Below are 108,871 nucleotides of genomic sequence, written 5' to 3' on the forward strand. Positions count from 1 at the left end.
GCGGTGACTCCGAACGCTCCGCTGTAGGCGACCTGGGCCGCCACCGCCAGGCAGCCCACGCCGAGGGCGTTGAGGGTCACCCAGGACAGCGCTCCGAAGCGGCCGTTGAGCAGGTCCAGGCGCAACCCCGCGCCCTGGACCTGGTGCAGGGTTCCGTCGACGCGCCTGATGGCGTCCTGCTCCAGTCCGTGGGCGCGGGTGATCGGGATCAGCGAGGTCATCTCGATCACCCGGGAGGACAGGACCTCGACCTCCTGGCGGAAGAACTCGTTGTGGCTGCGCAGCCGCGACCGCAGCCGCATGACCAGGGTCGCGGCGGCCGGGACGACGATCAGGAAGACGGGCAGGAACACCGGGGTTCGGGCGGCGATGACCGCCAGACCGCCGATCAGGCTGCAGATCGCGGCCAGCCCGCCGTCGGCGGACTGCTGGACCATCTGCTCCACGGTCTCCACGTCGCGGACCACCTTGGTCTGCAGCACCCCGGCGCTGACCCGGGAGTGGTAGCCGATGGACAGTTCCTGCAGCCGGCGGCAGATCGCCGAGCGCAGCCCCGTGCTCATCCGCCGGATGGACCGGCTGTAGCAGCGGACGTAGAGCAGGTGGCCCGGGAAGTTGAGCAGCAGCAGGGCGAACAGCAGCCCGCAGTTGAGCCAGAGTCGGGTGAGGGGTCCGTGGCTGACCACGATGTCGATGACGTTGGCGGTGACCACGGGCAGCAGCCAGGTGGGGCTGTGCTTGACGGCGAAGGCGGCGGTGCCGAGGGCGAGGCGGCCCCGGTCCTCGCGGAGCAGGTAGAGCAGGGTGCGCAGCGGGTTCTCGCCGCGGTAGTGGTGGTCGAGCGGACTGGACGACGTCACGAAGGCTCTCCCGGCATGCAGTTCGGGAACTGAGTGATGGGTGCGGAGCGAGGCAGCGAGCAGGCACGACGTTGGGCCGCGGACAGCCTAGAACACCTGGACGACGCGTCGACGGGCGCCGCGGTCCGATCTCGAATCGGTAACGGGTATGGACCAAAAGTACGGTCGTGTTCATGCCGCAGACATTCCGGTCCGCGCGGCCCGTCACCTTGCCGCCGGACATTGGCGTGGCCCCTTGCTGCCCCCGTCCTCCGGAGGTCCCCGTGCCCGCCCTGTCCCGCCGTACCTTCCTCGGCTCAGCCGCTGCGGCCACCGCCGCAGTGGGCGCCAACGTCCTGCCGGCCTCGCTGGTCAAGGCCGCCGCGGCCCCGGCCGCCGCGGGCTCCATCAGCGACATCGCCCACGTGGTGATCTTCATGCAGGAGAACCGCTCCTTCGACCACTACTACGGCAGGCTCTCCGGCGTCCGGGGCTTCGGCGACACCTCGCTGCTGCGCTTCCCGAGCGGCTCCGACGTGTTCCACCAGACCACCAGCGGACCCAGCGGCGGCAGCGTGCTGCTGCCCTGGCACCTGGACACCAGCACCACCAACGCCCAGCGCATCGTGGACCTGGACCACTCCTGGTCCGGCACCCACTCGGCCTGGAACAGCGGCCTGTACAACAACTGGATCCCCGCCAAGACCAAGACCACCATGGGCTACTACAGCCGCAACGACATCCCCTGGCAGTACGCCCTGGCGGACGCGTTCACCGTCTGCGACAGCTACTTCTGCTCCGTGCAGGGGCCGACCAACCCCAACCGGCTGTACCAGTGGACCGGTTGGATCGACCCCAACGGCACCGCCGGCGGACCGGTGACCGACAACAGCGAGAAGGGCTACACCTGGACCACCTATCCGGAGCGGCTCCAGGCCGCCGGACTGACCTGGAAGGTCTACCAGGAGGCCGACAACTACGACGACAACCCGCTGGCCTGGTTCACCCAGTTCAAGACCGCCTCGCCGAGCTCCGCCCTCTACACCCGCGGCATGGCCCGATCCGCCGACTCCGTCGCCGACTTCGCCGCGGACGTCGCCAACGGCCGCCTGCCGCAGGTCTCCTGGGTGGTCGCCCCGGCCGCCAAGTCCGAGCACCCGGCCAACCCGCCGGCCTACGGCGCCAACTACGTCAACGGCATCCTGGACGCCCTCGCCTCCGACCCGGCCACCTGGGCCAAGACCGTGGTCTTCCTGAACTTCGACGAGAACGACGGCTTCTTCGACCACGTCGCCCCGCCGGTGCCGCCGACCGGCACCGCCGACGAGTTCATCAGCGGCAACCCGATCGGGCTGGGCCCGCGCGTGCCGATGACCGTCATCTCGCCCTGGAGCAGCGGCGGCAGGGTCTGCTCGCAGACCTTCGACCACACCTCGGTGCTGCAGTTCGTGGAACGCTGGAGCGGGGTCACCGAGCCCAACATCTCCGCCTGGCGCCGCCAGGTCTGCGGCGACCTCACCGCGGCCTTCAGCTTCTCCACCGCCGGCACCGCCTTCCCCACCACGCTGCCGGACACCGCCGCACTGGTCGCCGCCTGCGACGCGGAGAAGTCCCTGCCGGCCGCCACCGCACCGTCCAGCTCCACCCTGCCGGCCCAGGAGAGCGGCGACCGTCCGGCGCTGCCGATCGGCTACCGCTTCGACACCACCTCGTGGACCGACACCTCCACCAACCGGATCTGGTTCAAGACCGTCGCCAACGGCAGCCTGGGCGGCGGCTTCACGGCCTACGCCGTCAACCACCGCACCTACGCGGCCTGGCGCTACACCTGCGCGGCGGGCGGCAGCATCTCCGACTACTTCAGCGCCCTGACCTACGGCGGCGGCCCCTACGACTTCGACGTGCACGGCCCGGACGGCTACCTGCGCGGCTTCCAGGGCGACGTCCGCACCTGGACCAGCACCACCAAGGCCCACCCGGAGGCCTATGTCGTCGACAACGCCGACGGCGCCACGCAGACCCTGCACCTCACCAACGCGGGGACGGTCGCGGCGGTCTTCACCGTCGGCGTGAACGTCGCCCAGGGCGCCTCCGGCGGGTCCGTCCGGAGCGTCACCGTCGCCGCCGGCGGCAGCTGGACCGGCACCCTGGCCAGCACGGCCGGTCGCTACGACTACACGGTCACCGCCAACGTCGGCGACGGCTTCGCCCGCCGCTTCGCCGGCCGCCAGTACCTGGGCAGCTGACGCAGGGTCCGTTCCACCGCAGGTCCGTTCCACCGCAGCGCCGTTCCACGGCCGGGCCCGGGGTTGCTCCCCGGGCCCGGCACGCCACTCAGCCGAGACCGAGCACCGTGGCGACCTGGTCCGCCATCTTGGACTCGCCCAGCGCGTTCGGGTGGACCGGCACGTAGTTGGTCCCGAACAGCAGCGGCTCGATCCAGCGGGTGCCGGCCGGCCGGCAGGCGTCGTGCCCGTTGGAGACGGCCGACATGTCGACGTAGGTGGCGCCGGTGGCCTGCGCCGCACGCTGCACGGCGGCGTTGAGGTGGCCCTCCAGCTCCCGCAGGTAGGGGATGTCACCGGAGGCGATCGGCAGCTTGGCGAAGCAGCCCGGGACGGCCGTGGCCGGCACGATCCAGGGGTAGCCGACGATGGCGACGCGGGCGTTGGGTGCCTTGGCCCGCACCGCGGTGAGCGCGGCGACCAGCGCCGGATAGGTGCTGGAGTCGATCGAGTCGTCGAAGCTGGAGCCGTAGAGGGACTGGCACGGGTGGCCGATGCCGAGGGTCAGCACACCCGCCGAGCCGCAGGCGAGGATGGCGTCGATGAAGGTGTTGTTGTCGTTGCCGCCGATGGTCATGGTGACCAGGTCGGTGCTGCTGCTCAGCGCGTCGAGCTGCGGGGCGACCCCGGGGTACTGCGAGCCGGCGTAGTCCTTGGTCTCCGCACCGCCGCAGGTCACGTCGGTGAGCTGGGCCCCGATCCGGGCGGCGAGGTCGTGCGGGTAGTTCGCCGTGGATCTGGCGCACTCCAGCGCGGCGCCAGGGTCCAGTGGGAGCACGCCCGAGCCGGCGCTGTAGCTGTCGCCCATGGCGACGTAGTCGACGGGGGTGGCCGTCGCCGCCCGGGCGGGCGCGGCCAGGGCGAGGCCGCCGGTCATCGCGGCCGCGACGGCGAGGACGGCGAGGCGCCAGGGGCGGGAGTGGGTACGGATCGACATGCTGGTCTCCTTGAGTGCGGGGGTGGGTCCGTACAGGAGGTGCGGGTGCGACCGGCGCGGGGCATGGGGATGCCCGGTATCCGGGGTGTCCGGCTGATGACATGGGCGTTTCGGCTAAGTTACCGATGGGGAAGTTACCGACCGGTCAGAACGTTGGCAAGGGTTCTGACATGACCGGTGCGCGGGCGCGGCGCAGCCCGCTCCGCCCGACATGTGAGGGACGGCCGGCCGTCCTACCGTAGAGAGATGCGCCCCGTCCCAGGGTGGACCCTGATCACTGCGGGAACGGCGCCGATCCTGCTGGTCGGCGGCTGGACGGTCGCGGCGCTGCTGCTCGGATCGGGCTATGACCCGGCCACGGACACCATCAGCGTGCTGGCCTCGGTGGGGGAGCCCTACCGGTGGCTGATGACCGCGGCGATCGCGGGTCTCGGGGTGTGCCATGTCGCCACGGCGGTGGGGCTGCGCGCCGCCCCGTTGGTGGGGCGCATCGCCCTGGCGGGCGCCGGCGCGTCGGCGATCGTGCTGGCGCTGACCCCCGAACCGCACGACGGGGCCTCCTTCCAGCACGGCACGGTCGTCGCGGTGGGCTTCTCGCTGATGGCCCTGTGGCCGGCGCTGGCCGCACGGCGCGGCCCGGCGGCGCCCTGGGTGCTCCGACCGCGGACGGTGCTGCTGGTGACGCTGCTGGTGCTGGCGGGCGCGGCGTGGTTCCTGGTGGAACTGCGTGATCACGGCCTGGTCGGGGTCGCCGAGCGGGCCCTGTGCGCGATCCAGTCGCTGTGGCCGCTGGTGGTCGTGGCCTCGTGCAGACGCCGACTCGCCGCCGGGTTAGGTGAATGGCGCGGTGTGCTTGGTGAGAGGGTGGGCCACGCAAGTGCACCCCCAGACGAAGGCAGGATCCGGACATGACCGCCGTACACGGCAGCACTGTCGACATCCCGACCCAGGACGGCACGGCGGACGCGTACTTCGTCCACCCCGAGGGCGAGGGGCGCCACCCTGCCGTGCTGCTCTACCAGGACGCGTTCGGGCCGCGCCCGGCGCTCAACGCGATGGCCGACCGGCTGGCCGCCGAGGGCTACGCGGTCCTGGTGCCCAACGTCTTCTACCGCCAGGGCCGTGCCCCGGTGGTGCAGCTTCCGGCGCACATCGACCACGACAACCGGGGCGAGCTGTTCGCCCGACTGATGCCGCTGATGCAGGACCTGACGCCGGACCTGGTGGTCGCCGACGCGCACGCCTACCTCGGCTGGCTGGCCGACTGCCCGCAGGCCGCCGAGGGGCCGGTCGGCATCACCGGCTACTGCATGGGCGCCAGGCTCGCCCTGCACACCGCCGGCGCCTACCCGGACCGGGTGGCCGCGGTCGGCGGCTTCCACGGCGGCCGGCTCGCCACCGACCAGCCCGACAGCCCGCACCTGGCGGCCGCCACGATGACCGCGGAGGCGTACTTCGGCCACGCCGACCAGGACCAGTCGCTGCCGCCGGAGCAGCAGGAGCGCTTGGAGAAGGCACTCACCGAGGCCGGCGTCACCCATCGCTGCGAGGTGTACCAGGGCGCGGGCCACGGCTACACCCAGTCCGACACCTCGGACTTCAACGCCGAGGCCACGGAGCGCCACTGGGTCGCCCTGCTGGAGCTGTTCGGGCGCACGCTGCGCGGCTGACGGTCCGGAGCCGTCAGTCGAGGTGGAAGACCTCCTCGGCGGGGGACCACCATTCGCCCGGCGACGCTGTGTCGAGAGGCTGCTGACAGGGGTCGGTGAGCGCCCACCACTGTCGGGTCGCCGGGTCCTCGCCGATCGCCGCGGTGTCGCCGGGGTAGTCGTCGCCGGTGTACTCGAGGTAGCTGAACAGCAGGCCGTCGCGCAGGAAGATGGAGTAGTTGCCGATGTGCGCGCGCTTCAGCGCGGCCAGCACCTGCGGCCACACCTCGGCGTGCAGGGCCCGGTACTCGGCTTCCTTCTCCGGGCGCAACCGGATCACGGTGGCGAATCGCTGCATCGTCGGACTGTGCCTTCCCTCGGAGTCCCCGCTGCCGGGGTTGTCGCAGCGGCGGGCCGGTCTGCGGGGCGAACCGGTCCGCCCCGCAGCGAGGAAGCGTACCGGTCCGGCCCGCGCGGCCCGGCCTCGGGCGTCAGCGGCCCCGGGTCGGGCCCGACCGGGTGAGGCGGTAGCTGCCGCCGCGCTCGGTGCGGACGGTGATCACGCCGTCGTCGGTACTCGTCCGCACGGCCCGACCGCGGTGGTCGGTGACCGTGACGGAGCGGCCGGGCCAGGGGTTCCTGATCCGCAGCGTGTTGCCGGCGTCGCTGGTGACGTCCGCGTACCCGACGGTGCCGTTCCGCAGTTCGCTGGAGACGACGAACGCGCCCTGCTGCCGCAGCTGGTGGAAGCTCGCGTCCTGGTCGGAGGGCCAGACCGGGAAGAGGACGATCACGCCCCGGTCGCTCTGGACCAGCATGTCGTTGATCGCCTCCACCGCGCCGGACTTCTCGATGCCGTGGTAGGGGTCTGCGATGCGCAGGTTGGCGACGGTGTTCTGGGTGATGGTCCGGGTGAACCGGTCGATCAGCTGCTGGGCGGGGTAGCCGACCCTGGCCGCCTGGGTGAAGACCTTGGGGAAGCTGTTCACCTGGTCCCAGGAGTCCATCACGTCCAGCGTGTCCCTGGCGGTGCTGAGTTGGGCCGGGTCGGAGTCGATGCCCAGGACGCCGGCCGGGTGGATGAACTCCAGGTTCACCGTGTTGTCGCCCGGGTGGATGTCCCTGGTGTCGGAGCCCTGCATGGTCCCGGCCTTGACCAGCGAGAACACCGTGGTGCCCTGGTAGACCGCGGTCGGCTGCGGGGGGAGGTGGTCCAGCAGGTGCTGCCAACCGCTGCGCCGGCCCGCGTCGATGCCGAGGTCCCTGCTGCCGCCGATCAGGGTGGTCAGCACCTGCTTGAGCAGGCCCAGGTCCGAGGAGGAGTCCTGGCCCCAGGCGTTCTCCTGCGGCCCGCTCCACAGCACGTACTGCCCGGTGCCCTGGTCCCACTCCAGGTAGTACTGGAAGAACGTGGCCACCAGCGCCAGGAACGGGTACGCCTTGTCCCGCAGGAACGCGCGGTCCTGGGTGTACTCGTAGTACGCGGCGAACTGGGAGGCGGCGAACAACGAGTTCGCGACCTGCTGGAGGTACTCGTCGTCGGTGGTCGACCCGAAGGGGCCGATGCCGACCGGGAACAGCACCCCGTCCGGGACGCCGCCGGCGGGGAAGCGGGTGCCGACGTAGTCCGGCTTGACCCGGGTCAGGTCCTGCTTGGCCCGCCGCCGCGCCTCGGGCACGTAGTCCAGGATCACCTCGTAGAAGGGCAGCGCGAGTTCGGGCCGGTTGCTGGAGTAGACGCCGTAGAACGGCCCCATCGCGTTGTAGTTCATGTGGTAGTCGCCGCTGAACTGCGGCGAGTCCGTGGTGACCCAGATCCCGTAGAGCGCGGGGGCGACCTTGCCGGGGCGGCTGGCCGAGCCGATGAAGTACTGGGCGGCGTAGTAGTACCGCTCCAGCACCGTGTTGCCGATGTCGATGCTGGACTGCGTCCAGTACGCCTTCCACCACTGGACGTGCGCGGCCTCCATGCGCGCGAGCGACCGCGCGTCCTGCGCGGACACCAGGGCGGCCGCTGCCTGCTGCGGGTCGGCCGGGTTCTGCCCGCCGCCGGCCACGGCGGTCACGATCAGAGCCGTCCGGCCCGGCTTGAGGGTGAACACGGTCCGTGCCGTGGCTCCGGACACGGTGGGGGACTGGACCGAGTCCGCTCCCAGCACGCGGGTGGCAAGTGCCGCCGTCGAGACCCAGTTGCTGCCGGGTGCGGTGGAGCGCTGCGCCCAGGCGACGCCGCCGCTGCTGCCGGCGGAGTTGCTGTAGGCGGAGTTGGCGATGACGGCGCCGGCCCAGGTGGAGGCCTCCAGCTCCACGGGTGCGGAGCCGTGCGATGTCACCGAGGTCACCAGCACGTTGTCCTGCGCGGACAGCCAGGTGTCCAGGGACAGGGCGGTGCCGTCCATGACGACGGAGGTGGTGATCCGTGCGTCGAGGATCCGCTGCACCTCGTGGAAGGGGTCCGTGGACGGGGCGTCGGGGTCCTGCTGACTCTTCGTCAGCGGGAACAGCTGGATCTGCCCGATTCGGGCGCGCGGGTTGGCGATGGAGTCGTCGGTGTCGGCCTGGGTCGGTTCGGTGATGTAGAAGCGGAGGTGACGGGTGGTCACCGGGCCGGGGGAGAGGTCCCGGTCGATGACGGCTGCGGTGTTGCCGCTGACGGTGTCGATGTCCGTCCAGGTGCTGCCGTCCGGGCTGGACTGGAGGGTGTAGCTCTTGGTGGTGTGGTCGTCGTTGCCGGGGCGGGCCGCGTCGTCGCTGCGCAGCACATAGCGGGCGACGGTCTGTGCGGATCCCAGGTCCAGGGCTATCCACTGCGGCTTGCCCAGGTCGGAGACCCAGCCCTCGTAGCCGGAGGTCCACTGGCCGTTGACGGCGCGGTCGGGGGTCAGTGCCTGGTCGACGCTGCTGGCCGTGGCGGTCGCGCCCAGCGCCAGGTCGGGGTCGCTCTGCGGACCGAACAGTTCGATCTGCCCGATCCGGGCGCGGGGGTTGGCGATGGAGTCGTCGGTGTCGGCCTGCGTCGGTTCGGTGATGTAGAAGCGGAGGTGACGGGTGGTCACCGGGGCGAAGCTGCGGTTGAGGGTCGCCGCGGTGTTGCCGGTGACGGTGTCGACGTCGGTCCAGCTGGTGCCGTCGGTGCTGGTCTGGAGGGTGAGGTCCTTGGTGGTGTGGTCGTCGTTGCCGGGGCGGGCGGCGTCGTCGTTGCGCAGGATGTAGCGGGCGACGGTCTGTGCGGTGCCGAGGTCCAGGGCGATCCACTGGGGTTTGCCGAGGTCGGAGACCCAGCCCTCGTAGCCGGAGGTCCACTGGCCGTTGACGGCGCGGTCGGGGGTCAGCGAGCCGTTGACGCTGCTGGCCGTGGCGGTCGCGCCCAGCGCCAGATTGGAGCCCGGGGGCCTGGCGGTGGCCCGCAGGGTCACCCCTCCGATCGGCGCCGGGACCGGGCTGGGGTTGGCGTTCCAGAAGTCGCCCTTGGAGATGGTGAAGGTCTTGACGCCGGTGCTGCCGCCCGAGGTCACCCCCACGTCCCCGTTCCCCAGCAGGGCCGTGTCGGGCATGGTGTTGGAGACGGCGCCGGTGTAGTTCTGGTCGGTCCACTGACCGGTGATGCCGGCCAGCTTGGTCCGCAGCGAGGCCCACTGCTCGGCCTCGCCGAGCGGCTGCGGTGCCGATGACGTGGCCGACAGGGCCAGGGCCCGGGCCGGCGACACCAGCGTCGTACCCGCGACCGCCACGGCGGTCGCGAGCAGGGAACGCCTGGTCATCCGCATGTGGTCGCGACTTTCCTGCCCCATCTGTGCTCTCCTTCGAGTGTCGGGGGTCGTGCTCTTCGGTCGGGCGACGCGTGGGTCGGGCCAGGGTGGGTCAGGCCACGCGTCGGTCGTCGATCGCGTCCCGGTCCCAGGCGATGCCCAGGCCGGGGCGGTCCGGTGCCACGGCGTGGCCGTCGGTGATCTCCAACTGGCCGTCGGTGATCGCGCGCAGCTGCGGAATGTGCTCCACGCAGCGGCCGTTGGGGACCGCCGCGGCCAGGCTGACGTGCAGTTCCATCAGGAAGTGCGGGCACACCTGGACGTTGAAGGCCTCGGCGAGGTGGGCCACCTTCAGCCAGGGCGTGATCCCGCCGACCCGCGCCGCGTCCACCTGGACGATCGAGGCCGCTCCCTGGGCCAGGTACTCGCGGAACTGGGCGACGGAGTACAGGGATTCGCCGACCGCCACCGGGATGGAGGTCGAGCGGGCCAGCAGCACGTGTCCGGCCACGTCGTCGGCCGGCAGCGGTTCCTCGAACCAGGCCAGGTCCAGGGGTTCGAAGGCGGCGGCCCGGCGGCGGGCCTCGGCGTGGGTCATCGACTGGTTGGCGTCGACCATGATGTCCAGCCCGGGGCCGACGGCGTCCCGCACCGCCCGCAGCCGGGCCAGGTCCTGGCCCGCGCTGGGCTTGCCGACCTTCAGCTTGACGCCGTGCCAGCCCGCGGCCTGCGAGGCCAGCGCGCCGGAGACCAGCTCCTCGGTCGACAGGTGCAGCCAGCCGCCCTCGGTGTCGTAGAGCGGGACCTCGCGGCGGAATCCGCCCGCGACCTTCCACAGCGGCTCGTCCGCTCGCAGGCAGCGCAGGTCCCACAGGGCGGTGTCCACCGCGGCCAGGGCCAGCGAGGTGATCGCACCGACGGTGGTGGCCCGGGTGGAGGCGAACAGGTCGAACCAGACCCGCTCCACGGCGGCTGCGTCCTGGCCGGGAAGGCGCGGCAGCAGGTGCTCGCGCAGCATCGCCAGGACCGAACGCCCGCCGGTGCCGATCGTATAGGAGTAGCCGACGCCGGTACGGCCGTCGTCGGTGCGGATCTCTACGAAGACGGTCTCCTGTTTCAAGAACGCCTGCACAGCGTCGGTGCGCTCCTTCTCCACCTCCACATCGACCAGGTAGGCGTGCGCGCTGACGATTGCTGCCATGTCTGCCCTCTTCGGCTTCCAGCACGGATAATATAGTTTCCATGAGGTTAAGCCCGTTCGAAGCCCTGTCAAGGCCTGCTTCCTGATCGAGATGCGATCCGATCGTGTATGATCTCGGGCAGTAGCAGCGAAAAACGACGACGAGGAGACGGGCGGACGATGGCGCCGACGCCGCGACGGCAGGTTCTGGCGGACACCGTCCACGACACGATCCGGCGGCGGCTGCTGGAGCACGCCATCGAGCCCGGGGCGAAGCTCAACATCAACGCCCTGGCCCTGGAGCTGGACGTCTCGCCGACCCCGGTGCGTGAGGCGCTGGCCCGGCTGGAGGCCGAGGGGCTGGCGCTGAAGCGGACACTGGCCGGCTACACGGCGGCCCCGCTGCTCAGCGTCCAGGAGTTCGACGAACTCTTCGAGCTGCGGATGCTGGTGGAACCGGCGGCAGCGGCCCGCGCGGCCGAACGCGCCGACGCGGCGGACCTGCGCTCACTGGCCGAACACCTGGCGCAGATGCGCGCAGCGCGGAGCACGGACGCGCACGAGGCACTGCAGCCGTTCGTCCAGCACGACGCGCTCTTCCACGACCTGATCGCCGCCATCGGGGGAAGCGCCCTGATGCGCGCCACGCTGGAGCGGCTGCACGCGCACACCCACCTCTACCGGCTCTACTTCCGCGAGGGCATCGCCGAGGACACCTGCCGCGAACACGAGCGGATCCTGGACACCCTGCGCGAACACGACGCCGACGCCGCGGCCGCCACCATGCGCACCCATCTGCGGCGCGCACGAGAACGCCTCCTCAGCTCCCTGTCCCCCTCGGCATCCGACCACCTGTGAGCGGGGCACCTGTGGCCTCAACAGGCGCTCCAGGACACTAGGATGACGGGCGATCACCTTCAAGATCCTCTTTCGCGGTCCCGTGGAGCCCGGCATGCCGGCTTCGCGGGATGTCCGCGACTGCGCCCAAGGGGGGCACCATGACCACCGTTCAACCGCTGCTGCGCTTACCCCGATCCCGACCCCGCTCGCTGCGCCTGCGGCGGCTGTCCCGCAGCACGGCGCTGTTCGCGCTCGTGGGTGGCTGCGCCCTGCTGGCCGGCGTCCCGGCCTCGGCGTCCGGGACCGGGTCGCTGACCCCGTACCTCGACTGCGTCACCACCAACCCGCAGACCGGTGACATCACCGCGTACTACGGCTACCACAACACCACCGGCTCGGCGTTGGTCGTCAGCGTCGGTGACAACAACCAGCTCTATCCCGCGGACGCGTTCCAGGGGCAGCCGACCTACTTCAACCAGGGCACCTTCGCGCAGGTCTTCCCGGTCACCTTCGACCCGACGGTGTTCCCTGCCCTCGCGTGGATCCTGGACGGGCAGGAGGCTGACGCCTCCGCCACGTCGCCGGCCTGCACCGGCGGGGTCACCACCCCGGCCACCACCATCGGCCTGACCGGGGCCACCCTGACCGGCGTGGTCGTGCCGACCGGCACCGCCACCGGCTACTCCTTCTCCTACGGCACCACCCCGACCCTGGGGACCACCACCGCGGTCCAGGACTTCGGCACCGGCACCCAGCCGCGCCTGGTCCAGCAGAAACTGACCGGGCTGTTCCCCGGCACCACCTACTACGCCCGCCTCGACACCACCAGCGACGCCGTCACCACCCACGGCCAGGTCCTCAGCTTCACCACCCCGGCGACCGCACCGCTGCTCATCACCACGGCGGCGACGCTGGCCGCCGGCACCGTCCACGCCGGCTACGCCCACTCGCTGGCGGGCAGCGGCGGCCTGAAGCCGTACACCTGGACCGTCACCGCGGGCCGGCTTCCCGCCGGACTCAGCCTGAACCGGACGACCGGCGCGATCACCGGAACCCCGACGGTCAAGGGCACCAGCACCTTCACCGTCAAGCTGTCCTCGGCCAGCGCCCCGCGCGCGGTGCCGGTCAGCAGGCAGTTCCACCTCACCATCGCCGCAGCCAAGGCGAAGTAGCTGCCCCGACTTCCCCGACTGGCCCGACTGGCCCGACTGGCCCCGCCGGAACTCCCGGCGGGGCCAGCGGGGTTGGGAATTGGCTGGAGCGCCGGCCCTGTCGTCCGTAGCCTCGTCGGTATGCCCGCAGTCCCGGAACGAAGCATCCCCGAATGGTCCATGCCGCCGCCGATGGTCGGCGGTCATGTAACCGGTCCGGTGGTCGTCGCGCGTTCGGAGCGCGCGATCCTGATCGTCCGTCAGGTACTCGCCTACAGCAACGGCCTGGGCATCGAGGTCGAGGCGTACGGCAGGGGCACCTACCGGCAGGAACAGGGGCGGGGCCCGGATCTCGACCACGGGCTGCGCTTCTCGCTGCTGATCGCTGACGGCCGAGTCGCCCGTATGGACGACGAGTCGGGACTGCGTGACGGCCGTGGGCCGATGATGACCAACGCCGGCGGGCAGAGCGGCGGCGGGTACGACGGCAGCGAGGACGTCCGGCTGTCCCTGTGGGTGTGGCCGCTGCCCCCGCCCGGACCCGTGGTGCTGACCTGCTCCTGGGAGCGCGCCGGTCTCGCCGAGGCGAAGCTCACGCTCGACCCGGACGCGATCCGCACGGCTGCCGCAGCGTCCGAACCGTACTGGCGCACGGACCGACCCGACGAGTCCCTGTAGGCGGGGCCCTGTGACCCGTGGTGGCCCTGTTCATCTGCGTGAAGTAACGCCGGCGGGTCGTGGAGCCAAGGAAGGAGTGTGAACACTCCGTCAGCTCCGATCAGTCCAGGGGATGCATGTGCCTTCGGATCCGTGCCAGGAATCAGCTGCAGTGACAGCGTCGTCGCGGCGGACGGCAGCAGTGGTGGGCCACTTCGTCACCCGCGTCGGTGGCCTGGTCCTGGCCCTGCCGCTGGTCGTCCGCGAGATCGGGCGCGGTGCCCGGACGCTGCTGCTCGCCCGGGCCGCCGGACGGCACAAGGGGCGGTGACGTCGGATCGGTCCATTGCGCCGGTCCCCCGGGGTATCGGCCGGAGGAGGACCGTCCGCACGCCGCGGCCGGTTCACAGCTGGTGGTGCACCCACACCCCCGGCTCGACGTAGACCGCGCAGTCGTGCTCGACGCTGCAGTGCACCGGCACAAGCGCGCCCGGCACCACGACCGGGCCGGACTGGTCGAACGGCAGGCCGGTCCAGGAGCGCCACTCCGCCAGCGTGCCCGGGATCGTCATCGCACGTGCGCAGGTGCCGACGATCCGGCCGCCGGCTCGGACGTGCGTGCGCAGCCACGGGTCCTGAGGCAGGCCGTCCTCGCGGACGAGCGCCGCGTACTCGACCATCGACATGTCGGGGACCAGGTGCTTGTGGTTCGGCCGCACCGGGGCGACCAGATGCTCGTAGCCCAGTCGGGCCGCGTTCTCCCGCATGGCAGTCAGCATCTTCGCCGACAGGCCGGTGCCCTGCAGATCCGTCGGAACGGTGATCTCCAGCGCCGAGACGATGTTCGGTTTCACTCCGATCTGGCGGTCGCGCGCCGAGCGCCAGATGACGCCGTCCCAACCGTCGACCGGCAGTTCACCGACCGCCGGGTCGCCGTCCCAGGCGAAGGGCACGCAGAACGCGCGCGCGACCGCCTGGTCCGGGGCGGAGGCGTCGAAGGCGATCAGCCCGTACTCCGGGTGAGCGGTCCGGACGTCGCTGTAGTAGAGGTTGCCGATGGAGTCGTGGTTCATGAACTCGGGCCACGGCTCGGTCTCCTCGTTGGCGAACGAGGACTTCAGAGTCAGCCGCTCGGCGAGCGTGACGATGCGGAGATCCATGCTCGGACTGTAGGGAGGTTCGGGTCTTCGGGCATCCGGATTTTCACGCAACGGCGCCGTCGATGGTGGCGGTGAAGGCGAGGACGGCCTTCGCCAGTCGGTCGGGGGCTTCCATCGCGGCGTAGTGGCCGACTCCGTCGAGATCTGCCGAGCTGACCTCGGTCGCCGGTGCCGCCTGCGTCATGGTGGTGGCGGTGAAGGAGCGTCCGCCGGCGCCGACCGCGAGCACGGGCGCGGTCAGGCCCGGCGCTTCGGCGAGGGCCCGGATCTCGGGGCCCTCACGCAGCATCGACCGGTAGAGGCCGATCGCGCCGCGCCAGCCGTCGGGCCGCGCGTAGCTGCGGACGAACTCGTCGACGTCGGCGTCGGTGCTCACGTCCGGGGTCGCGCTCGGGGCCGCGAAGGCGAACTGCTCCAGGAACCGGCGCTCGCGGCCGGTCAGCAGCAGTTCGGGAATGCCGGGTGCGGTGAGGACGCCGATGTACCAGGCGCCGCCGCGGGTGATGTCGGCCAGTGCCTCCACACCGAACCCGGGCAGTCCCGTCTCGATGGCGATGAGACTGAGCACGTCCTGCGGGTGGGTGGTCGCGAGCCGGAACACGGTGGCCCCGCTGATGTCCTGTCCGGTGACGTGGACCGGGCCGACGTCGAGGTGCCGGATCAGTTGGTGCAGGTCCTCGGCCGAGGCGGCGCTGTCGTAGTCGCCCGGTCCGTTGTCGGAGTCGCCGAAGCCGCGCAGGTCGACGGCGAAGACGCGGTGGTGTTCGGCGAGCAGCGGGATGAGCCCGCGGAAGGCCCACCAGGTCTCGGGGAATCCGTGCACCAGCAGGATCGGGGTCCCGCCGGTCCCGGCCGCGACGTAGTGCAGCGTGGTTGCGTTGACCTCGACGCGGTGGTGCGTGATCCCCGGGAGTGTGGCGCCGGCGGGTGTGGCGTTCATGGGATCCCCTTGTTTCGACAACCTAGTTGTCCATCACATTAGACAACAAGGTTGTCGTTGTCCAGGGGTCGTATTCTTCTTCCATGCCACGATCCGGCGCTGACCTCGCACTGCTCCTGCTCGCAGGCTTCCGCTCGCTGGCGGACGCCGCGACCGAGGAGCTGGCCCGCCGCGGCTACGAGGACATGCGTCCCGCCCACGACTTCGCCATGCGGGCCATCATCGCCGGCGCTGACAACGCCTCAGAGCTGGGCCGGCGCCTGTCGGTCTCCAAGCAGGCGGCGGCGAAGACCATCGCGGTGCTCCAGGAGCGCGGATACGTGGGACGCGACACGGATCCGCAGGACGCGCGCCGCAAGCGACTTGAGGTCACACCGCTCGGTTTCGAGGTGCTGCGGCAGGGCGAGGCGGTCTTCGACGAGTTGCGCGAGCAGTGGCAGCGGCAGATCGGCTCCGCCGAACTCGCGAGCCTCGAAGCGCAGCTGACCGCCCTGGTCGGCGCCCGCCCGGTACGCCTGGACGCGCCGGGATGGACCGCGCACGACCTCGGCGGGCCGGCCTAGCCCAGGCTTCCCGCTGGTTGGGGTGAACGGCAATTCGAAGGTCTGCGATATCCCTGGGCTGCAATCTTGGGGAGATCTTAGGATTTCGCCCTGCGAATTCCGGCCTCAGTGGTATTGACCACCGTTCGCTGCATCTGCTTTGCTTCTGCGCGGCGCCTCATACGCCATATGGGACGGTGGTTCGGGGGAAAGCCCCAGGGCTGCCTGACCTCTGACTCCACGACGGCTCCGCTGCTCCTGCCTCAGTCCTTTGTTGACGAAGTTTCTGCGGTCGACACCCCTCGACCGCACAGGGGGAACTCCGTCCGCCCGGGGCCGAAGCATGACGCCGCGGAGCTGTCGTGGGCGAAGGCTCCCAAGGTCCGTATGGACGCGGCTGCCGGCAACGCGGACGCGAAGGCCCGCGCGGTGATCGCGACGTCATTCGCGTGCCTGGATGCGGCATCGATGACCTGGGTCGCCGACGACGGCAAGGGCGAGATCATGGATCTGTACGACGAGTGCCTGGCTGCGGTGCGCGGCTGACCTGCGCGACGCGTCGTGGCGGTGCGGGTAGTTCCAGGGTCACGGTCAGGCCGCCGCCGGGGGTTTCCTGGAGTCGGGCCGTTCCGCCGTTGGCGGTGACCAGGCGGTGCACGATGGCCAGGCCCAGGCCGGATCCCTTGGCGTGCGGGTTGCCGAACCGGCGGAACGCGGCGGCCCGGGCGTCCGGACTCATCCCCGGACCGTCGTCGGTCACCACCAACTGCACCGTGGCGCCCGCGGGCCGGGCCCGGACGCGCACCCGGCCGCCCTCGCGGGCCGCGTCCACGGCGTTGGCGATCAGGTTGTCCAGAACCTGCTCCAGGTCGCCGGGACCCAGGAAGGCCAGCAGGTCAGCGGGGCCGTCAGGGCCGTCGGGGCTGTCGGCGGTCAGGGTCACCCGGCGCTCGGACGCCACCGGCTCCCATGCGTCCACCCGTTCGGCGACGAGGTCCGCGACCCGTACCGGGGTCGGCCGGGGGACCGCGCTCTCGGCCCTGGCGACCGCCAGCAGTCCGTCCACCAGCCGGGACAGACGGGCTATCTCCTCCTGTGCGCCGGCCAGTTCCTGGGCCGTCCCGGCGTCGGCCTCGCCGCCCAACAGGTCCAGCCGGAGGCGCAACGCGGCCAGCGGGGTGCGCAGTTGGTGCGACACGTCGGCGATCACGGTGCGGTGGCCGTGGACCAGGGCCTCGGTCCGCGCCGCCATGGTGTTGAACGTCGCGGCCAGTCGGCGCACCTCGGGCGGCCCGGCCCGCACCGGGGCCCGTACCTCCAGGTGCCCGTCGCCCAGGCGCTGTGCCGCGCGGTCGACTTCGTGCAGCGGACGGCCGACCCAGCGCGCCAGCGCGACCGACAGCAGTGCCCCGGCCAGCAGCCCGCCGACCGCGATCGCCGCGAGCCAGCCCTGCACCGCCGCGATCCGGTCGTGCAGCGGGTCCAGCGACCGGGTGAGCACCGCGGCCCCCACCGGTTCGTCGGCGTCGCCGATAGGGGTGGCCACCGTCATCAGCCCGTCGCCCTGGTGCGTGTGCGCCTGCGCATCGGCCACGGCGGCCCGCACCAGGTCCTGTGCGGTGGCGCCCTGTGCGCTGTCGCAGGAGGTGCGGAACAGCACCCGCCCGGTGCCGTCGTAGACCGTCGCGCAGTCCCCGTCGGACTGGGTCGCGGCAAGCAGGCGCAGCGTGGGGGCCGCCGACTTGTGGTCGGACAGGTTCTCCTCGGCCGAGGAGGCCAGGGTGCGCCCGGTGGCCTCGGCCGAGTCCCGGAAGGACGTCTGCTCGCGTTGGTCGAGCAGCCGGCCCAGCGGGAGCACGGCCAGTGCCAGCAGTACCGTGACCAGGGCGAGCACGCTGAGCGCGATGCGACGGTTCACCGCCGGCTCAGCTCGGTCCGGTGAGGCGGAAGCCGCGGCCGTAGACGGTCTCCACCAGCCCCGGGCGGCCCAACTTGCGGCGCAGCGCGGCCATGTGGACGTCCAGCACCTTGCCGGGCCCGTACCAGTGCGCGTCCCAGGCCCGCTCCAGGATCTCCTGACGGGTCACCACCCGCCCGGGGTCGACGGCCAGGCACTCCAGGATGTCGAACTCCTTGGCGGTCAGCGCGATCTCGGCGCCGGCCACGGAGACCCTACGGGTGCGCGGGTCGACCACGAGGTCCCCGTACCGGAACGGTTCGGGAACCGTCGGGCGGGTCCGGCGCAGCACCGCCCGGATCCGGGCCAGCAGTTCGGCCAGTCCGAACGGCTTGACCAGGTAGTCGTCCGCGCCCTGGTCCAGCGCGGTCACCCGGTCGCCCTCCTCGCCGCGGGCGGTGACCACGATCAGCGCCAGGTCGGAGCGCCGACGCAGCAGCCGGCAGACCTCGACCCCGTCGATGTCCGGCAGCCCCAGGTCCAGCAGCACCACGTCCGGCACCGGTTCGGCCAGCAGTGCGGCCCGGCCGGTCTCGACGCACCGCGCCGCGTATCCGGCCCGCTCCAGGCCGCGCACCAGTGACCGGGCGATGCCCTGGTCGTCCTCCACCACCAGTACCCGTACCGCACTGGTGTCCGGGCTCAGCTCCTGCATCCCGCCAGAGTAGGTCATGTGCCGGCTGTGGATATTCTTTGCGATTCGCAGGGCGGAAATCTGCGGTTCCTGGGGTCGATGCTGGGGGTCCGAGCTGGAATCTTAGTCAGTTCTTAGGGTTTGACCTGCCATTACATGGTTGTACCGGGTGTTGACCTGTGTCCATCAAGTCTGCTTTGCTTCTGCGCGTCAGCCCCGTACACCACTTGACGTGGTGTCACTTCGGCACTTCCCCGTACATGCACCTGATCCCGTGACGCCCACCGGCGCTCACGCCATCGGCATGAGAGGAAACCCCCAACCATGGGTTCGTCCCAGGCACCTCGTCGCAGACTACGCGCCGCCCTGACCGGGATCGCGTCGCTCTCCCTCCTCACCGGCGCGCTCGTCGCCGCCGCCGCACCCCGGGCGGTGGCCTCCACGCCGGCACCGACGGCTCAGCAGGCCCAGCCGGCACCGCAGTCGCAGAACCACTCGGTCACCGACCCGTACAGCCCGGCCTACCAGCACCCCTACCGGCACGGTGTGGTGCCGACGGTCGCCCAGAACGCCAAGATGAAGAGCTGGGCCGCCTCGCAGGCCTCGCCGAACGTCGCGACCGGCCCGGAGACGCTGTCCTACGGCGGCGGCATCGACGGCATCGGGGTCCAGAGCGGCCACTCCAAGGTCTACCTGGTGTTCTACGGCTCCCAGTGGGGCACCCAGTCCACCAACAGCAGCGGGGACGCCACCTTCTCCGGGGACCCGGACGGCGGCGCGCCGGTGGCCCAGGAGATGTTCAAGGGCATCGGCACCGGCAACGAACTGTGGTCCGCCGACCTGACCCAGTGGTGCGACGGCCCCAACGTGTCGGCCGGCGCCACCAGTTGCCCCTCCAACGCCAACTTCGTCCCGTACCAGAGCGGCGGGGTGCTGGCCGGCGTCTGGTACGACAGCGCCGGCGCGTCGCCCAGCGCGGCCAGCGGCCACCAGCTGGGTGTGGAGGCCGTCAACGCGGCCGCGCACTTCGGCAACACCACGGCCGCGGCCAACCGGGACGCCTACTACGTGATCCTCTCGCCGCACGGCACCAACCCGGACAGCTACCAGGGCCAGTACTGCGCCTGGCACGACTACAACGGCGACTCCACCCTCACCGGCGGGGCGGTCTCCTCCGGCTACGGCGACATCGCCTTCAGCAACCAGCCCTACAACATGGACTCCGGATCCGGCTGCGGCGTGGGCTTCGTGACCTCGCCGGGCACCCTGGACGGCTGGACCATGACGCTGGGTCATGAGTGGCACGAGATGATGTCGGACCAGAACCCGGCCGGCGGCTGGACCAACAACACCGGCAGCTCCTACAACGGCCAGGAGAACTCCGACGAGTGCGCCTGGATCAACCCGGGCACCACCGGCGGCGCAGCCAGGGTCACCATGGGCACCGGCACCTTCTCCGAGCAGGCCAGCTGGTCCAACGACACCAACGCCTGCGCCATCTCGCACCCGATCGTCGGCGGCGGCTCGACCGGCAACACGGTCAGCGTGACCAACCCCGGCAGCCAGAGCAGCACCGTCGGCACCGCGGTCTCGCTGCAGATCAGTGCGAGCGACTCGGCCTCCGGCCAGACCCTGACCTACAGCGCCACCGGCCTCCCGGCGGGCCTGTCGATCTCCTCCACCGGCCTGATCTCCGGCACCCCGACCGCCGCGGGCACCTCCTCGGTGACCGTCACGGCCAAGGACGGCACCAACGCCAGCGGCAGCACCAGCTTCAGCTGGACCGTCGCCGGCAGCGGCGGTGGCGGCTGCACCGCGGCCCAACTGCTGGGCAACCCCGGCTTCGAGACCGGCACCGCCGCCCCGTGGACCGCCTCCTCCGGGGTCGTCGACAACTCCAGCGGCGAGGCCGCGCACTCCGGCAGCTGGAAGGCCTGGCTGGACGGCTACGGCAGCACCCACACCGACACGCTGTCGCAGACGGTCACCGTGCCGGCCGGCTGCAGCACCGCGACGCTCAGCTTCTACCTGCACATCGACACCGCCGAGACGTCGACCAGCACCGCCTACGACACGCTGAAGGTGCAGATCGGCAGCACCACCCTGGCCACCTACTCCAACCTCAACAAGAACACCGGCTACAGCCTGAAGTCCCTCAACCTGTCCGGCTACGCCGGGCAGAGCGTGACGCTCAAGTTCACCGGGACCGAGGACTCCTCGCTGCAGACCAGCTTCGTGATCGACGACACCGCGATCAACGTCTCCTGACGCCCGATCGGATCCGAGCGCTCCGCCCCGGGAGGAACCCCTCCCGGGGCGGAGCCGTCCCAGGAGCACAGCCGACGGAAGGCGACGCCCATGCGCCTGCGCACATCTGCCGCGATCCACGCGGCCACCGCCCTGCTGTGTCTGGCCGCCGGATGCGACTCCGCAGCCGTCGGCGCACACCCCGGCCCGACCGCCGCTGCCACGGTCACGCTGGACGACCGGTCGCCGGCCCGCACCGTCACGGTCACGGTCGGCAGCACCGTGGACCTGGTGCTGCACAGCACCTACTGGTCGGCGCTCCGCAGCTCCGCACCGCACACGCTCCAGCCGATCGGGGCCGCGGTCACCTCGGCCGCCCCGGGCTGCGTCCCGGGCCAGGGCTGCGGCACCGTGACCGCCCGTTTCCTGGCGGCGGCGGCCGGGCGCGTCGTGCTCAGCGCGACCCGGACCGTCTGCGGGGAGGCCCTGCCCTGTGCACCCGGGCAGCGGAGCTTCGCCGTGACCGTGCTGATTACTGGCTAGACGGTGGCGGTCCGGCCTGCAGCCGTAGCCCGGTGAGGGTCAGTTCCAGTGCGGAGCGGAACTGGTCGACGTCGTCGTGGCCGTCGAACTCGTCGACGATCTCGTGCACGAAGGGGAAGTCCTCGGGGTCGAGCTCCCGCCAGGCCCGGGCGTAGCGGCCGAGGAACTCGTCGCGGTCCACCGCGCCGTCCAGGACCTCCTGGGGCGGCTCCTGGCCCAGGTCGATGGCGGAGCCGACGACGACGCCCACGATGGCGGACACGGCGTGGAACCGCTGGCGTGCGTCCAGGTCGAGGCGGAGGGTCTGCTCGCCGAGCCTCTCGTACAGGCGCAGGGAGTTGCTCTGGGCGGTGGTGTTGCGCATGAAGTAGGCGGCCAGCCACGGCCGGGCCACGATCGCGTCGAACAGCGTCACGGCCATCTCGCGCAGGTCGTCGATGGGGTCGTCGGTGCGCGCCAGTCCTTCGACGTCGGCCAGTACGGCGCCCATCACATGGTCGGTGGCCTGGTCGAGCAGTTCGTCCTTGCTGGCGACGTACCAGTAGATGCTGGCGACACCGCCGCCCAGGCGCTGGGCCAGCGCCCGGAACGTGAGCGCCGGGGCTCCGGCCTCGTCGAGCAGGGCCACCGCCTCGGAGAGTACGGACTCCATCGAGTGCGAGGCCCGGCGGCGTCCCTGGCTCGAACGGTCCTGCAGGCGTGCCATGGCTCACTTCCCGTCGCATGTTGCGCTGTATCGAACGTTGTTCTATCGTAGCGTATCGTACGCCGTTCGATAGTCGAACCGCGTTCGATCGGAGGACCGTCATGGCTACCAGCACGCTTCAGACCCCCGCCCGCGGCTACCCGTCGCTGCGCGCGGCGTGGATCCCCCTGGCCGCCCTCTGCCTGGCGTTCTTCGTCGAGATGGTGGACAACACCCTGCTGTCGATCGCGCTGCCCACCATCGGCCGCAACCTGGGCAGCGGCACCACCGCACTGCAGTGGGTCACCGGGGCGTACTCGCTGACCTTCGGCGGCCTGCTGCTGACCGCCGGGTCGATGGCCGACCGGCTCGGCCGCCGCCGGGTGCTCCTGGTCGGACTGGCCGTCTTCGGCGCGCTGAGCCTGTGCGTCGTCCTGGTCACCACGGCAGGCGAACTCATCGCCCTGCGGGCCGCACTGGGCATAGCCGCGGCGGCGATGGCCCCGATCACGAACTCGCTGGTCTTCCGCCTGTTCGACGACAAGGCCCTGCAGATGCGCGCCATGACGGTGATGATCATCGTCGGCATGTCCGGGTTCGTCCTGGGCCCGCTGCTCGGCGGCACCGCGCTGGCCCATGTGCGCTGGCAGTGGCTGCTGCTGGTCAACGCCCCGATCGCGGTGATCGCCTGCATCGGCGTGCGGCTGGGCGTGCCGGCCGACCGGCCGGAGGACCTGACCCGCGACGCGCTCGACCTGCCCGGAGCCGCCCTGAGCATCAGCACCATCGGGCTCGCCTGCTACTCGCTGACCAGCGGCGTCCAGCACGGCTGGCTGTCCGCGGCCACCCTCGCGTCGATCGCCGGCGCCGTCGTGGCCGGGACCGCCTTCGTGCTCCACGAGCGCCGCAGTGCGGCACCCATGCTGGACCTGCGGCTGTTCGCCAACGGCACCGTCCGCGGCGCCGCCATCGCCCAGATCGGCACCTCCATCGCCATGGCCAGTGTGATGTTCGGGCTGATCCTGCACTTCCAGTACGCCTACGGCTGGAGCCCGGTGCGCGCCGGCCTGGCCAACCTGCCGATCATCGTCACCATGCTCGGGGCGACCCCGGTGTCCGAATGGCTCGCCCGCCGCTTCGGCCACCGCATCGCCTGCCTGGTCGGCGCGGCCTGCCTGGCCGGCTCGCTGGCAGGCCTGTCCTGGGCCGTCGGCCACGGGTACGCCGCCATCGCCGTCTGCATGGTGCTGATGACGGTGGGACTGCGCACCGTGATGACGATCTGCGCGGTCGCCCTGGTCGGCGCGATGCCCGCCAACCGCACCTCCATCGGCGCGGCCCTCAACGACACCGCCCAGGAAGTCGGTTCCAGCATCGGCACCGCCGTGGTCGGCACCCTGATCGCCGCCCTGGTCACCACCCAGCTCCCGGCCGGCACCTGGAGCAGCGAACTCGTCGCCTCGTTCTTCCACGGCGAACGGATCACCTACGCCCTGCTCGCCGTCGTGGTCGGAGTGATCGCCGCGGGCGGCGCGCTGAGCCTCACCAACTCCCGCACCACCGAGGAGGCCCCCGTCGAGGAACCCGCACTGGAGGAACCCGTGGTCGAGGAACCCGCTCTCAAGGGCTCCGCAGTCAAGGAAACCGCCTGAGCACCGGGTTCCACGGACGCGCGCCGGGGTCTGCGGGGGGACTGGTGAGGGGTGGCATGGGCTTCGGGGAGGCGTTCACACCATGGGTTCCACCATCGGTCATACCGGGGTACGGTGGATGGTATGGCCACCTCTGAGAAAGTCACCGTGTCCTTGCCGCCCGATGTCCTGGCCGCAGCCCGTGCGGCGTCCGAGGGCAACCTGTCCGCCTACACCGCCAAGGCACTGAAGAACCAGGCGGTCCGCGACGCCGCGGCCGCACTCGACGCCTGGCGGGCCGAGACCGGCGACCCGCTGGACGACGTCTACGGCATGGCCGAGGAGGACGAGCGTTGAGCGTCCCCGCCACCGTGCCCCTGAGGCGCGGTCAGATCTGGGAGGTCGCCTCCCCGTCCGGCCGTCCCCGCTGTCTTCTGGTGGTCGAGGCCGACGGCGCACTCCAGCTCTACCAGCACGGCGCGGTGTGCGTCCTGGTGGACACCAGCGGCACCGCGCCGGACACCCTGCTCAGCACCCCGATCACCCACCCCGTGGAGGGCGTGGCCATCGCCGTGGACGTGCTCAGCTACCGGCGCGAACGGATCACCGGGGGAAAGTACCTCGGCATCGTGACCCCCGAGGAGATGACCCGGGTCAGCCAGGCGCTGCGGCTCGCCCTGGATCTCACCGACTGAGCGTCCGCCGGTCGGGGAGGGCAGCTGCGTGGCGCAGCCGGGCGAACTCTGCGGCGAGGGCCGCGGGCGGGTAGTGGGCGTTGCGACCGCTGGGGTTGGGGAGCACCCAGACGCGGGTCGTGCCGATCATGGTGGTCTGCGGGCCGACACCGGCGTGCGGGGCCCCGAAGGCGGGACGGTAGCCGCTCACGCCCAGGAACGCGGCCCAGCGCGGCCGGATCGCCAGTAGTCGCTTCGTCAGGTCCTGTCCGCCGGAGCGCAGTTCGAGCGTGCTGAGCTCATCGGCCCGGCGGGTGGCGCGGCGCACGATGCTGGTGATGCCCAGTCCGAGCCGCAGCAGGTCGCGCTCCTGCTGCGGACGCAGAACCGTCGGCGTGAATCCGGCGGCGTGCAGTGCGGGCCAGAACCTGTTCCCCGGGGTGACGAAGCTGTGCCCGGCGTTCACGGACACCGGTGGCGGGTTGATGCCGATGAAGACGATGTCCAGCCCTTCGGCGAGCACATCGTCGAGGCCTTCGGTACTCATGGCTGCGGGGTGTGGCTGTCCGTCGCGGCTCAGGCCAGTTCCTTGACCAGCAGTTCGAACGCCAGGTCGTCGCGTTGCGGCAGGCCGACGCGCTCGTCGCCGTAGGGGAAGGGGGTCAGCTCGCCGGTGCGGCGGTAGCCGCGCCGCTCGTAGAAGGCGATCAGCTCCTCGCGCACCGAGATCACGGTCATGTGCATCTCGCGCACGCCCCACCCGGTCCGGGCGAGCTGCTCGGCCTCGGCGATGATCTGCTTGCCCAGGCCCGCGCCCTGGAGTGCGGGGGAGACGGCGAACATCCCGAAGTAGGCCGCTTCACCGCGGTGTTCGAGCTGGCAGCAGGCGACCAGGTCGCCGTCGCGCTCGACGGTGACCAGTCTGCTGCCCGGCGTGGTGATGACCGCGCGCACGCCGTCGTGGTCGGTGCGCGAGCCGTGCAGGATGTCGGCCTCGGTGGTCCAGCCGGCGCGGCTGGAGTCCCCGCGGTAGGCCGACTCGATCAGAGCCACCAGCGGCCCGATGTCGTCCTCGGTGGCGTCCCGGTAGCTGAGCTCTCCGGTGCCGGCGGTGCGGTCGGCGGTGTCCATGCGGTCGTTCTCCCTGCTCGTCCTCGACTGCGCTGCGGTGGCCTGTCGCGCCTGTCGCGCCTGTCGCTCCTGCCACGGCCGGCGCGGCGGCTAGGGTTCCTTGCCATGGTGCACGTGCTGAGCAGCCGGATCCTCCTGCGTCCCACCGACCCCGAGCGTTCGCGGACATTCTACGGTCAGCGGTTGGGGCTGGAGGTCTACCGCGAGTTCGGCACCGGGCCCGAGCGCGGCACGGTGTACTTCCTGGGCGGCGGCTTCCTGGAGGTCTCCGGCCGCGCCGAGCAGCCGCCGGGGCCGGGCCTGCAGCTGTGGCTCCAGGTCGCGGACGTGGCCCGGGCACACCGGGAGCTCCTGGGGCACGGGGTGCCGATCGTCCGCCCTCCGGTGCGCGAGCCCTGGGGGCTCCTGGAGATGTGGATCGAGGACCCGGACGGTGTGCGCATCGTCGTGGTCGAGGTCCCCGCGGACCACCCGCTGCGCTCGCGGCCCTGACGTCCCCGGATCGACCGGCGGATGCTCGTCCGGGTCGGCCGCCCAGAGGTCGCTCAGACGTGCGCGAGGGCGGTGTGCAGCCTGGCCAGCATCAGCCGGGCCGCCGGTGAGCGTTGGTCCGGTCGGATCGCCAGGCCGAGGCAGGCGTGCGTCGCGGCATCGGTGACGGGTACGGTGCGAAGGCCCTCGGCGGCCCCCGAGGAGGGGCTGAGGACGGCGACTCCGGCGCCCCGGCGGGCGAGTCCCAGCAGTGTCTGCGGTGAACTGGCGTCGATGTCCACCCGCGGTTCGACGCCGGCCCGGTGGCAGGAGCGCTCGTAGGCCTCCCGGATTCCGGTGCCCTGCGACAGGCAGAGGACCGTCTCCGCCTGCACGTCGGCCAACCGCACCGAGGCGCGGTCCAGCCGGTGGCCCACGGGTACGGCCAGGGCGATCGGTTCGTCGACGACCACGCTGACGTCCAGCCCGGCGGCCGCCTGCCCGGCGAACGCGATCAGGGCCAGATCGAGCGAGCGGGCGAGCACCTGGGCCTGCAGGGCCTGCGAGTCGTCCTCGTGCAGACTCAGGACGATGCCGGGGTTGGTGCTGCCCATTCCTGCCACGGCGTCCAGGAAGCCGGGGATCGAACAGCCTCTGATCATGCCCAGGCGGACCCGCCCCCGGGCGGCCTGGGCGAACTCGGCCGCCGTGTGCTCGATGCCGTCGAGCGTCTCCAGGGCCTCCCGGGCCAGCGGCAGCACCGCCTCGCCCGCGGCGGTCAGCCGGACCCGGCGCCCCGAACGCTCCAGCAGCTGCTGTCCCAGCTCCCGTTCGAGCTTGCCCACCTGCGTACTGATGCCCGACTGGCTGACGTGCAGGCGCGCCGCCGCGGCCGTGAAGGTGCCCTCGTCCACGACCGCCGCGAGGTAGCGCAGCTGATGCATCTCCATAAGCAGAGATGATACTCAGTATCTGATCCATCTGTTGGACGGATGGCCGGAGCTCGGGGACCCTGGACCTATGACGACTCCGGAACAGATCTCCGAGCAGTACTTCACCGCCTGGCAGAAGGGCGACTTCGACACCCTGCGCGGCCTGCTGGCCGACGACGTCGACTTCGTCGGCGCGCTCGGCCGCGCGTCCGGGGTGGAGGAGTGCCTGGCCGGCCTGCGCGGTCTGGGCCAACTCCTGGAACGGATCGAGGTGCACGCCCGGGTGGCGAACGACACCGATGTGATCACCTGGTTCGACCTGCACACCGCCGGTGCACCGCCCACCCCCACGGCGAACTGGAGCCATGTGGAGGACGGGAGGATCACCAGGATCCGGGTCACCTTCGATCCGCGGGAGATCCTCGCGACACTCGGCAGATGAACAGCAGCAGCTGACGGAAAACCAGGTGGCGCCGGGGCGCCCGGTGGGTAGGGTTGCGCGCGTGCCCGAGCTGCAGCAGTTGGATGCCGGCCATGCCCCCGCGGTCCTGGCCTTCGAGCTGGCGAACCGCGCCTACTTCACCGCCTCGATCTCCGACCGGGGCGACGCGTACTTCGAGCAGTTCGCCGACCGCTACCGCGCCCTGCTGGCCGAGCAGGAGGCCGGCCTCTGCGCCTTCTACGTGCTGGTCGCCGAGGACGGCTCGGTCCTGGGCCGGTTCAACCTGTACGACCTCAAGGACGGCAGCGCCGACCTCGGCTACCGGGTCGCACAGCAGGTCGCCGGCCGGGGCGTGGCGACCGCGACCGTCCGGGAGCTGTGCGGGCTGGCGGCGGCGCGGCACGGGCTGCGCACGCTGCGGGCAGCCACCGCCCACACCAATGCCGCGTCCCAGCGGGTGCTGGCCAAGGCCGGCTTCGTCCCGGTCGGACCCGCCGACCCGGCCGAGCTCGGCGGCAAGCCGGGCACCTGGCATCAGCGCGACCTGGGTCGCCGGCCGTAGGAAGCCCGCAGCCGGAGCGCGGAGTTGAAGCCCCGTCAGGTGCAGGCGTCCTGGCGGGGCCTCCGTCATCCGCGATCCACCGGACGGGGATCAGTGCCCGGCGATCATCTTGACGGCGCTGACAGCGGCGGCGGCGAGTGCCAGCAGGATTCCGGCCAGCAGAGCCGGGAAGGAGGTTCGGTCGGTTCGGAGGCGTTCCACCATCAGGGGAATCAGGGCGATGCGGACCAACAGGTAGATCTCGGAGGCCAGGGCCATGGCTCCGCCGGAGAACCAGCCCGCCCAGGCCAGCGCCAGCAGCAGCGCAGGCAGAACCGCCGAGGTGGCGATCGGCGCCGCGTCGCGCAGTTCCCGGCCGAGCTCGGCCTTGGCCTCGGGGGTGTTGTCGCGGGTGCTGTGGCCCACCACCTCGGCGAAGGCGTGCGCGAGGAAGGTCGTCAACGCCGCGCCGACCACGACGGCGAAGGCGTCGCCGTTCTCGACGTCGTGCGTGGGCAGCCCGAGGATCGCGGCGAAGATGATGATGTTGCCGTAGACGTACGCCGAGATCCGGGCCCCGGCCCGTTCAGCCGTCAGATCGGGTTTGGCGTGGTACCGGACGAGGCGCTCCCGCATGCCCGAGGCAGGCGGGACCTCCGAGGCAGGCGGGACCTCCGAGGCAGGCGGGGTGTTCATCGCGCCGCCCCCTGCCCCGGTCGGCATCCAGTTGCGGACCGCACCGTGACCCGTCGGAACATCCAGCAGCCGTCCGTTCCCGTAGTGCTCCGCTGTTGAGTACACGCGGTAGGCGGGGGAGAGTTGAGTCCGAGATCGCTCGATCGCAAGCGACCCTATCCGTACGGGTTCACCTGATCGCGCAGGCACAACGACAGGCCGCGAATCGTGGGTCGCTCGATCTAGTCCTGCGACCGGTCGACGGAAGGCAGGGCAGTGACGGGGTTGTGGCCCGCAGCGACCAGCCGCATGACGAACCCCGCCACGTCTTCGAGCTGCCGAGCGTGCTCCAGTCCGCCGATCACGGCGGGCACGCCGCCGAGGTCGCGGACCAGCTCCGCGGCGATGGCGAGCGCCGCCTCGTCGTCGCCGCACATCGCCACGGTCCGCTTCGGCTGTCCCGGCGGCGTCGGCACCAACCAGCTCGCCCCCGCGAAGAGGTGCAGCGCCTTGACCACCTTGCTGCCCACGGCCCGCTCGGCGATGTGCTCCACCGCCGACCCGCTGGGCAGTTTGAGCAGGCCGTCGGCGTAGTCCACGGCATTGGTGCAGTCGATCACGGCCAGGCCGGCCAGCGACCCCTGGCCGGCTCCGGCGAGGTCGAGCACCTGGTCGATCCCCTCCCACGCCACGGCGATGACCACGACATCGCTCTGCTTGCCCACCTGCGCGGGGTCGACCGCCTCGACCGCGTCGCCGAGCCGCGCGGCGATCGCCCGGGCCCTTTCCTGCGAACGGCCGCCGACGAGGACGTGATGTCCACTTCGCGTCCACCCCTCCGCCAGTGCCGAGGCCATGACGCCGGTGCCGAGAATTCCGATGCGCATGCTGCTCTCCATTCCTCGAAGGCCTGATACCTCGTTACGGTAGGGACCTTTGGCCTACCGATCGGTAGGCCCGAATCCGGTAGAAGGAGAGGCATGAACGACGACCACTGCGAGCCCTTCGCCGCCGACTGCGCGGTGCGCCTGGCTGCCGAGCTGATAGCCCACACCTGGGACCCGGTGGTGCTGATGGCGCTACGGGCCGGCAGGCGCCGGCGGATCGACCTTCTGGGTGCCGTCGCGGGGGTCAGCGACAAGGTCCTCACCCAGACGCTGCGCCGCCTGCACACCAACGGCCTGATCGAACGGATCACCCAGCCCGGTGACCGCTCGGTGGCGTACGAGCTCTCCGAGTTGGGCGCCACCCTCGCCGACGGCCCGCTCGCCGCCCTCGGCCAGTGGGCGATCGACCACGCCGAACAGATCCTCGCCGCCCAGGACCACCACAGCATCGCTGCAGGCAACCCAGCAGCAGTCGGCTAGGAGCGGGGCGCGTAGGCGCGGACCATGAGGGTGCCGACGTGGTCGGGGTCGGGTGCGGGGAGGATGCCGGCGAAGCCGTACTGTTCGAGGGTTTGTGACACGCGGGGCATGCGGTCCTCCGAGGGACGCAGAGGCAGGGTGTTCGACACCGCAGCCGTGCGCCCGCGCCCGGGCCGGAGATTGAGGGGAGTTCACCCGCATGAGTTGCCGCTGGACCCGAGCGCTGGGCTGCTATTGCCTCCCTACCGGTCGTGTCGTTGGCAGGGGCGCCTGCAGGAGTTGGCCGTGCGGATATGCCAGCGCCGCTTCGGGCAGCGACTCCACCCGCCCGCTGCGCAATACGGTGAGACAGCCTGTCGGAGGAGCATCGAGCCGGGGCTGCAATCCAAGGCGTGTCAGGGCTTGGACGGCCAGGGTCTCGGCGGAACCGTAGAGGGTGGGAGCAGTCCGGCTTCCCCGTTGCAGCGCTGTCTGGATCTGAGGGGTGACAAGCTCGTAGTGGGTGCAGGCAAGCACGACCGACCGCACGTCGCCCGGGGTGCGGTCGGCAGCCGCGGCGATAGCGTTCGTCACCGCCTCGGGGTCCGCACGTTCGATGGCATCTGACAGCCCATGGCAGGCGACCCTTGCCACCGGCACGTCAGGGGCGGAACGCCGGAGCAGCTCGTCCAGTTGCGGACTGCGGACACCGGTCGGCGTGCCCCACACCGCGAAAGCGCCGCCTGCCGCCGCCGCGGCCTGGACTGATGGAAGCGTACCGAGTACCGGCATCTCGGGCCCCAAGGACTCCTGTATCGCCGGCAGGGCATGAAGAGTGGCCGCGTTGCAGGCGACGATCAGCAGATCGGGCTGCTCGGCCGCGGCTGAACTCGCCACCAGAAGCGCACGCGCCGTCAGGTCCTCGGGAGTGCGTACTCCCCAGGGCATCCCATCCGGATCGGTGGCGAGTACAAGGTCCGCGTCAGGACGAAGACGTCGAAGCTCGGACGCCGTGGCCAGCATCCCCATCCCCACATCCATGACGGCGATTCGCGGCGGCCGGACCCCGGTCCCCGGCCTCAGCGCCTGCGATCCCTGCGCAGGCAGTGCAGTGCTTCCATCCAGGTTCTTCAGCACGGACTCTCCCCTTCCGACATCACGCCCAGAGTCTGGCGGCGAGAGCGGGGGAGAAGACAGATCCAATCGACCTGAAGTGGCCCGCACAACCGGCCGGGGGACGCAACGGACCCCCGCTGCGAAGGGCACCAGGTGGGTCGGGAACGGGTTGTGTGGGGCGGGCGTCCAAGCGGCATGGTGGCGTTCCGTGTGTTGTTCTTCTGTCTGGGGGTCGTTCTCCTCGTGGGTGCGGCGGTGGTCGCGCTGGTTCATGTGGCTGAGCCGGTGCCCGGCATGCACTGCCTGGCGATGCGCCCCACCGGGCTGGGCGTGCCCGATCGGCCCTGTCCGGATGTGAGGTACGTCCGCCATACCGGGATCGCCGTCGGCATGGCCGTGGTCGCCGTCGTGCTGATCGTGGGCAGCCTGTTCGAGCGGCGCCGCCGTTCCTGATGTCGGCGGGCGCCGATCAGGTTCGGTCGTGGACGTAGACGGCGTCGCCGTAGGAGCCTTCCGGCTTCCCGGCCAGCAGCGGGAGCAGACGCTGTGTCACGGCTGCGACGGCGCCGGAACGGGTGGTCGCGTCGTGTGCTGCCCGGTCGGTCCACAGCTGCGTCATCCAGATGGTGTCCGGGTCCTCGGGCGCCGTGTTGATGCTGTAGGTCAGCAGGCCGCTGTCGTCGCCGCCGGCCCTGAACCCCTCGTGGAGCAGGGCGATCAGCTCGTCGCGCCGTCCGGGCAGTGCGGTCATCCGTCCGTAGACGCTGAACATGTGCGCATCCGACATGCGTTCACCCCTCCCGCTGGAGCCGTCCGCGCCCAGCCTACGCGCCGGGCCGGGTCGACGTGTTGATGTACTGGTCGGCCCAGGCGCTGATGATGTGGGCGGCGCGCTGAGCCTGTCCGCGCGCGGTCAGGAGGTGGTCGGCGCCTTCGAGCGAGACGAAGCTGCGCGGGTGGCGGGCCTCGCGGAAGATCTCCCCGGCGTTGGCGATGTCGACGGTGTCGTCGGTCGGCGAGTGCAGCACGATCAGCGGCAGGTCCAGCTCGCGGATCCGGTCGCGGAGGTGGGCCTGGCGGACGTCGTCGACGAAGGCGCGCTTGAGGACCAGGGTCCTGCCGCCGACGAACCACTCGTGCGACCCCTCGCTGAGCACCCGGTCCACCACCGCGTCGTACTGTCGCTCGACGTGGCTGGGGTCGGCGGGCGCCCCGATGGTGGCGACCGCGCGAACGCCGGGCGCCTCGGCGGCCGCGGCGATGGCGGCTGCGCCGCCCCAGGAGTGCCCCACCAGCAGCTCCGCCGGCGTGCCCCGCTCCGCCATCAGGGCGGCCGCGCGGACGGTGTCCTGGACCTTGACGGTGAAGGACCCGTCGCCCCAGTCGCCGGCGGAGTCGCCGATCCCGAGGTTGTCGTAGCGCAGCATGCCGATCCCCTCGCGGGCCAGCTGCTTGCTGACCCGCGAGGCGGCCGGGGAGTTCCGGCCGAGGGTGAATCCGTGCACGAAGAGGCCCCAGCCCCGGACCTCGCCCTCGGGAAGGTCGATCGAACCGGCCAGTTCGGGTCCGACGACGCTCTTGAATCTCACTTCTTCGGGCACGTTGTGATCACTCCGGCAGAACGGTGTCGGTGGGCTGGGGGCGGACGGGCCGAGGGCGGGTCACCGGCTCGGCTCGGCGGCGGCGAGCAGCGCGGTGAGCTCGTCGGCCAGCTGCGGGCCGAGCTCGCCCCAGCCGTCCTTGTAACCGTAGACGCCGGCCAGGGTGCGGGCCTCGTAGTCGCCGTTGAGGATCTCGATGTCGTCGGCGGTGATGAAGCCGGGGTGGGCGACGCCGACCGCGCCGGAGACCTTCAGCAGCTCCTTGCGCAGGGTGCGCAGGTAGGCAGCGGTCCGGGTGGACTTCGAGGCCGGGTCCAGGCCGCGGGTCAGCCACGGGTTCTGGGTGGCGATGCCGGTGGGGCACTTGTCGGTGTGGCACTTCTGCGACTGGATGCAGCCGATCGACAGCATCGCCTCGCGGGCCACGTTGATCATGTCGGCGCCCAGGGCGAAGGCGACCGCGGCGTTCTCGGGCAGGCCGAGTTTGCCGGAGCCGATGAAGGTCAGCTGGTCGGTCAGCCCAAGCTCGGCGAAGGTGCCGTAGACCCGGGAGAAGCCCATCCGGAACGGCAGTGACACCGAGTCGGCGAAGATCCGCGGCGCGGCCCCGGTGCCGCCCTCGCTGCCGTCGACGGTGACGAAGTCGACGCCGCGGTCGCCGCGCTCCATCAGGGTGGCCAGCTCCTGCCAGAAGCCCATCTCCCCGACCGCGCTCTTGACCCCGACCGGCAGACCGGTCTCGGCGGCGAGCAGTTCGACGAAGTCGAGCATCGAGTCGACGTCGCCGAAGGCGCTGTGCCGCGAGGGGGAGGCGCAGTCCTTGCCGGCCGGGATGCCGCGGATCGCCGCGATCTCCGAGGTCACCTTGGCGCCCGGGAGCATCCCGCCCAGCCCCGGCTTGGCGCCCTGGGAGAGCTTGATCTCGATCGCCCTGACCGGGGCGCTCGCCACCACGTCCTTGAGCCTGTCCAGGTTGAAGCTGCCGTCCTCGTTGCGGCAGCCGAAGTAGCCGGTGCCGATCTGCAGGACGATGTCGCCGCCGTTGCGGTGGTACGGCGACAGGCCACCCTCGCCGGTGTTGTGCATGGTGCCCGCCAGCGCCGCCCCCTTGTTCAGGGCGGTGATGGCGGCGCCGGACAGCGATCCGAAGCTCATCGCCGATATGTTCACCGCGCTGGCCGGCCGGAACGCCTTGGCGCGCCCGCGCGGACCGCCCAGCACCTTGGCCGACGGCAGCGGCGCCTGCGGGTCGTGCGCGTCCGGCAGGGCGCCGGCGGCGAAGGTGCGCTGCTTGATGTAAGCGTGACCCTGCACGTGCTCGACGTCGACCTCGGTGCCGAAGCCGAAGTAGTTGTTCTCCTCCTTCGCCGACGCGTAGATCCAGCTGCGCTGGTCACGGCTGAAGGGGCGCTCCTCCTCGTTGGAGGTCACGATGTACTGCCGCAGTTCAGGGCCGATGGTCTCCAGCGCGTACCGGGCGTGCCCGATCACCGGGAAGTTCCGGAGCAGCGCGTGCCGCTTCTGAACGAGGTCGCGGGCTGCCACCACTGCCACTGCTGCCGCGGCGACCGCGCCGATCCTCCGGACGTGCATGAACGTTCCTCCTTGGGGCACGGCTGCGTCGCCATGGTGCGAGAGGAATCGTAGGAGGTCACGTGGACGGTCCCGCGCTCAGGGTGCTGTCCGCCGTTTTGCGGCGGCGGCCGCTACCGGGGGGCTTCGGGGAGCTCGGCGAGCCGCTTCAGATTCAGCAGCTGGCGGCGGGCCATGACCAGGTCGCCCAGCGACAGCCCGACCGCCACCAGCGGGTTGACCTGCATGACGACCTTGAGCAGCAGCCGCGTCCGATCCGGCGACTCCGGGACCAGCACGTAGGACAGGTAGCCGCCCATGATCCGTCCCGTCAGCTGCACTCCCTGCTCGACCGCCATGATGCGGCCCCGCTTCCGGCCGGCGGCCGTCGTGAACGCCTCCCCGACCTGCGGCTCCGACAGCTCCACCAGCCTCTGCGGCGACCGCCGGAAGCCGTTGTCGATCCAGTCGTAGGCGTACGGAGCGACTCTGATCTGCATCACCCACGGCCACACCCGCTCAGCCGGCGTCTCGATCGTCACCCCACGCCACGCACGCAGTGCCGGCCGATCCACGAACCGGTCGCAGGGGTACTCCCGCGCGACCTCCTCCTCGCGGACGCCCCAACGGTCACCGATCACCTGGCCATCCTCCCTTCGGCCCAGCCGTACCGACAGACCCCGGCCCCAACCCGCAGGAGGGCATCCGGACTTCGCGCTCAGCCGGGTGCGTCGGGCGAGTCCTGCGCCTGGAGTACCAGGGAACTCCACCGGACCCCGTCCCGGCCGTGGAGATCGGAACGCTCGCTGCTCAGGACCGTCCGCAGGCCGTGTGCTGCACCCAGTTCGACCGTCTCGGCGGCGGACACCTCGAACATGTGGCGACCGTCGGGCACCGGGCCGTGGCGGAGGTTGACGAAGAACCGGCCGCCGGGCACCAGCAAGGCGGCGATCCTGGCCATCGCATCCCCGCGTTCCTCCGCGTCCAGATGCATCCACACCGCAGTGGCGAAGACCGCGTCGAAGCGCCCCGGGCACTGGCGAAGCGTCAGGGCGGGAACAACGTCGTCAACCCACTCGATCGCGGCGCCGGCATGGATGCGCTGTCCGTGCGCCCGCAGCTCCGCCGTCGGTTCGACCGCCACGACGTTGTGGCCCAGGGCCGCCAACGCGGCCGCATCGCGCCCCGTACCCGCGCCGACGTCGAGGATCCGCGCGGGCCCGGTGGGCACCAGGCTCAGCACGTCGTGGTGGACCTCGCCGAAAGTGACCTCCTCGTACTGGACCGCCAGCAGGTCCGCCGCCCGGGCGTACCCGGCGGTTCCCCGGGCCCGGACGATGCCGGCCGCGCCGGCGCTCAATCGATCACTCATGGCCGAAGACTACCGACCTGCGGATTCCTGGTCCCTGATGCACGGTCGGTTGCGCCGTGCGGGTGGCGCTCGGTCGACATGTCGGTTTTGGCTGAGGCGCTGACTCGACGGACTGCTTGTGTTGGGCGATGTCGATGTTCCACCTGCCCGGACGGGCGAGGCTCCGACGCGGGACGCTCGCCGCGGCTGTCGTCACGGCCGCCGCCGCCCTTCTCGCTGCTGCTCCCGTGCCGGACTGCGGTGCTGCCCAAACGGTGTCCGTCACCGCCGATGCGCAGGCGCCCGTCGGCGGGCCCTCGTCGGTGCCCCACCTGCGTCCGGCCGGGAAGCCGTTCCGAGTGGCGGGGCGGGCCCCGGCGCTGCACGACGCGGTGTCCAGCGGAGCGCAGGCGGGGCCCGACCCGAGGATCGGCCTGCTCTACTACAAGGACTCGGACGGCGACGAGTCGATCTGTACCGCGACCACCATGCCCAGCCGCCGTCACAACCTGATCGTCACCGCGGGCCACTGCCTGATGGACCGTGGCTCGTTGCGGTACTTCACCGGCTTCGTGTTCATCCCCGCCTACCGCAAGGGTCAGAAGTTCGCCTACGGCGCCTTCAAGGGCCGCCGGGCCTGGGTCAACCACGGCTGGGGGGAGAGCGGGGACTACCGGGACGACTTCGGGTTCGTGGAGCTGGACCCTGACGCGCACGGACACCAGGTCGGCAACGTGGTGGGGGAGTACGGCATGGAGGCCAACCAGGGTTACCTCAACCCGCGAACCGTGTGGGGCTACGAGGGTCTCAACGGTCCGGACGAGTGCTTCGGCGACACCCGGCTCTTCCTCCCGCCGCCCGACGACCGCATCCGCATGGACTGCCGGGGCTACATCAAGGGGTCCAGCGGCGGCCCGTGGTTCGACGAGTACAGCCGGTCCGTGCCCAAGGGCTGGGTCGACGGAGTGATCAGCACATGGCCCAGCCCGAAGGACCACAACGGCATCCTCTCGCCCTACTTCGGCGACTCGATCGTGACCCTGTACGAGTACGTCGACCAGTGAGGGCGCGCCGTCCGCGGGCTCAGGCCAGGCGGGGGATGCGGAAGGAGTGGGTCAGGTAGGCCATCTCCACCTCTGCGCGGTCGGCGAGGTCGGGGTGGTTCGCCAGCAGGGCGCGGACCTCGGCGAGCAGTGCGGTGCGCTCCGGCTCCGGCAGGACGATCACGTAGCTGCGGGACTCGACCAGTTCGACGACCTGAGCCGGGGTCATGGCGACGGTCCACTCGTGGGTGCGGTGCTCGACCGGTCCGAACAGGTCGGGACGGGCGGCGAAGCCGTCCACGCCGACGCCGGTGGTGGGTACGCCACCGGCCGAGTCCAGCAGCCGACCCAGCTCGGCGACCCAGGGGCGGCGCTCGTCGCGGTCGTTCCACACCAGGCCGACCGTCCCGCCCGGGCGCAGCACCCGGGCGGCCTCGGGGACGGCCCGGTCGGTGTCGACCCAGTGCCACGCCTGGGCCACCAGCAGCGCGTCCGCACTCGCGTCCGGCAGCGGCAGCGACTCCGCCGAGCCGGCCAGCGCGCGGGCCTGGGGCACCGCGTGGACCAACTGCTCACGCATGCCCTCCGAGGGCTCCACCGCGGTGACCTCGAAGCCGCGCCCGACCAGTGCACGGGTGAGCTTGCCGGTGCCCGCGCCCAGGTCGATCACATGCTCGGGCGCGTCGGGCAGCAGCCAGGAAAGGGCCTCCGCCGGATACTCCGGCCGACTCCGTTCGTAGGCGGCGGCTGCGGCACCGAAGGACGCGGCGTGGGCGGTACGGTCGATCAAGGCGGACTCCGTTCACCAAGGGCTCGGAAGGCCAGGCGCTGTCAGGAGCACCAGGCCCAGGCACACCTTACCCATGGCACGGTGGGTCGGGATCCGGGAGCTGTTCGGTGCCCGTCCGCCCTGGCGCGGCTGCTGATGACTGTCGTCCAAGGCCTGGCCGTCCAGGCGGCCGCAGGGGCGTCGCGGGAGCAACTGCGGGGTGTCGCCGACCAGATGATGGTCTGCCTCGCTCTGGGGGAGGACTGACGGTTCGGCCCGGCGCGGTCAGGGCCTGAGGACGATCTTGCCGTGGGTGTGGCGGCGTTCGAGCTCGGTGTACGCCTCGCGGACCTGCGTGAGCGGATAGACGTTGGCGATCGGCACCTCGATCCGGCCGTCGGCGATCAGCGTGGCCAGTTCGGCGAGGATCTGGGCGCCGGGACCTGCTTCTGCTCCTCCGACGGTCTTCACGCCGTGCTTCGCGGCGGCGGCGAAGTCGGCGATGGTGTCGATGCGCTCGGTGGCGACGCCGAGGGTGAGGGCCAGGTCGACGTAGCCGCTGCCGTGGGTGTCGATGAAGGCGTCCACGCCGCCGGGCGTGACCGCCCTGATCCGGTCCTCGACGCCTTCACCGTAGGCGACCGGGATGACGCCGTGGCTGCGGAGCCACGCGTGGTTGCCCTCGCCGGCCAGGCCGATGACGGTGGCTCCGGTGCGGCGTGCGAGCTGGACGGCGAGCGAGCCGACGCCGCCTGCGGCTCCGGAGACGACGACGGTCTCGCCTTCCTTCAGTTGGACCGAATGCACCGCGCCCCAAGCGGTGACGCCGACGACGTACAGGCTGCCGGCCACCTCCCATGGCACCTTCGCCGGCTTGCGGGTGAGGTCACCGGCCTCGACCAGGACCAGCTCGGCCTGGGAGGCGCGCTTGTTGCTGAACCCGATCACTTCGTCGCCGCGTGCGTGTCCCTCGACGCCTGCGCCGACCTCTTCGATGATCCCGGCGAGGTCGCTGCCCTGTCCGGACGGGAAGGTCGACGGGAAGATGTGTACCACCGCACCGGTGCGGATCGCCGCCTCACTGGGATTGATACCGGCCGCCTTCACCCGCACGAGGACCTGCCCGTCGCCGGGTACCGGTCGCTCCACCTCGTCGACCCGAAGAACGTCGATCCCGCCGAACCCGTCGTACCTGACCGCCTTGGGCATGATCCTCACGCCTCTCTTCGGCTGACCTGTTTGTTTCCATGTCAACAACTCTGGCCGTCACGCTGCGCCGCAGAAGAGTTACATGTCAACGAAATGAGAGAGCCGGCGTCAGGGGGACCGGCCTACTCGGCAGTGTTCCCCTCCGAGTCGTGAGCCCCGCTGAGGCGGTGTTGCGCGTGGTAGTGGTCGTCGATGGCCTCGGTGATGCCGATCAGGGCGTCGAGTTGCTCCGGGGACAGCACGTCGGCGAAGCAGTGGCGGATGCCGTCCACCCAGGCGGGCCAGGCGGCGTCGAACGCGGCCTGGCCCGCATCGGTCATCACGACGTCGTAGCCACGGGCGTCGCCCTCGCTCGGCGCACGCGTGACCGTGCCGCGGGTCTCCATCCGGGAGATCTGGCGCGAGAGCCGGCTCCGCTCCCAGTGCACGGCGGCGGCCAGGTCACGGGCGCGCTGCCTGCGCTCCGGGATCCTGGAGAGTCTGAGCAGGACCACGAACTCCGCCTCGGTCAGCCCGAAGTCCCGGGCCAGCCGACGCGCGAGCACCTCGTTGACCTCGATGCGCATGCGTTGGAACCCGATCCAGGCCCGGGTCTCCCGCTCGCTCAGTCGCTCCTGCTCCATGCCGTCGAGCCTATCCAGGTTGTCGGCGCGCAAGGCCGGCGGCTCGGTTCGCTCCCTGGGCGGCCGTCCGCGCCCTGACCGCGGGCCGTCTCGCTACTCCCGCATGGTCACGCCGCCGTCCACGGACAGGATCTGGCCGGTGATCCATTCGGCTTCTGCGGACAGCAGGAAGACGATCATGTTCGCGATGTCCTCGGGCTCGCCGAGCCGGGGGAGCGCGGTCTTCTCCAGCAGGGCCTGGCGGATCTCGGGAGGTGTTCCGGTGCGGACGTTCTCGGTGAGGACGACCCCGGGGGCGACGGCGTTGACCCGGATGTTCTTCTTGCCCCAGGTGTGCGCGGTGTGGCGGGTGAGCGCGTGCAGGGCGATCTTGGACGAGGCGTAGGCGGTCAGCCACTCCTCGCGCTGCCACGCGGCCAGTGAGGACACGTTGACGATCGAGCCGCCGCCCGCGGAGACCAGCGCGGGCAGGCTCTCGCGGATCACCAGACCGGTGCCGATGACGTTGATCTTCATCATTTCGGCCCACACCTCGGGGTCCATGGTGTCGACGCCCTGGTCGCGCGCGGACAGGTCCGCGCTGACGGCGGCGGCCACGTTGGCGACGCCGTCGAGCCGGCCGAAGTGGTCGGTGGCCCGGGCGATCAGGGAGATGACGGAGTCCGCGTCCCTGAGGTCGAACCGGACCGTGAGCAGCCGGTCGGCCGCGTCCCCGGCCTGCTCGCGGGTACGCGCGAGCTTGTCCGGGCTGCTGCCTGCGGCGACCACCCGGGCGCCCTCGGCCAGCAGTCGCTGCACGGTGACCGCGCCTATGCCTGATCCGCCGCCGGTGACGATGAAGACCTTGTCCTTGAGCCCTTCCATGACCGGGCACATCCTTTCGGCTCGTGAGGGTGCTGCGCCGGTTCGGCGGGCGGGAACCGTGCCGGGGCGGTGGGACGGGAATACGCCTGGGATGCCCGGTGGTTGCCGACCTGTGCGCGGAGCGCAGCCGCTTCGACCAGGGCGTTGGCGCCTGGTGCGCAAGCCCACTGTGCACGAGTGCGAAAAGGGTTACAAAAGGTACTTTTATGTTCCTGGGGGGCCAGTGAAAGGGCGTCATCCGTGAGTTCCCATGAGGGCCGGCCGGCCCCCGCGGCCGAGGCGCGGGTGAACGTACTGCCACTCTCGGGCCCGTGCGCACGCTGGGACGAGCGGGAGGTGGACTTCATCCGCGAGACCCTCGACCTGGTGGGCGACAAGTGGAGCATGCTGGTCATCGGCGCCCTGGCGGTCGGCGACGCCCGTTATTCGGATCTCGACACCATGATCCCCGCCATCTCCCGGCGCATGCTCACCCTCACCCTCAAGCGCCTCCAGCGCAGCGGACTGGTCGACCGCACCTCCCACCCGGAGGTGCCGCCCCGCGTCGAGTACTCCCTCACCGGCCTCGGTGCCTCGCTGCTCTCCGCCATCCAGCACCTGGCCGCCTGGTCCGCCGAACAGCGCGCCGAGATCCGACGCCACCAGGACGCGTACGACAGGAGCGCCACCCGCACCGCGTGACGTGCCGTGCGGTGCGAGTGGCGCTGGCCGGTCTCAGCGGAAGGCGGCGATGTTGCGGGCGGCCCAGGCGGCGAACGGGTGCGGGGCGCGGCCGAGGATCCGTTGGACGTCCGGGCTGATGCGCAGCTCGGCGGGGTTCGGGGAGCCGAGGATGGTCAAGGTGTCCTCGGCGAGTTCGGCCGGCATGCTGCGGGCCATGGCGGCCTTGGCTTCGTCGCGGGTGAGCTCGTGGAACCGCACCGGCGTGCCCAGTGCGGCGCTGATGGCCTCTGCCTGCTGGCGCGGTGTGATCACCTGAGGGCCGGTCAGCTCGTATATGCCGCCCGCGTGCCGGTCCTCCAGCAGGCACGCCGCTGCGGCCTCGGCGATGTCCACCGGGTCGATGATCGGCACCCCGACATCGCCGAAGGGCGCGGCGACGAGACGCTGGGTGCGGACGGACTCGGCCCACCACAGTGCGTTGGAGGCGAAGCCGCCGGGCCGCAGGATGGCCCATTCCAGGCTGGATTCCCGCAGCGCGTCCTCCACGGCGCGCACCGCGATCCGGGTTGCGCCGAACGGCCTGGTTGCCACGCCTTGCGTGGAGAGCAGGACGACCCGGCGGACCCCGGCGGCCTCGGCCTGGCCGATGATGTCGGCCGGGCGGGCCGTAGCGGCGTGCAGGTCGCCGGACAGCAGCAGGAACAGCGCCTTCGCTCCGGCCAACGCGGGCTCCAGGCCGGTCGGCGCGGTCAGGTCGGCCGCCATGTGCCGGACTCCGTCCGGCAGTTGGGCCGCATGGCGTGACACCGCCGTCACCTGCTGACCCGCCTCGGCCAGCGCCAGCGTCAACGGCCGGCCGACATTCCCGGTAGCCCCGGTCACCACGATCATGAGCAGCTCCTTGTCTCAGGTCCTCTGTGGTCCTCACGCTAGGAGCCGGGCTTACTTCCAGTAAGGACATACCCGGAGGTAAGCTCCTCACATGTCGGGAGGCGTGCAGCCCACACGGGCCGAGGTGGACAAGCGGTATGACGTGTTTCACACCGACTGCCCAGCCCGCGATGTGGTCGACCATGTCACCAGCAGATGGGGCGTCTGGGTGTTGATCTCCTTGCGGAGCAACAGTCTTCGGTTCTACGAGCTGCGCGAGAGCATCCAGGGGATCAGCGAGAAGATGCTCGCCCAGACCCTGCGCGCGCTGGTCCAGGACGGCCTGGTCTGGCGCCAGGTCGAACCGACGACCCCGCCCCAGGTCACCTACGGGCTGACCGAGTTCGGTGGGGACGTGGGCGAGCCGCTGTCGGAGCTGTTCGACCGCATCACGCGACGCCTGTCGCCGAGCGATACGGGGTGACGGCGGCCGTGGGCATCGCCGGCGCGGTGGGGAACCTCCCCGCAGGGCGCCGAACTGCCCACGAGGAAACCGTCATCGGCTTAGGCGAAAACCTGCCTTGCCCCGGCGCCGGCGCGAGCACAACCTGGGCCCATGGGGGACACCAGTGAGGCACCCTGGGACGCCCGACCCTGCGAGCGGACCTGCCAGGGCTGCCGTGCCACCGGACCGGACGTCCGACGACCCCGCTTCCCGGACGCTCCGATGCGCCTGTCGCTGGTGTCAGCTGACCGCCTCGGCGGCGTCCACGATGAGGCCGGCGACGGCCTTGGGGTGGCTGAGCATCGCGACGTGGGACGAGTGCGGTACCTCGACGACCTTGCGCGCGTTGGCGCGGGCGTACATCCAGCGTTCGCAGGCCGGCGGGATGGCCTTGTCGCGGCCGGCGACCAGCCCCCACACCGGGATGGTCTTCCAGGCTGCGGCGGTGGTGGGGTAGGTGAAGGAGGCGGCGTCGAAGGGGCGCTGGGTGGCCTGGAGGACCTGGAAGGCGGTGGTGGAGATGTCGGCGGCGAAGGCCGCCTGGCCGTCCTTGCTGAGGTACAGGTCGGTGCCGGTGGTGCCGTCGGCCTTGGTGTAGGGGACCGGGACGCTCACCGGCAGGACCTCGCTGCCGGGGAACTTGTTGATGAGGTCCCCTTGGGTCTCGCCGACGTCGGGCACGAACGCCGAGATGTAGACCAGTGCTTTGACGTTGGCCTTGCCGGCGGCGGCGTTGGTGATGACCGTGCCGCCCATGGAGTGGGCGACCAGCACGACCGGTCCGCTGATGGAGTCCAGCAGGCTGGCGATGTACGGGGCGTCGGTCGGAATGCCGCGCAGCGGGTTGGCTCCGCAGATCGTGGTGTAGCCCTTGCACTGCAGTTCCGCGATGGTGGCGTTCCAGCAGGACGAGTCGGCGTAGCCGCCGTGCACCAACACGATCGTGGGCTTCACCTTGGACTCTCCCTTGCCGCTACCGGTCGGGGCCGCCGCGGCGGCCGTTCCCTCGGAGCCGGCCACCAGTGCCGCCGACCCGGCCAGCGCCGCTCCGGCGGCCAGTACCTGACGACGGGAAACTTCTGTACTCATGGGGCTCCTCGCGCATGGTGGGTAAGAGAGGGCCGGACGGAGAGTGCGCCGATCGTGAACGGCCCGGCTCGATCCGTCTGGCGTGCCACCGATAGTAGGAGCAGCGCTTTTGCAGCGGCTTCAGTAATTTGACCTAGACTCCGCGGCCCGCGGTGGGGATCCTTGACGGGCCGTCAAGCTGCCGCGGCGCCCCGTACACCGGGCGTGCTGGGGGCGCTGACCGCCGGGGGGACGGGATCGGTCGGGAAGCGTGCGGCGACCCGGGTGGCGGTGGCGGTGGCGCGGCGGGTGGTGATCGCCAGGCCCGTCGCTGCGATCAGCAGTCCGCTGGCGGCCAGGATCCACCAGCCCGGGTGGCTGGCGGCGGCGAGCCCCGCGTGGCCCGCACTCGCGGTGCGGGCGGCGACGATCGAGCCCAGGACGGCCACGCCGAGGTTGTTGCCGACCTGGCGGCCGGTGGTGCTGATCGCGGCGGACACCCCGGCCTGGGCGCGGGGCATGCCGGCCACGGCGGAGCTGGTGATCGGGGCGTTGACCAGGCCGAAGCCGATGCCCAGCAGGACGTAGGCGGTGAGCAGGACCGCCCACGGCGTGGTCGCGGTGAGCCCGGTCAGCGTGAGCGCGGCGGCGGTGATCAGCAGGCCTGCGGCCACCAGCGGCAGCCGTGGCCCGCGGGTGGCGGTCAGGCGCCCGGACAGCGGGGAGGCGATCGCGATGCCGGCCGCCATGGGGACGGTCAGCAGGCCCGCGTGCAGGGCGCTGCAGCCGCGTACCTGCTGCAGGTACAGGGTGTTGAGGAACAGGAAGCCCGACAGCACGACGAATGCGGTGACGGCGACGAGGAAGGAGCCGGTGAACGGGATCGATCGGAAGAACGCCGGGTCGATCAGCGGCTGTTCGCGTCGGCGTTCGTAGCCGGGCAGCACCACGGCGGCGGCTGCGGCCAGGAGGAACAGGCCGATGATGGGGGCGCTGCGGTAGCCCTGACGCGAGCCTTCGATGATCGCGAAGATCAGCGAGCCCAGGACGGTGACGACCAGCAGTTGGCCGACCGGGTCCGGGCGTCGTGGCGCTGCGGCTCGGGATTCGGGGACGAACACGGCGGCGAGTGCCAGGGCGGCCAGGCCGATCGGGATGTTGATCCAGAAGATCGAGCGCCAGCCGGCTGAGGCGACCAGCAGGCCGCCGACCACCGGTCCTGCGGCCAGGGACAGGCCGACGGTGGTGCCCCAGAGTCCGATGGCTCGGGCGCGTTCGCGCGGATCGGGGAAGGCGTGGGTGATGATCGACAGGGCGACGGGGTTGAGCATGCTGGCGCCCAGGCCCTGGACGATGCGGAAGGCGATCAGCCAGCCCAGGGAGGGCGCCAGGGAGCAGGCCAGTGAGCCGGTGGTGAACAGGGCCAGTCCGGTCTGGAAGACCCGGCGTCGTCCGATCCGGTCGGCGGTGGATCCGGCGAGGAGCATGAAGGCGGCTACCGCGAGGGTGTAGCCGTCGACGGTCCACTGCAGCCCGCTGACGGGGGCGTGCAGGTCGCGGCCGACGGCGGGGAGGGCGACGTTGACGGCGGTGGTGTCCAGGGCGGTGATCAGCAGGCTCAGGCAGCACACCGCCAGGACGAACCCTGCGCGCCGACGGTCGCCGTCGGTCGGGCTCGGGTGGGTGGTCATCGGCCGGCGAGGACGGAGGCGTCGGTACCGGCGCTGTCCCGGATCGCGTGGATGACCTGGTCGGGGGTCTCCAGCTGCGGGGAGTGGCCGGTCTTGGGGAGGAGCTGGAAGCGGGCCGTGGGGATCGCGGCGGCGTAGGCGCGTCCGTAGTGGGTGTCGACGATTCCGTCGCTCTCGCCCCACAGCACCAGGGTGGGGATGTCCAGGGATGCGAGGCGCCCGGCGAGGGTGGGGTCGGTCATGGCGGTGCCTGCGTAGGTGGCGATGGCGGCTCGGTTGCCGGCGGCGACGGCCTGCGCGGCGGGGGGCAGGGTGGTGGGGTCGATGCGGAACGGTGCGGGGTTGTGGAAGCTGAGCTGGAAGACCTGGTCCATGGTCAGGGAGAAGAAGTCGGCGACGGGGTGGCCGGGGACCTCGATGCCGACGGCGTCGATCAGGACGATGCCGCTGACCCGCGGCGACTTCAGCAGTGCGATCTCAGCGGTGATCCAGCCGCCGATCGAGTTGCCGACGACGGTGACATCGGCCAGGTCCAGCTGGTCGACCAGCGCGCCGTAGAGTGCGGCCAGGCCGGCGATGGAAGCCAGGGCCTCGGGCCGCTCGGTTCCGCCGAAGCCGGGGTGGGTCGGGACGAGTACGCGCACGCCGTGGGCGGCGGCGAACTTCTCGGCGAAGCCGGTGACCGACTGCGGGCCGGCGCCGCCGTGCAGCAGCAGGAACGGCTGCCCGGAGCCGAAGTCGGCGACGGACACCTCGACCGGGCCGGTGCCGGCGAGCGGGACGGTGTACAGCGTGGTGGTGTTCACGACGTTCTCCTCGGTCATTGCTGCGGGCGGTCTGGAGGTACGTGCTTTCAGGCGAAGTCGGTGGCCGGCTCGGTGGCGTAGCGGCTCATCGCCTCGACAGTCGACTCGGGGGTGAGCGGCCGGCCGCCGGCGATCATGTCGCCCAGGTCCCGGAAGTAGTTGACGTACAGGTCCGGGGTGAAGGTGTTGAGCAGCACCGTGACGCCGTCGGTCGGGTTGGCGAAGGTGTGCGGGGCGCCGGGCGGGATCATGACCAGCGTTCCGGCGGGGGCGTCGTAGTCGGTCTCGCCGACGGTGAACCGGGCCGCGCCGGAGACGACGTAGAAGCCCTCGTCGTGCCGGGCGTGCCGGTGCTGCGGCGGTCCGTCGGTGTGCGGGGCGAGGGTGATCTCGCCGATGCCCAGACGGTGGTTGGTGGTGCTGCCGTCCTCCAGGATCCGCATCACGGTCGGGCCGAGCTGGATCGACTCACCGGCGTCCGGGCCGGTCACGGATACGTCTGTCATGTGAACCTCCAGAAGAGAGAGCCACCGTTGTGAGGGTTGGCTCTCATGAATATAGGCGGCCCGCCACCTTCATGCAAGTCGACTCTCATAACGAGAAGACGTATTCCTTGACTGGCGCTAGGAGCAGACTCAGGCTCTCGTCGGCGGTGGCAACTCGCCGAGCGCGTCCCGGAGTGCCGCTCGCGAACTGATGCCGAGCTTGGGGAACAGGTGGTACAGGTGGGAGCTCACCGTGCGGGGGGAGAGGTACAGCCGTTCGCCGATCTGCTTGTTCGTCAGGCCGGCGGCGGCCAGCGCGGCGATTTCGCGCTCCTGCGGGGTCAGCGGGGCGGCCGGCCCGGAGGCCGGATGGGCGGCGGGTGCCCCGCTCGCGCGGAGCTCGGCGCGCACCCGCGCCGCCCAAGGGGAGGCGCCGAGTCGCTCGAAGGTGTCGAGGGCGATCGTCAGCTGGTGCCGGGCCGCTGAGGCGGACTTGGCCCGGCGAAGTCGTTCGGCGTAGGCAAGTCGGATCCGCGCCTGTGCGAACGGCCAACGGCTCGCTCCCGGGATCGCCAGCGCGGTGTCGAACGCCTCGCGGAACGACGCGGCCGACGCGGTCATCCCGGTCGCACCGGCCGCGATCAGGGCGAGCCGGGGCGAGAGGTCGGCGACTCCTGACCGATGGATGTCGGCGACATGCGCTCGCGCCTCCGCCATCCGCCCGGCTCTGACGGCCGCCTCGACGAGGTCGAGCAGGACCCACAGTGCCGCGGGTTTGTAGCCGGGCACTGTCTCGGGCGAGCAGATCTCGACCGCGTGACGGTAGGCGGTCTCGAACTCCCCGCTGCTCAGCGCGTCGACGGCCTTCGCATGGGCGGCGAGTTGGAGCACGAAGCCGATGCGGTTCGGCGCTCCCCAGGCAACCAGGCCGTCGGCAAGACGACGGACGGTCTCGCGATCACCGCGGGCGGCAGCGACCATTGCCCGGTCGTACTGCAGGAATCCGCCGAGCAGTCGGTAGTCGTGCCGGATCGTGAAGGTGAGCCCCTCGTCGACCAGTTGGAGCACACCGTCCCAGTCGCCGCTGAGTACACCGTCGAACCCCAGGAGCGCGAACGCCTTGATCGCCGACGCGACCGCGCCGCCGCTGCGGCCGTGCTCGATCACCCGCCACAGCGCGCTGCGGCATCCGGCGATCCGGTCCACGTACATCGCCGCGATGCCCAGCCGCACGGCGTGGGCGTGATCGGCCTGCTCGCCGATGCCGGCGATCGCCTCGTCGAGCGGTCGGAGCGAGGGCCCCGCCCGTCGCGCGGGCTCCAGGAACGTGTTGCCGAGCAGGGCCAGGGCCTCCGGGAGCTCGAGATCGAGCCGATCGAGGGCGGCCCAGTAATCGTCCACCAACTCGGTGCGGGACCCGAAGGAGCAGTTCGCCTGCAGGACGTAGACGATCTCGCTGAGCGGTGCGTCCCAAGCCGCGTTCGACCGGCCGACCTTGCGCAGCGCGCCGAGCAGCAGCCGGTGGATGGTGTCGATGTCACCCCCGCTGTTCACCATGTAGGCCGCGGCGGCGACGGCGGTGGCCACCGAAGGGCCCTGCCCGCCGCTTTCGGCGACGAGCGCCCGCGGGTCGGTGAGATCCCCGGTGACATCGGCGCCGAGGTAGGTCGCGAACATGGCGCGGCGGTGATGGTCGTCGGGCCCGGGGCTCAGCTCGGCTGCGCGAAGCAGTAGGCCGATGGCACCGACCGGGTCGCCGCGCCCCTTCGTCCTCAGCGCGGCCTCCTCCAGCAACTGCGCGATCCGCTCGTCCGGCCCAGAGGCAGCCTCCGCGAGATGCCAGGCCCGCCGCTCGGAGCCGTCCGGATGCCGTCCGGCCAGCTGCCGATGGGCCTCGCGCCGTTCCTCCTCGGTCGACAGCTCGACGACCGCGGAACGGGTGAGCGGATGCCGGAACTGGACACCGCGGGTGACCGGATGAATGCGTATCAGCCGGGCACGCTCGGCCGGTTCCAGCTCACCGGCGGAGATCGACGGGAACAGCTCGCCGGTCCCGTCGAGCGCCGCGAGCAGCAGTTGGGCACGCGTCTCGGCCGGCAGCGCGTCGATCCGCCGGGCGAAGGTCAGCTTCAGCCGCCGGCCGACCGGCGTGCGGCCCAGCGGAGGCTCGGCGGCGGGGCCGTCGTGCGCCGGAAGCTCGATCAGCGCCAGCGGGTTGCCCTGGGCCTCGGTGAGCACCTGCCGGGCGGCCCGGGGCGGCAGCTCGGGGAACGCCTCGGTGAGGAGTACCGCTGCGGCGTCGTCGTCCAGCGGTCCGATGGCGATCTCGGCGAGTCCGGCGTCCTCGAACACACTGCCCTCACCGGTGCGCACGACTCCGAGCAGGCCGATGGACGTGCCGCCCAGCCGCCGAGCGAGGATGCCGAACAGGGTGGCGCTCGCCCGGTCGAGCCACTGCAGGTCGTCGACCACCAGCAACAGCGCGGCCCGGTCGGCGGCGGCGGAGAGCAGGGCGAGCAGCGCGTTGGTCAGCGCGAGCCGGTCGGGCGCGGGCCCCTCCGCGAGGCCCACGGCGACGCCGATCGCGCGTCGGGAGTCGGGCGGGAGCACGGCCAGCTCGGCGGCCAGCGGAGCGACCAGCTGGTGGAGCCCCGCGAAGCTCACCTCGGCCTCGAACTCGACGCCGGACGCACGCAGGACCCGTATGCCGAGTTCCGCGGCGTGGGAGGTCGCGGCGTCGAGGAGCGACGTCTTGCCCATGCCCGCCTCGCCGACGACGAGCAGTGAGCCGCCGTCCGCCTCCACGGTGTCGATGAAGCCGTGCAGCACGCCCAGCTCGCGCGCACGCCCCACGAGACCTCTGTTCGACACACTCGACCCCCGACCCGGCACGCTCAGACTCTACTGGGCCCGGCGGCCGTCGAGTCCGGCGCGAAGGACCTGCCGCAGACCAGCGGCCCACCGAGGACAGTCATCTGACGGATTCGCCGCGTCCAGCACGTCCGTAGGTTCGCTCTCGTCCACCAGATCTGGAAGGAGACGCCATGAGCGCAACCATCGTTCTCGTCCACGGCGGTTTTGTCGACGGTGCCGGATGGCGCGGAGTCTACGACGCGCTGACGACCGACGGCTTCGACGTGCGGATCGTGCAGAACCCGACGAAGTCGCTCGCCGACGATGTCGCCGTCACCCGTGACGTGCTCGACGGTGCCACCGGCCCGGTCGTGCTCGTCGGCCACTCGTACGGGGGTGCAGTGATCACCGAGGCCGGCAACCACGACAAGGTCGGGGCGCTCGTCTACGTCACGGCGTTCGCCCCCGACCAGGGCGAGTCGGTCAACACGCTTCTGGGCACGTTCCCGACCGACGGGCCGCAGCCGCCCATCCTGCCGCCGGTCAACGGCTACCTCTTCCTGGACCGCGCCAGGTTCTCCGACTCGTTCGCCGCCGACGTCCCCGCGCAGGAGGCGGCGTTCATGGCCGACTCGCAGGTGCCGTGGGGGTTGGACGCGCTCGGCGGCACGGTGACCAAGGCCGCCTGGCACGCGAAGCCCAGCTGGTACCTGCACGTCACCGACGACCGGATGATCCCGCCCGCCGCGCAGGAGTCGATGGCGCAGCGCATGGGCGCCACCGTCGCCGAGACACCCGGTAGCCATGCGATCTACGTGTCGCAGCCGGGAGTCGTCGCCGACCTGATCAAGAAGGCTGCGGCCACGCTCGCATGACCGCGGGGGCCGCCCGGACACCCCGGGCGGCACTCCGCCGCACGCCGCCACCGTCTGCCGACGGGTGGTTCACAGGTGCTTGGCGAAGAACTCGGTGAGCTTGGCGGCGACCTGGGGGACGTACTCCGGGTTCCAGTACAGGTCGATGTGGGAGGCGCCGTCGAGGACGTGGAGTTCCTTGGGCTCCTTCGCCTTCGCGACCGCGTCCTGGCTGTAGTACAGGGTGTCGGCCTCGGAGCCGGCGATCAGCAGCAGCGGGCGCGGGGAGATCAGCTCGATCCCCTCGAAGGGGAAGAACGCCATCTGCTGGCTGAGGCTGGACAGGGCGAACGTGCCCATGAAGCGGGGGTTCGGGTCGATCTCCGAGTAGTACCTGTAGCCCTCCTGGTACATCATCGGGATCGTCGACAGGTCGTTCATGTCGAACCGGGGGTTGTCGGCGATCAGGGAGAACATCTCGACCTCGCCGCCGGCCGCCTCCCGGGTGCGGGCCGCGCCCGAGCGCTCCAGCAGGCTGGTGCGGTACTCCGCGGTCTGCGCCCCCAGCGGGCCGACGCCGTCACGGCGCGCGGCACCGATGTTGAAGGTGCTCACGCCCGCCACGGCCTTGATCCGCAGCTCGGTCTGCGACACGTTGACCGTGTAGCCGCCGCCCGCGCAGATGCCCAGGGCGCCGATGCGCTCGGGGTCCACGTCCGGGTGGTTGCTCAGGAAGTCCACCGCGCGGCGGATGTCCTCCGTGCGCGCCGAGGGGAACTCGGAGAAGTGCGGCTCGCCGCCGCTCTCACCCTGGTACGAGGCGTCGAACACCAGGGTGACGAAGCCCTGCGCGGACAGCAGCTTCGCGTAGGTGGTGGAGACCTGCTCCTTGACCGCACCGAACGGGTGCGTGATCACGATCGCCGGGTACCGGGTGCCCTGCTCGAAGCCGTCCGGCTGGAACAGGTCGCCGACAACCGTGTTGCCCTTGTTCTGGAAGGTGATGCGTTCCATTGTCTTTCCTTGCCGTGCGGAGTGTGAAGTGCGGTGTCAGGGGCGGATGAGGACCTTGAGGGCCTCGCGGTCGTTCATCAGCCGGTAGCCCTCGGCGGCGTCGTCCAGGGCCACGGTGCGGTCGAAGACCCGGCCGGGGTGGATCTCGCCGTCCAGGATGTGCGGCAGCAGTTCGTCGATGTAGGCGCGGGCGGGCGCTACGCCGCCGGTGAGGGTGATGTTGCGCATGAACTCGGGGAAACCGAACGGCACCTCGGGGTACTGCGGGGCGCCGACCCGGCTGACGGTGCCGCCGTCGCGGACCACGCCGGCCGACTGGACCAGGGCCTCCTTGAGGCCGACGCACTCCAGCACCCGCTCGGTGCCGGTGCCCCCGGTCAGCTCGCGCACGGCGGCGACGCCGTCCTGGCCGCGTGCGGCGACCACGTCGGTGGCGCCGAACTCCCGCCCGAGGTCGGTGCGCTGGGTGTGACGGCCCATCAGGATGATGCGTTCGGCGCCGAGCAGCTTGGCGGCGATGACCGCGGACAGGCCCACCGCACCGTCGCCGATGACGGTGACGCTGTCGCCGGCCGTCACCCCGGCGGTGCGGGCGGCGTGGTAGCCGGTGCACAGCACGTCGGAGAGGGTGAGCAGGTCGGGCAGCAGTTCGGAGTCCTCGCCGACGGGGAGCTTGACCAGGGTGCCGTCCGCCCACGGGATGCGGGCGGCTTCGCCCTGGCCGCCGTCGACCCCGCCGACGCCCCACTGGCCCGCGTGGACGCAGGAGGTGGTCAGGCCGCGGCGGCAGTTCTCGCAGGTGCCGTCCGAGTAGGTGAACGGGACCACGACCAGGTCGCCCGCCTTGACGGTCCGCACCTCGGCGCCGGTGTCCTCGACCACGCCGATGAACTCGTGGCCCATGTGGCGGGGGTTGTCGGTCAGCGGCGCGGACTTGTAGGGCCACAGGTCGCTGCCGCAGACGCAGCCGGCGACGATGCGGATGACCGCGTCGGTGGGCTGCTGGATCTTGGGGTCGGCGACGTCCTCGACGCGGACGTCGCCGGCCTGGTAGAGCAGTGTTGCGCGCATGGTGCCTGTCCTCGGGTGGGTTCTGGGTGGTCGGCGGGTGGGGGCTCGGGGTGCCGGTGGGGCGCGTCGTCGAGGGATCTGCTCGGCGGCGGTGGCCGCCTCACTCCTCGGTGATGGCCTTCAGCTGGGTCATCGCGGACATCGCGTTGGGCCATCCGGCGTAGAAGGCCAGCTGTGTGATCGCGGCCACCAGCTCGTCCTTGCCCAGGCCGTTGGCCAGGGCCAGGCGCAGGTGGGAGTTGAGCTGTTCGGGGCGGTGCAGCGCAGTCAGGGCGGCGACCGTGACCAGGCTGCGGTCCCGCGGCGACAGGCCGGGGTCGGCCCAGACCTGGCCGAAGAGCACCTCGTCGGTCAGCCGCACCAGCTCGGGCGCGGTGTCGCCGAGCAGTTGCTGGGCGCGGGTCGGGCCTTGGTCGCTCATGGGTCGGTGCCTTCGTCTCGGGGTGGTGACCGTCGAAGGGCACGGGCCTTCGCGCGGTGCCGGACGGTGGAGCGGATCGGTGATCTGCTCCTTGTCTAAACCGTGCCCGCCGCGGCGGCCATGCGGCAGGGCGGGCTTTTCCCGGGAGCGCCAAGGGGGGTCTGCTACGGCCCCCCTGGCCTGCGGCGCGGAGCTCGCGCGCGGGCGACACTGGTGCCATGGCACCCGAACGGCAGCAGCACGAGAGCAGCGGCACGGAACTGGGCCGGTTCCTGCGCGCCCGGCGCACCCGGGTCACCCCGGCCGAGGTCGGCTTCACCCCCGGAGCGGGGGTGCGACGCACCCCCGGGCTGCGCCGCGAGGAGGTGGCGGCGCTGGCCGGGGTGAGCATCGACTACTACACCCGGCTGGAACGCGGCCGGGAGACCCGCCCCAGCCTGGCCGTCGTCGAGGCCCTGGGCCGTGCCCTCAAGCTGGACGAGGACGAGCAGAGCCATCTGCGCACCCTGGCGATCCGTGCCGCCCACCACCCGCCGGTGCCCCCGGCCGCCCCCAGCCGCACCGTGAGCCCCAAGGTCAAGCTGCTGCTGGAGAGCCTGCGCCCCAGCCCGGCCTACGTCACCAGTCGCACCCTGGACCTGCTCGCCGCCAACCCGGGCGCGCTCGCGCTGTACACCGGCATCGAGAAGTGGCCGGTACGCCAGCGCAACCTGGCCCGCTACCTGTTCCTGCACCCCCAGGCCCGCGACCTGTACGCCGACTGGTCCACCCAGATCCGCGGCTGCGTCGCGCGGCTCCGGGCGCTGGCCGGCACCGATCCCGACGCCCCCGACCTGGCCGGACTCATCGGCGAACTGCTGCTCAAGAGCCCTGACTTCGCCAAGCTCTGGGACCGCTACGATGTCGCCCGCGCGAGTCACGCACAGAAGCCGAAGACCTTCCACCACCCGCAGGTCGGCGAGATCACCCTCGCCTTCCAGGGCATGCAACTCGAAGGCACACCCGGCCAGCGCCTCGGCGTCTACGTCGCCCAGCCCGGCACCCCCGACCACGACGCCATGATCCTGCTCGACCTGACCGCCCCCCACCCCAGCCCGGACCACACCACCGGCCGGGCCCGCGCCTAGGCCCAGCGCAGGAGCGCTCTCCTCAGTGACCCAGTTCGGTCAGGGCGCGGTCCAGGGTGGCGGTGAAGAAGGTGACGGCGGCCGCGTCGATGCACAGGGGTGGCTTGATCTTGAGGATGTTGAGGTGGTCGCCGGTGGGCTGGACGACGACTCCGAGTTCGAGCATCCGGTCGCACAGTTCGGCCGTCTCCTCGGTGGCCGGTTCCAGCGACTGCCGGTCGCGGACCAGTTCCAGTCCCAGGTAGAGGCCGGACCCGTGGACCGTGCCGACGATCGGGTGCCGTTCGCCGAGGGCCTGCAGGCCGGACTTGAGCAGGGCTCCGCTGCGCAGGGCGTTTCCCTGCAGGTCCTCGTCGCGGAGGATGTCGAGGACGGTGAGGCCGACGGTGCTGGAGACCGGGCTGCCGCCGGTGGAGGAGAAGAAGTAGCCCTGGTCGCGGTAGCGCTCGGCGATCGCCCTGGAGGTGACCACCGCGCCGAGCGGGTGGCCGTTGCCGATGGCCTTGGCCACGCAGACGATGTCGGGCACCACCTGCTGCTGCTCGAACCCCCAGAACCAGTTGCCGAGCCGGCCGTAGCCGACCTGGATCTCGTCCGCGACGGCCAGACCGCCGTGGCGTCGTACCTCGGCGTACACCTCGGCGAGATAGCCGGTGGGCAGCGGGACCCCGCCCGCGTTGCCGTAGTAGGACTCGGCGAGGAAGGCGCCCGGCGGTCGACCGGATGCGGCCAGCTCCGCGATGGCATGCACCGCTTCGGGCGCGTAGCGGGAGGCCTGCGGGCCACGGTGGCGGCCCCGGTAGGAGTTGGGGGAGTCCAGGGTGTGGACCCAGTCAGGTCGGCTGGTGAGCGCGTTGGGGTTGTCCGCGATGGAGGTTGAGACGGCGTCGGAGGCGTAGGTCCAGCCGTGGTAGGCCTCGCGCAGAGCAACCACGTCGTGCTGCCCGGTCGCGCCGATGGCCAGCCGCAGTGCCAGATCGACCGCCTCGGAGCCGGAGTTGACCAGGAACACGGTGTCCAGCGGGTCGGGCAGCAGTCCGGCCAGGCGCTCGGAGAACTCCACCACTGAGGAGTAGTGGAAGCGGGAGTTGGTGTTCAGCCTCCGCAGCTGCCGGGTGACCGCCTCCTCGATGCGGGGGTGGGCGTGGCCGACGGCGGCGACGTTGTTGACGATGTCCAGGTACGACCTGCCCTCGGTGGAGGCCAGGTGGTGGCGCCAGCCCCGTTCGATCCTGGGCGGGGCGGAGTAGTAGTGCCCCTGGACCGTGGCGAACGAGCCTTCCCGTCGTTCCAACAGGCGTTGTTCCGACTGGCGTTGTTCTGACAGTGCTTCCGGTGCGGCCGTGGGCCGGAGTCCGAGCAGGGGAGTGGGGTCCGTGGTGAGCGCCAGCCAGCCGGCCGCGTATTCGGGGCGTACCCGGGCGGGGACGGGCGGTGCGTCGGCCTGGCGGAGCGTCAGGTGGATGCGGGTGCCGGCCGGAAGGGTCATCAGCTCGTCGCCGGCACGCAGCGGCGTTCCGGGGAGCGGGAGTGGGAGCGGGAGTTGGGGTTCGGGCAGGTCGGCGGACCAGGAGAGGTCCAGCAGGTGGGACCGGAAACTGAGGGTGGCCTGGCGCGGGGCCGCGAGCAGCAGGGTTCCGTCGCCGGGGGCGTGCAGGGTGACGGGTGGTCCTGACGGCGCAGTCCTGAGGTCGATGCCGGTGGGGACGGTGACCGGTGAGGTGTCGGCCAGTACGGGTGAGCCGGCCAGCCGGGGCTGGGCGTAGCGGGTGGCGAGGGCCGTGGCGCCTCGGGCGAACAGGGCTGCCGCGAGGCGCTCTTCGGCGTCCGGGGCGAGCCAGGCGCCGCGGTCCATGGCGTCGGCCTCGCAGGAGAGGTCGAGGGGTTCGATGTCGTCCGGGTCCAACTGCGGCACCAGGGGGTGTGCCGGGGTGAAGGTGGGGACCGTTGCCCGGCGGTCCGGGTCCGGGTCCAGGTCCCGGTCCAGGTGTGGGCCCAGTGCGTCGGCGATCAGGCCGGTCATGACGGCCGAAGGAACGCTGGTGGCCTGCTCGAAGATCCTCCACTCGCGGTCGAGCGCGCCCTGGGCATAGGCGTTGTCCCCGTCCACAGCGGCCTGCTGGCGTCCGCTCGCCACCAGGGTGGCGGCGCGGAGTACGACCAGCGGCCACAGCGCCGACACCTCTTCGGGCGTCAGCGGGCGAAGCCGGTGGAAGGCGCGGACGGCGGGCAACAGGTGGTGCGGCTCCATGCCGTCGTGGTGCAACAGCGAGGAGAGACAGATGGCGAGTTCACTGACGGCCCAGCTGTCGGTCAGATCACCGAAGTCGATGACGCCGTCCGGCATGGGGAGGCGGCTGTCCACCGCCTGGACCAGGTTGTCGTCGGTCAGGTCCAGATGCACGGCCTGTCGGGGGAGCCGGTCGGATACCGCGGTGACCTGTGACCAGGCCTCAGCGGTCGCGGCGAGCACTGCGCTGTTGCGAGTCGGCTCAAGGATGTAGGGGCTCAGCAGGGCGACCACGCGGTCGGCGTGGCGCAGGTCCCACTGCAGCACGCGGTCGATGCCCGGGTGCCGGAAGTCGCGCAGTGCGACGCTGACGCTGCCTGCGATCCGGCCCATCGCCGCTACTGCCGGGGGCGAGAGATGGCGGGGGCCGGAGAGGGTTCCGCCGGGCAGGTAGCGGAGCAGTCGGGCGACTGCCTCGCCCTCCTCGGTGGCGACCGTCGCCGTCCGCCGAGCGCCGTCGGGGCCGCGCAGCACGGTGGCTGCCCGCAGCCCCGGGCCGGCTGCCCGGGTGGCGACCCGGTCGGCGGCCTCGTCCTGCGCCTCCGTCTCGGTCCTGCTGAACGCCGGATTTGCGATCTTCAGCACCGCGGCAGGGGTTCCGTCCTCGTGGCGGAGCAGGAAGTTGGCGTCCTGCTGGCTGCCCAGTGACTCGGCGCTGACGGTCAGTCCGAAGGAGGAGGCGGCGATCAGTCGGGCCTGATCCTCGGTCACCCGGGGTACGGGGAGCGCCTGGCGGGTGAAGAAGTCGACGTTGGTGGGGGCGTCGGGGGACATGCCGTGGTCCTTGGTGTGCGTGGGGGAGCGGGGCGGAGGGATCGTGTGCCTGAGGTGGTGCTCAGTTCACCTCCCAGAGGAATCGGTGGGTGTGGATCCCGAAGTACGGGAAGTTCTCCACCGCCGTGACCCCCTCCACGGGCCGGACCACGTCGTTGATGAAGGCCAGCAGTTCCTGCGGCCGTCCGCAGACCACCTCGGTGAACAGGTCGAAGGAGCCGGCGGTCAGTACGGAGTAGACGACTTCCCGGTGCCGCGCCAGCTCGTCCGCCACCGTCCGCGGGTCGCCGTCGACGCGCAGGCCGAGCAGGGCCATCGACTGGCCGCCCATGGCCATCGGGTCGGTGACGCCGATGACCTGGACGGCCTTGGTGTCGATCAGCCGCTGCAGCCGCTGACGTGCGGCCGACGGCGACAGGCCCACCTTGGGTCCGAGCTCCGCGTAGGGGATGCGGCCGTCCGTCTGCAGTTCCCGCAGGATGGCGCGGTCGATGTCGTCCATGGTCATGGCGCTTGCTTCCTCCGATGACGAGAGGAACGACTCTACCGTCGATTATGCGGCAAATCCAGATGCTTGCGCTCGAATCGATTGCCATGACACGTGAAACGATCGTCGGACGACATGGGTCAGCGGAGCAGGGGGAGTTTGCGGACCAGCTTGTCGATCTTGTTCCGGGGGCCGACGAGGCTGATCGCGCAGTAGGTCAGGTCCTCGGTCTTGCTCCCGGCGAGCTGGTCGAGGTACTCGTCGTAGACGCGTGAGGTCTGCGCCAGATCGGGCATGTCGACGATCAGCATCTCGTCCCCCTTGGTCACGGCTTCGGTCCGCAGGGTGCCGAGGGTGTCCGCGTCGGCGGCCAGGATCGAGCAGCCCGCCCAGGGCAGGCCGGGGTGGGGCACGCCGGAGGCGTCGTCGCCGTCGCGCCCGACAAGGTCGGGCAGGGCCTTGCCGACGGCCGCGGCCATGCAGGCGGCGGCATTCACCAGCCGTCCGGCGGCCAGCGACTGGTCGACGACGATGACCCACTTGAGCTTCGCCTTCCGGGTCGACAGGTCGGTGCGGATGTCCTCGCTGGACAACTGCGGAGTGGACATGGAAGGGGCTCCGTTCTTCTGCGCATCCATGACCCGATACGCTAGACAGACATCCGGGATGAATCATCAATCGCCGAACTTCGTGCGGGTGATCGGAGGAATAATGGAACTTGATTCAGTGGACCGCGCCATTCTGCTGGAACTGCAGCACGATGCACGGCAGACCAACCGCGATCTGGCCGCCAAGGCAGGGGTCTCTCCCTCCACCTCGCTGGAGCGGGTCAGGCTGCTGCGCGAGCACGGCATCATCACCGGCTATCACGCGGCCCTGGACCTTGAGGCCGCCGGCCGCCCAGTCCAGGCGCTGATCTCGGTCCGGATCCGGCCGCCGGCCCGTCCGATCATCGAGGGGTTCCGCGAATGGGCGGCCCAACTGCCGGAAACCATCGGCCTGTTCGTCACCTCCGGGGCTCATGACTTCCTGATCCACATCGCCGTCCCGGACGTCAACGGGGTGTACGCCTTCGTCATCGACCGGCTCACCGACCGCCGCGAGGTCGCGGACGTGCAGACCACACTGGCCTTCGAGCACGTCCAGTCCCACCGGATCGAACCCGCCGGCGCTGACCGCCCCCGCCCGCTGCGCAACCCTCGCTGAACCCGGCGGGGCCGGACGGCCACCGCCCTGGATCGGGGCATCCATAACCAACGGTTGTCACAACTGCTCTTGGACAGCCGGGCGGATCCCGCCGAACACTGGCCCCACCGAGGCCGCTGAGCAGGGAACGACGGAAGCAGGGGATCGTGGAACTGGGTGTGTACGGTCTGAGCGCCAAGGCGACGCTGGGGCCCACCGACACGGTCCGGCTGGCGCGCCGGGCAGAGGAGTTGGGCTACCGCTCCTGGTGGGTGGGGGACCATGTGGTGCTGCCCAGCCCGCGGGTGCCCGACTCGCCGATGGCACCCACCGACCCGATCCTCGACCCGCTGGTGCACCTGTCCTACGTCGCGGCGGTGACCGAGCGGATGGAGCTGGGCACCGGGATCCTCATCCTGCCGCAACGCAATCCGGTGGTGCTGGCCAAGCAGGCCGCAACCTTGGACGTGCTGTCCGGGGGCCGGCTGCTCCTCGGCGTCGCGCCCGGCTATCTGGAGCCGGAGATGGCGGCCGTGGGCGTGCGGCTCTCCGAGCGCGGCCGCCGCACCGACGAGTACCTGGACGCGATGCGGCAGCTGTGGAGCGAGCCGGAACCGGCCTTCCACGGACGGCATGTGGACTTCCAGCGGGTGGACGCGCATCCGCGCCCGGTGCAGCCGGGCGGTCCGCGGATCGTCATCGGCGGGCACAGTCCGGCCGCGTACCGGCGGGCCGTCGCCAAGGGGCACGGCTGGATCGGCAACGGCAGCTCCCCGCAGGACCTGGTCGCCCACCTCGACGGGCTGCGCAAGGCCGCGGCGGAGGTGTCCCGGCCGGCGTGGCTGGGTCGGCTGGAGATCAACTTCATGCAGATCAACCCGGTCGAGGTGGATGCGGACAGCGCCCGGCGCTACGCGGAACTCGGCGTGGACCGGCTGCTGGTCTACCCGCTGCCGCTGGAGGACCTGGCCGAGGTCGACACGTTCCTGGAGGGCCACGCCGCTCTGCCGCTCTGACCGGCCCCGGGCCCCTGCCCGGCCCCGCAACCATTGATTGACTGACTGGGTCAGTCTATCATCGGCCCCATGCGCGGACGAGTGCCGATACGGCCGTTGGAGGAGATCGCCGACGCGGCGGTGGGGGTGTTCCTGGAACGGGGTTTCCGCCCAGCGGGCATCTCCGATGTCGCGGCCGCGCTCGGGCTCAGCCACGGCGCGGTCTACACCTATGTGAAGAGCAAGCAGGCCCTGCTGCACCTGGCACTGGTGCGGTCGCTGCGGCCGGATGCGGTGGCCGGGCTGGCGGTGCCGGTGCCGACCCCGACTGCCGAAGAGGTCGTCGCGCTGGTCGAGTCCTGGGCGGGCGAACAGGCCGCGCTGCCGCTGCTGGCCAGGGCTTCGACCGGGCCGCCCGGGCTGTCGACCACGGCGGAACTGGGCGCCGTGGTCGACGAGCTGTACGCCTTCGTCGAGCAGAACCGGACCGCACTGCAACTGGTCGAGGGCTGCGCCGAGCAGCTGCCCGACCTGGCCCAGTGGTACTTCGTGCAGCGCCGGCGCGCCATGGTCGAACAGATCAGCACCTACCTGACTGACCGGATCTCGGCCGGCCTGCTGCGCCCGGTGCCCGATGTGCAGGTCGCCGCCCGGTTCATCGTCGAGACCGTCGCCTGGTTCGCCATGCACCGGCACGGCGACCCCGACTCGCGGATGCTGACCGACGACGACTGCCGCCGAACCGTGCACCACCTGCTGGTCGCCGCCTTCCCCACGCCCACCGAGGAAAGCCATGACAGAGATCGCTGAATCCGCGTTACCCGCGATACCCGCGCCCTCGACACCTGGCCGCGAGCCGACGGCGTGGCGCCCGGTGCTGCTGGTCGCCGCAGCCGTGGCGGCGGTGCACCTGGCGGTCGCCACCCGGTACGGCTGGCACCGCGACGAGTTCTACTACGTGATCAGCGGCCGCCACCTGGCCTGGGGCTACGCCGACCAGCCGCCGCTGACCCCGCTGCTCGCCCGCCTCGCCGCGGCCCTTCCCGGCGGCGTGCTGCCACTGCGGCTGCTGGCGGTGGCCATGCAGGTCGGCTGCGTCCTGCTCGCGCCGATGCTGGCGGCCGAGTTCGGCGGCCGGCGCCGCGCGCAGATCATCGCCGCGGCTGCGATCGGGGCCTGCCCGGTGTTCGTGGCCGCCTCGCTGCTGTTCGGCACGACGGTGGTGGACCAGGTGGCCTGGGTGGCCGTGCTGGTCCTGGTCGCCCGGGCCCTGCGGCTGCGCACCACCTGGTCCTGGCTGGCCGCCGGAGCGGTCGCAGGCGTCGGCCTGGAGAACAAGGACACGCTGGGGGTGCTGCTGCTCGGCATCCTGGTCGGCCTGGCGCTGCTGCGGCGCGAGGCGCTGCGCACTGCGGGGCCGTGGCTCGCAGGGACCCTCGCGGTGGCGCTGGCTGCCCCGAACCTGGTCTGGGACGCCGCGCACGGTTGGCCGAACCTGCGGATGGCCCGGTCGCTCGCCGCCGAACAGGGCGGCCAACTCGGCTCCCTGGCCCAACTGCCGCTGCTGGTCGTGCTGGCCGGCCCGCCCATCGTGATGCTGGCGGTCCTCGGTGTGCGCCGGCTGGCGTCGGCGGCCGGCCGCGAGCACCGCTGGGTGCTGGTGGCCGCGGTGGTCACGGTGGTGGTGTCCACCGCGGGTGGGGGGAAGGTGTACTACCCGGCACCCGCGCTGGCCGCGCTCTTCGCGGCAGGCGCGGTGCGGGTCGAGTCGACGCAGAGGCGGCAGGACCCGGCCCGGGGCTGGGGGAGGGCGGCCAGGCCGCTGGTGGCCTCCGCGGTGATCGCGGTGCTGATCGGGCTGCCGGTCCTGCCCGTGGGCGCGGCCGACGCCATCCGGGCGGTCAACCCGACGGCGCTGGAGACGTACGGCTGGCCCGGCTTCGTCGACCAGGTGCGGCAGGCCGCCGCAGCGCTGCCGCCCGGAACCCCGATCTTCACCGGCAACTACGGCGAGGCGGGCGCACTGACGATCCTCGGCCCGGCGCAGGGCCTGCGCCAGCCGGTCGTCAGCGCACAGAACGGCTACGCACTCTGGGGTCCGCCACCGGGGCGCCCGGACGTCGCACTGTGCGTGGGCGAGTTCACCCCGGACGAGCTGCACCAGGCCTGGGCCGAGGTCACCGAGGTCGCCCCGATCCGGATGAACGGGGTGCACAACCAGGAGGCCACCCACCACGCCGCGATCTACGTCTGCCGGCGGCCGCGCGGCACCTGGGCGCAACTGTGGCCCGACCTCGTCCACTTCGACTGAGGCCGCTGCAGGGGTTGACGCAGCCTCAGGGCGGGCCGAGGCGTCCTCCGACCCGCCCCGCCGGCCTACCGCAGGGAGATGTTGAGCTTCTCGCCGACGGTTCGATAGCCGATCCGGGCATAGATCCGCTCGACGCCCGGCTCACCCGGCTCCAGCCACACCGTTCGGCAGCCGCGCTCCAGGACCGCAGCGGTCAGGTACGCGGAGAGCACCGCGGCGACACCACGCCGCCGGAAACCCGCATCGACCGCCAGGCCGGCCAACTCGCTCAAGCCCTCCAGCGGCGACGAGCAGGCACCCACTCCGACCGCGGTGCCGTCGCCGACGCGGGCCAGGGCGACCACACCGCCGCCCTCCATGGTGTCGCGCAGCCAGGCGGTCTCGCCGGTGCTCGGCTCACCCGGCTGACCGTATCCGGTGTGCTGAACTCTCGCGGCGGCAAGGAGCCCGGCGTCATCGGTCGGTTCGGTGACGGTGACGCCGGATGTCGCTGCGGGAGTGATCAGCGACTCGGCAGAACAGGCCATGATCGCGGCGCGGTTCTCAGCCGTGAACCCTGCCGCGAGCAGGGCCGGCTCGACCAGCGGTGCGCAGGTGGGCAGGTACTCCAGCCGCGGCACCCGATCGAGCGCGCGGAACGTGCCGGCCAGGTCGCCGACCTGGCCGGCGGTCGGTGCGGCCCCGTCGTCCGGGATCGCGTAGTTGGCGAACGGACTGGGCCAGTCCCGGGCGTAGCGGACCAGGAACGGGCCGCTCCGCACATGGCCGTCGGAACGCAGGGCACGCAGGCGCGCATGGTTCTGGACGTCGAAGTCCACAAGAAGATCCCTCTGAAGGCATGGAGAAAATCGGACATACCGCCGATATCACCCGGGCCGACGAAAACGGGGCACTCCGGGTGGTGCGTTCGGTGCATCGGCGGCTCAGGTGGCGAACTCGCCCGCATCCAATTGGCTTCAGCTCCAGCTCTGTCAGTGCCTGCAGTCAGCGGTGATCCTGGCATGCGCGCGGTGCGCCGGACAAGCGGCCGAACCTTCGAGCCTCGGTCACCGGCCCGGTTCCGCGTCCCAGCGGTTCCCGTGTCGCGATCGGGTACACGGTGCCTTGCGCGGGACCGGCGCTAAATTCTTCGGGGTGACGTGTCGATCCCCGGCAGCCCCGTTCGACCTGGGAGTGAGAGGGCCAAGAGGCCACCGCGGTAGCAAGGAGAGCGAAGATGTCGAAGTACATGCTGATCATGCGCGGCACGGACGAGTCCATGGCGAAGATGATGGAGACGCCGTTCGAGCAGATGCTCGAGACGGTGGGCCGCTTCAACGAGGAACTCATCCGCGCGGGCGTGCTCGTCGCCGCCGAGGGGCTGGACGACCCGGGCCAGGGCGTGGTGGTCGACTTCGGCGGTGAGACGCCGGTGGTCACCGACGGTCCGTACGGCGAGACCAAGGAACTGTTCGGCGGCTTCTACCTGATCGACGTCGCCTCCAAGGAGGAGGCGGTCGAGTGGGCCAAGCGGCTGCCCGCGATCGCCGGCTCCAAGTGCGAGGTGCGCCGGGTGCCGGGGATCGACGAGTTCCCGCAGGACAATGAATGGATCGTCAAGGAGCGCGCCTGGCGCGAGCGGACCGGCCAGCTCTGATGCCCTCGGCCACCGACGGCCCGCCCACCTCCGAGGCGGCACGGCGGGCCGTCGAGGCCGTCTGGCGGATCGAGTCCGCGCGCATCGTCGGAGCGTTGGCCCGCTACACCGGGGACTTCGGGCTCGCCGAGGACGTCGCGCAGCAGGCCGTCGCGGAGGCGCTGGTCACCTGGTCGCGCGACGGCGTTCCGGCGAGCCCGGTGGGCTGGCTGCTCGCGACCGCGCGCCGGCGCGCCATCGACACCTTCCGCCGCCGGTCGGCACTGGACGAGCGCTACGCCGTGCTCGCCGGTCCGCTCGCCGAGGGTGAGGCGAGTTCGGGCGCGGCGCTCCCGCCGGACCGGTCGCAGGATCTGCCCTGGGATCCCGACCGGATCGACGACGACGTCCTCGCGCTGATGTTCATCGCCTGCCACCCCGTACTCTCGCCCGAAGCCAGGGTGGCGCTGACCCTGCGCGCCGTCGCCGGTCTGGCCAGTGAGGAGATCGCACGCGCGTTCCTGGTGCCCGTGCCCACGGTGCAGGCGCGGATCACCCGGGCCAAGAGGACGATCGCCGCGGCCCGGGTGCCGTTCGAGCTGCCGCCGTCCGAGCAGCGGCGCGAGCGGCTCGGCGGTGTGCTGAGCGTGCTGTACGTGATCTTCACCGAGGGTTCGACCGCGACCAGCGGCGACCAGCTGCTACGGGTCGACCTCGCCTACGAGGCGATCCGGCTCGCCCGGACGCTGGCCGCGCTGCTGCCCGACGAGCCGGAGGTGCACGGACTGCTCGCCCTGTTCGAGCTCACCGCCGCGCGCTTCCCCGCCCGCACCGGACCCGACGGGGAGGCGGTACTCCTGGAGGACCAGGACCGGCGCCGGTGGGACCGCTCGGCGATCCGCCGCGGACTGGCCGCACTGACCCGGACCTCAGCGCTCGGACGCGGCCTCGGGCCCTACGGGCTGCAGGCCGCGATCGCCGCCTGCCACGCATCGGCCGCCTCGGTGCAGGAGACCGACTGGGAGAGCATCGTGCTGCTGTACGAGGCGCTCGGGCGAGTGGCCCCTTCCCCCGTCGTCGAACTCAACCGGGCCGTCGCCGTCGCCATGGCCCACGGACCCCGGCAGGCGCTGGCCATGGTCGACGAACTGGTCGCTGCCGACCGGCTGCCGGGCTCGCACCTGCTGCCCAGCGTGCGCGGCGAACTGCTCACCCGGCTCGGCCGCACCGCCGAGGCCCGGGCCGAACTGGAACTGGCCGCACGGCTGTGCCGCAACGCCCGCGAGCGCTCGGTGCTGCTGCGCAAGGCGGCTGAACTGGCGTGAGATTGTTCCGGTGCGGCCCTGCCGATGAGTTCACCGCCCTTGGGCGGTCCACCCCACGACTCGACCGTCCGCGACAGGAGCGCCATGTCCACCATCCAGCCCGTGATCCTGACTGCCCACCACGACGTACTGCTCGGCTTCTACACGAAGCTGTTCGGCGCCGAGGAGATCTTCCGGGTGCCGGCGGAGGGCCCGGCCTTCTATCTCGGCCTGCGCATCGGCGACACCGACCTCGGACTGGTGGCCAAGGAGGAGACCCCGGAGGCCGCGGCGGCACCGCGGATCCTGCTCAGCATCGCCGTCGACGACGTCGACGAGACGCTCGGTCGGGTGGAGCCCCTGGGCGGCTCGGTCAGCGGCGGCCCCAACGACATGCCGTGGGGACAGCGCGTCGCCCACATCCTGGACCCGGACGGCAACCCGGTGAACCTCACCCAGGACGTCGCCGGACGAGACCTGTGACAGCTGTCATGGGAAAGGCGTGTGCGCCGGGCACTGGGAGGAGGGGCGGCTGGAGCCTTAGCTTCTTCCCATGACGGATACAGGCAAGGCCGGTCCGCAGAAGACCGATGTCAAGGTGAGTCTGATCGGTGGTCACCGGCTCACGGGCGAGACCCTGCACGAGCGCACGCTGACCGCCTCGCTCATCGGGGGAGCCGATGTCGACCTGACCGACATCGACATCCCCGACGGTGCTGAACTGCGCATCACCAAGCTGAGCCTGATCGGCGGCGTCAGCCTCAAGGTCCGAGCGGACGTGCGGGTGGAGGTGCACGGCATCCGCCTGGGCGGGGTGAAGGACGACGGCCCGAGCCGGCCCGGCGGCCCGACCGTCCGGATCGACGCCTGGGGCCTGCTCGGGGGAGTGAGCGTCACCCGCGACTGAGGCGAGCAGCCGCGGCCGGCCGGCCCTAGCTTGCGGGACTCTGCGGCGGGTCCTCGCCGACGAGTCCGTCGACGGCCTCGCGGAGCAGATCGGCGTGGCCGACGTGCCGGGCGTACTCGTCGTGCAGGTCGACGACCAGGCGTCGCAGGTTGGGTGCGGTGCCGTCGTCGTAGGTCCGGTACTTCGCCGGCTGGTCCAGCCCGCCGTCGGCGAGTGCCTTGGCCATCGCGGACTGCGAGTGCTCGGTGGCGTGGCGCCACAGGCTGTACAGGTACTCGGGGGTGTCGTCGGCCGCGGAGCGCCACACCCAGTCCGGGTCGGTCCTGGCCTCGGGGGCGTCCAGCGGCGGCCCGGGCGCCTCTCCGGTGAAATCGATGGTGAAGAGCTCCTCGACCAGGGCCATGTGCTTGAGCAGGCCGGCGAGGGTCAGCGCGGACGGCGGATGCGGCCGGTGCAGGTCGGCCGCGTCCAGGCCGCCGCACTTCCAGGCGAACTGGGCGCGCGAGCGGTCGAGCGCGAACATCAGCATCTCGGCCTCGCCGGCCGTCGCTGACGGCTCGTGGATGGTGGTGTTCAGGACAGTGGTGTTCCGGACGGTGTCGTCGGTCATGGGCATCACGTTAGGCTCGGTTCCGGACATTCCGCGTCCGGAATCGGCGGGAAGGGGGACGCCCTGTGGAGTCTGACGCCAGCCCCACCGCGCGGGCGCTGATGACGCTCGAGCTCGTCCAGGCCAGCCCGGGCATCACCGCCGACCGGCTCGCCGAGAAGCTGGGTGTCTCGGAGCGGGCCGCCCGGCGGTACGTCGGCATCCTGCGCGAGGCGGGCATACCGATGGAGTCGGTCCGCGGACCGTACGGCGGCTACCGCGTCGGCCGCGGCCTGCGGCTGCCCCCGCTGACGTTCACTGCGACCGAGGCGCTGTGCCTGGTCATGGCCGTCCTCGACGGCCACCACGACGCGAACGACACGACGAGCCCGGTCGGCAGCGCGCTGGGCAAGATCGTGCGGGCGCTGCCGCAGCCGGTCGCCGCCCAGGCGGAGGCCGTCCGCCGGGCCATCGCCCCGGTTCCCGATCGGGGTGCGGCCCGCCCCGACCCGCAGACCACGACCGAGCTGGTGCAGGCCTGTTCGGAGTGCAGACGGGTGCGCCTCGGGTACCGCACCGAGGCCGGGTCGGAGCGGGACTTCGAGGTCGATCCGTGGGCTGTCGTCGTGCGCCACGGCCGGTGGTACCTGCTGTGCTGGTCGCACAGCTCGAACGGCCGCCGGGCCTACCGGATCGACCGGGTGCGCGGCGTCGAGGTGCTGGCCGAGCGGTTCGAGGCGCCCGCCGGGCTCGATCCGGTCGCCGTGCTGGAGGAACATCTCGCCAGCGGCTGGGAGTACTCCGCCGAGGTGGTCATCGAAGCGGCGGCCGATGCGGTGGCGACGTGCGTCCCGCGGACCCTGGGGCGCATCGAGCCGGTGGACGCCGCGACCTGCCGACTGGTAGGGACGACCAGCAACCCCTGGTGGTACGCGGAGCAGCTCACCGCAGTGCCCGTGCCGTTCCGGATCGTCGGCGGTGCCGAACTGCGCCACACCGCAGGCATGCTGGGCCGGCGCCTGCTAGATGCGGCCGAGGCCGAGGCCGAGGACCCGCGCTCCCAGGGCTCCGGAGCCTAGCGCCTCGGAGTCGCGGGCTTCGGAGTCCTGGCCTTCGGAGCCGCAGTGGGGGCGACCGCAGCCGGCTACTCGCCGGTGCTGCCGTCGATGGCCTCGCGGAGCAGATCGGCGTGTCCGTTGTGGCGGGCGTACTCCTCGATCATGTGCAGGTAGACCCAGCGCAGCGTGTACTCCTTGTCGCGGCCGGTGAACGTGTCGTCCAGGGAACGGCCCGCCGCGACGGCGTCGGCCAGCTCGACCTCGCGGCGGTAGGTCGCGAAGTCCGCCTCGGCGTTCTCGGGCACCGCGAGGTCGAAGTCACCGTCCCGGTACTCCTCGGTGCAGTACAGGTCGCCGAGTTCCTTGTCCTGGCCGAAGCAGCGTCGGAACCACCAGCGCTCGACCTCGGCCAGGTGGCGGACCAGACCGAGCAGGGTGAGCTGCGACGTCGGCACCGACTTGACCAGCAGCTGCGCGCCGGTCAGTCCGGCGCACTTGAACAGCAGCGTGTCGCGGTGGAATTGGAGGAATTCCTGCAGCGCCTGGTGTTCTGCGCTGTTGGTGGGACCCTCGTGCCGTTCGATGTCAGGTGCCGTCCATGAAGTCATCGCGCGAGCATGCGGCATGTCCTGACCGGGGGTCAACGGATTTGTCAGGACGCTGGGGCCGGGCGGCCGTGGACGATCAGCCTGTTGCCGCTGCGGAGCTCGCACGCGAATCCGGCCTGGGAGAGCAGTCTGACCAGGGCGAGTGCAACCACCTCCCCGCGCGTCAACGGGGGCGGTTGCACGCGATCGGGTCCGGAGGTCGCTTCGTCCTGCGTGTGCCAGGTGACGACGACGGCGCCGTGTTCGTCGCTCAGCTCCAGCCCTTCGGGTGCCGCCGGTACGGCCGTCCGGAATCCGGCCCGCGAGAGGACCGTGCCGACTTCGTCGACCAACGACGGATGGTCCACTGTGCACCTCTGGGAGTCGTTCGTTGAAATCGCCCCTGGACGACTGTCCAGCGGCGATCGCCAGTACTGTATGTCTACATCAATGTAGACGCCGTACGTCGACGGCCGCCGCTGGGCCCCGGTGCCCGAGGGCTGTCGGTGTCGGGTGTGCCGGCCGAGCCGGTCGTCTGCCAGAGTGGATGCCTGTGACCAGTCTCGATCTCGCTCGCCGTATCCACACCGCCTCCCATCTGACCGGGCAGTTCACGCTCCGGTCCGGGCGCACCGCCACTGAGTACTTCGACAAGTACCGGTTCGAGGGCGATCCCGTGCTGCTGGACGAGATCACCCGGCAGATGGCCCCGCTCGTGCCGTCCGGAACCGAGGTGCTGGCCGGCCTGGAGATGGGTGGCATCCCGGTGGTGACCGCGCTCGGCCGACACACCGGTCTGCCGTGCGCCTTCGTGCGCAAGCTGGCGAAGCCGTACGGCACGTGCCGGCTGGCCGAGGGCGCCGACGTGGCCGGCCGCCGGGTGCTGGTGGTCGAGGACGTGGTGACCAGCGGCGGACAGATCGTGCTGTCGACCGCCGATCTGCGCGGCCTCGGAGCCGTCGTGACCGAGGCCCTGTGCGTGATCGACCGCGAGCAGGGCGGTGCTGATGCTCTCGCGGCGGAGGGCATCGGTCTGCTGTCGCTGCTGACCGCAGCGGACCTGCGAACCGCCGCCGCCGCAGCCGGCTGACCGTCGGCCGCCCGGCAGCGGGTCCACCCCGCTGCCTGACCGGCCGTCAGTCCTGCCCGTCCGAGGTCTGTCAGTAGCTGTCGTAGCTGGGCTCACCGGTCGTCCGGTAGACGCCGCAGACGGTGCCGTTCTTCGTCGCGGAGACGCTGACCGGCTCCAGCGAGGTGGGGATCGTGCCGTCGGCGAACAGGCGCTTGCCGCTGCCGATGATCACCGGGTGGACGGTCAGCCGGTACTCGTCGACGAGTCCGTGATGCATCAGGGTCTGGGCGAGGTCGCCGCTGCCGACGACGTTGATGTCGCCGCCGTCGGACGACTTCAGCCGGCGTACCGCATCGGCGACGTCGCCCTCCAGCAGTGTGGAGTTCTGCCACTCGACCGAGGTCAGGGTCCGGGACGCCACGTACTTGTGCATGCTGTTCATCTTTTCGGTGAACGGGTTGCCGGGATCGGCGGTCGGCCAGTACGACGCGAAGATGTCGTAGGTCTTGCGGCCCAGCAGCATCGCGTCGGAGTGCTCGTACCAGCCGGCGATGACCGCGCCCACCTCGTCGTCGGACACCGGCCGCTGCCAGCCGCCGTGGGTGAAACCGCTCCCGGCGTCCTCGTCCGGACCGCCCGGTGCCTGCATGACGCCATCGAGCGTCAGGAACGTGCAAACGATGATCTTGCGCATGATGCGCTCCCTTCTTCGAGAGATGGACGATCCAACGGCCGGAAACTCATCGGCGGAACTCGCGCGGCGTCCGTCCCGTCGCCATGGTCCCCTTCCTCGAACCAATGGCTCCGGTGGATGGGTCAGGCTTCGGGGATGTCGCGGCCGAAGGTCTCCAGGGTGATGGCCTCGGGTTCGGGGCCGCCGCGTACGCCGGTGTCGAGGTTGTCGAGGGCTTCGAGTTCGGCGGGGGTGAGCTGGAAGTCGAAGACGTCGATGTTCTCGGCGATGCGCTGGGGGCGGACGGACTTGGGGATGGCGTTGCGGCCCTGCTGGAGGTGCCAGCGGAGCATGACCTGGGCGGGGGTCCTGCCGTGGGCGGTGGCGATGGCGGTGATGACGGGGTCCTCGAAGGTACTGGTGCCGGTGCCGCGGTAGCTGGTGATGCCGCCGATGGGGGACCACGCCTGGGTGAGGATGCCGTGGGCGGCGTCGGCGGCCTGGGCGGCGGGCTGGGTGAAGTAGGGGTGGACCTCGATCTGGTTGACGGCCGGGACCACCGAAACCTGCTTGAGCAGGGCGTCGAGGTGGTCGGGCATGAAGTTGCTCACCCCGATGGCGCGCACCTTGCCGTCGGCGAGCAGTTGCTCCAGCGCCCGGTATGCCTCGGTGGTCAGGTCGAAGCGGCTGGGCAGGGCCTGGTGCAGGATGAACAGGTCGATGGTCTCGACGCCGAGCTTTCCGGCGCTCTTGTCGAAGGCGTGCAGGGTCTGGTCGTAGCCGTAGTCGCTGATCCAGACCTTGGTCTCGATGAAGACCTCCTCGCGGGGCAGGCCGGAGTTGCGGATGGCGTTGCCGACTTCGCGTTCGTTGGCGTAGGCGGCCGCGGTGTCGATGAGCCGGTATCCCGTCTCCAGGGCGGAGGTGACGGCCTGTTCGGTGACGTCCGGGGGCGTCTGGAAGACACCGAAGCCCAGGGCGGGCATGGTCACGCCGTTGTTCAGGGTCAGGTGCTGCACGGGGCTCTCCTCAGCGGGGCTGGTCGGTGGTGCCGCTCATCAGCTCAGCGTTCCATCATCTTCATCTGGGCCGGGTTGTGCGTGTCTCCCGCGGCCGGCGGCAGCGCGCTGAGCCGGGCGAGCTGGTCGTCGGTCAGGTGGAGGGTGTCGGCGGCGGTGTTCTCCTCGACGCGCTCGACGCGGCGGGTGCCGGGGATGGGGGCGATGTCCTCGCCCCGGGAGAGCAGCCAGGCGAGGGCGACCTGTCCGGGGGTGGCGTCGATCTCGGCGGCGATGGCGGCGACCTGGTCGGCGAGGTTCAGGTTGTGCTGGAAGTTCTCCTCGGTGAAGCGGGGGTTGTCGGCGCGGAAGTCGGTGGCGTCGAAGTCCTCGCGGGAGCGGATGGCTCCGGTCAGGAAGCCGCGGCCGAGGGGGGAGAACGGGACGAAGCCGATGCCCAGTTCGCGCAGTACGGGCAGGACGCGGGCTTCGGGGTCGCGGGTGAACAGGGAGTACTCGGACTGCACGGCGGTGACCGGATGGACGGCGTGGGCGCGGCGGATGGTGTCGGGTCCGGCCTCGGACAGGCCGATGTGCCGGATCTTGCCCGCGGTCACCAGCTCGGCCAGTGCCCCGACGGTCTCCTCGATCGGGGTGCCGGGGTCCACCCGGTGCTGGTAGTACAGGTCGATGTAGTCGGTGCCCAGGCGCGTGAGTGAGCCCTCGACGGCGGTACGGATGCTGGCCGGGCTGCTGTCGGCGCCGCCGTCGCGGCCGGTGTGGGAGATCAGTCCGAACTTGGTGGCCAGTACCACCTGGTCCCGGCGGCCCTTCAGCGCGCGGCCGACCAGCTCCTCGTTGGTGTAGGGGCCGTAGACCTCGGCGGTGTCGATGAGGGTGACGCCCAGGTCGAGAGCGCGGTGGATGGTACGGATCGACTGGTCGTCGTCGGTGCCGGCGCCGGTGTAGCCGTGGGACATGCCCATGGCTCCCAGTCCGATGCGGGCGACGTCCAGGTCACGCAGGCGGATGTGCTTCAAGAGGATTCCCGTCCTTCAGTCAGTGGGAGGTGGATGGGGGCGCCCGGATCAGGGGCGGACGATGACCGTGAGGGCTTCGCGGAGCAGGGCTGAACGCATGGATTCCACTCTCCCTGACGGTCTCGGACCCGGCACCCGGGCCGCACGACGACCCTCGCAGCCGCCTGCTATCCAGACAACACCGCCCACGGTCCGACCGGAGCCGCCAAAGGGACCCTGACAAGGTCCCCCATACGTGTGTCCTACGAGGTGCCCGGACGTAGTGTCGGGGCATGGACCGACGCAGCGAGATCCGCGACTTCCTCACCTCCCGCCGCGCCCGGATCACCCCCGAGCAGGCCGGCCTGACCCCCTCCCCACTCGCCGGCGCACGACGCGTCCCGGGCCTGCGCCGCGAGGAGGTCGCCCAGCTCGCCGGCGTCAGTGTGCCCTACTACACCCGTCTGGAGCGCGGCGACGCCCGAGGCGCCACCGACGCCGTCCTGGACGCCATCGCCGGTGCGCTGCAGCTGGACGACGCCGAACGCGCCCACCTGTTCGACCTGGTCCGCGCCGCCAACGCCACCACCGCCCGGGCCCGCACCCAGAGCCACCCTGCCCGGCGCACCCTGCGCCCGGAACTGTGGACCATGCTGGAGGCCATGACCGGCGTCCCCGCCTACATCCGCAACGGCCGGCTGGACCTGCTGGCCGGCAACGCCCTGGCCCGCGCCCTGTTCGCGCCCGTCTTCGACAGCCCCGCCAGGCCGGTCAACTCCGCCCGCTTCACCTTCCTGGACCCTGCCGCGCCCGAGTTCTACCCCGACTGGGACGCCGTCGCGGACCAGAACGTCGCCACCCTGCGCGCCGAGGTCGGCCGCAACCCCCACGACAAGGCCCTGTCCGACCTCATCGGCGAGCTCTCCACCCGCGGCGACACCTTCGACCGCCGCTGGGCCCGCCACGAAGTGCGCCGCCACCGTGCCGGCGCCAAACGCATCACCCATCCCCTGGTCGGCGACATGACCTTCAACTACGAGACCATGCAGCTCACGGCCGACGAGGGCCTGTACCTCATCGTCTGCGGCGTCGCCCCCGGCAGCCGTGACGCCGACGGCCTCAACCTGCTCGCCAGCTGGAACAGCACCCCAACGACGACGCCCCCGTCCAGCATCTGACGCGACGCCGGCTCACCACGGACCTCTCCGGGCAAGGGCGTTGCTGCGGGGGATAGGGTCGAGCCCGTCCAGGAGATCACCGACGCCCCGGATCGGGGCAGGGGAGCCGTCGATGCACCAGCCAGACCCCTGGCACGCCGCGCGGCTCACGGCCTGCTCGACCGTGTCCACCCGCCTGTCCCTCCTGAGTGATCGTCGACTGAGTGAGGTCGTGGCGGCCGCTTGCCCGCTCGGGTTCGGCATCGGCGGCAGGTCCGCGGAAGCGGACATCGACGGCGTGCGGGTCTTCATCAAGCGGATTCCGCTGACGGATATCGAGACCAGGCCGGAGAACGCGCAGTCCACGGCGAACCTCTTCGGGCTGCCGATGTTCTACCAGTACGGAGTGGGCTCGGTCGGCTTCGGGGCCTGGCGCGAACTGGCCGTGCACACCATGACCACCGACTGGGTCGTCGGGAACCAGTACGAGGGCTTTCCGCTGATGTACCACTGGCGGGTTCTGCCCGACTCCCCTCCCGAGGGGTTCGCCGACGCCTTCGGGGGCATCGACGGTGCCGTGGCGCACTGGGAGGGCTCAGCGGCGGTACGGGAGCGGCTGGAGGCCATCGGCCGGTCCTCGTCCAGCCTGGTGCTCTTCCTGGAGCACGTTCCGCACACGCTCGCCGCATGGCTCAGCGACCACCGGGACGCTGCTCCACAGGGCGGGGCCGGATCGCCGTATCCCTGGGTCGAGGAAGCCCTGGCCCGCGGCGCCGCGTTCATGAGGTCACGCGGGCTCGTCCACTTCGACGCCCACTTCCACAACATCCTGACCGACGGTCGGCTGATCTACTTCGCGGACTTCGGGCTCGCCCTGAGCTCCGACTTCGAACTGTCAGCGGCCGAGGCGGAGTTCCTCGCGGACCATCTCTCCTACGATCACCACTACACCGCGAATCATCTGCTGAACTACCACCTTCCCGAGGCCGTGCGCGGCGGGACGGCACACGAGGCGTTCCTCCATGAGTGGATCTCCGGGCAGCGGCCTGACGGCGTCCCGCCCGAGATCGCGACGATCATCGACCGACATGCCCGGACGGCCGTGGTCCTGGAGGACTTCCACCGCCGCCTGCTGACCGAGAGCAAGCGGACGCCGTTCCCAGCGACCGAGCTCGCGTGGGCCGGCACCGCCGCCGCGGCGCCCCGCGCGGGCTGACCCTGCTCCGCGAACGGGTCGTCAGCGCGCTCGGCCGAGTTCGCCCAGGCCGTCGACAAGGACCTCCACCAGCGTCCGGGCGTGGCGGCCGTCCGGGTCGAGGTCGGGGTCGAAGACGGTGACCTGTGCGCCGACGGCGCGGGGGGCGAGCGTCGCGAGCAGCTCGGTGAGGTGCGCGGCCCCGATGCCGCCCGGGTCCGGGCTGTCGACTGCGGGCATCACCTGCGGATCGAGGATGTCCCAGGGGTCGGACACGTGGCGAGCCGGCCCGGTGGCGGCCGGCTTCCACGGCAGGCAACTGGGGCGTCAGGGGCCGCCCGGTGTCCACTCCGTGGCCAGGACCGCCCACACCTGCTTGTCGTGCCGGGTTCCCCCGTAGGGCCATGCCTCGCGCCGCACTCCCTCCAGGGTCATGCCCAGGCGTTTGGCGACAGCGGCGCTGCGCTGGTTGTCGGCGCGGCAGTGCCATTCGGCCCGGTGGAGGCCGCGCCGGGCGAACGCCCAGTCCACCAGCGCGCTGCAGGCGGGGGTGATCAGGCCCTGCCCCTCGGCCCCGGGCTCCAGCCAGCAGCCGATCTCGCACCAGCCGGCGCCGGCCTGGAAGTCGATGAACATCACGCCGCCCACCAGCACATCGCTGTGCCAGATGCCGTAGAGCCGGGCGCCGTCGCGGGCCTGACGCTCGGCGTACCTGGCGAGGGTGGCCCGTGCCCCGTCGACATCGTTGGTGACGAACGCGGCACCCACCCAGGGGCGGATGTGCTCACGGGCCCGGTCCATGTGGTCGGCGAACTCCTCGGCGTGCCAGACCTCCAGCGGGGCCAGACGGGCATCGTCGCGCAGCGCCAGCGAAAACAAGACGGCCTCCCCATTCACATAACAGACGTTGTGTGAATGTAGCCTACGTGCATGCCACGTACCAAGGGAGATCACGAGAGCCGCCGCCGCGATGTCTCCGAAGCGGTGTGGCACGTCATGGCCGCCCGCGGCTTCACCGGCCTGACCCTGCGCGCCGTGGCCGCCGAACTCGGCGCCAGCACCGGCCTGCTCACCCACTACTTCCCCAACAAGAACGCCCTGGTGGAGTACGCCCTGGACCTGCTTGAGCAGCGCACCGCGGCGCGCCCGCGCCGCGAGGCGGGACCGGGGCTCGCGAGTCTGCGCGCGGCGCTGCTGGACATCCTCCCGCTGACCCGGGCGGCCACCGACAGCAACCGCATCTGGGTCTCCTCCTGGGGCGCGGCGCTCGCCGACCCCGACCTGACCGACGACTACGCCGGCAAGTACGCCCGCAGCCGCGCCAACCTGAGCCAACGAGTCGCCGCAGCACAGGAACTGGGCGAACTACCGCAGGGCGACCCGGACCGGATCGCCGCCGGGGCGCACGCGTTCATCCTCGGCCTGGTGGTCCAGGCACTCCTGGACCCGGCCGCCTTCCCAACGGACCACCAGACCGCACTCCTCGACGACTACCTCACCGCGCTGACGACCCTCGCTGACAGCCGGGGAGAAACGCACCGTCCTTGATGCGTCCACGGCTGACGGATCGACATCAGGCCCTGGCGATCTCCCGGCCCGGCATCGGCTCCGCGAGTGCTCTCCGCCACTCAGGCGCGCCGAAGGTGCCTGCGAAGTACTGCGTCTCGTGCACCACCTGCCCGTCCGCAAGCTCCATGATGCTCACCGAGTAGCTGGGCACCCCGTCGTACGTGATGACGCACTCGCTCACCCACAGAGCACCGCCGCCGACGATCCGCTGGACGGTGAAGTGCCGACTGGCCGGATGCCCGCCCCGCTGCGCCGCGATCGTCGCGCGGCCCAGGAACCTCTCACCTGACTGGGGATAGTCGAGAATCGCGTCCACGGCGTAGATGGTGTGCTCGGCCTCGGTGTCCCCACGTTCCGACGCGCGCCAGTGTTCCTCGATCGCGGCCCTGGTCCGGATATCGGATTCCATCGTTCTGTCCCTTCCTGGTGCGGAGTTCGCCGCTGCGAGTCTGCGGCGTCTCCTCAGTTGCCCAGCGCGGTCCTGAGCGCGTCGATGGCCAGGCGGCGGCCGACCTTGGCGGCGTTGGTGTCACGAAGGCTGTCCAGCATCAGGAAATCGTGGACCATTCCGAGGACCCGGACCGCGGTGACGTCCACCCCGGCTTCGCGCAGCCTGGCGGCGTAGGCCTCGCCCTCATCGCGCAGCACGTCCGCCTCGTCGGTGAGCACGAGGGTGGTCGGCAGGCCGCGCAACTGGTCCAGGCCGGCGCGCAGCGGGGAGGCGTACGGCTCGGCCAGCTGCGCGGGGTCGCTCGTGTACTGGTCCCAGAACCACTTCATCCCCTCACGGGTGCTGTAGTAGTGGTCCGCGAACTGCTGGTAGGAGGGGGTCTCGAAGTTCGCGTCCAGGGTGGGGTAGAGCAGGACCTGGGCCTTGAGGTGGACGTCGCCGCGTTCCTTGGCCATCAGGGCGAGCACGGTGGACATGCCGCCGCCGGAGGAGTCCCCGCACACCGCCAGCCGGGAGGCGTCCAGCGCGTGCCGTGCGCCCTCGCGGGTGATCCACTGCGCGACGGCGTAGTTCTGCTCGATCTGGGTCGGGTACTTCGCCTCGGGTGCCAGGTCGTAGACGGGGAACACCGCCGCGGCACCGGAGCCGACAGCGAGCTCGCGGACCAGGCGGTCGTGGGTGTCGGCGCTGCCGAACACCCAGCCGCCGCCGTGGATGTACATGAACACCGGCAGCGTCCCGGTTGCGCCCCTCGGTCGTACGATGCGCGCACGCACCGTTCCCCAGGCGCCGGCGTCGACGTCGACCCACTCCTCGTCGACCTCGGGCTTGGGCACACCATCGCCGGCCTGCAGCTGTGCGAGCAGGACCCGGCCCTGGTCCGGAGGCAACTCGTAGATCCGCGGACGCGGGTCGGCCGCCTCGACCAGTTGCTTCGCGGCCGCCTCCAGGACGGGAACGGGCGGGCCGGACACAGCAGCCATGATCAAGTCTCCTGACGCGTGCTGGGTCAGTCAGAACCAGCGACTCGCGGTTCCTTCCGGTTCCGGATGGTGGCATGAGCGTACGCATGTGAGCATGCCTACGAGGTGACGTCGCGTTGTCCGCTCAGGCGGTGTCGCGCGGACCGGCCCCGGATCGCCAGGAAACAGCGGGCAAGAACCAGCGGGAGCGATGCAGTATGCGCACTCCGAACCAGTTGACTCCGCTCGGCGCGATCGCGTCGGGATTGGCCGCCGGCCTGGTCGGCACCGTGTGCATGGACACGGTCCGGTTCCTGCGGCAGCGCCGGTCGGGCGGTGAGCGCAACCCTCTGCGGTGGGAATTCGCCTCCGTCCCCACCTGGCAGGAGGCTCCGGATCCCGGACAGGTCGGCAAGCGCCTGATCGAGGGCTTCACCCAGCGCGAACTCCCCGACGCCGCCGCGTGGCCGGTCAGCACGCTCATGCACTGGGGCTACGGCGCCGCCAACGGGGCACTCTACGGCGTCATCGCCGGCTCGTTGCGCAAGCCTCCCAGCGCGGTCTACGGCATTCCGTTCGGCGCACTCGTGTGGATCAGCGACTACATCACGCTGCCGGTCGCCGGCCTGTACGAACCCATCTGGAAGTACGATGCCAAGACCCTCGCAGACGACCTCGTCCCCCACCTCGCCTACGGCGCCGCGACCGGGACCGTCTTCCGGATCCTGGCGTGTGCCGGCACCCGAACTCGTCCGAACGGGTGAGGGCAGGGCTGTACAGAACTCTGCCTGCCGTGGCCGTCATCCCGATCCGTCCAGCGGCTGGACAAGTGCCAGCACCACGACGTCGTACCGCTCGACCACCGGACGCGGTCGCGTGACGGGCTCCGCTGCGGCGTCGGCTTCCAAGCGCCGAAGACCGGACTGGAACTCGGCCGCTGTCAGGTGCGTGAACTTCGACTGCGGCATGGTCGCCATCCGCGCGTGGTACTCGCGCAGGCCGCTGGTCACAGGCTGGGCGAACGAGGCCTCCTCCCGTACCGAGAAACCGCAGGCGGTGAAGTCCGAGAGGACCTCCTGCCGTGCCGGGAACCGTTCCGAGTCGACGTCCCGCAGCGCCGGCCAGTAGTCGTAGACCAGCGCGTCCAGTCGCTCACGGAAGGTCGTCCGGATCACCACCACCCCGCCCGGGCGAAGAATCCGGGCCAGTTCCCGTGCGCACGCGCGCCGGTCCGGCAGGTGGTGGATCACCCGTGACAGCAACGCGAGATCGAACAGCTGCCCGCCGGTGGGGACCGCGTCCGCGCTGCCTCCGACGTAGTGGACGCCCGTCTGTTCGTTGAACCGCCCGGCCTGGGCGAGCATCGCCACCGAGGGATCGACACCGACCACCAGCGACGCCCGACGCCAGCGCGCCAGCGCAGCGCAGAACATCCCCGTACCCGCGCCGATCTCCACCACTGCCGGAGCGGACCGCGGCGAGAAGGACCCGATCAGCTCCACCCAGGCCCGGAGCGACGCCTCCGGCATCTCATTGCCTGCCTGGTACGCACCCGCGAGCCGTACATCGTCGTAGACCCGCCCCATCCCGCGATCTTCACCCGCGAGCAGGAATCGGGCAAGACCGCCCGGCGGCCCCTCTCCGACCAGGTCCGGACCGCGGGCCGGTTCCGACGGGTCGAGGCGTGCCGGGGTCCCTGGTGTGTGGGGGTGGCGGCGGAGCAGGCTACTTTGTCCGGGTGAGTCTCCTTGATGATGTGGCCAAGCGTGATGGCTGGCGGTGCTGGGTGTGCGACGAACCGGTCGACCCTGACATGTCGGTGAACGACCCGCGGGGGCCGAGCGTTGACAGCCGGACCGCCGACCGGAAGGCCAAGGTCGCCGAGCGGCTCGCGCACCGCGGGTGCAATACCCGCAAGGGCGCGGTCAAGGTGGTCATCGCCTGGCCGGAGCGCCTGTACGTGGTGGAACCCGCGCCGCTGATCACCGTTGCCGGACGGCTCGAGCGCAAGGGCGGCCGCGAGATGGTGGGCCGTTGTCCGACCAGGAAGGACGCCCAGGAGGCAGCGGACTGGCTGGTGGACCGGTTCTCCCGACTGGTTCCGGGGCTGCCGGTGACCGCCGACATCGAGCCGGGCGGCGGCCAGTTCCTCGTCATCCTGTCCACCGGCCGCCGCTGACCCGGCGCGTCCGGACGTGCAGGTCGGCCGCCGGTAGTGCGGGGCCCGGGACTGCGGCACTGGGCCTTCGTGATGAGCCGTCATCGGCGAACTTGGTGCTGGTCGAGGCGACGGTCCCGCTCTCGGTGACGGTCACCAGGCCGGCGGATTCAGCCCCGTGGATAGTCCCGTAGTGGATTTCTGAGGTGGTGCCGTCGGACCACCACGTCACCGCCACGTCGTTCGTCCCGGCATCCTCGTCGCCCGTGCACTGGGCTCCCGGCAGATGGACCGTCACCGTGCCCGCCCCGGTGCAACGGGCGGACGGACGGAATCGTCGAGGAGCAATCCCCAATCCCCATACGTGGACCTGACCCGAAGTCCCGGTGCCTGAAAGCAGGCGGAGACGAACTTCGCCCATCCCCGTAGATGGAACGACGCCGCGCGCCGAAAGGACGCGGCCGACGGTCGGGTTGGGTCGACCGGGGTCCAGTCGACAGCGGCGGGCGTCAACGGTGCGGTCGCCCGGTGACTTCCAGGGCATCCAGACCGGGGCGGCACCGGGGGCACAACTTGACGCCGCCTCACTTCCCAGTCCTCCGAGCCCCCGCTCCAGGGTGTGCGCGACACCAGCCTGCCGCAGCTTGTTCCATCACCGGATCCATCGCCCAGTTCTCGCACGATCAAGCCGACCAATGCGGGACGATTATCATCAAAGCCCTACGAAAGACACCAATGAATCCTCACCCTCAACTCATTGCACTCATACCGTCTCGCAACGAGGCAGACCGCATCACCGCCGCGATCGCGGCACTGCACCACCAGACCCGCCCACCGGACCGCATCGTCGTTGTCACCAACAACTGCACCGACAGCGACGGCACCCGCGAAGCCGCTCGTGACGCAGGCGTCTGGGTTCTGGACATCCCCGCCTGCGAAGGCAAGAAGGCCGGCGCCCTGAACCACGCCCTCGACCAGGTCCTGCCCGGCCTCGACGACGCGGACCTGGTCCTGGTCCAGGACGCCGACACCGTACTGGCACGCGAATTCCTCGCCACCGCACAGGGCGCCATGCGCCGCCGCGTCGGCGCGGTCGGGGGAGTGTTCTACGGTGAGCCCGGCGGTGGCCTCCTCGGCCAGTTGCAGCGGATGGAATACCAGCGCTACGCCTGGGAGATCGGCCGCTCCGGCGGCAAAGCCGTTGTCCTGTCCGGAACTGCGACACTGTTCCGCGTCGGAGTGCTGCGACAGGTCAAGGCCGCCAGGATCGCGGGTCGTATCGGCGGTGGCACCTCGTACTACTCGCTGGCCTCCTTGACCGAGGACGACGAGTGCACCAAGGCCGTGAAGACCCTCGGTTACAAGCCGATGAGCCCGGCCGCGTGCACCGTCACCACCGAGGTCATGAGTTCCCTGACCGCACTGTGGCATCAGAGGCTTCGCTGGCAGCGCGGCGCCTTGGAGAACCTGCGTGACTACGGCCTGACGCGGGTGACGGCACCGTATTGGGCGAAGCAGATCATGATGGGCCTCGGCGCTCTCGCCCTGCTGGTGTACCTGCTGTTCGTCATCCTGGAGTTGGTCCTGATCGGGTCGATGACGGTGTCGCCGTTCTGGACGGCGATCGGCGCCCTCTTCGTCGTGGAGAAGACCGTGTCCGTGCGCAAGGCCGGCTGGCGGTCCGTGGTTCTCGCCGCGTTGCTGGTCCCCGAGTTGCTGTACGACATGTTCCAGCACGCCGTGTACTTCCGGTCGCTGTACGACGCGGCTCGGCGCCGAGAAGAGCGCTGGATCGCCACCTGACCTCCCCAACAACCATGTCACTCGACCAACCCTTGGAGCACAGCCATGTACGGACGCCTATTCGGAGCCAGCGGAACCGGTGCGACCGGTGCCACCCTCGCCGCGACCGGCGCGGGACTGAACTCCCTCGCCCTGATCGTCGCGGGGACCACGCTCATCGCAGCCGGTCTCTCCCTGTGGAAGCTCGCCCCCCGCCGACGCCGCAGCAACTGAGTCGCCCCGGGCCAGGGTGGGACGATCGCATGGCGAGCAACTCCCCGCTCATCGTCGAACTCGACGGCACCCTGGCCCGGATCGGCGACCGCTCGCCTTGCGGTGCCGACATGGTCCGCAGACTCCGACCATCTCCCCTGACCTCGCGGAGCTGGTCGCTCAGTTCCCGGCTGCGTCGGCCGTGGTGCCGTAGCGGGCGAGGAACATCTTCACGCCGCCGTGGATGTAGGTCTCGATGACCTCCTGGCCGGGGGCGAAGTCGACGTTGAGCATGGCGATCTCGACCGGGATGATCATGGTGCGGGCGTAGAAGGCGACGGTGAGCTGGGGGTCCGGGTCCAGGGTCATCAGGCCGCGTTCGGCCAGGGTGCGGAAGTGGGGCTCCAGGAGTGTGCGGACCTGGCCGGGGCCGTGCTCGTCCCAGGCGGTGGCCAGGTGGGGGAGTCGGGCGGCTTCGCCGATGACCAGCCGGCGCAGGGCCAGGACGTCTGGCTGGAGCATGATGTGCAGCCAGGCGCGGCCGACCTCGACCAGGTCGGTCTCCAGGTCGTCGCTGCGGTCCAGGTCCGCCTCGCGCATCGCGTCAGTTATCGCGCCCAGTACCTCGCTGAGGATGTCCGCGACCACGGCCAGGAACAGGGGTTCCTTGCCCTTGAAGTAGCGGTAGAGGGTCTGCCGGGAGACGTCGGCCTCGGCCAGGATCATGTCGATCGTGGTGACCGCGTAGCCGTGTTCGAGGAAGACCTTCAGGGCGGCCCGGCGGATCTGCTCGGACTTGTCGGGCTTGGCGGGTGCGACGCGCGCGGCCGCCTGCCAGGTGGCGGGATCGGACGTGGGCATGGTTCCTCCGGGACCGCGGCGCAACGCGGTGCGATGCAACGCAACGCAACGCGACGCAATGCGACGAGACTAGGCAATCTGATTCAGAAGACTAGGTGGTCTGATTTGACCAAGTCAATGTGACCCAGGTCACATAAATCAGACTCTTGTGATCTCCGTCGCGCGGGGTCTAACGTCATTCCCAGATCAGACGAGACAGTCTGATCTGCAAGACGGAACAGTCTGATACTGCACCACGCACCGCCAACCACGGGCCGCCCGGCCCCGGAGATCAACCGGAGGAATCATGAACACCAGCACGCAGCGCCTGAACGTGGTCCTGGTCCACGGCGGTTTCGTGGACGGCTCGGGCTGGCAGGGCGTGTACGACGCCCTGAAGGCCGACGGCTTCAACGTGGCCGTCGTGCAGAACCCGACCCTCTCCCTGGCCGGCGACGTGGCCGCGACCCACCAGGTGATCGAGTCCCTGACCGGACCGGTGGTCCTGGTCGGCCACTCCTACGGCGGCGCCGTCATCACCGAGGCCGGCACCCACGAGCAGGTCGCCGCGCTGGCCTACATCACCGCCTTCGCCCCGGACGCCGGCGAGTCGGTGGCCACCCTCATCGCCAACCCGGCCCCCGGCGCGCCGGTCCCGCCGATCCTGCCGCCGGTCAACGGCTTCCTGGCGCTGGACCGCGACAAGTTCGCCGACTCCTTCGCCGGCGACCTGCCCGAGGCGGAGGCCCGGTTCATGGCCGACTCCCAGGTCCCCTGGGGCCTGGACGCCCTCAACGGCCCGGTCACCGAGCCGGCCTGGCGCACCAAGCCCTCCTGGTACCTCGTCGCCGGCGACGACAGGATGATCCCCCCGCCCGCCCAGCGCGCCATGGCCGAGCGGATCGGCGCCAAGACCGTCGAGGTCCCCGGCGCCAGCCACTCCGTCTACCTCTCCCAGCCCGCCGCCACCGCCGACCTCATCAAGCAGGCCGCCCGCGGCTGACCCCCAGCAGCGACACCACCGGCACCGCGGAACCAGTCGGCAGGACCCGCCCTCGAGCGGGTCCTGCCGTCGAGTCGAGATCGAAGGAGAAGACCATGAAGGATCACGGGGCGGACCTGCTCCTGCGGGCCGCGGCTGTGCACACGCTGGTGCCCGGCCAGGCGCCGCAGCGGGCGCTGGCGGTGCGGGGCGACCGGATCATCGCGCTCTCGCCGGACCCGGACGGTCTCGACGCACTGGCGACGGACCGGACGACCGTGGTGGACCTGGGGCAGGCCACCGTGCTGCCAGCCTTCGACGACACCCACACCCACCTGATCTTCGCCGGCCACAGCGCCCACGACGTCCCGGTCCACCAGGCCCGCACCATCGCGGAGTTCCTCGACCTGATCAAGCAGCGGGCTGCGGTCACCCCCGAGGGACAGTGGATCCGCACCACCACCAACTGGCAGGAGCTCAACCTGGCCGAGCGCCGGATGCCCACCACCGCCGAGCTGGACCGGGCGACCGACCGGCACCCGGTCCTGGTCAAGCGGGGCGGCCACAACGACGTCGTCAACGGCTACGCGCTGCGCCTGGCCGGCATCGACGAGTCGACACCGGTCCCACCCGGCGGGGTGATCGAACGCGACGCCCAGGGACGACTCACCGGGCGGCTGATCGACAACGCGATGGGCCTGGTGGAGCGTCTGGTTCCGGCCCAGCAGCGGGACCTGCGCATCGACGGCCTGCGCCTGGCCAGCGCCCAGTACGCGGCGACCGGCATCGGCACCGTCCGGGACTGCATGGTGACGCCGGCCGACTACGACCTGCTCGCCGCGGCCCGCGACGCGGGCGCGCTGAACACCCGGGTCCGCGCGCTGATCTCGGCGCTCGGCCTCAGCGAACCCGCCCAGGTCGAGGAGCTGCTGGACGGCATGGAGCAGTGGCGCTACCAGGCGGACCCGTGGCTGCGCGTCTGGGGCGTGAAGTTCGGCCTGGACGGCGGCCTGGAGGCCGGCGCCACCGAGCAGCCCTACGCCTGCGACCACGCCTTCTCCGGCACGCTGCTCTGGGAGCCGGACGCACTGGTCGGGGCCGTGGAGGCGGTGGTGCGCCGCGGCTGGAAGGTGGGCACCCACGCCTACGGCGACCGCGCCGTCCGTGTCCTGCTCGACGTCTACGAGCGCGTCCTGGCCCGCAACCCCGGACTGCCGCCGCACAGCCTGGTCATGGAACACGCCGGCCTGGCCGGACCCGAGCAGCAGGCCCGGGCCGTGGCGCTGGGCATCCCGGTCACCGTGCAACAGCCGCTGCTGCACGACACCGCCGAGGTGGAACGCGGATACTGGGGCCCAGAACGCGTCGCCGCCCTCTTCCCGGCCCGCGGCTGGCTCGACCAGGGAGCCCTGATCACCGGCGGCTCGGACTTCCCCGTCGGCCAGTTCGGCGCCATGCGCTCCATCTGGGGCATGACCACCCGTCAGACGGTGGTCGGCGTCCAGGGCCCCGAACACGCCATCAGCTACGCCGAGGCCCTCGCCCTGCACACCACCAACGCCGCCCGCCTGCTCGGCGAGGAGCACCTGCGCGGCATGCTCACCCCCGGCCGCCTGGCCGACCTCACCGTATGGCCCCGCAACCCGGCCACCTGCCCTCCGGACGCCCTGTCCGCCCTCAACCCGACCGGCACCCTCCTCGGCGGCCGATGGGTCCACCGCCCCGTTTGAACCGAGTGGCCGGGTCGGGCCGGACGGATCTGTCGCCGATCGGGGGACAAGTCGCTTGGTGTGGTGGGGCGATACTGGCGTGCATGACTTCAGTGCAGCGTGCGGACGCCGTTCACCTGCGGGCGTTCATCGAGGGCGACCTCGCCTTCCTCGATCGGCTCTGTACGGATCCTGATGCGCTCGGTGAGTTCGAGTGGCCGGGGTTCGGTGATCCGCGGGCACGCCGCAAGCGGTGGGAGAGGGACGGGTACATCTCCGCCGAGTCGGCGGCGGTTGCGATCGTGGGGGCCGACGACACGGCTGTCGGCATCGCCACCTGGAAGCCGGTGGGCTCGCCGTCGGGTGTCGCCTACGAGATCGGGGTGGGGGTGCTGCCCGAGCACCGTGGACAGGGGGTGGGCACGGCGGCGCAGAAGCTGCTGGTGGACTACCTGTTGGACCGCACGACGGCGAACCGCATCGAAGCCGTCACCAACAGCGGCAACCTCAGCGAGCAGCGGGCCCTCGAACGCCTGGGGTTCCGTCGGGAGGGGGTCATGCGCGGCAGGTCCTTCCAGCACGGCGAGTACACCGATGTGCTCGTCTACGGTCTGCTCCGCTCGGAGAGCCGTCCTGGAAAGGCGTGAGGTCTCCCCGGACCTGTTCAATGCGAGGTTGGAGAAGGCTGTCCGAGGATGATGTCCTTCAATTCCCTCAGGGTTTCGATCCGATGGGTGGCCCGCGAGAAGTCGTGCGTCCTGGTGAAGTCGTTGTGGACAACGGCGCAGTCGATGCCGGCTGCCACGGCCGAGTTCAGCCCCCTGGACGAATCCTCCACGACCAGTGTCTCCTCCCTGGTCGCCCCGAGGCGCTTCAGGCCGGTGAGGTACGGTTCCGGGTGCGGTTTGGAGTGCTGGTAGTCCTCGCGGACCAGGACGAAGTCCATGAACTTCCTGATCTGCCGCTTTTCATGGATCAGATCGAAGTCAGCACGCTTCGCGGTCGTCACGATGGCCATGCGGACGTATTTTGACAGTTCGGCGAGAGTGTCGACGACGCCCTCGATCTCGATGGCTTCCGTGCGGAGATACTCCTGGTAGTAGTCATCGCGAACCCCGCGCTGCCTGCTGACGGTCCGTTCGTCGACACCTGCCGCCCTGGCCTGGGTCCATGTGCTCAATCCCCGGCCCATGTCCCGTAGGTATCGGTCCTTGTCCAGGGTGAAGCCGACGTCCGCCAGGGCGCGTTCTCCAGCTCGGTAGTACCAGAACTCGGTATCCACCAGAACACCGTCATGATCGAAGAGTATGTACTTCTTCACTCTTGTGATCCTTCCCTGGGGGAGGGGCAGTCGGGTCGTCACGTTCTCCGTTCATGATCTCATCCGGCGGCGCACGCTTCGGCCTCGGCGAGGTAGCCCTGCACCGGGCCGAGGGTGAGCATGCCGCTGGCGGCGCCGGCGTGCTCGGCACGGGCGTCGCGCAAGGCAGTTGCTGCGCGCACGGCGATCTCGGCTTCGTCGAGGCGTGCGGCGGCGCGGGCGGTCAGGCACCACAGGGCTTCCTGGAGGTGATCGCGGGGTGGTTCGGGCGTGGCAGCGAGGGAGTCGCGAGCGTCTTCCCGCCTGCCCTGGGCCAGGAGTACCAGGGGCCTGGCCCACGGCAGGTACGGCCCCCAGTCGAGTCGGGAGTCGGTGGGGGCGGGGCGGTCGTGCAGCAGGCGCAGGCCGAGCAGGGCGACTGGGAGCAGGCCGTGGTGGAGCCCCGGCATTCCGGCTGTCGCGAGGGCGTCGTCGGCAGCTCGGTATGCCGCCGCCGCGGCCGCGGGGCTCGGCCCGCCGGGTTCCGTGCTGCGGGCGGCGGTGACCCGCGCGCCGAACCATGCGGTCAGGACCGGAACCAGCGGTGACTCGTGGGCGGTGGCCAGCTCTTCCGCGGCGGCTGCGTGCACGGAGCCGGTCCCGAGATCGCCGAGCGCGGACGCGGATTGCAGACGTACGAGTCGGCCCAGAATGGCAAAGGTCGGCAACCCGTGCCGGGTGGACAGCGAGACGAGTTCGGCTCCGATCGTGTCGCGTTGTGATGCCAGGCCGGGGCGCGCGAAGGACTGCAGGAAGACTCCGTTGAGTGCGAACGCCAGCAGCGCCGGGTCGTTGAGGCCGCGGGCCAGAGCCTCGGCCTCGTGTGCACAGGTGAGTGCGGTGTCGCCGGCGTCGTCGCCGCGGCTCTCGACGGCAACGGTGGCCAGCAGCCGGGATCTGAGGTCGGTGGGGCCGCCTGGCCCCAGCGCGGTGAGGGCGCGCTCGGCGGCCTGCACCACGGCGCGGGACTGCTCGGGATCATCGGCGCGGCTCCACAGCGCCGGTACGTCGTAGGCGCCGATGACCCGCGCGGTCAGAGCGAGGTCCCCCGTTCGTTCGGCCGCCCGGATCGCCGCGAGGCGATCGCGCCGTGAGGAGACCAGGGCCTCGCCGCCGACGAGCGCGAGTGTGCGGGCCAGGTCCATCGTCGTGCGCGGACCCAGCCGGGCACCGGTCCCCGGCCAGGGACGGGGCGCCGGTTCGCGGGTCGGTGCGCGGGTCGGTTCGAGGGCTGCGGACCTGGTGAGGATGTCCGTCTCCAGCCGTTGAAGTTCAGGGCTGGGGTCGAGCGCGAGTTGTTCCACGAGCATCGTGCGGGCACGGCGGAGTGTGGCCAGGGCGTCGGCCTGGCGTCCGTCCTGGTACAGGGCACGCGCGAGCAGGCCCCAGGCCGGTTCGCGCCAAGGGTGTTCGGCGACGTGCGCGCCGAGGTCGGCGACGAGGTCGGCGCCCCTGCCGGAATCCAGGAGGATGCTCGCACGCAGTTCCACGCCCTGCAGCCGCAACTCCTGGAGCCGGGTTCGCTCCCGCTGGGACCATGCAGCCTCGGGCAGGTCGGCGTAGGCCGGACCGCGCCACGAGGCGAGTGCTTCACCAAGGTCGACGACGCCATCGGGAGAACGGCGGGCTTCGGCCAGTGCGTCCTGGAACCGGTCGACGTCCGTCGCCCCGCGGGGTAGGTGCAGTGCGTAGCCGGGTCCCTGCGTGATCAGCACGCGCGGCGGTGTGCGGGGCGGCCGGTCGGGTTCGATGGCGCGACGAAGCGCGGCCACGAAGGTGCGCAGCGCCCCCAGGGAGCCGGCCGTCGCCCGCGGCCACAGGTCGTCGATGAGGGTGTCGGTGGTGACCGTCCGACCTTCGGCAGCGACCAGGCGCGCGAGTACCTCGCGATGCCGCGGTCCGCCCAGGTCGATCGGGCTGCCGTCGTCACGCCATGCCTGCACTGCACCGAGCACATCGATCCGCATGCTCCCCATCCTCGGTGCGTGGGCCCGGATCTGCGGTCTCGTACTGATTGGCTGCTCATCGGTGTCGTGCACGGTGGAGCGGTCAGCCAGCCCGAAGTGAGAGAAGGACCGTTGTGGCACTCATGATCCCCGGTTTCACGTACACCCTGCTGCCTGGTTCGGGCAGTGTGAGCCTGTCCGCGGCGATCGGTGGCAGCGGCAGTCCGGTCGTACTGTTGCACGGCTTTCCCCAGACCCACCTGATGTGGCGCCACGTCGCCGAGCAGTTGGCCGGCGAGCACACGGTGGTCTGTCCCGACCTGCGCGGCTACGGGGCGAGCGACAAGCCGGAGGCCGCGGACGAGGAGGTCTATTCGAAGCGGACGATGGCCGCTGACATCGTGTCCCTGATGGCAGGGCTCGGCCATGAGCAGTTCGCCCTGGTCGGACACGACCGTGGTGCCCTGGTGGGGTTCCGGGCCGGGTTGGACCACCCGGAGACGATCACACATCTGGGCATCCTCGACGTCGTGCCGACGCTGGACATGTGGAACGTGCTGCAGGGTGTGTCGGCGGCGGTGGGGTACCACCTGTTCCTGATGGCGCAGCCGACGGGCCTACCGGAGAGGATGATCGCCAACAGTGCGGACGCGTTCTTCGGTTCGTTCCTGGACGCCTGGGCCGAGGACCCGGACGCGATTCCGGAGCAGGTGCGCGCCGAGTACCTGCGGGCCAGTGCGGCCGCCGTGGACTCGATCGTCGCCGACTACCGGGCCTCCGCGGATATCGACGTCGCCCACGACCGGGCGGACCTCGATGCCGGATCACAGCTTGCGATGCCCGTCACGGTCGTCCAGCAGGACTGGGGAGCCCAACTCGGCTACGACGCCGCCCAGGTGTGGAGGGCTTGGGCACCGGACCTCGACCACCGCCTGACGAAGGCGGGGCACTTCATGGCCGAGGAGGCTCCGGAAGAGGTCACGGCAGCGATCCGGGACCTGCTGGCACGCTGACCTCACGATCTGGCTCTGTGAGCGGGGCGCCCGGTGGGGCCGCTCGGTGTCGAGCGGCCCCACCAGGTTGCCGGCCCGGGCGGGGCCGGTTCAGGACGGCTCAGGCGTCGAAGCTGTCGTCGCAGGCGTCGACGGCCTGCCAGGTCAGCCGGCTCCAGTCGGCGTAGCAGCCGTCGTGGTGGTGGACCAGGGGGCCGAAGACGTGCGCGCTGCTTGAGCTCGTGTAGGAGGTGGTCACGAACCCGCCCCACCTGCCGGCCGCGACGGTGGCACTGTCCGAGGTGGTGCTGGACGTGGAGACGCCCCACTGCGCGTCGGCGAAGGCGGGGGCGGAGCCGGCCATGGCGGCCATGGCGACGGCGGCGGCAACAGCGGTACGCAGCAGTGTCTTCTTCACGGGGGACCTTCCGGACGATCAAGGGACGGTTGCTCTGCGTGGTCATCATGTCACTCTGTGTCCGATCGGGCGTGCGTCTGTCGCGTGTCGGTCCGCATGGAACTCTCCAGGCGATCTATCGCACCACTCTGCCTCTCGGCCATGGACGAATGATCGCGGTCCGGCTCGGCGGAGTCGTCTATACCATCGCACTTATGATCATGGCCTCGACCTCCTCTGATCATTTCCGGAATGGGAATTCTGAGGTCGATTTATGAGATTCATTTGAGCTTCGGAACGCCCTCGAAGATTCTTTTCCGGAAATACTTGCGCCCGGCCGCGGCACTGCTACGCTCTGGTCTGCAGGCCGATGGGCAGGGGGCGGGTCGAGCCCGGCAGCGTCGGCAATTCCATGGGAACTCGGGGGAGTCCATGAACATCTACGGGTGGGACACGGTCACCGCGCTGTCGGTCGACGAGGTCAACAAGTCACTCGAAGCAAATCGCTCCAAGCTGATCCAGGAATTCAAGGTAAGCGGCCAGACGCTTTCTGGTACGTATACGCTCCAGGGAATTTTCGGAGCCTGGAGAATTGTCCAGGGAGGCTCCGGGAACCTGCTCCGCCTGGAGGTTCCGCTCACCGCCGGCACCATCCAGGCGGCAGGTGGGAAGCCGATCGACGTGGCCGGGGCCGGCACGGTCGTGGACGTGTCCCTCGACCTGCTGCCGGCGGCCGCCGGAAACGCCCAGAACCTGGTGTTCGCCCTCCACAAGGCGGCCCAGTTCGGGGACACGCCACAACCGGGCGCGGTCACCCCGGTCGCCTTCAACGCGCCCGCGGCCGTCAGCGCCGCGCTGGGTCCGGTCGGTACCCGGCTGGTGCTGGACGCCGTGGCCCAGGCGCTGGCCGCCGACGCCGCCGCCGTCTCCTACGTGTTCGCCTCGGTGAACCTGGTGCCGCCCTCGGCGAACAGCTGGCTCACCCCGGTCCGCAGCGCCTACGTCTACCAGGAGGTCGTCGGCGGCGGTGCGTACCTGGCGATCCTGAGCACCCTCACCGCTCGGGACACCTCGCAACTGCAGCACAGCGTGGACCCGGAGCTCTTCGCCGGTGGCGGCAACGCGGCGTTCGCCATCTCGCAGGACGTGTTCCTGGCCGACGTGGTCGCCCCGGTCCTGCCGCAGGCCTTCGGCGGCGGCTCCAACGCCGGCTGCTTCGGCTACGACGCCGGCCGGCACCTGATCACGGCCGCGCACAGCTTCGGCTGCTCCCAGGTCAAGGCGGGTGCGATCTGGTACACGCCCAATGTGACCTCGCTCAAGATCGGCGTGGTCGGCGGCTCGCTGGCGATGTCGGTCAACGGGAACTGCGACCTCAAGGCGGAGATCTCCATGGACTGGTGGATCACCAGCCAGTACCCGCTCCGCTTCGACCCGGCCACCCAGCGGATCTCCTTCGCCGGCGATCCCAACTCCCGTTCCGGCCACACCACCCACATCCCGTGGTGGTACCTGGCAGGCGGCATCTTCGCCGAGGCCGTCACCCAGGTCGTGGTCAGCGTGATCAGCGACAGCCTGTCCTCCGACCTGAGCAGCCGGCTGGGCTCCGTCGGACTGGCCAACATCGCCGCGCAGACCGTCGCCTGGCAGGGCATGCGGCAGTTCGCCGTCACCTCGGCCCGTCTCGACGGCGCCCTCCTGCTCAGCGGCAACGCCGCCTGAACCAGGCCGGCCCGCTCCACCGCAGGTGACGTCGCGTCACCTCGCGCCATCCTGCGCCACCGTCATCACACCTCACCACCAGAAGGAGGCCGTCGTGGCCACCCAGCACTACCTCCCGCACATCGACGAGGACAAGGTCCTGCGCATCTCCGTCGAGCACGCCAAGGCCGGACTGGAGCACCGCCCCCAGGGCACCCGCGCCGTCCGCAGCTCCAAGCTGCTGGGCGCGACCGCGACCAGCTCCGTCCCCTACAACACCAACGGCTGGGACACCGTCTACGCGATCCCGCTGCCGGACGTGAACAACGCCATCGCCGTCAAGAAGAGCTCGCCCACCACCTGGTCGGGCAAGCTGCCGGCCGGCGACTTCAACCCGGAGATCGACGCCACCGGCACCTTCGGCACCTGGTCGCTGACCACCGGCGGGTCGGGCTCGATCGTCCGGATGCACATCCCCTTCACCGCGACCCTGGTCTACAACGGCATGACCAAGCCGATCGACGGCGGGATCGCCTTCGTCGAGGTCAAGCTGGTCTACCTGCCCCAGCCGCCGGTCGCCGGGGTGACCCCGAACGACCTCGTGGTGCGCAGCACCGGCGGATCGCAGGACGACCCGGTGGTCACCGTCTCCGACGTGACCTACGACTCGCCGCCGATGACCGACTCGACCAAGAACGTGCTGGAGCAGCTGCTGGCCCAGTGGTTCAACGCCAACCTCGACTCCTTCGCCCATGTCTTCGCCACCGTGGACCTGGGCATCGACGAGGCCAGCGGGGACTTCTCCTGGCTCAACCCGACCCAGACCAACTACGCCTACATCGACAACGCCTCGATCAGCGACGCACTGCTGGGCGTGCTGTGCATGACCGAGAACCGGTCCGACCACGGCGCCGTCCAGGAGATCGCCGCGGGGGCGATCCCCGACGGCGCCCGGGCCAGCTTCAACATGTCCCAGGAACGCTTCATGACCAAGATGGCGCTGCCCTCGCTGCCGGCCGAGTTCCCCAACGCCCCGACCGGCACCTTCGTGCTCGCCAACGACGACACCCAGATCCTGTCCACCTCCAGCTTCAACCTGGACGCGGTCAAGGTCGGCGCCATCAACTACACGCCCAACTGCACCACCTACAAGATGACGCTGAACGGCGACGTCATGGAGACCTACGCCTACATCCACACCCCGATCTCGCCCGGCATCGACGCCTACTGCGAGGTCACCTACTACTCCACGGTGGAGCTGGGCACCAAGGACGACGGCACCCAGTCGCTGACCTGGCAGCAGGTCCAGGCGACCGACGAGAAGACCTGGTACACCGTGGCGACCTGGGTCACCATCACCGAGGCCGTCGCCGACATCATCCTCGCGGTGATCGGCGCCGTCGTCAGCGGCGTGGCGGTGGCCGTCGAGCGGGTGGTCTGCCGGATCCTGGTCGCCCTGCTCTGCGGCGGGGTGGTCTCGGCGATCGCCGCGGTGCTGGAGCAGATCCCCGAGTGGATCGCGGGCTCTGTCCCGGACGCGCTGCCCAGCGTGAACGCCCTGGTCGACGGCGCGACCACGCCGATCACCTGGGCGAACTCCACGGAGTTCAAGCTCACCACCGTCGTCCTCAACGGCGGCCTGCAGTTGGGTGGCACTCCCTTCAGCAGCTGACCTCCCATCAGCGTCCCGGCACCTCAGGCAACCCCGGCCACCGCGGTCGGGGTTGCCTGCGTGACGTCCCGGTCGGTGTGGTCCTACGGTTCCAGGCCCTGGAAGGAGACCTCGGGGTTGGTCGCCGACGGCCCTTCGAGCAGACGCTGCGGAACCCCCTTCAAGGTCTGGTCGAAGAACGCGTCGACGTACTCGCGGGTGATCTGCATGGCGCGGGTCGACGAGATCTGCGCACCGGGAATGGGGATGTTCGCCTCCGAGGCCAGGATGGGAATGTCGGTGAAGCTGGTGTGCACGGTCCCGGCGACGGTCAGCCAGAGCTTGTGGCCGTTCAGAGCCGCCCAGGCCTGCCCCCAGGTCGGGTCGGAGCCGCCGACGTTGTGATCGATCTGGGTGCCGAGCATCAGGAACGGGCGGCCACCGAGCCCGCCGGCCGGGACGGGCGCAAGGAACGTGCCGTCCAGGTTCACACCGGCGCGCACCCGCGGGTCGGCAGCCATGGTGGAGACGACGGAGGCTCCGCCGATCGAGTGGCCGGCCATGCCGATGCGCTCCGGGTCGATCATTCCGGCCCGGGCCCAGGCCGGGTGCCGGCCGGTGAGCTGGTCCAGGACGAAGGAGACGTCCCGGGCCCGGCTGTCGGGGACCGACTCCTGCCCCGGCAGCGGCCCGCTGTCGCAGATGGCGCAGGTCAGCGTCTGCCCGTCGGGGAACGTCGTCCCGCTGTCCTCGTAGGTGTGGTCCACCAGCGCGACCACGTAGCCGTGACTGGCCAGATCAGTGGCAAGGCTCGTCATGACGTTGCGCGGGTTCTCGAAGCCGGGCGAGAGCACGACCAGCGGAAACCTCCCGTGCACGGCCCGTGCGCCGCTGAAGGCGTAGGTCTCGGCACCGGCCAGCTGCTGCGGCTGAATGCCGCTGCCCGGCGGCACCCTGGTCTGGATGAATGCTGCCGCCTCGCCGAGGGTCATGTAGGGGGCGGGTTCACCGGTACGAGGTTGGGCCGGGTAGAACATCGAGACCATCAACTGGCGCGGACCGGCCGACGGTACCCACGGATCGGGCCGGTTCCAGTCCACCACGTGCATGATGTCGACGCCGGCTTCGTACCGGCCGGTGGGCCGGGGAAGGACGGCTCGGAACACCGGCGCGGTGGAGGCCGCCGCCGAGGCGGTGACGGACGACGGGACCGTGGACGGGGAGGACGCGGCCTGGGCCGTCCCGGCCAACGACAACGACAGCGACAGCGACAGCGACAGCGGCAGAGCGAGAACCGCGGTTGCCGCGCTACTACGGATGTTTGCCATGGCAAGAAAGCTAGATCGCGGCACCGGGGCCACACATCGGCCCAGAGATGTCATTCGGGACCGCCGTCGTCCCGGCGATGTAGCCGGTGTCATCCCCGGGCACGACCCGCCCGAGCACCACTTGACGGTGTGCCAGAAGGTCCGCGCACCGGTAGAGGCGGTGGCCGCAATGCGCACCAGCGTGCGCCTACTGCCGGCGCGGGCTCCGCAGGGGCGCGGAGGGGGGCGCGGCGGTAAAATTCGGGCATGGCCGTGCGCCCGGTCGCACCGCAGCTCCTCCTGGAGATCGACGGCGACTCCCAGCTCATCAGCCCGAACCACCGATACCGGTTCGGGCGCGATCCGCAGAGCGATGTCGTCCTCGCCGACCCCCGGGCCTCCTGGCACCATGCCGTGCTGTGCGCCGCCGAAGGGCACTGGATCCTCGACGACGACGGCAGCACCAACGGCACCTACGCGATGGGCCACCGGATCGAGCACCTCGATGTCGGCCCCGGCACGGTGGTGTGCTTCGCGGACGCCGTGGACGGCGTCCGGGCCTCGCTCGCCGCGCTGCCCGCACCGGACCGGGCGGCGGAGCGGCCCTCCGCGCTGACCGCGATCACCGGCTCCTACCGGCAGCCCACCCGGGTCCGCCGGCTGCCGCAGCGCAGCCTGAGGATCGGCCGCGCGCCGGAGAACGAGCTGGTCGTGGACGACCTCGTGGTCTCCCGGCACCATGCCGAGCTGCAGACCCGCGCCGACGGCAGGTTCGAGATCGTCGACCTGGACAGCCACAACGGGACCTTTCTCAACGGGCAGCCGGTCGACCGCGCGTTCGTCGGCCCGGGGGACCTGATCGGGATCGGCCACTCGCTCTTCTGCCTGGTCGGCGACGAACTGCAGGAGTTCGTCGACACCGGCGAGGTCACCCTCGACGTGGAGAACCTGGTGGTCCGGGTCGGCGGCGGCCGGACGCTGCTGGACGGAGTCTCCTTCCCGGTCGGGCAGAAGTGCCTGCTCGCCGTCGCCGGCCCCAGCGGCGCGGGCAAGTCGACGCTGCTGAACGCCCTGACCGGGCTGCGTCCCGCCGACGAGGGCTCGGTCCGCTACGACGGCCGCGACCTCTACCGCGACTACGCCGAGCTGCGTCGGCGCATCGGTCTGGTCCCGCAGGACGACATCCTGCACACCCAGCTGACCGTCCGTCGGGCCCTGGGCTACGCCGCGGAACTGCGGTTCCCCGGCGACACCGGCAAGGACGAGCGGCGGGGCAGGGTGGAGGAGGTGATCACCGAACTCGGGCTGGGGCAGCGGGCGGACCAGGTGATCTCCAGCCTCTCCGGTGGCCAGCGCAAGCGCGTCAGCGTGGCACTGGAACTGCTCACCAAGCCGTCCCTGCTCTTCCTCGACGAGCCCACGTCCGGGCTGGACCCGGGCATGGACCGGTCGGTGATGCACATGCTGCGCGGGCTGGCGGACGACGGGCGCACGGTCGTGGTGGTCACGCACAGCGTGCTCAGCCTCGGTCTCTGCGATCGGCTGCTGCTGCTCGCACCGGGGGGCCGGATCGCCTTCTACGGCCCGCCCGACGAGACACTGCCCTTCTTCGGCTTCCCGGAGTGGCCTGACGCCTTCGAAGCCTTCGAGAACGACCGCAGCCGCGACTGGGCCCGCGAGTTCCGCGACTCCGACCCCTACCGGCGCTACATCGCCTCGGCGATGGGCCGGCCCGCCGGGAATCCGCCGGCCGAGCGGTCCACGGTGCCGCCTTCGCCCGCGCAGAGCTGGGGTTCGCAGCTCGGCACGCTGATCCGTCGGTACGCGGCGGCGCTGGCGGCCGACCGCACCTTCCTGGCCATCATGATCGCGCTGCCGTTCGTGATGGGCGCGATGGCGCACGCCCTGGCGGGCAGCAGGCTGGACCAGAACTCGGCACTCAACGCGCTGCTGATCCTGTGCGTCGGCGGAGTGCTGACCGGCGCCGCGAACGCGGTGCGGGAGCTGGTGAAGGAGCGGGTCATCTATCAGCGCGAGCGGGCCGTCGGGCTCTCCCGGTCCGCCTACCTGTGCTCGAAGATCGTCGTGCTGGGCGCGGTCACCGTCGTGCAGGCGGTGGTGCTGACGATGGTCGGGCTGTTCGGCGTACGGCTGAGACCGGGCGGCGGCGGGGGAGTACTGCTGCCGCCGCTGGCCGAGATCACCATCACCGTCGCGCTGCTGTCCTTCACCGCGATGATGCTGGGGCTGCTGGTGTCGGCCCTGGTCCGCAAGGAGGAGGTGACGATGCCGCTGCTGGTGCTGCTGGCCATCGTGCAGGTGGTCTTCTGCGGCGCCCTGCTGAAGCTGAACGGCGTCCCGGTCCTGGGACAGCTGTCCTGGCTGGTCCCCTCACGCTGGGCGCTCGGTGCGATGGCCGGCACGATCGACCTGCACGCGGCGGTGCCCGGCACCCTCACCTCCGACCCGCTCTTCGCACACCGGGCGGGCGTCTGGCTGCTCGACCTCGGCATGCTGGTCGTGCTCTCGGTGGTGCTGGCCCTCGCGGTGGCCCGACTGCTGCGGCGGCAGGAGCCCAAGGTGATGCGTGGCTGACCCCGGCACCCCCGGCGCCGCGCGGGCGGCTCCGGTCGGATGCCGAGTGGCGGCTCCGGGCCCGCGCGGATAGGACGTTGGCATGGATGCGTTGGAGTTCCGGCCGACCCACGTCGCGCCACCGGACGGCCTGGCCACCTGGACCAGGCCGGACTTCTCCGAGCCGAGCGTCCGACTGGACGCGCTGCTGCCGGTCCAGGTCGCGGACAGGCTGGGGGACTGGGCCCGGGTCGTGTGCTCCAACGGCTGGACCGCCTGGGTGGACGGCCGACTCCTGGTATCCCTGCCGCACCGTCCGCCGGGGACCGCGCAGCCGCTGACCCGTGCGGACGACCCCCGGCCGCTGCTGCGCCGGCTGGAGCACGCCCTCACCCAGTACCGGGAGCAGGCCGAGGACCTCGCCGAGGGGACCATCGATCTGGAGGCCTTCCGGCACCTCACCCGCGGGCTGCGGCTGGGCGTGGTGCTGGACGGTGACGCGGCCTGGCTGCTCGATCTGGACCAAGGACGCTGGTTCTACTGCGACGGCCTGCAACTGCACAGCTACGCGGCCGTCGAGCCGCCCGGCACCAGCGGGAATCCGGCGGCGGCACCACCGGGCCCCGGTCCCGGAGGCGGTGACGTCTGATGGCCGCACCCACCGGCTCCTCGGACATGATCGGCCGCCGGATCGCCGGCTACCGCCTGGACCGCGAACTCGGCCGGGGCGGCATGGCCGTCGTCTACCAGGCCCAGGACCTGCGGCTGGACCGCGTCGTCGCGGTCAAGCTGCTCTCCCCGCAGCTGGCCCGCAACGAGATGTTCCGCCGGCGCTTCGCCCACGAGTCACGGGTCGCCGCCGCGATCGACCACCCGCACATCGTTCCGGTGTTTGAAGCCGGTGAGGCCGACGGGGTGCTGTTCATCGCGATGCGCTACGTCCAGGGCCGTGACCTGCGCGTCCTGCTGGACCGCAGCGGACCGCTCGCCACCGCGCAGGCGGTGCGGATCGCCGCCCAGGTCGCCTCGGCACTGGACGCGGCGCACGCGCACGAACTGGTGCACCGGGACGTGAAACCCGGCAACATCCTGGTGGCGGAGGGCACCGACGCCGACCACCCCGAGCACGCCTACCTCACGGACTTCGGCCTGACCAAGAAGTCCCTCTCGCTGACCGGCTTCACCACCGTCGGCCAGTTCGTCGGCACCCTGGACTACGTCGCACCGGAGCAGATCTGCGGCAAGCCCGTCGACGGGCGCTGCGACGTCTACGGCTTCGCCTGTGTCGTCTACGAGATGCTCACCGGGTCCCCGCCGTTCCGGCGCGAGGACGACCTGGCGCTGCTCTGGGCCCACCAGTACGACGAACCGCCGGCGCCGACCGGGCTGCGGCCGACCCTGGCAGCCGCGGTGGACCCGGTGCTGGCCCGCGCACTGGCGAAGTCACCGGACGACCGCTTCGACAGCTGCCTGGAATTCGTCACGGCGCTGCGTGGAGCCCTCGCCACGACCCCGCCGCCGGCGGCCGAGCCGCAGGCGGTCCTGCACGCGCCCACCCAGGTGGTCCACGCCGCACGACGGTCCACCGCCGGCACCGCGGAACGACCCGAAGGCGTGCGGCCCCTCCCGCACTGGGCCCGACCGGTCTACGCTCCCGACGGCGACCCGCCGCAGCAGGTCCGACCCCCGTCGCGGTGACACCGGCTCACCCCGGGCGTCCGCGCCGCGCGGACCCGCGTCGCAGACGGGCGCCGAACCATCCGCCCGCCGCGCCGGCGACCGCGCCCCACAGCGCACCCAGGAGCACCGACCGCAGCAGGTCGGGCAGCAGGACGACGCTGCCGCTCAGGGCGGTGCTCCCGCCGGAGCCGCCGGTGAGGCTGCCCAGGATGTCCGAGGCTCCGTTGCCGACCCCGAGGAGGGACAGTCCGTAGGCCGTCGACACCCGGGTCAGCAGCCCGATCAGCAGCATCGCGAAGGCCACCGCCAGGCCCAGGCCGACCGCATGCCGCCACAGCGCGGGCCGGCCCGCGTCCTCGGCACGGCGTGCGCCGCGCGCGCCCATCACCGCTCCACAGCACAGCAGCGCCACCGCTGCCAGCACCGCCAGCACCCACACCCGTGCGTCCTGCCGGGCCAGCGAACCCAGGTCCACGGTGGTGTCCCGGGTCCCCGCCGACCGGAGCACCTCGGACAGGACCTTCGGCATCGGCAGGCCGATCCCGGTGCTCAGATGCCCGTGCCAGGACCCGCCCAGGCCGAGTCCGAAGGCGAGCCAGGCGACGTTGGGCAGGGCCAGGACCACCACGGCGAGGACATCGCGGGCGGGGCCGCGCACCACTGCCGTGACCAGCCCCGCGACCAGGGCCACCAGGACGTAGCCGAGCAGCACGGCGAGCAGGGCCGAACCGGCGGGCCGCACCCCGTTCTGGAAGCGCAGCAACCGCGGCGGCAGCGGCGCGGACCGCGAGACGGCGAAGGTCAGAACCAGCACCACCAGCAGCCACAGCAGCCCGAAACCGATCGCCCGACCCAGGCCCACCCGGAACCCGACCGTCGGGGACGCGTTCAGCGCGCTGCCCAGCTGGTCGGTGATGGTGTTCCCGGTCGAGACGGCGAAACTGTGCCGGGCCGCCAGCGTCACCAACGAGACCGCAAGCGCCCAGAGCAGCGCGGTCATCACCGCCCGCACGAGCAGTTCACCCGCGTGCGCGACCGCGCGGTGCCGCAACGGTCGCAGGAAGGCCACCCCGGCGACCAGGGCGCCGACCAGGCTGAGGGAGAGCGGCAGCGCCTCGACGGCGGCGTTCGCCTGGGCGATGAACCCCGCCGACCCGTCCAGGGTCAGCGGGGTGCCCAGGGCCATGAGCACCGTCGCGGCCAGCACCGCGGTGAAGGAGCCGCCCGGCAGGGTGTCGGCCCGGGCCAGCCAGAGCCCGAGGGCACCGAGCGCGGCCATGGCCACGAGCACGCCGAGGACCAGGCCCAGCGCGGCGCTGAAGCTGCGCAGCAGCAACGGCCCGACTCCCGGGTCCGGGCCCAGCGGGGGAGGACCGGACGAGGCGGGTGGGTCACCCTGATGCATGGTGGCTCCCGGAGGCGAGGACGGCTGCTGACGGCCCCGGCGCAGGCCGTGATCGCCGGGCAGTACCAGCCTCGGGCACGCCGCAGCGCCCCGCGAGCGCGCTGCCTGGCGCGACCACGCTTGGGACCACTTCCGCGCCCCCGCCGCGGCGGCCGTGTGCGAGGTCGGACGGGGCGGCCGACAATGGCGGTGAAGGGGGCGGACGACCCGAAAGCCCGGGAGGCAAGCCCGTGACCACCCAACCCCCCACGGATCCGCCTGCCGAGCCGCCCTGGGAACGCACCGGCAGCGAGCCCGGCGTTCCGCCGTCCGAGCGGACCACGAGCGCGCCGTCCGGCCCCCCGTCCGGCCCACTGTCGGCCCCCTCGACTCCGCCTCCCTCGACTTCGCCGTCGTCGCAGCCGACGGAGGCGCCTTCCGCTCCCGCGACGCAGGTGGCCGGCCATGCCGCTCCGCCCGTGCCGCCCGTGCCGCCTGTGCCGCCGCCGGGCGAGCCGCCCTCCGGCGGTGGGGACGCCGGTTCCTCGGCTGCCGGAGGGAGACCGCACAAGGCCTGGTGGCGGCGCCCGGGTGCGCTGGTGGCGCTCGGCGCGGCGGTGGCGGCCGCCGTGGTGCTGCCGATCGTGTTGACGGGCTCCGGGACGTCGCAGGCCGTCGCACTGCAGACAGCGGACTCGACGGGACCGTACCCGTTCACTCCCGACACCCAGAGCAAGCCGACGACCGGCGCTTCGGCAACGGCCTCGGCAGGGCAGGCGGCGACGCAGGCCGCAGGCACACCGACCCGCACGGTGCCCGGCTCGGCCGTCGGCCTCTACGGCGGCACCGAGTCCCTCTCCAGCTGTGACGTCGCCCGGCTCTCGGCCTATCTGACCACGCATCAGGACAAGGGCAGGGCCTGGGCCTCGGTCGAGGGCATCGCTCAGGACCGGATCGCCGCCTACCTGCGGACACTGACCCCCGTGGTGCTGCGGGCCGACACCCGGGTGACCAACCACGGGTTCCAGAACGGGCAGGCGACGGCGTTCCAGTCGGTGCTGCAGTCGGGCACCGCCGTGCTCATCGACAGCAGCGGACTGCCGCGGGCCCGCTGCGCCTGCGGCAATCCGCTGCTCGCTCCCGACCGCTCCGGCAGCCAGGAGACGTTCACCGGGACCGCCTGGCCGACGTTCCAGGTCAACAACATCGTGATCATCGAGTCCACGGTGATCCAGCAGACCACGATCATCCTCTTCGACCAGCAGCACGACCGCTGGTTCAGCCGCCCCGTCGGCGGCGACGGCCAGGGTGACCGCCGCGTGCCCGCACCGCCGCTCCCCAGTACGTCGGCCAGCGGCTCGGGCAGTTCGAGCACGACGTCCGGCAGCCCGTCGGCGAGTCCGTCGGCCTCACCCAGCTCGGCCGGCCCCTCGCCGTCGACGCAGTCTCCTTCGTCGTCGGGGTCGCCGTCCGGATCCGGGTCGGCGTCGGTCTCGGGCTCGGGCTCGGCGTCCGGATCCGCGTCCTCGGGTTCGCCGTCCGGTTCGGAGCCCGGGCCGGCGAATGTCCCGTCCGACTCAGGATTCGGGTCGCTGTCGAGCTCGCCCTAGCCGTCCACGGGTGGGCGGGGTCGGCCGGGGTCAGTAGTAGGTCGCGATGTTGTCCTGCGGCGGGGGAAGGTGCCTTCCGGCCGGCCCCTGGGCGAAGGCGGTGAGCAGATTGGACGTCGCCCGGGTCACGAAGGCGCCGGTACGGGCGTCCATGCCGTGGTCCCCGTGGTCGTCGTGGGTGCCCGCCATCAGCCCCTCCACCCAGCGCATGGTCCCCGATGCGAAGACCCCGGCGCCGCTCGGGACGGTGTAGTAGGCCGAGTCGGAGTGGCTGGGGCTGCCCTCGCAGACCAACGGCGAGTGGGCCAGGATCTCCAGGGGGCGGGGGGTCGGCGCGGCCGGGGTGACCCGGTCGTACTCGACGCCCACCAGGTGCGGGAAGGAGTCGCCGGCCTTGGCGCCGGTGCCCGCGTAAAGCCAGTGGTCGGCGGCGCGGACGACGTACGGTGCGTCGGTGGGGTAGCCCTCGTAGAGGACTCCGGTGAGCGAGGACTCCAGGTCGGCGCCGGGGGCCGCTCGGAAGTCGGTGGTGGCGGCGCCGGTGCCCGGCCGGTAGCCGGGGTCCTCCGCGTACGAGGACTTGTAGCAGACGACGGTGCGGCCGCCGTCCTGGTAGCGGATCCGGCGGAAGCAGGTGTTCGCGCCCAGGAAGGCCACGTTCGACCCGGCGTCCCTGGCCCCGGTCACCGCGGCGCGCTGCTGCGGCGTCCAGTACTCGTCATGGCCCGGGGAGATCAGGGTGGTCGCCCCGCGCAGCAGCTGCGGCTGCCGGTGCACGTCGAGGCCGGTGGTGTAGGCCAGCGGGATGCCTAGCCGCTCGGCGAGCACCACCAGGGCCCGTTCGTAGACCAGGAAGAGCTCGGCGCCGCTGTCGTCGTAGGGCCGGTCGAAGGAGACCGCCAGCGAGCGGGTCGCATAGGCTCCGTCCTCGCCCTGGTAGAGACTGCGGCCACCCCACAGGTTGTACGCCTGCCAGGTCGCCGGGGCGTGCATCAGCAGCGTCCGGCCCACCGCGCTGGGGGATCTGACGATCAGTGGGACATAGCGCTGGTGCCCGTTCTCGGCGTCCAGGCGCAGCAGGTAGGCACCGGGCGGCCAGCCGTCGGTCCCGACCCGGAGACTCGGCTGCCAGCCGGCCCGGACCGTGCGGGTGGACTCGACGATCTGCGCAGCCGGCTGCACCCGCCCGGCGACGCGGCCCGAGCGCCAGACCCGGCGGGCCTGTGCGCCGCCGTACCAGCCCACCCGGTAGGCCGACACGGTGAAGCCGGCCGCGGTGGTGGACACGTACAGGGTGAACGGCCGGCCCGGTTCCACGCTGACCTGGTCGGCGTAGCCCTGGACGGCTTCCGGGTCGCCCGGGTTGCTCAGCCGCCAGTCGGCGTCGCCGGGGCGGGCCTGCTCGATCTGCTCCGGCGTCAGCGACGCGGCTGCCGTGGGCGTGTGCTGCGGCGCACCGGTGCTGCCGACCTGCCCCGGTCGATGCGCTGCGGCACATCCGGACAGCACGGTGAGACCCGCGGCCGCGGTGCCCCCCAGAAACCGCCGCCTGCCCAACTCTTCCACGCCCTGGCCCTCTCGCCGTCAGGTCGGTCACCGAGCACCAGCATGCCGTTCTTCCCGCTGATCCGCCTCACCGGGAGGTTCCGACCGCCGCGCTGCTACTGCCCGGCGAGGCGCAGGACCTGGTCCAGGCCGAGGATCCGCAGGATGCGCAGGACCCTTGCCGGCACGTCGGCCAGGACCAGGTCCGCCTCCTGGGCCAGGGCGCGGCGGTGCGCGGCGATGAGGGCGGTGATGCCGCTGGAGTCGCAGAAGGCGACCGCGGACAGGTCCAGGGTCAGGATCTGTCCGGGCGTCAGGGCGGTGTCGGTGACGGCGGTGCGCAGCTGCGGGGCGGTTGCGTGGTCCAGGTCGCCGACCAGGGCGAGGACCGGGCCGGTGGCGTTGTGTCCGGCGTTGATGGTCAGTTCGGGGGTCATCCTGCGGCGCCTTCGGTCGTGTTGGCGGCGGGAACGCCGAGGGCCAGCAGCGCGGTGTCGTCGTCCAGCCCGGCACCGAAGCTCTCCAGCAGGCCCTGGAGGGCGTTGATGGTCGCTGCGGCGCCGGCCGGGGCGAGGGCGGCTGCGAAGGTGTGCAGGTCCTCCTCGCTGTAGCGGGGGCCGGCCTGGGTGCGGGCCTCGGTGAGGCCGTCGGTGTAGAGCAGCATGGTGTCGCCGGGACCGAGCAGTGTGTGGGCGGTGCTGAAGTGGGGCCGGGGCAGGATGCCGACCAGGGTGCCGCCGGGGGTGGGCAGGAACTCCGCGGTGCCGTCGGCGCGCAGCAGCAGCGCGGAGGGGTGGCCGCCGCCGGCCAGGGTGACCGCGATGCCGTCCGGACGGGGCGTCAGGGTGCCGGCGATCGCGGTGCAGTAGCGGGGGTCCTCGCCCGCGTAGCGCTCGTGCAGTGCGGCGTGCACGGTGGCCAGTGCCTGGACGGGGTCGCTGTCGGCCAGGAACGCGGCGCGCAGGGTGTAGCGGATCAGCGAGGTGGCGGAGGCGGCCTCGGGACCTTTGCCGCACACGTCGCCGAGGAAGAAGCCCCACCGGCCGCCGGCCAGGGCGAACAGGTCGTAGAAGTCGCCGCCGATCTCGTCCACGGAGGCGGGGTGGTAGTACGAGGCCGCGTCCAGGCCTGGGACCTGCGGCAGTTGGGGCGGCAGCAGGCTCTTCTGCAGGATGGCCACGACCTGTTGCAGGCGGGCGCGTTCGGTCTCGGCTTCCTGGTGGGCGGTCTCGGCCTGGCTCTGGGCCTGTTCGGCGCTCTTGCGGGCGCGGAGCAGTTCCTGCTCGTAGGCGCGGCGGTCGCGGGCGTCGAAGAGCGTGGTGCGGATCAGCAGGGGCTGTCCGTCGCTGCCGGTCTTGACGGTGGAGGTGACCAGGACCGGGAGCCGGCTGCCGTCGGCCGCCCTGAGTTCCAGGGCGATGCCGGACAGGTGGCCCTGCATGGCCAGCAGCGGGGCGAAGTGCGTCTCGTGGTAGAGCTTGCCGCCGACGGTCAGCAGGTCCGCGAAGCGCCTGCGGCCCACCAGTTGGTCGCGGGTGTAGCCGAGCCAGTCCAGCAGGGTGGTGTTCACCTTGGCGATCTGCCCGTCGAGCATGGTGGACAGGTAGCCGCACGGCGCGTGCTCGTACAGGTCCTCGGCACTGTCCTCCAGCAGCGCGGAGAACTGTGCCCGCTCGGCCTCCTCCACGCTGTCGTGTCCTGTCTCGCGTTCGTGCTCGCCGTCTGCGGTCCCGCACATCACCGCGCGGCCCCGGCGAACTCCATGATGGCCTTCCCGGTGGCCTGGGGCGCGCTGAGCTGCGGGCAGTGTCCGGTGGCGTCCAGGGTCACCAGACGGCTTCCCGGGATGGCGGCGTGCACGAAGGCGCCGACCTCCCGCGGGGCGATGACGTCCTGGGAGCACTCCAGCACCAGCGTGGGCACCGCCACCGACGCCAGGTCGGCCCGGGAGTCGGAGTGGAAGGTCGTGTGGGCGAACACCGAGGCCATGACCGGGTCGGTCGCGCAGAAGCTGTTGGTCAGTTCCTGCCCCAGTTCGGGCCGGTCCGGATTGCCCATGATCACCGGTGCCATGGCACCGGACCATCCGAGGTAGTTGGAGTCCAGCGATTCCAGCAGTTCGTCGATGTCGCCCGCGGTGAAGCCGCCGGTGTAGCCGGTGGCGGGGTCGTCGATGTAGCACGGCGAGGGCGCGACCATGATCAGCTTGGCGAACCGGTGCGGCCGTCGGGCCGCGGCCAGCACCCCGACCATGGCACTGACCGAGTGCCCCACGAACACCATGTCGGTCAGGTCCAACTGATCGCAGATCTCCAGCACGTCGTCCGCGTACCCCTCCAGCGAGGAGTAACGCTCACGGTTCCAGGCGGAGGGATCCGCGTTCCCGGAGCCGACGTAGTCGAACAGGATCACCCGGAAGTGTTCGACCAGCTGCGGCACCACCAGGCGCCACATGTTCTGGTCGCACCCGAAGCCGTGCGCCAGCATGACCACCGGACCGTCGACCGGTCCGGTCACCTTCACGTTGTTCCTGCTGACGGCGTCCATTCGAACATCGTCCCATGCCCGGTGGCCCCGGCCGACAGGTCGCGCCCGCCGAACCGGCGGGCACGACCCGGGGTGTTCGATCAGGCCTTGTTCTGCATCGAGCTGCGGGCCGGGTCGGCCTGCTGGTCGGCCTTGGGATCCTTCTGGCCGGCCTTGGCGTTCACGCCCTCCTGGATGCGTCGGCCGATGTCCGGGTCGATGCGCTTCCAGTACGCGAAGGCACGCTGCAGGACCGGTTCGGTGACCCCGTTGAGGAGGTGGCCGACCACGTTGTCGACCAGGCGGTCACGGGCGCTGTCGTCCATGACCTCGCGCACCAGGGTCCCGGGCTGGCTCCAGTCGTCGTCCTCGGCGTGGTCGACGTAGGCCGTCCGGGTGATCTCCCCGCTGACCTGCCAGCTCGGCGGGGCGCCGAACCGGGCGGTGTCCGCTGCCGGGCCGCCCTTGGAGTTGGGCGCGTACACCGGGTCGGTGCTCTTGCGGTACGCCATCGCGCCGTCCTTGGAGTAGCTGTGGACCGGGACGGTCGGCGCGTTGACCGGCAGCTGCTGGTAGTTGGTGCCGATGCGGTGGCGGTGGGCGTCGGCGTAGGAGAACAGCCGGGCCAGCAGCATGCGGTCCGGGCTGGGCCCGATGCCGGGGACGAGATTGTTGGGCTGGAAGGCCGCCTGTTCGATCTCGGCGTGGTGGTCGGTGGGGTTGCGGTCCAGCGTCAGCCGACCGACCTCAATCAGCGGGTAGTCCGCGTGCGGCCACACCTTGGTGAGGTCGAACGGGTTGAAGCGGTAGGCCGCGGCGTCCTGCTCCGGCATGACCTGGACGTGGAGCGTCCAGCTGGGGTACTCGCCGTCGCGGATGTGCTCGAACAGGTCACGGGTGTGGTAGTCGGTGTCGGCGGACGCCATCTGGTCGGCCTCGTCCTGGGTGAAGCACTCGATGCCCTGGTCGGTCTTGAAGTGGTACTTGACCCAGGACCGTCGGCCCTGTTCGTTGATCCACATGTAGGTGTGCGAGCTGTAGCCGTTCATGTGGCGCCAGGTGCGCGGGATCCCGCGGTCGCCCATGAGCCAGGTCACCTGGTGGGCGGTCTCGGGGGAGAGGGTCCAGAAGTCCCACTGCATGTCGTGGTCGCGCAGGTTGTTGTCGGCCCGGCGCTTCTGGGAGCGGATGAAGTGCTGGAACTTCATCGGGTCCTTGATGAAGAAGACCGGGGTGTCGTTTCCGACCATGTCGTAGTTGCCCTGTGTCGTGTAGAACTTCAGGGCGAATCCGCGCGGGTCGCGCCAGGTGTCCGGGCTTCCGCGCTCGCCGGCCACGGTCGAGAACCGGGCCAGCACCTCGGTGCGCACACCCGGTTGGAAGACGGCGGCCTTGGTGTGGGCGCTCACGTCAGCGGTGACCTCGAAGTGGCCGAAGGCGCCGCTGCCCTTGGCATGGGGCTGGCGCTCCGGGATGCGCTCCCGGTTGAACTGGGCCATCTGTTCGATCAGGTATCCGTCCTGCAACAGCAGTGGACCGTCAGGCCCGACGGTCAGCGAATGCTCGTCGCTCTCGACCGGAGCGCCGGAGTCGGTAGTAGTGGCCGGGACATCAGTCATGCGATCGACCTCGCAGAGTGGTGCTGGGGGCTGGCGCGATGCCACCCCTGGGGCCGCGCAGCATCCGCTGCCGGCAGCGGAGCCGGGGACGCTCGCGCGGCACACGTACGGGTAACCCGAAACCCCGCGGGGTAAACAGGGCGACTCCCGCGAGCCCCGGTGCAGCGGCAGTGCACCGCTGCCCGCACCGCTGCCGAAGATGGGGAACTCGCCCCATGTGCCGGGCGGCTTCGCGGCGGATTCTCGAACCAGCACGGGGACGAGTGGACCGACATGAAGAGGAGCCGACGCCATGACCGGTACCGCAGGAGAACGCTTCGCCCAGGCACTGGCCGCCAAGGACCGGGAGGCGCTGACCGCGCTGCTGGACCCCGCGGTGGACTTCCAGGCGCTGACACCGGGCCGCCACTGGCAGTCCGGGGACCCGGCCGAGGTGGTCGACCAGTTCGTACTGGGCCACTGGTTCGGTCCGGCCGCCGAGATCCGGGGACTGCGGATGCTGGCCGACCGCGACGTCGCCCGGCGCCGCCACGTCGCCTACCAGCTGCGGGTACGACGCGAGGGCGCGGACTACCTGGTCGAGCAGCAGGTCTACTACGAGCTGGCGGCCGAGGGCCGGATCGGCTGGGTGCGGCTGCTGTGCGCCGGTTACCAGCCCGAACCGCCGGCCACTGTCGAGCCGTCGGCCGTGCTCGCGCCGTCAGTCGTCGCGGGCGCGGGCGCCGAGGCCGTCGTCACGGGCTGAGCCCGGCTCCGTGGCCGGGTCCGTGCTCGGGCCGAGCCCGTGGCGGGCGGCGAACAGGCCCGCCAGGGCCCGGTTGGTGGCGCCGGTCTTGGCGTAGATGTGCTCGATGTGGTGCCCGGCGGTGCGCGGGGAGATGTGCAGCACCTCGGCGACCCGACGGGTGGACAGGCCGCGGGCGAGCAGCCGCAGCACCTCCACCTCGCGGGTGGTCAGCCCGGCGGGCCAGGTGCCGCGCCGCGGCCTGCGGTGGCCCGCTGCGCCCAGCACCGCCTCGGCCGCGCCGGCGTCGATCCGGCCCGCACGCACCTCGGCGCGCAGCAGCGCGGCGGCCTCATCCGGAGTGCCCGCGCGCCGGTGCGCACGCTCTTCGGTGTGCGCCTGGTACAGGTCGGCGGCTGCCAGCAGCCGGCCCTCCGGGGTCAGCGCCGCGCCGGACAGGCCGCGCGGATAGCCGGAGCCGTCCAGCCGCTCGTGGTGCTGCACCGCGACGGCCGCGATCGGTGCCAGCGCGGGCGAGCACGCCAGCATCCGCTCGGTCAGGTACGGGTGCAGTCGGACCCGCTCGGTCTCGGCGAGGGAGAGCGGTCCGGCCTTGTCCCAGACCGAGTTGGGCACACCGAGCCGTCCCAGGTCGTGCACCAGCGCGGCACGGCGCAGGGTGTCGCGTGCCGCGTCGGGCAGACCGGCGATCCATGCGGCAGCTTGCGCCAGTTCCGCCACCCCGCGCGAATGGCCGATCGTCCAAGGGGACTTGACGTCGACGAAATCGGCGACGGCGAGCAGCGCCGCGTCCAGCTCGCCCTCGGTGAGCGGTGTGCCGGGGGCCGGGTCGGCACGCTGCACCTGGTCCCAGCCGCCGTCGAGATCCGCCATCAGCTCTTCGGCGCGCGCGGTGAAGGCGTCCACCACCGCCGGGTCGAACTGGGTGCCGCGCCGCTCGCGCGCCACCGCGACTGCAGCCTGAGTGCCCGCCGAACGGTGGTAGGCCACCACCACGTCGGCCAGGTTCACCAGCCTGGCGGTGAGCAGGATCTGCTCGCCCCGGGCCCCCTTCGGGGCGCCGCGGCCGTCCCAACGCTCGAAGGTCTGCTCCACGCAGGCCCGAACCCCTGGCGTGAGGCCCAGCTGGGCGGCGAGGGCGTCGGCGGCCTGCCAGTGGTTGCTGAGGATCGCGGCGGCGTCGCGGCGGCCGGCCCGCAGGAAGGCCAGTCCGAGTCGGGCCCGCTCTGCGGCCGAAGTGAATGTCGGCCCCAGGGTCGGGCCACCGCCGCCGAGGTGCCGCAGCATGAACCGTGCCTCGGCGACGGGCCCGGAGAAGTCGGTGCGTCGGAAGTCGGCCTTCAGCACGGTGTCGTCGCCGAACCACTTGGCCTGCTCGTAAGCGTCCACGTGGCAGCCGACCCAGGAGACCAGCGAACCGTAGTAGACGACCTTCCGGTCGTCCTCGTCGAGACCCAGCTCGCCCGCCAGCCGAAGCGCCACCAGGCACTGCCGCAGCACATGCTCCATGGGCTGGCCCATGCCCAGGTCCGCGCCGA

The 108,871-nt window shown here is 71.2% G+C and carries 113 protein-coding genes (2 of these 113 cut by a window edge); 52 read left to right on the plus strand and 61 right to left on the minus strand.

The annotated features are described in order from the left end of the window. A protein-coding gene (locus ABUW04_RS11100) for an ABC transporter ATP-binding protein (RefSeq protein ID WP_380564343.1) crosses the window boundary here: on the minus strand, positions 1–860 show its start. Its footprint begins 904 nt before the window's first position; the window shows 860 of its 1,764 coding nt (coding positions 1–860); it begins with the start codon at positions 858–860; its stop codon lies off the left edge, out of view. 263 nt (positions 861–1,123) lie between these two features. Between ABUW04_RS11100 and ABUW04_RS11105 the strand changes: the two genes are divergently transcribed. Continuing rightward, complete coding sequence (locus tag ABUW04_RS11105; RefSeq protein ID WP_380564344.1) at positions 1,124–3,085, plus strand: phosphocholine-specific phospholipase C; 1,962 nt, start codon at positions 1,124–1,126, stop codon at positions 3,083–3,085. A gap of 88 nt (positions 3,086–3,173) precedes the next feature. On the opposite strand, the gene ABUW04_RS11110 is transcribed toward ABUW04_RS11105, so the two are convergent. After that, positions 3,174–4,061, minus strand: coding sequence for an SGNH/GDSL hydrolase family protein (locus tag ABUW04_RS11110; protein ID WP_380564345.1), 888 nt, complete (start codon positions 4,059–4,061; stop codon positions 3,174–3,176). Between the two features lie 246 nt (positions 4,062–4,307). Between ABUW04_RS11110 and ABUW04_RS11115 the strand changes: the two genes are divergently transcribed. Together ABUW04_RS11115 and ABUW04_RS11120 are read left to right on the plus strand one after the other, a co-directional pair. Further along, the gene (locus tag ABUW04_RS11115; RefSeq protein ID WP_380564346.1) at positions 4,308–4,973 is read left to right on the plus strand and encodes a DUF998 domain-containing protein; all 666 of its coding nucleotides are present in this window, start codon (positions 4,308–4,310) and stop codon (positions 4,971–4,973) included. Continuing rightward, positions 4,970–5,731 (plus strand): dienelactone hydrolase family protein, encoded by a 762-nt coding sequence (locus ABUW04_RS11120; protein ID WP_380564347.1) that lies wholly within the window; start codon positions 4,970–4,972, stop codon positions 5,729–5,731. The genes ABUW04_RS11115 and ABUW04_RS11120 overlap by 4 nt, the downstream gene beginning before the upstream one ends. Before the next feature lie 13 nt (positions 5,732–5,744). Here ABUW04_RS11120 and ABUW04_RS11125 read toward each other — a convergent pair whose 3' ends face one another. The 3 genes from ABUW04_RS11125 to ABUW04_RS11135 form a co-directional block, all read right to left on the minus strand. Further along, positions 5,745–6,068: an L-rhamnose mutarotase gene (locus tag ABUW04_RS11125; RefSeq protein WP_030261861.1), complete on the minus strand. Its 324-nt coding sequence runs from the start codon at positions 6,066–6,068 to the stop codon at positions 5,745–5,747. 133 nt (positions 6,069–6,201) lie between these two features. Beyond that, on the minus strand, positions 6,202–9,501 hold the full coding sequence (locus ABUW04_RS11130) for a discoidin domain-containing protein (protein WP_380564348.1): 3,300 nt from the start codon (positions 9,499–9,501) through the stop codon (positions 6,202–6,204). A gap of 70 nt (positions 9,502–9,571) precedes the next feature. After that, a complete protein-coding gene (locus ABUW04_RS11135) occupies positions 9,572–10,660 on the minus strand; it encodes a mandelate racemase/muconate lactonizing enzyme family protein (protein WP_380564349.1) in 1,089 nt (362 codons plus the stop codon). Positions 10,661–10,819: 159 nt separating this feature from the next. Here ABUW04_RS11135 and ABUW04_RS11140 point away from each other — a divergent pair, with 159 nt between their 5' ends. From ABUW04_RS11140 to ABUW04_RS11155, 4 genes are all read left to right on the plus strand, one after another. Beyond that, positions 10,820–11,497: a GntR family transcriptional regulator gene (locus ABUW04_RS11140; RefSeq protein WP_380564350.1), complete on the plus strand. Its 678-nt coding sequence runs from the start codon at positions 10,820–10,822 to the stop codon at positions 11,495–11,497. Positions 11,498–11,637: 140 nt separating this feature from the next. Beyond that, the gene (locus ABUW04_RS11145; protein WP_380564351.1) at positions 11,638–12,651 is read left to right on the plus strand and encodes an Ig domain-containing protein; all 1,014 of its coding nucleotides are present in this window, start codon (positions 11,638–11,640) and stop codon (positions 12,649–12,651) included. Positions 12,652–12,771: 120 nt separating this feature from the next. Continuing rightward, the gene (locus ABUW04_RS11150; RefSeq protein ID WP_380564352.1) at positions 12,772–13,308 is read left to right on the plus strand and encodes a hypothetical protein; all 537 of its coding nucleotides are present in this window, start codon (positions 12,772–12,774) and stop codon (positions 13,306–13,308) included. A 151-nt stretch (positions 13,309–13,459) separates the two neighbouring features. Next, entirely contained in the window at positions 13,460–13,618 is a 159-nt protein-coding gene (locus tag ABUW04_RS11155) for a hypothetical protein (RefSeq protein WP_380564353.1), read from the plus strand. 73 nt (positions 13,619–13,691) lie between these two features. On the opposite strand, the gene ABUW04_RS11160 is transcribed toward ABUW04_RS11155, so the two are convergent. Both ABUW04_RS11160 and ABUW04_RS11165 read right to left on the minus strand, forming a co-directional pair. Continuing rightward, positions 13,692–14,447 (minus strand): N-acetyltransferase, encoded by a 756-nt coding sequence (locus ABUW04_RS11160; RefSeq protein ID WP_380564354.1) that lies wholly within the window; start codon positions 14,445–14,447, stop codon positions 13,692–13,694. A 43-nt stretch (positions 14,448–14,490) separates the two neighbouring features. Next, positions 14,491–15,387, minus strand: a complete 897-nt coding sequence (locus ABUW04_RS11165; RefSeq protein ID WP_380564355.1) for an alpha/beta fold hydrolase — start codon at positions 15,385–15,387, stop codon at positions 14,491–14,493. Between the two features lie 83 nt (positions 15,388–15,470). Here ABUW04_RS11165 and ABUW04_RS11170 point away from each other — a divergent pair, with 83 nt between their 5' ends. Both ABUW04_RS11170 and ABUW04_RS11175 read left to right on the plus strand, forming a co-directional pair. Continuing rightward, positions 15,471–15,950 (plus strand): MarR family winged helix-turn-helix transcriptional regulator, encoded by a 480-nt coding sequence (locus tag ABUW04_RS11170; RefSeq protein WP_380564356.1) that lies wholly within the window; start codon positions 15,471–15,473, stop codon positions 15,948–15,950. Positions 15,951–16,316: 366 nt separating this feature from the next. Then, entirely contained in the window at positions 16,317–16,475 is a 159-nt protein-coding gene (locus tag ABUW04_RS11175) for a hypothetical protein (RefSeq protein ID WP_380564357.1), read from the plus strand. Here ABUW04_RS11175 and ABUW04_RS11180 read toward each other — a convergent pair. Next, a complete protein-coding gene (locus tag ABUW04_RS11180; RefSeq protein ID WP_380564358.1) occupies positions 16,432–17,847 on the minus strand; it encodes a sensor histidine kinase in 1,416 nt (471 codons plus the stop codon). The genes ABUW04_RS11175 and ABUW04_RS11180 overlap by 44 nt on opposite strands. A 7-nt stretch (positions 17,848–17,854) precedes the next feature. Further along, positions 17,855–18,541, minus strand: coding sequence for a response regulator transcription factor (locus ABUW04_RS11185; RefSeq protein WP_380564359.1), 687 nt, complete (start codon positions 18,539–18,541; stop codon positions 17,855–17,857). Positions 18,542–18,844: 303 nt separating this feature from the next. Between ABUW04_RS11185 and ABUW04_RS11190 the strand changes: the two genes are divergently transcribed. Together ABUW04_RS11190 and ABUW04_RS11195 are read left to right on the plus strand one after the other, a co-directional pair. Further along, positions 18,845–20,788, plus strand: coding sequence for an Ig domain-containing protein (locus ABUW04_RS11190; protein WP_380564360.1), 1,944 nt, complete (start codon positions 18,845–18,847; stop codon positions 20,786–20,788). A gap of 90 nt (positions 20,789–20,878) precedes the next feature. After that, positions 20,879–21,310: a hypothetical protein gene (locus ABUW04_RS11195; RefSeq protein ID WP_380564361.1), complete on the plus strand. Its 432-nt coding sequence runs from the start codon at positions 20,879–20,881 to the stop codon at positions 21,308–21,310. Here the strand turns inward: ABUW04_RS11195 and ABUW04_RS11200 are convergent. After that, positions 21,300–21,962 (minus strand): TetR/AcrR family transcriptional regulator, encoded by a 663-nt coding sequence (locus ABUW04_RS11200; protein WP_380564552.1) that lies wholly within the window; start codon positions 21,960–21,962, stop codon positions 21,300–21,302. The genes ABUW04_RS11195 and ABUW04_RS11200 overlap by 11 nt on opposite strands. Positions 21,963–22,117: 155 nt before the next feature. Between ABUW04_RS11200 and ABUW04_RS11205 the strand changes: the two genes are divergently transcribed. The 3 genes from ABUW04_RS11205 (at position 22,118) to ABUW04_RS11215 (ending at position 24,321) form a co-directional block, all read left to right on the plus strand. Beyond that, positions 22,118–23,647, plus strand: a complete 1,530-nt coding sequence (locus ABUW04_RS11205; protein WP_380564362.1) for an MFS transporter — start codon at positions 22,118–22,120, stop codon at positions 23,645–23,647. A gap of 123 nt (positions 23,648–23,770) precedes the next feature. Then, a complete protein-coding gene (locus tag ABUW04_RS11210) occupies positions 23,771–23,983 on the plus strand; it encodes a type II toxin-antitoxin system CcdA family antitoxin (RefSeq protein ID WP_030261889.1) in 213 nt (70 codons plus the stop codon). Next, a complete protein-coding gene (locus ABUW04_RS11215) occupies positions 23,980–24,321 on the plus strand; it encodes a hypothetical protein (RefSeq protein ID WP_380564363.1) in 342 nt (113 codons plus the stop codon). Before ABUW04_RS11210 ends, ABUW04_RS11215 begins: the two co-directional genes overlap by 4 nt. Here ABUW04_RS11215 and mug read toward each other — a convergent pair. Continuing rightward, positions 24,311–24,847, minus strand: a complete 537-nt coding sequence (gene mug / locus ABUW04_RS11220; RefSeq protein WP_380564364.1) for a G/U mismatch-specific DNA glycosylase — start codon at positions 24,845–24,847, stop codon at positions 24,311–24,313. The genes ABUW04_RS11215 and mug overlap by 11 nt on opposite strands. A 29-nt stretch (positions 24,848–24,876) precedes the next feature. Next, on the minus strand, positions 24,877–25,431 hold the full coding sequence (locus ABUW04_RS11225; RefSeq protein ID WP_380564365.1) for a GNAT family N-acetyltransferase: 555 nt from the start codon (positions 25,429–25,431) through the stop codon (positions 24,877–24,879). A gap of 105 nt (positions 25,432–25,536) precedes the next feature. Between ABUW04_RS11225 and ABUW04_RS11230 the strand changes: the two genes are divergently transcribed. Beyond that, on the plus strand, positions 25,537–25,923 hold the full coding sequence (locus tag ABUW04_RS11230) for a VOC family protein (RefSeq protein WP_380564366.1): 387 nt from the start codon (positions 25,537–25,539) through the stop codon (positions 25,921–25,923). Between the two features lie 53 nt (positions 25,924–25,976). Here ABUW04_RS11230 and ABUW04_RS11235 read toward each other — a convergent pair whose 3' ends face one another. Next, entirely contained in the window at positions 25,977–26,852 is an 876-nt protein-coding gene (locus ABUW04_RS11235) for a LysR family transcriptional regulator (RefSeq protein WP_380564367.1), read from the minus strand. A gap of 70 nt (positions 26,853–26,922) precedes the next feature. On the opposite strand from ABUW04_RS11235, the gene ABUW04_RS11240 reads away from it, so the two are divergent. Then, entirely contained in the window at positions 26,923–27,276 is a 354-nt protein-coding gene (locus ABUW04_RS11240) for a nuclear transport factor 2 family protein (RefSeq protein ID WP_030264994.1), read from the plus strand. A 61-nt stretch (positions 27,277–27,337) separates the two neighbouring features. Continuing rightward, positions 27,338–27,838, plus strand: coding sequence for a GNAT family N-acetyltransferase (locus ABUW04_RS11245; RefSeq protein WP_380564368.1), 501 nt, complete (start codon positions 27,338–27,340; stop codon positions 27,836–27,838). Positions 27,839–27,928: 90 nt separating this feature from the next. On the opposite strand, the gene ABUW04_RS11250 is transcribed toward ABUW04_RS11245, so the two are convergent. Together ABUW04_RS11250 and ABUW04_RS11255 are read right to left on the minus strand one after the other, a co-directional pair. After that, entirely contained in the window at positions 27,929–28,513 is a 585-nt protein-coding gene (locus tag ABUW04_RS11250) for a hypothetical protein (protein WP_380564369.1), read from the minus strand. A 221-nt stretch (positions 28,514–28,734) separates the two neighbouring features. Next, the gene (locus tag ABUW04_RS11255; protein ID WP_380564370.1) at positions 28,735–29,379 is read right to left on the minus strand and encodes an NADPH-dependent F420 reductase; all 645 of its coding nucleotides are present in this window, start codon (positions 29,377–29,379) and stop codon (positions 28,735–28,737) included. A gap of 93 nt (positions 29,380–29,472) precedes the next feature. On the opposite strand from ABUW04_RS11255, the gene ABUW04_RS11260 reads away from it, so the two are divergent. After that, entirely contained in the window at positions 29,473–29,859 is a 387-nt protein-coding gene (locus ABUW04_RS11260; protein ID WP_380564371.1) for a winged helix-turn-helix transcriptional regulator, read from the plus strand. Between the two features lie 231 nt (positions 29,860–30,090). Here ABUW04_RS11260 and ABUW04_RS11265 read toward each other — a convergent pair whose 3' ends face one another. After that, positions 30,091–30,975 (minus strand): glutamate racemase, encoded by an 885-nt coding sequence (locus tag ABUW04_RS11265; RefSeq protein ID WP_380564372.1) that lies wholly within the window; start codon positions 30,973–30,975, stop codon positions 30,091–30,093. A gap of 174 nt (positions 30,976–31,149) precedes the next feature. Here ABUW04_RS11265 and ABUW04_RS11270 point away from each other — a divergent pair, with 174 nt between their 5' ends. Next, positions 31,150–31,407, plus strand: a complete 258-nt coding sequence (locus ABUW04_RS11270) for a hypothetical protein (RefSeq protein WP_380564373.1) — start codon at positions 31,150–31,152, stop codon at positions 31,405–31,407. A 16-nt stretch (positions 31,408–31,423) separates the two neighbouring features. Here ABUW04_RS11270 and ABUW04_RS11275 read toward each other — a convergent pair whose 3' ends face one another. The 5 genes from ABUW04_RS11275 to ABUW04_RS11295 all read right to left on the minus strand — a co-directional run bounded on the left by ABUW04_RS11275 (position 31,424) and on the right by ABUW04_RS11295 (position 35,499). Continuing rightward, positions 31,424–31,741, minus strand: a complete 318-nt coding sequence (locus tag ABUW04_RS11275) for a putative quinol monooxygenase (RefSeq protein ID WP_380564374.1) — start codon at positions 31,739–31,741, stop codon at positions 31,424–31,426. A 37-nt stretch (positions 31,742–31,778) separates the two neighbouring features. Continuing rightward, positions 31,779–32,543 carry an alpha/beta hydrolase family protein gene (locus ABUW04_RS11280; protein WP_232242763.1) on the minus strand — a complete coding sequence of 255 codons (765 nt, stop codon included), beginning with the start codon at positions 32,541–32,543 and terminating at the stop codon, positions 31,779–31,781. Positions 32,544–32,615: 72 nt separating this feature from the next. Beyond that, entirely contained in the window at positions 32,616–34,148 is a 1,533-nt protein-coding gene (locus tag ABUW04_RS11285) for an FMN-binding glutamate synthase family protein (protein WP_380564375.1), read from the minus strand. Positions 34,149–34,261: 113 nt separating this feature from the next. Then, positions 34,262–34,768 carry a hypothetical protein gene (locus tag ABUW04_RS11290; RefSeq protein ID WP_380564376.1) on the minus strand — a complete coding sequence of 169 codons (507 nt, stop codon included), beginning with the start codon at positions 34,766–34,768 and terminating at the stop codon, positions 34,262–34,264. 77 nt (positions 34,769–34,845) lie between these two features. Further along, complete coding sequence (locus ABUW04_RS11295) at positions 34,846–35,499, minus strand: class I SAM-dependent methyltransferase (protein WP_380564377.1); 654 nt, start codon at positions 35,497–35,499, stop codon at positions 34,846–34,848. A 254-nt stretch (positions 35,500–35,753) separates the two neighbouring features. Here ABUW04_RS11295 and ABUW04_RS11300 point away from each other — a divergent pair, with 254 nt between their 5' ends. After that, positions 35,754–36,542, plus strand: coding sequence for a trypsin-like serine peptidase (locus ABUW04_RS11300; protein ID WP_380564378.1), 789 nt, complete (start codon positions 35,754–35,756; stop codon positions 36,540–36,542). A gap of 19 nt (positions 36,543–36,561) precedes the next feature. Here ABUW04_RS11300 and ABUW04_RS11305 read toward each other — a convergent pair whose 3' ends face one another. The 4 genes from ABUW04_RS11305 to ABUW04_RS11320 form a co-directional block, all read right to left on the minus strand. Next, entirely contained in the window at positions 36,562–37,311 is a 750-nt protein-coding gene (locus ABUW04_RS11305) for a class I SAM-dependent methyltransferase (RefSeq protein WP_380564379.1), read from the minus strand. 264 nt (positions 37,312–37,575) lie between these two features. Continuing rightward, positions 37,576–38,499 (minus strand): NADP-dependent oxidoreductase, encoded by a 924-nt coding sequence (locus ABUW04_RS11310; protein ID WP_380564380.1) that lies wholly within the window; start codon positions 38,497–38,499, stop codon positions 37,576–37,578. Between the two features lie 122 nt (positions 38,500–38,621). Continuing rightward, positions 38,622–39,122 (minus strand): MarR family winged helix-turn-helix transcriptional regulator, encoded by a 501-nt coding sequence (locus ABUW04_RS11315; RefSeq protein ID WP_380564381.1) that lies wholly within the window; start codon positions 39,120–39,122, stop codon positions 38,622–38,624. 93 nt (positions 39,123–39,215) lie between these two features. Further along, positions 39,216–39,986: an SDR family NAD(P)-dependent oxidoreductase gene (locus tag ABUW04_RS11320; RefSeq protein WP_380564382.1), complete on the minus strand. Its 771-nt coding sequence runs from the start codon at positions 39,984–39,986 to the stop codon at positions 39,216–39,218. A gap of 240 nt (positions 39,987–40,226) precedes the next feature. Here ABUW04_RS11320 and ABUW04_RS11325 point away from each other — a divergent pair, with 240 nt between their 5' ends. Next, positions 40,227–40,667 carry a winged helix-turn-helix transcriptional regulator gene (locus ABUW04_RS11325; protein WP_380564383.1) on the plus strand — a complete coding sequence of 147 codons (441 nt, stop codon included), beginning with the start codon at positions 40,227–40,229 and terminating at the stop codon, positions 40,665–40,667. Between the two features lie 33 nt (positions 40,668–40,700). Here the strand turns inward: ABUW04_RS11325 and ABUW04_RS11330 are convergent, their stop codons facing one another. Further along, entirely contained in the window at positions 40,701–41,540 is an 840-nt protein-coding gene (locus ABUW04_RS11330) for an SDR family oxidoreductase (protein WP_380564384.1), read from the minus strand. A 91-nt stretch (positions 41,541–41,631) separates the two neighbouring features. Here ABUW04_RS11330 and ABUW04_RS11335 point away from each other — a divergent pair, with 91 nt between their 5' ends. Continuing rightward, on the plus strand, positions 41,632–42,003 hold the full coding sequence (locus ABUW04_RS11335; protein ID WP_380564385.1) for a winged helix-turn-helix transcriptional regulator: 372 nt from the start codon (positions 41,632–41,634) through the stop codon (positions 42,001–42,003). Positions 42,004–42,264: 261 nt separating this feature from the next. Here ABUW04_RS11335 and ABUW04_RS11340 read toward each other — a convergent pair whose 3' ends face one another. From ABUW04_RS11340 to ABUW04_RS11360, 5 genes are all read right to left on the minus strand, one after another. Further along, complete coding sequence (locus ABUW04_RS11340) at positions 42,265–43,113, minus strand: alpha/beta fold hydrolase (RefSeq protein ID WP_380564386.1); 849 nt, start codon at positions 43,111–43,113, stop codon at positions 42,265–42,267. Positions 43,114–43,286: 173 nt separating this feature from the next. After that, positions 43,287–44,783, minus strand: coding sequence for an MFS transporter (locus ABUW04_RS11345; protein ID WP_380564387.1), 1,497 nt, complete (start codon positions 44,781–44,783; stop codon positions 43,287–43,289). Beyond that, a complete protein-coding gene (locus tag ABUW04_RS11350; RefSeq protein WP_380564388.1) occupies positions 44,780–45,589 on the minus strand; it encodes an alpha/beta fold hydrolase in 810 nt (269 codons plus the stop codon). The genes ABUW04_RS11345 and ABUW04_RS11350 overlap by 4 nt, the downstream gene beginning before the upstream one ends. Before the next feature lie 47 nt (positions 45,590–45,636). Next, positions 45,637–46,095 carry a cupin domain-containing protein gene (locus ABUW04_RS11355; protein ID WP_030264922.1) on the minus strand — a complete coding sequence of 153 codons (459 nt, stop codon included), beginning with the start codon at positions 46,093–46,095 and terminating at the stop codon, positions 45,637–45,639. 129 nt (positions 46,096–46,224) lie between these two features. After that, on the minus strand, positions 46,225–48,927 hold the full coding sequence (locus ABUW04_RS11360; RefSeq protein WP_380564389.1) for a helix-turn-helix transcriptional regulator: 2,703 nt from the start codon (positions 48,925–48,927) through the stop codon (positions 46,225–46,227). A 191-nt stretch (positions 48,928–49,118) separates the two neighbouring features. Between ABUW04_RS11360 and ABUW04_RS11365 the strand changes: the two genes are divergently transcribed. Then, a complete protein-coding gene (locus ABUW04_RS11365) occupies positions 49,119–49,802 on the plus strand; it encodes an alpha/beta fold hydrolase (RefSeq protein WP_380564390.1) in 684 nt (227 codons plus the stop codon). Positions 49,803–49,871: 69 nt separating this feature from the next. Here ABUW04_RS11365 and ABUW04_RS11370 read toward each other — a convergent pair whose 3' ends face one another. The 3 genes from ABUW04_RS11370 to ABUW04_RS11380 all read right to left on the minus strand — a co-directional run bounded on the left by ABUW04_RS11370 (position 49,872) and on the right by ABUW04_RS11380 (position 52,287). Further along, complete coding sequence (locus ABUW04_RS11370; RefSeq protein WP_037598018.1) at positions 49,872–50,795, minus strand: alpha/beta hydrolase; 924 nt, start codon at positions 50,793–50,795, stop codon at positions 49,872–49,874. A 36-nt stretch (positions 50,796–50,831) separates the two neighbouring features. Next, positions 50,832–51,866, minus strand: coding sequence for a zinc-binding dehydrogenase (locus tag ABUW04_RS11375; protein ID WP_380564391.1), 1,035 nt, complete (start codon positions 51,864–51,866; stop codon positions 50,832–50,834). 100 nt (positions 51,867–51,966) lie between these two features. After that, positions 51,967–52,287 carry a carboxymuconolactone decarboxylase family protein gene (locus ABUW04_RS11380; protein ID WP_380564392.1) on the minus strand — a complete coding sequence of 107 codons (321 nt, stop codon included), beginning with the start codon at positions 52,285–52,287 and terminating at the stop codon, positions 51,967–51,969. Positions 52,288–52,505: 218 nt separating this feature from the next. Here ABUW04_RS11380 and ABUW04_RS11385 point away from each other — a divergent pair, with 218 nt between their 5' ends. Beyond that, positions 52,506–53,414 (plus strand): helix-turn-helix transcriptional regulator, encoded by a 909-nt coding sequence (locus ABUW04_RS11385; protein ID WP_380564393.1) that lies wholly within the window; start codon positions 52,506–52,508, stop codon positions 53,412–53,414. Positions 53,415–53,436: 22 nt separating this feature from the next. Here the strand turns inward: ABUW04_RS11385 and ABUW04_RS11390 are convergent, their stop codons facing one another. The 3 genes from ABUW04_RS11390 to ABUW04_RS11400 all read right to left on the minus strand — a co-directional run bounded on the left by ABUW04_RS11390 (position 53,437) and on the right by ABUW04_RS11400 (position 57,573). Further along, positions 53,437–56,478, minus strand: a complete 3,042-nt coding sequence (locus ABUW04_RS11390; RefSeq protein WP_380564394.1) for an aminotransferase — start codon at positions 56,476–56,478, stop codon at positions 53,437–53,439. Between the two features lie 61 nt (positions 56,479–56,539). After that, positions 56,540–56,980 carry an Lrp/AsnC family transcriptional regulator gene (locus ABUW04_RS11395; RefSeq protein WP_380564553.1) on the minus strand — a complete coding sequence of 147 codons (441 nt, stop codon included), beginning with the start codon at positions 56,978–56,980 and terminating at the stop codon, positions 56,540–56,542. Positions 56,981–57,105: 125 nt separating this feature from the next. Then, complete coding sequence (locus ABUW04_RS11400; protein WP_380564395.1) at positions 57,106–57,573, minus strand: DUF2000 domain-containing protein; 468 nt, start codon at positions 57,571–57,573, stop codon at positions 57,106–57,108. A 103-nt stretch (positions 57,574–57,676) separates the two neighbouring features. On the opposite strand from ABUW04_RS11400, the gene ABUW04_RS11405 reads away from it, so the two are divergent. From ABUW04_RS11405 to ABUW04_RS11420, 4 genes are all read left to right on the plus strand, one after another. Further along, positions 57,677–58,171 carry an Lrp/AsnC family transcriptional regulator gene (locus ABUW04_RS11405; protein ID WP_380564396.1) on the plus strand — a complete coding sequence of 165 codons (495 nt, stop codon included), beginning with the start codon at positions 57,677–57,679 and terminating at the stop codon, positions 58,169–58,171. Positions 58,172–58,317: 146 nt separating this feature from the next. After that, positions 58,318–59,166, plus strand: coding sequence for an LLM class F420-dependent oxidoreductase (locus tag ABUW04_RS11410; protein WP_380564397.1), 849 nt, complete (start codon positions 58,318–58,320; stop codon positions 59,164–59,166). A 69-nt stretch (positions 59,167–59,235) separates the two neighbouring features. Beyond that, a complete protein-coding gene (locus tag ABUW04_RS11415; protein WP_380564398.1) occupies positions 59,236–59,955 on the plus strand; it encodes a TetR/AcrR family transcriptional regulator in 720 nt (239 codons plus the stop codon). Continuing rightward, positions 59,939–61,456, plus strand: coding sequence for a glycosyltransferase family 39 protein (locus ABUW04_RS11420; RefSeq protein ID WP_380564399.1), 1,518 nt, complete (start codon positions 59,939–59,941; stop codon positions 61,454–61,456). Before ABUW04_RS11415 ends, ABUW04_RS11420 begins: the two co-directional genes overlap by 17 nt. Before the next feature lie 65 nt (positions 61,457–61,521). Here the strand turns inward: ABUW04_RS11420 and ABUW04_RS11425 are convergent, their stop codons facing one another. After that, the gene (locus tag ABUW04_RS11425) at positions 61,522–62,274 is read right to left on the minus strand and encodes a GNAT family N-acetyltransferase (protein ID WP_380564400.1); all 753 of its coding nucleotides are present in this window, start codon (positions 62,272–62,274) and stop codon (positions 61,522–61,524) included. Between the two features lie 398 nt (positions 62,275–62,672). On the opposite strand from ABUW04_RS11425, the gene ABUW04_RS11430 reads away from it, so the two are divergent. From ABUW04_RS11430 to ABUW04_RS11445, 4 genes are all read left to right on the plus strand, one after another. After that, positions 62,673–63,092: a YciI family protein gene (locus ABUW04_RS11430; protein ID WP_030264879.1), complete on the plus strand. Its 420-nt coding sequence runs from the start codon at positions 62,673–62,675 to the stop codon at positions 63,090–63,092. Further along, positions 63,092–64,396: an RNA polymerase sigma factor gene (locus ABUW04_RS11435; RefSeq protein WP_380564401.1), complete on the plus strand. Its 1,305-nt coding sequence runs from the start codon at positions 63,092–63,094 to the stop codon at positions 64,394–64,396. The genes ABUW04_RS11430 and ABUW04_RS11435 overlap by 1 nt, the downstream gene beginning before the upstream one ends. An 84-nt stretch (positions 64,397–64,480) precedes the next feature. After that, on the plus strand, positions 64,481–64,858 hold the full coding sequence (locus tag ABUW04_RS11440; RefSeq protein ID WP_380564402.1) for a VOC family protein: 378 nt from the start codon (positions 64,481–64,483) through the stop codon (positions 64,856–64,858). A 70-nt stretch (positions 64,859–64,928) separates the two neighbouring features. Next, on the plus strand, positions 64,929–65,282 hold the full coding sequence (locus ABUW04_RS11445; protein ID WP_030264871.1) for a hypothetical protein: 354 nt from the start codon (positions 64,929–64,931) through the stop codon (positions 65,280–65,282). A 25-nt stretch (positions 65,283–65,307) separates the two neighbouring features. Here the strand turns inward: ABUW04_RS11445 and ABUW04_RS11450 are convergent, their stop codons facing one another. Continuing rightward, positions 65,308–65,892, minus strand: coding sequence for a mycothiol transferase (locus ABUW04_RS11450; protein ID WP_380564403.1), 585 nt, complete (start codon positions 65,890–65,892; stop codon positions 65,308–65,310). A gap of 65 nt (positions 65,893–65,957) precedes the next feature. Here ABUW04_RS11450 and ABUW04_RS11455 point away from each other — a divergent pair, with 65 nt between their 5' ends. After that, the gene (locus ABUW04_RS11455; RefSeq protein WP_380564404.1) at positions 65,958–66,950 is read left to right on the plus strand and encodes a helix-turn-helix transcriptional regulator; all 993 of its coding nucleotides are present in this window, start codon (positions 65,958–65,960) and stop codon (positions 66,948–66,950) included. Positions 66,951–67,015: 65 nt separating this feature from the next. Here the strand turns inward: ABUW04_RS11455 and ABUW04_RS11460 are convergent, their stop codons facing one another. Both ABUW04_RS11460 and ABUW04_RS11465 read right to left on the minus strand, forming a co-directional pair. Beyond that, entirely contained in the window at positions 67,016–67,537 is a 522-nt protein-coding gene (locus ABUW04_RS11460) for a DinB family protein (protein ID WP_380564405.1), read from the minus strand. Between the two features lie 44 nt (positions 67,538–67,581). Next, positions 67,582–67,869 carry a hypothetical protein gene (locus tag ABUW04_RS11465; protein WP_380564406.1) on the minus strand — a complete coding sequence of 96 codons (288 nt, stop codon included), beginning with the start codon at positions 67,867–67,869 and terminating at the stop codon, positions 67,582–67,584. Between the two features lie 200 nt (positions 67,870–68,069). Here ABUW04_RS11465 and ABUW04_RS11470 point away from each other — a divergent pair, with 200 nt between their 5' ends. Further along, positions 68,070–68,606: an orotate phosphoribosyltransferase gene (locus ABUW04_RS11470; protein WP_380564407.1), complete on the plus strand. Its 537-nt coding sequence runs from the start codon at positions 68,070–68,072 to the stop codon at positions 68,604–68,606. A 70-nt stretch (positions 68,607–68,676) separates the two neighbouring features. Here the strand turns inward: ABUW04_RS11470 and ABUW04_RS11475 are convergent, their stop codons facing one another. The 3 genes from ABUW04_RS11475 to ABUW04_RS11485 all read right to left on the minus strand — a co-directional run bounded on the left by ABUW04_RS11475 (position 68,677) and on the right by ABUW04_RS11485 (position 71,299). After that, the gene (locus ABUW04_RS11475; RefSeq protein WP_380564408.1) at positions 68,677–69,282 is read right to left on the minus strand and encodes a dihydrofolate reductase family protein; all 606 of its coding nucleotides are present in this window, start codon (positions 69,280–69,282) and stop codon (positions 68,677–68,679) included. 122 nt (positions 69,283–69,404) lie between these two features. Further along, positions 69,405–70,280: an aldo/keto reductase gene (locus ABUW04_RS11480; RefSeq protein WP_380564409.1), complete on the minus strand. Its 876-nt coding sequence runs from the start codon at positions 70,278–70,280 to the stop codon at positions 69,405–69,407. A 44-nt stretch (positions 70,281–70,324) separates the two neighbouring features. Continuing rightward, on the minus strand, positions 70,325–71,299 hold the full coding sequence (locus ABUW04_RS11485; protein ID WP_380564410.1) for an aldo/keto reductase: 975 nt from the start codon (positions 71,297–71,299) through the stop codon (positions 70,325–70,327). A 272-nt stretch (positions 71,300–71,571) separates the two neighbouring features. Here ABUW04_RS11485 and ABUW04_RS11490 point away from each other — a divergent pair, with 272 nt between their 5' ends. Both ABUW04_RS11490 and ABUW04_RS11495 read left to right on the plus strand, forming a co-directional pair. Further along, a complete protein-coding gene (locus ABUW04_RS11490; protein WP_380564411.1) occupies positions 71,572–72,456 on the plus strand; it encodes a helix-turn-helix transcriptional regulator in 885 nt (294 codons plus the stop codon). Positions 72,457–72,568: 112 nt separating this feature from the next. After that, positions 72,569–73,651: a protein kinase family protein gene (locus ABUW04_RS11495; RefSeq protein WP_380564412.1), complete on the plus strand. Its 1,083-nt coding sequence runs from the start codon at positions 72,569–72,571 to the stop codon at positions 73,649–73,651. 21 nt (positions 73,652–73,672) lie between these two features. Here the strand turns inward: ABUW04_RS11495 and ABUW04_RS11500 are convergent, their stop codons facing one another. Together ABUW04_RS11500 and ABUW04_RS11505 are read right to left on the minus strand one after the other, a co-directional pair. Beyond that, a complete protein-coding gene (locus tag ABUW04_RS11500) occupies positions 73,673–73,906 on the minus strand; it encodes an arginase family protein (protein WP_380564413.1) in 234 nt (77 codons plus the stop codon). Positions 73,907–73,957: 51 nt separating this feature from the next. After that, complete coding sequence (locus ABUW04_RS11505; protein WP_380564414.1) at positions 73,958–74,509, minus strand: GNAT family N-acetyltransferase; 552 nt, start codon at positions 74,507–74,509, stop codon at positions 73,958–73,960. Between the two features lie 51 nt (positions 74,510–74,560). Here ABUW04_RS11505 and ABUW04_RS11510 point away from each other — a divergent pair, with 51 nt between their 5' ends. Further along, positions 74,561–75,178 (plus strand): TetR/AcrR family transcriptional regulator, encoded by a 618-nt coding sequence (locus ABUW04_RS11510; protein ID WP_380564415.1) that lies wholly within the window; start codon positions 74,561–74,563, stop codon positions 75,176–75,178. A 25-nt stretch (positions 75,179–75,203) separates the two neighbouring features. Here ABUW04_RS11510 and ABUW04_RS11515 read toward each other — a convergent pair whose 3' ends face one another. Together ABUW04_RS11515 and ABUW04_RS11520 are read right to left on the minus strand one after the other, a co-directional pair. After that, the gene (locus tag ABUW04_RS11515) at positions 75,204–75,608 is read right to left on the minus strand and encodes a nuclear transport factor 2 family protein (protein WP_380564416.1); all 405 of its coding nucleotides are present in this window, start codon (positions 75,606–75,608) and stop codon (positions 75,204–75,206) included. 53 nt (positions 75,609–75,661) lie between these two features. Then, positions 75,662–76,633, minus strand: a complete 972-nt coding sequence (locus ABUW04_RS11520) for an alpha/beta hydrolase (RefSeq protein ID WP_380564417.1) — start codon at positions 76,631–76,633, stop codon at positions 75,662–75,664. A gap of 197 nt (positions 76,634–76,830) precedes the next feature. On the opposite strand from ABUW04_RS11520, the gene ABUW04_RS11525 reads away from it, so the two are divergent. Beyond that, a complete protein-coding gene (locus ABUW04_RS11525; RefSeq protein WP_380564418.1) occupies positions 76,831–77,376 on the plus strand; it encodes a hypothetical protein in 546 nt (181 codons plus the stop codon). Positions 77,377–77,412: 36 nt separating this feature from the next. Here ABUW04_RS11525 and ABUW04_RS11530 read toward each other — a convergent pair whose 3' ends face one another. After that, positions 77,413–78,198 (minus strand): class I SAM-dependent methyltransferase, encoded by a 786-nt coding sequence (locus tag ABUW04_RS11530; protein ID WP_380564419.1) that lies wholly within the window; start codon positions 78,196–78,198, stop codon positions 77,413–77,415. Positions 78,199–78,350: 152 nt separating this feature from the next. Between ABUW04_RS11530 and ABUW04_RS11535 the strand changes: the two genes are divergently transcribed. The 3 genes from ABUW04_RS11535 to ABUW04_RS11545 all read left to right on the plus strand — a co-directional run bounded on the left by ABUW04_RS11535 (position 78,351) and on the right by ABUW04_RS11545 (position 80,786). Next, on the plus strand, positions 78,351–78,791 hold the full coding sequence (locus ABUW04_RS11535) for a hypothetical protein (protein WP_380564420.1): 441 nt from the start codon (positions 78,351–78,353) through the stop codon (positions 78,789–78,791). Between the two features lie 552 nt (positions 78,792–79,343). Then, the gene (locus tag ABUW04_RS11540; RefSeq protein WP_380564421.1) at positions 79,344–80,573 is read left to right on the plus strand and encodes a glycosyltransferase; all 1,230 of its coding nucleotides are present in this window, start codon (positions 79,344–79,346) and stop codon (positions 80,571–80,573) included. Positions 80,574–80,618: 45 nt separating this feature from the next. Beyond that, the gene (locus ABUW04_RS11545; protein WP_380564422.1) at positions 80,619–80,786 is read left to right on the plus strand and encodes a hypothetical protein; all 168 of its coding nucleotides are present in this window, start codon (positions 80,619–80,621) and stop codon (positions 80,784–80,786) included. 159 nt (positions 80,787–80,945) lie between these two features. Here ABUW04_RS11545 and ABUW04_RS11550 read toward each other — a convergent pair whose 3' ends face one another. Beyond that, complete coding sequence (locus ABUW04_RS11550) at positions 80,946–81,626, minus strand: TetR/AcrR family transcriptional regulator (protein ID WP_380564423.1); 681 nt, start codon at positions 81,624–81,626, stop codon at positions 80,946–80,948. A 286-nt stretch (positions 81,627–81,912) separates the two neighbouring features. Between ABUW04_RS11550 and ABUW04_RS11555 the strand changes: the two genes are divergently transcribed. The 3 genes from ABUW04_RS11555 to ABUW04_RS11565 all read left to right on the plus strand — a co-directional run bounded on the left by ABUW04_RS11555 (position 81,913) and on the right by ABUW04_RS11565 (position 84,943). Continuing rightward, entirely contained in the window at positions 81,913–82,608 is a 696-nt protein-coding gene (locus ABUW04_RS11555) for an alpha/beta fold hydrolase (RefSeq protein WP_380564424.1), read from the plus strand. A gap of 95 nt (positions 82,609–82,703) precedes the next feature. After that, on the plus strand, positions 82,704–84,317 hold the full coding sequence (locus ABUW04_RS11560) for an amidohydrolase (protein WP_380564425.1): 1,614 nt from the start codon (positions 82,704–82,706) through the stop codon (positions 84,315–84,317). A gap of 83 nt (positions 84,318–84,400) precedes the next feature. Further along, positions 84,401–84,943 (plus strand): GNAT family N-acetyltransferase, encoded by a 543-nt coding sequence (locus ABUW04_RS11565; RefSeq protein ID WP_380564426.1) that lies wholly within the window; start codon positions 84,401–84,403, stop codon positions 84,941–84,943. Positions 84,944–84,960: 17 nt separating this feature from the next. On the opposite strand, the gene ABUW04_RS11570 is transcribed toward ABUW04_RS11565, so the two are convergent. Together ABUW04_RS11570 and ABUW04_RS11575 are read right to left on the minus strand one after the other, a co-directional pair. After that, complete coding sequence (locus ABUW04_RS11570; protein WP_380564427.1) at positions 84,961–85,617, minus strand: HAD family hydrolase; 657 nt, start codon at positions 85,615–85,617, stop codon at positions 84,961–84,963. Between the two features lie 59 nt (positions 85,618–85,676). Further along, the gene (locus ABUW04_RS11575; protein WP_380564428.1) at positions 85,677–87,623 is read right to left on the minus strand and encodes a BTAD domain-containing putative transcriptional regulator; all 1,947 of its coding nucleotides are present in this window, start codon (positions 87,621–87,623) and stop codon (positions 85,677–85,679) included. A 113-nt stretch (positions 87,624–87,736) separates the two neighbouring features. Here ABUW04_RS11575 and ABUW04_RS11580 point away from each other — a divergent pair, with 113 nt between their 5' ends. Next, a complete protein-coding gene (locus ABUW04_RS11580; protein WP_380564429.1) occupies positions 87,737–88,615 on the plus strand; it encodes an alpha/beta fold hydrolase in 879 nt (292 codons plus the stop codon). A 100-nt stretch (positions 88,616–88,715) separates the two neighbouring features. On the opposite strand, the gene ABUW04_RS11585 is transcribed toward ABUW04_RS11580, so the two are convergent. Continuing rightward, positions 88,716–89,012 (minus strand): hypothetical protein, encoded by a 297-nt coding sequence (locus ABUW04_RS11585; protein ID WP_380564430.1) that lies wholly within the window; start codon positions 89,010–89,012, stop codon positions 88,716–88,718. A gap of 411 nt (positions 89,013–89,423) precedes the next feature. Here ABUW04_RS11585 and ABUW04_RS11590 point away from each other — a divergent pair, with 411 nt between their 5' ends. After that, the gene (locus ABUW04_RS11590; protein ID WP_380564431.1) at positions 89,424–90,713 is read left to right on the plus strand and encodes a TULIP family P47-like protein; all 1,290 of its coding nucleotides are present in this window, start codon (positions 89,424–89,426) and stop codon (positions 90,711–90,713) included. 94 nt (positions 90,714–90,807) lie between these two features. Further along, positions 90,808–92,364, plus strand: coding sequence for a TULIP family P47-like protein (locus ABUW04_RS11595; RefSeq protein WP_030261513.1), 1,557 nt, complete (start codon positions 90,808–90,810; stop codon positions 92,362–92,364). An 83-nt stretch (positions 92,365–92,447) separates the two neighbouring features. Here ABUW04_RS11595 and ABUW04_RS11600 read toward each other — a convergent pair whose 3' ends face one another. Then, positions 92,448–93,671: an alpha/beta hydrolase family protein gene (locus tag ABUW04_RS11600; protein ID WP_380564432.1), complete on the minus strand. Its 1,224-nt coding sequence runs from the start codon at positions 93,669–93,671 to the stop codon at positions 92,448–92,450. 246 nt (positions 93,672–93,917) lie between these two features. On the opposite strand from ABUW04_RS11600, the gene ABUW04_RS11605 reads away from it, so the two are divergent. The 3 genes from ABUW04_RS11605 (at position 93,918) to ABUW04_RS11615 (ending at position 97,922) form a co-directional block, all read left to right on the plus strand. Continuing rightward, positions 93,918–96,245: an FHA domain-containing protein gene (locus tag ABUW04_RS11605; protein ID WP_380564433.1), complete on the plus strand. Its 2,328-nt coding sequence runs from the start codon at positions 93,918–93,920 to the stop codon at positions 96,243–96,245. Positions 96,246–96,327: 82 nt separating this feature from the next. Further along, positions 96,328–96,873, plus strand: a complete 546-nt coding sequence (locus ABUW04_RS11610; protein WP_380564434.1) for a hypothetical protein — start codon at positions 96,328–96,330, stop codon at positions 96,871–96,873. Continuing rightward, positions 96,873–97,922 (plus strand): serine/threonine-protein kinase, encoded by a 1,050-nt coding sequence (locus tag ABUW04_RS11615; protein ID WP_380564435.1) that lies wholly within the window; start codon positions 96,873–96,875, stop codon positions 97,920–97,922. The genes ABUW04_RS11610 and ABUW04_RS11615 overlap by 1 nt, the downstream gene beginning before the upstream one ends. 7 nt (positions 97,923–97,929) lie before the next feature. Here ABUW04_RS11615 and ABUW04_RS11620 read toward each other — a convergent pair whose 3' ends face one another. Next, positions 97,930–99,309 (minus strand): streptophobe family protein, encoded by a 1,380-nt coding sequence (locus ABUW04_RS11620; protein ID WP_380564436.1) that lies wholly within the window; start codon positions 99,307–99,309, stop codon positions 97,930–97,932. Positions 99,310–99,776: 467 nt separating this feature from the next. On the opposite strand from ABUW04_RS11620, the gene ABUW04_RS11625 reads away from it, so the two are divergent. Continuing rightward, the gene (locus ABUW04_RS11625; RefSeq protein ID WP_380564437.1) at positions 99,777–100,898 is read left to right on the plus strand and encodes a DUF6777 domain-containing protein; all 1,122 of its coding nucleotides are present in this window, start codon (positions 99,777–99,779) and stop codon (positions 100,896–100,898) included. Between the two features lie 30 nt (positions 100,899–100,928). Here the strand turns inward: ABUW04_RS11625 and ABUW04_RS11630 are convergent, their stop codons facing one another. The 5 genes from ABUW04_RS11630 to ABUW04_RS11650 form a co-directional block, all read right to left on the minus strand. Beyond that, positions 100,929–102,407, minus strand: a complete 1,479-nt coding sequence (locus ABUW04_RS11630; protein WP_380564438.1) for a N,N-dimethylformamidase beta subunit family domain-containing protein — start codon at positions 102,405–102,407, stop codon at positions 100,929–100,931. A 152-nt stretch (positions 102,408–102,559) separates the two neighbouring features. Beyond that, entirely contained in the window at positions 102,560–102,880 is a 321-nt protein-coding gene (locus tag ABUW04_RS11635) for an STAS domain-containing protein (protein ID WP_030261499.1), read from the minus strand. Next, positions 102,877–104,181: a PP2C family protein-serine/threonine phosphatase gene (locus ABUW04_RS11640; protein ID WP_380564439.1), complete on the minus strand. Its 1,305-nt coding sequence runs from the start codon at positions 104,179–104,181 to the stop codon at positions 102,877–102,879. The genes ABUW04_RS11635 and ABUW04_RS11640 overlap by 4 nt, the downstream gene beginning before the upstream one ends. Further along, positions 104,181–104,990 carry an alpha/beta fold hydrolase gene (locus ABUW04_RS11645; protein ID WP_380564440.1) on the minus strand — a complete coding sequence of 270 codons (810 nt, stop codon included), beginning with the start codon at positions 104,988–104,990 and terminating at the stop codon, positions 104,181–104,183. The genes ABUW04_RS11640 and ABUW04_RS11645 overlap by 1 nt, the downstream gene beginning before the upstream one ends. Before the next feature lie 80 nt (positions 104,991–105,070). Then, a complete protein-coding gene (locus ABUW04_RS11650; RefSeq protein WP_380564441.1) occupies positions 105,071–106,588 on the minus strand; it encodes a catalase in 1,518 nt (505 codons plus the stop codon). 292 nt (positions 106,589–106,880) lie between these two features. Here ABUW04_RS11650 and ABUW04_RS11655 point away from each other — a divergent pair, with 292 nt between their 5' ends. Next, complete coding sequence (locus ABUW04_RS11655) at positions 106,881–107,333, plus strand: hypothetical protein (RefSeq protein WP_380564442.1); 453 nt, start codon at positions 106,881–106,883, stop codon at positions 107,331–107,333. On the opposite strand, the gene ABUW04_RS11660 is transcribed toward ABUW04_RS11655, so the two are convergent. Further along, positions 107,289–108,871, minus strand: the 3' portion of a protein-coding gene (locus ABUW04_RS11660; protein ID WP_380564443.1) for an HD domain-containing phosphohydrolase. Its footprint extends 61 nt past the window's final position; only the last 1,583 of its 1,644 coding nucleotides appear in the window; its start codon lies off the right edge, out of view; its stop codon occupies positions 107,289–107,291. The two genes, ABUW04_RS11655 and ABUW04_RS11660, sit on opposite strands and share 45 nt — an antisense overlap.

The sequence above is a fragment of the Streptacidiphilus jeojiensis genome (assembly GCF_042510965.1).
GTDB classification, from domain to species: Bacteria; Actinomycetota; Actinomycetes; order Streptomycetales; family Streptomycetaceae; genus Streptacidiphilus; species Streptacidiphilus jeojiensis.

Excerpts from the sequence above, each read along its gene's own strand:
- ABUW04_RS11110 (WP_380564345.1), bottom strand. The coding sequence starts at position 4,061 with ATGTCGATCCGTACCCACTCCCGCCCCTGGCGCCTCGCCGTCCTCGCC.
- ABUW04_RS11115 (WP_380564346.1), top strand. The coding sequence starts at position 4,308 with ATGCGCCCCGTCCCAGGGTGGACCCTGATCACTGCGGGAACGGCGCCG.
- ABUW04_RS11120 (WP_380564347.1), top strand. The coding sequence starts at position 4,970 with ATGACCGCCGTACACGGCAGCACTGTCGACATCCCGACCCAGGACGGC.
- ABUW04_RS11125 (WP_030261861.1), bottom strand. The coding sequence starts at position 6,068 with ATGCAGCGATTCGCCACCGTGATCCGGTTGCGCCCGGAGAAGGAAGCC.
- ABUW04_RS11130 (WP_380564348.1), bottom strand. The coding sequence starts at position 9,501 with ATGGGGCAGGAAAGTCGCGACCACATGCGGATGACCAGGCGTTCCCTG.
- ABUW04_RS11135 (WP_380564349.1), bottom strand. The coding sequence starts at position 10,660 with ATGGCAGCAATCGTCAGCGCGCACGCCTACCTGGTCGATGTGGAGGTG.
- ABUW04_RS11140 (WP_380564350.1), top strand. The coding sequence starts at position 10,820 with ATGGCGCCGACGCCGCGACGGCAGGTTCTGGCGGACACCGTCCACGAC.
- ABUW04_RS11145 (WP_380564351.1), top strand. The coding sequence starts at position 11,638 with ATGACCACCGTTCAACCGCTGCTGCGCTTACCCCGATCCCGACCCCGC.
- ABUW04_RS11150 (WP_380564352.1), top strand. The coding sequence starts at position 12,772 with ATGCCCGCAGTCCCGGAACGAAGCATCCCCGAATGGTCCATGCCGCCG.
- ABUW04_RS11160 (WP_380564354.1), bottom strand. The coding sequence starts at position 14,447 with ATGGATCTCCGCATCGTCACGCTCGCCGAGCGGCTGACTCTGAAGTCC.
- ABUW04_RS11165 (WP_380564355.1), bottom strand. The coding sequence starts at position 15,387 with ATGAACGCCACACCCGCCGGCGCCACACTCCCGGGGATCACGCACCAC.
- ABUW04_RS11170 (WP_380564356.1), top strand. The coding sequence starts at position 15,471 with ATGCCACGATCCGGCGCTGACCTCGCACTGCTCCTGCTCGCAGGCTTC.
- ABUW04_RS11175 (WP_380564357.1), top strand. The coding sequence starts at position 16,317 with ATGGACGCGGCTGCCGGCAACGCGGACGCGAAGGCCCGCGCGGTGATC.
- ABUW04_RS11185 (WP_380564359.1), bottom strand. The coding sequence starts at position 18,541 with ATGCAGGAGCTGAGCCCGGACACCAGTGCGGTACGGGTACTGGTGGTG.
- ABUW04_RS11190 (WP_380564360.1), top strand. The coding sequence starts at position 18,845 with ATGGGTTCGTCCCAGGCACCTCGTCGCAGACTACGCGCCGCCCTGACC.
- ABUW04_RS11195 (WP_380564361.1), top strand. The coding sequence starts at position 20,879 with ATGCGCCTGCGCACATCTGCCGCGATCCACGCGGCCACCGCCCTGCTG.
- ABUW04_RS11200 (WP_380564552.1), bottom strand. The coding sequence starts at position 21,962 with ATGGAGTCCGTACTCTCCGAGGCGGTGGCCCTGCTCGACGAGGCCGGA.
- ABUW04_RS11205 (WP_380564362.1), top strand. The coding sequence starts at position 22,118 with ATGGCTACCAGCACGCTTCAGACCCCCGCCCGCGGCTACCCGTCGCTG.
- ABUW04_RS11210 (WP_030261889.1), top strand. The coding sequence starts at position 23,771 with ATGGCCACCTCTGAGAAAGTCACCGTGTCCTTGCCGCCCGATGTCCTG.
- mug (WP_380564364.1), bottom strand. The coding sequence starts at position 24,847 with ATGAGTACCGAAGGCCTCGACGATGTGCTCGCCGAAGGGCTGGACATC.
- ABUW04_RS11225 (WP_380564365.1), bottom strand. The coding sequence starts at position 25,431 with ATGGACACCGCCGACCGCACCGCCGGCACCGGAGAGCTCAGCTACCGG.
- ABUW04_RS11230 (WP_380564366.1), top strand. The coding sequence starts at position 25,537 with ATGGTGCACGTGCTGAGCAGCCGGATCCTCCTGCGTCCCACCGACCCC.
- ABUW04_RS11235 (WP_380564367.1), bottom strand. The coding sequence starts at position 26,852 with ATGGAGATGCATCAGCTGCGCTACCTCGCGGCGGTCGTGGACGAGGGC.
- ABUW04_RS11240 (WP_030264994.1), top strand. The coding sequence starts at position 26,923 with ATGACGACTCCGGAACAGATCTCCGAGCAGTACTTCACCGCCTGGCAG.
- ABUW04_RS11250 (WP_380564369.1), bottom strand. The coding sequence starts at position 28,513 with ATGAACACCCCGCCTGCCTCGGAGGTCCCGCCTGCCTCGGAGGTCCCG.
- ABUW04_RS11255 (WP_380564370.1), bottom strand. The coding sequence starts at position 29,379 with ATGCGCATCGGAATTCTCGGCACCGGCGTCATGGCCTCGGCACTGGCG.
- ABUW04_RS11260 (WP_380564371.1), top strand. The coding sequence starts at position 29,473 with ATGAACGACGACCACTGCGAGCCCTTCGCCGCCGACTGCGCGGTGCGC.
- ABUW04_RS11270 (WP_380564373.1), top strand. The coding sequence starts at position 31,150 with ATGGTGGCGTTCCGTGTGTTGTTCTTCTGTCTGGGGGTCGTTCTCCTC.
- ABUW04_RS11275 (WP_380564374.1), bottom strand. The coding sequence starts at position 31,741 with ATGTCGGATGCGCACATGTTCAGCGTCTACGGACGGATGACCGCACTG.
- ABUW04_RS11285 (WP_380564375.1), bottom strand. The coding sequence starts at position 34,148 with ATGCACGTCCGGAGGATCGGCGCGGTCGCCGCGGCAGCAGTGGCAGTG.
- ABUW04_RS11295 (WP_380564377.1), bottom strand. The coding sequence starts at position 35,499 with ATGAGTGATCGATTGAGCGCCGGCGCGGCCGGCATCGTCCGGGCCCGG.
- ABUW04_RS11310 (WP_380564380.1), bottom strand. The coding sequence starts at position 38,499 with ATGCCCAAGGCGGTCAGGTACGACGGGTTCGGCGGGATCGACGTTCTT.
- ABUW04_RS11315 (WP_380564381.1), bottom strand. The coding sequence starts at position 39,122 with ATGGAGCAGGAGCGACTGAGCGAGCGGGAGACCCGGGCCTGGATCGGG.
- ABUW04_RS11320 (WP_380564382.1), bottom strand. The coding sequence starts at position 39,986 with ATGGAAGGGCTCAAGGACAAGGTCTTCATCGTCACCGGCGGCGGATCA.
- ABUW04_RS11330 (WP_380564384.1), bottom strand. The coding sequence starts at position 41,540 with ATGATCGTGGTGACCGGGGCTACCGGGAATGTCGGCCGGCCGTTGACG.
- ABUW04_RS11335 (WP_380564385.1), top strand. The coding sequence starts at position 41,632 with ATGTCGGGAGGCGTGCAGCCCACACGGGCCGAGGTGGACAAGCGGTAT.
- ABUW04_RS11340 (WP_380564386.1), bottom strand. The coding sequence starts at position 43,113 with ATGAGTACAGAAGTTTCCCGTCGTCAGGTACTGGCCGCCGGAGCGGCG.
- ABUW04_RS11345 (WP_380564387.1), bottom strand. The coding sequence starts at position 44,783 with ATGACCACCCACCCGAGCCCGACCGACGGCGACCGTCGGCGCGCAGGG.
- ABUW04_RS11355 (WP_030264922.1), bottom strand. The coding sequence starts at position 46,095 with ATGACAGACGTATCCGTGACCGGCCCGGACGCCGGTGAGTCGATCCAG.
- ABUW04_RS11365 (WP_380564390.1), top strand. The coding sequence starts at position 49,119 with ATGAGCGCAACCATCGTTCTCGTCCACGGCGGTTTTGTCGACGGTGCC.
- ABUW04_RS11370 (WP_037598018.1), bottom strand. The coding sequence starts at position 50,795 with ATGGAACGCATCACCTTCCAGAACAAGGGCAACACGGTTGTCGGCGAC.
- ABUW04_RS11375 (WP_380564391.1), bottom strand. The coding sequence starts at position 51,866 with ATGCGCGCAACACTGCTCTACCAGGCCGGCGACGTCCGCGTCGAGGAC.
- ABUW04_RS11380 (WP_380564392.1), bottom strand. The coding sequence starts at position 52,287 with ATGAGCGACCAAGGCCCGACCCGCGCCCAGCAACTGCTCGGCGACACC.
- ABUW04_RS11385 (WP_380564393.1), top strand. The coding sequence starts at position 52,506 with ATGGCACCCGAACGGCAGCAGCACGAGAGCAGCGGCACGGAACTGGGC.
- ABUW04_RS11390 (WP_380564394.1), bottom strand. The coding sequence starts at position 56,478 with ATGTCCCCCGACGCCCCCACCAACGTCGACTTCTTCACCCGCCAGGCG.
- ABUW04_RS11395 (WP_380564553.1), bottom strand. The coding sequence starts at position 56,980 with ATGGACGACATCGACCGCGCCATCCTGCGGGAACTGCAGACGGACGGC.
- ABUW04_RS11400 (WP_380564395.1), bottom strand. The coding sequence starts at position 57,573 with ATGTCCACTCCGCAGTTGTCCAGCGAGGACATCCGCACCGACCTGTCG.
- ABUW04_RS11405 (WP_380564396.1), top strand. The coding sequence starts at position 57,677 with ATGGAACTTGATTCAGTGGACCGCGCCATTCTGCTGGAACTGCAGCAC.
- ABUW04_RS11415 (WP_380564398.1), top strand. The coding sequence starts at position 59,236 with ATGCGCGGACGAGTGCCGATACGGCCGTTGGAGGAGATCGCCGACGCG.
- ABUW04_RS11420 (WP_380564399.1), top strand. The coding sequence starts at position 59,939 with ATGACAGAGATCGCTGAATCCGCGTTACCCGCGATACCCGCGCCCTCG.
- ABUW04_RS11430 (WP_030264879.1), top strand. The coding sequence starts at position 62,673 with ATGTCGAAGTACATGCTGATCATGCGCGGCACGGACGAGTCCATGGCG.
- ABUW04_RS11435 (WP_380564401.1), top strand. The coding sequence starts at position 63,092 with ATGCCCTCGGCCACCGACGGCCCGCCCACCTCCGAGGCGGCACGGCGG.
- ABUW04_RS11440 (WP_380564402.1), top strand. The coding sequence starts at position 64,481 with ATGTCCACCATCCAGCCCGTGATCCTGACTGCCCACCACGACGTACTG.
- ABUW04_RS11445 (WP_030264871.1), top strand. The coding sequence starts at position 64,929 with ATGACGGATACAGGCAAGGCCGGTCCGCAGAAGACCGATGTCAAGGTG.
- ABUW04_RS11450 (WP_380564403.1), bottom strand. The coding sequence starts at position 65,892 with ATGACCGACGACACCGTCCGGAACACCACTGTCCTGAACACCACCATC.
- ABUW04_RS11460 (WP_380564405.1), bottom strand. The coding sequence starts at position 67,537 with ATGACTTCATGGACGGCACCTGACATCGAACGGCACGAGGGTCCCACC.
- ABUW04_RS11475 (WP_380564408.1), bottom strand. The coding sequence starts at position 69,282 with ATGCGCAAGATCATCGTTTGCACGTTCCTGACGCTCGATGGCGTCATG.
- ABUW04_RS11490 (WP_380564411.1), top strand. The coding sequence starts at position 71,572 with ATGGACCGACGCAGCGAGATCCGCGACTTCCTCACCTCCCGCCGCGCC.
- ABUW04_RS11495 (WP_380564412.1), top strand. The coding sequence starts at position 72,569 with ATGCACCAGCCAGACCCCTGGCACGCCGCGCGGCTCACGGCCTGCTCG.
- ABUW04_RS11510 (WP_380564415.1), top strand. The coding sequence starts at position 74,561 with ATGCCACGTACCAAGGGAGATCACGAGAGCCGCCGCCGCGATGTCTCC.
- ABUW04_RS11515 (WP_380564416.1), bottom strand. The coding sequence starts at position 75,608 with ATGGAATCCGATATCCGGACCAGGGCCGCGATCGAGGAACACTGGCGC.
- ABUW04_RS11520 (WP_380564417.1), bottom strand. The coding sequence starts at position 76,633 with ATGGCTGCTGTGTCCGGCCCGCCCGTTCCCGTCCTGGAGGCGGCCGCG.
- ABUW04_RS11525 (WP_380564418.1), top strand. The coding sequence starts at position 76,831 with ATGCGCACTCCGAACCAGTTGACTCCGCTCGGCGCGATCGCGTCGGGA.
- ABUW04_RS11530 (WP_380564419.1), bottom strand. The coding sequence starts at position 78,198 with ATGGGGCGGGTCTACGACGATGTACGGCTCGCGGGTGCGTACCAGGCA.
- ABUW04_RS11545 (WP_380564422.1), top strand. The coding sequence starts at position 80,619 with ATGTACGGACGCCTATTCGGAGCCAGCGGAACCGGTGCGACCGGTGCC.
- ABUW04_RS11550 (WP_380564423.1), bottom strand. The coding sequence starts at position 81,626 with ATGCCCACGTCCGATCCCGCCACCTGGCAGGCGGCCGCGCGCGTCGCA.
- ABUW04_RS11555 (WP_380564424.1), top strand. The coding sequence starts at position 81,913 with ATGAACACCAGCACGCAGCGCCTGAACGTGGTCCTGGTCCACGGCGGT.
- ABUW04_RS11560 (WP_380564425.1), top strand. The coding sequence starts at position 82,704 with ATGAAGGATCACGGGGCGGACCTGCTCCTGCGGGCCGCGGCTGTGCAC.
- ABUW04_RS11565 (WP_380564426.1), top strand. The coding sequence starts at position 84,401 with ATGACTTCAGTGCAGCGTGCGGACGCCGTTCACCTGCGGGCGTTCATC.
- ABUW04_RS11575 (WP_380564428.1), bottom strand. The coding sequence starts at position 87,623 with ATGCGGATCGATGTGCTCGGTGCAGTGCAGGCATGGCGTGACGACGGC.
- ABUW04_RS11590 (WP_380564431.1), top strand. The coding sequence starts at position 89,424 with ATGAACATCTACGGGTGGGACACGGTCACCGCGCTGTCGGTCGACGAG.
- ABUW04_RS11600 (WP_380564432.1), bottom strand. The coding sequence starts at position 93,671 with ATGGCAAACATCCGTAGTAGCGCGGCAACCGCGGTTCTCGCTCTGCCG.
- ABUW04_RS11605 (WP_380564433.1), top strand. The coding sequence starts at position 93,918 with ATGGCCGTGCGCCCGGTCGCACCGCAGCTCCTCCTGGAGATCGACGGC.
- ABUW04_RS11610 (WP_380564434.1), top strand. The coding sequence starts at position 96,328 with ATGGATGCGTTGGAGTTCCGGCCGACCCACGTCGCGCCACCGGACGGC.
- ABUW04_RS11615 (WP_380564435.1), top strand. The coding sequence starts at position 96,873 with ATGGCCGCACCCACCGGCTCCTCGGACATGATCGGCCGCCGGATCGCC.
- ABUW04_RS11620 (WP_380564436.1), bottom strand. The coding sequence starts at position 99,309 with ATGCATCAGGGTGACCCACCCGCCTCGTCCGGTCCTCCCCCGCTGGGC.
- ABUW04_RS11635 (WP_030261499.1), bottom strand. The coding sequence starts at position 102,880 with ATGACCCCCGAACTGACCATCAACGCCGGACACAACGCCACCGGCCCG.
- ABUW04_RS11640 (WP_380564439.1), bottom strand. The coding sequence starts at position 104,181 with ATGTGCGGGACCGCAGACGGCGAGCACGAACGCGAGACAGGACACGAC.
- ABUW04_RS11645 (WP_380564440.1), bottom strand. The coding sequence starts at position 104,990 with ATGGACGCCGTCAGCAGGAACAACGTGAAGGTGACCGGACCGGTCGAC.
- ABUW04_RS11650 (WP_380564441.1), bottom strand. The coding sequence starts at position 106,588 with ATGACTGATGTCCCGGCCACTACTACCGACTCCGGCGCTCCGGTCGAG.
- ABUW04_RS11655 (WP_380564442.1), top strand. The coding sequence starts at position 106,881 with ATGACCGGTACCGCAGGAGAACGCTTCGCCCAGGCACTGGCCGCCAAG.